Source organism: Desulfurivibrio modestus, assembly GCF_044068625.1.
GTDB lineage: Bacteria > Desulfobacterota > Desulfobulbia > Desulfobulbales > Desulfurivibrionaceae > Desulfurivibrio.
Genome location: NZ_JBIPKH010000009.1, coordinates 1 through 106,922, shown reverse-complemented (window position 1 = coordinate 106,922; position 106,922 = coordinate 1). Strand labels below are relative to the sequence as shown.

At 62.8% G+C, this 106,922-nt stretch carries 94 protein-coding genes, 2 tRNA genes, 1 pseudogene and 1 CRISPR repeat array; of the genes and pseudogenes, 59 read left to right on the top strand and 38 right to left on the bottom strand.

Annotation, left to right across the window (positions count from 1 at the left end):
• The 5 genes from ACHHRT_RS07645 to ACHHRT_RS07625 all read left to right on the top strand — a co-directional run.
• Window positions 1-777 (top strand): CheR family methyltransferase (locus ACHHRT_RS07645; protein ID WP_395499161.1); only part of this gene is annotated, 777 nt, incomplete at its 5' end.
• Window positions 778-781: 4 nt separating this feature from the next.
• Complete coding sequence (locus ACHHRT_RS07640) at window positions 782-1,474, top strand: chemotaxis protein CheW (protein ID WP_395499160.1); 693 nt, start codon at window positions 782-784, stop codon at window positions 1,472-1,474.
• Window positions 1,471-3,846 carry a hybrid sensor histidine kinase/response regulator gene (locus ACHHRT_RS07635; protein ID WP_395499159.1) on the top strand — a complete coding sequence of 792 codons (2,376 nt, stop codon included), beginning with the start codon at window positions 1,471-1,473 and terminating at the stop codon, window positions 3,844-3,846. Before ACHHRT_RS07640 ends, ACHHRT_RS07635 begins: the two co-directional genes overlap by 4 nt.
• Window positions 3,847-3,855: 9 nt before the next feature.
• Window positions 3,856-4,893: a chemotaxis response regulator protein-glutamate methylesterase gene (gene cheB, locus ACHHRT_RS07630; RefSeq protein WP_395499158.1), complete on the top strand. Its 1,038-nt coding sequence runs from the start codon at window positions 3,856-3,858 to the stop codon at window positions 4,891-4,893.
• On the top strand, window positions 4,893-5,915 hold the full coding sequence (locus tag ACHHRT_RS07625; protein WP_395499157.1) for a diguanylate cyclase domain-containing protein: 1,023 nt from the start codon (window positions 4,893-4,895) through the stop codon (window positions 5,913-5,915). Before cheB ends, ACHHRT_RS07625 begins: the two co-directional genes overlap by 1 nt.
• A 131-nt stretch (window positions 5,916-6,046) precedes the next feature.
• On the opposite strand, the gene ACHHRT_RS07620 is transcribed toward ACHHRT_RS07625, so the two are convergent.
• The 8 genes from ACHHRT_RS07620 to ACHHRT_RS07585 form a co-directional block, all read right to left on the bottom strand.
• Window positions 6,047-6,136: transfer RNA gene (locus tag ACHHRT_RS07620), tRNA-Ser, on the bottom strand.
• Between the two features lie 83 nt (window positions 6,137-6,219).
• Window positions 6,220-6,696 (bottom strand): tRNA adenosine(34) deaminase TadA, encoded by a 477-nt coding sequence (tadA, locus tag ACHHRT_RS07615; protein ID WP_395499156.1) that lies wholly within the window; start codon window positions 6,694-6,696, stop codon window positions 6,220-6,222.
• Between the two features lie 5 nt (window positions 6,697-6,701).
• Complete coding sequence (locus ACHHRT_RS07610) at window positions 6,702-7,628, bottom strand: NAD(P)/FAD-dependent oxidoreductase (RefSeq protein ID WP_395499155.1); 927 nt, start codon at window positions 7,626-7,628, stop codon at window positions 6,702-6,704.
• A 105-nt stretch (window positions 7,629-7,733) separates the two neighbouring features.
• On the bottom strand, window positions 7,734-8,687 hold the full coding sequence (locus tag ACHHRT_RS07605) for a hypothetical protein (RefSeq protein ID WP_395499154.1): 954 nt from the start codon (window positions 8,685-8,687) through the stop codon (window positions 7,734-7,736).
• Window positions 8,688-8,699: 12 nt separating this feature from the next.
• Window positions 8,700-9,284, bottom strand: coding sequence for a ribosome biogenesis GTP-binding protein YihA/YsxC (gene yihA, locus ACHHRT_RS07600; RefSeq protein WP_395499153.1), 585 nt, complete (start codon window positions 9,282-9,284; stop codon window positions 8,700-8,702).
• A 46-nt stretch (window positions 9,285-9,330) separates the two neighbouring features.
• On the bottom strand, window positions 9,331-10,215 hold the full coding sequence (gene hisG / locus ACHHRT_RS07595) for an ATP phosphoribosyltransferase (protein ID WP_395499152.1): 885 nt from the start codon (window positions 10,213-10,215) through the stop codon (window positions 9,331-9,333).
• Window positions 10,212-10,601, bottom strand: a complete 390-nt coding sequence (hisI, locus tag ACHHRT_RS07590; RefSeq protein ID WP_395499151.1) for a phosphoribosyl-AMP cyclohydrolase — start codon at window positions 10,599-10,601, stop codon at window positions 10,212-10,214. Before hisI ends, hisG begins: the two co-directional genes overlap by 4 nt.
• Window positions 10,594-10,779, bottom strand: coding sequence for an RNA polymerase II-associated protein (locus ACHHRT_RS07585; RefSeq protein ID WP_395499150.1), 186 nt, complete (start codon window positions 10,777-10,779; stop codon window positions 10,594-10,596). The genes hisI and ACHHRT_RS07585 overlap by 8 nt, the downstream gene beginning before the upstream one ends.
• Window positions 10,780-11,007: 228 nt before the next feature.
• Between ACHHRT_RS07585 and ACHHRT_RS07580 the strand changes: the two genes are divergently transcribed.
• From ACHHRT_RS07580 to trpA, 9 genes are all read left to right on the top strand, one after another.
• On the top strand, window positions 11,008-12,423 hold the full coding sequence (locus ACHHRT_RS07580; RefSeq protein WP_395499149.1) for a hypothetical protein: 1,416 nt from the start codon (window positions 11,008-11,010) through the stop codon (window positions 12,421-12,423).
• Window positions 12,424-12,566: 143 nt separating this feature from the next.
• Window positions 12,567-13,034: an FKBP-type peptidyl-prolyl cis-trans isomerase gene (locus ACHHRT_RS07575; protein ID WP_395499148.1), complete on the top strand. Its 468-nt coding sequence runs from the start codon at window positions 12,567-12,569 to the stop codon at window positions 13,032-13,034.
• On the top strand, window positions 13,024-13,881 hold the full coding sequence (gene thiD / locus ACHHRT_RS07570) for a bifunctional hydroxymethylpyrimidine kinase/phosphomethylpyrimidine kinase (protein WP_395499147.1): 858 nt from the start codon (window positions 13,024-13,026) through the stop codon (window positions 13,879-13,881). Before ACHHRT_RS07575 ends, thiD begins: the two co-directional genes overlap by 11 nt.
• Before the next feature lies 1 nt (window position 13,882).
• Entirely contained in the window at window positions 13,883-15,472 is a 1,590-nt protein-coding gene (locus ACHHRT_RS07565) for a hypothetical protein (RefSeq protein WP_395499146.1), read from the top strand.
• 37 nt (window positions 15,473-15,509) lie between these two features.
• Entirely contained in the window at window positions 15,510-16,757 is a 1,248-nt protein-coding gene (locus ACHHRT_RS07560) for a sensor histidine kinase (RefSeq protein WP_395499144.1), read from the top strand.
• 16 nt (window positions 16,758-16,773) lie between these two features.
• Complete coding sequence (locus tag ACHHRT_RS07555; RefSeq protein ID WP_395499143.1) at window positions 16,774-17,223, top strand: response regulator; 450 nt, start codon at window positions 16,774-16,776, stop codon at window positions 17,221-17,223.
• 23 nt (window positions 17,224-17,246) lie between these two features.
• Window positions 17,247-18,809: a response regulator gene (locus ACHHRT_RS07550; RefSeq protein WP_395499142.1), complete on the top strand. Its 1,563-nt coding sequence runs from the start codon at window positions 17,247-17,249 to the stop codon at window positions 18,807-18,809.
• Between the two features lie 163 nt (window positions 18,810-18,972).
• Window positions 18,973-20,199 (top strand): tryptophan synthase subunit beta, encoded by a 1,227-nt coding sequence (gene trpB, locus ACHHRT_RS07545; RefSeq protein WP_395499141.1) that lies wholly within the window; start codon window positions 18,973-18,975, stop codon window positions 20,197-20,199.
• Window positions 20,189-20,956, top strand: coding sequence for a tryptophan synthase subunit alpha (gene trpA / locus ACHHRT_RS07540; RefSeq protein ID WP_395499140.1), 768 nt, complete (start codon window positions 20,189-20,191; stop codon window positions 20,954-20,956). The genes trpB and trpA overlap by 11 nt, the downstream gene beginning before the upstream one ends.
• On the opposite strand, the gene ACHHRT_RS07535 is transcribed toward trpA, so the two are convergent.
• From ACHHRT_RS07535 to ACHHRT_RS07525, 3 genes are read right to left on the bottom strand one after another with little or no spacing between them, the layout of a single operon-like run.
• Complete coding sequence (locus tag ACHHRT_RS07535; RefSeq protein WP_395499139.1) at window positions 20,953-22,221, bottom strand: glucose-1-phosphate adenylyltransferase family protein; 1,269 nt, start codon at window positions 22,219-22,221, stop codon at window positions 20,953-20,955. The two genes, trpA and ACHHRT_RS07535, sit on opposite strands and share 4 nt — an antisense overlap.
• Entirely contained in the window at window positions 22,218-23,480 is a 1,263-nt protein-coding gene (locus tag ACHHRT_RS07530; protein WP_395499138.1) for a glucose-1-phosphate adenylyltransferase family protein, read from the bottom strand. The genes ACHHRT_RS07535 and ACHHRT_RS07530 overlap by 4 nt, the downstream gene beginning before the upstream one ends.
• Window positions 23,481-23,491: 11 nt before the next feature.
• On the bottom strand, window positions 23,492-24,547 hold the full coding sequence (locus tag ACHHRT_RS07525; RefSeq protein ID WP_395499137.1) for a DHH family phosphoesterase: 1,056 nt from the start codon (window positions 24,545-24,547) through the stop codon (window positions 23,492-23,494).
• A gap of 113 nt (window positions 24,548-24,660) precedes the next feature.
• Here ACHHRT_RS07525 and ACHHRT_RS07520 point away from each other — a divergent pair, with 113 nt between their 5' ends.
• From ACHHRT_RS07520 to ACHHRT_RS07505, 4 genes are all read left to right on the top strand, one after another.
• The gene (locus ACHHRT_RS07520; RefSeq protein ID WP_395499136.1) at window positions 24,661-25,608 is read left to right on the top strand and encodes a mitochondrial fission ELM1 family protein; all 948 of its coding nucleotides are present in this window, start codon (window positions 24,661-24,663) and stop codon (window positions 25,606-25,608) included.
• Window positions 25,584-26,714: a glycosyltransferase family 4 protein gene (locus ACHHRT_RS07515; RefSeq protein ID WP_395499135.1), complete on the top strand. Its 1,131-nt coding sequence runs from the start codon at window positions 25,584-25,586 to the stop codon at window positions 26,712-26,714. The genes ACHHRT_RS07520 and ACHHRT_RS07515 overlap by 25 nt, the downstream gene beginning before the upstream one ends.
• Window positions 26,715-26,796: 82 nt before the next feature.
• Window positions 26,797-28,083 (top strand): O-antigen ligase family protein, encoded by a 1,287-nt coding sequence (locus ACHHRT_RS07510; protein ID WP_395499134.1) that lies wholly within the window; start codon window positions 26,797-26,799, stop codon window positions 28,081-28,083.
• A 149-nt stretch (window positions 28,084-28,232) separates the two neighbouring features.
• Window positions 28,233-28,835: a YrbL family protein gene (locus ACHHRT_RS07505; RefSeq protein WP_395499133.1), complete on the top strand. Its 603-nt coding sequence runs from the start codon at window positions 28,233-28,235 to the stop codon at window positions 28,833-28,835.
• A 33-nt stretch (window positions 28,836-28,868) separates the two neighbouring features.
• Here ACHHRT_RS07505 and ACHHRT_RS07500 read toward each other — a convergent pair whose 3' ends face one another.
• From ACHHRT_RS07500 to ACHHRT_RS07490, 3 genes are read right to left on the bottom strand one after another with little or no spacing between them, the layout of a single operon-like run.
• A complete protein-coding gene (locus tag ACHHRT_RS07500; RefSeq protein WP_395499132.1) occupies window positions 28,869-29,624 on the bottom strand; it encodes a glycosyltransferase family protein in 756 nt (251 codons plus the stop codon).
• A gap of 58 nt (window positions 29,625-29,682) precedes the next feature.
• A complete protein-coding gene (gene msbA, locus ACHHRT_RS07495) occupies window positions 29,683-31,404 on the bottom strand; it encodes a lipid A export permease/ATP-binding protein MsbA (protein WP_395499131.1) in 1,722 nt (573 codons plus the stop codon).
• Window positions 31,401-32,996 (bottom strand): ASKHA domain-containing protein, encoded by a 1,596-nt coding sequence (locus ACHHRT_RS07490; protein ID WP_395499130.1) that lies wholly within the window; start codon window positions 32,994-32,996, stop codon window positions 31,401-31,403. Before ACHHRT_RS07490 ends, msbA begins: the two co-directional genes overlap by 4 nt.
• A gap of 190 nt (window positions 32,997-33,186) precedes the next feature.
• On the opposite strand from ACHHRT_RS07490, the gene crcB reads away from it, so the two are divergent.
• The 10 genes from crcB to ACHHRT_RS07440 are packed head-to-tail and all read left to right on the top strand — an operon-like array spanning window position 33,187 to window position 41,727.
• Entirely contained in the window at window positions 33,187-33,558 is a 372-nt protein-coding gene (gene crcB, locus ACHHRT_RS07485) for a fluoride efflux transporter CrcB (RefSeq protein WP_395499129.1), read from the top strand.
• A gap of 15 nt (window positions 33,559-33,573) precedes the next feature.
• The gene (lptF, locus tag ACHHRT_RS07480; protein WP_395499128.1) at window positions 33,574-34,773 is read left to right on the top strand and encodes an LPS export ABC transporter permease LptF; all 1,200 of its coding nucleotides are present in this window, start codon (window positions 33,574-33,576) and stop codon (window positions 34,771-34,773) included.
• Window positions 34,770-35,852, top strand: a complete 1,083-nt coding sequence (locus ACHHRT_RS07475) for an LptF/LptG family permease (protein WP_395499127.1) — start codon at window positions 34,770-34,772, stop codon at window positions 35,850-35,852. Before lptF ends, ACHHRT_RS07475 begins: the two co-directional genes overlap by 4 nt.
• A gap of 1 nt (window position 35,853) precedes the next feature.
• Entirely contained in the window at window positions 35,854-36,654 is an 801-nt protein-coding gene (locus ACHHRT_RS07470) for a hypothetical protein (RefSeq protein ID WP_395499126.1), read from the top strand.
• A complete protein-coding gene (locus ACHHRT_RS07465; RefSeq protein ID WP_395499125.1) occupies window positions 36,651-37,292 on the top strand; it encodes an ATPase in 642 nt (213 codons plus the stop codon). The genes ACHHRT_RS07470 and ACHHRT_RS07465 overlap by 4 nt, the downstream gene beginning before the upstream one ends.
• Complete coding sequence (locus ACHHRT_RS07460; RefSeq protein ID WP_395499124.1) at window positions 37,282-37,470, top strand: uracil-DNA glycosylase; 189 nt, start codon at window positions 37,282-37,284, stop codon at window positions 37,468-37,470. Before ACHHRT_RS07465 ends, ACHHRT_RS07460 begins: the two co-directional genes overlap by 11 nt.
• Entirely contained in the window at window positions 37,467-38,180 is a 714-nt protein-coding gene (locus ACHHRT_RS07455) for a TVP38/TMEM64 family protein (RefSeq protein WP_395499123.1), read from the top strand. Before ACHHRT_RS07460 ends, ACHHRT_RS07455 begins: the two co-directional genes overlap by 4 nt.
• Window positions 38,177-39,244, top strand: coding sequence for a KamA family radical SAM protein (locus tag ACHHRT_RS07450; protein ID WP_395499122.1), 1,068 nt, complete (start codon window positions 38,177-38,179; stop codon window positions 39,242-39,244). The genes ACHHRT_RS07455 and ACHHRT_RS07450 overlap by 4 nt, the downstream gene beginning before the upstream one ends.
• Before the next feature lie 54 nt (window positions 39,245-39,298).
• Window positions 39,299-40,249, top strand: a complete 951-nt coding sequence (locus ACHHRT_RS07445) for a universal stress protein (RefSeq protein WP_395499121.1) — start codon at window positions 39,299-39,301, stop codon at window positions 40,247-40,249.
• Entirely contained in the window at window positions 40,246-41,727 is a 1,482-nt protein-coding gene (locus ACHHRT_RS07440; protein WP_395499120.1) for a transglutaminase-like domain-containing protein, read from the top strand. Before ACHHRT_RS07445 ends, ACHHRT_RS07440 begins: the two co-directional genes overlap by 4 nt.
• Here ACHHRT_RS07440 and ACHHRT_RS07435 read toward each other — a convergent pair.
• The 3 genes from ACHHRT_RS07435 to ACHHRT_RS07425 are packed head-to-tail and all read right to left on the bottom strand — an operon-like array spanning window position 41,714 to window position 46,683.
• Window positions 41,714-44,083 (bottom strand): two-component system sensor histidine kinase NtrB, encoded by a 2,370-nt coding sequence (locus ACHHRT_RS07435; RefSeq protein WP_395499119.1) that lies wholly within the window; start codon window positions 44,081-44,083, stop codon window positions 41,714-41,716. The genes ACHHRT_RS07440 and ACHHRT_RS07435 overlap by 14 nt on opposite strands.
• On the bottom strand, window positions 44,070-45,305 hold the full coding sequence (locus ACHHRT_RS07430) for an ABC transporter substrate-binding protein (protein WP_395499118.1): 1,236 nt from the start codon (window positions 45,303-45,305) through the stop codon (window positions 44,070-44,072). Before ACHHRT_RS07430 ends, ACHHRT_RS07435 begins: the two co-directional genes overlap by 14 nt.
• A gap of 13 nt (window positions 45,306-45,318) precedes the next feature.
• Window positions 45,319-46,683, bottom strand: coding sequence for a sigma-54-dependent transcriptional regulator (locus ACHHRT_RS07425; RefSeq protein WP_395499117.1), 1,365 nt, complete (start codon window positions 46,681-46,683; stop codon window positions 45,319-45,321).
• Window positions 46,684-47,001: 318 nt separating this feature from the next.
• Here ACHHRT_RS07425 and fdnG point away from each other — a divergent pair, with 318 nt between their 5' ends.
• The 18 genes from fdnG to dnaE all read left to right on the top strand — a co-directional run bounded on the left by fdnG (window position 47,002) and on the right by dnaE (window position 69,345).
• Window positions 47,002-50,001, top strand: a complete 3,000-nt coding sequence (gene fdnG / locus ACHHRT_RS07420; protein ID WP_395499116.1) for a formate dehydrogenase-N subunit alpha — start codon at window positions 47,002-47,004, stop codon at window positions 49,999-50,001.
• Window positions 49,998-50,807 carry a 4Fe-4S dicluster domain-containing protein gene (locus ACHHRT_RS07415; RefSeq protein ID WP_395499115.1) on the top strand — a complete coding sequence of 270 codons (810 nt, stop codon included), beginning with the start codon at window positions 49,998-50,000 and terminating at the stop codon, window positions 50,805-50,807. The genes fdnG and ACHHRT_RS07415 overlap by 4 nt, the downstream gene beginning before the upstream one ends.
• A complete protein-coding gene (locus tag ACHHRT_RS07410) occupies window positions 50,800-51,459 on the top strand; it encodes a formate dehydrogenase subunit gamma (protein ID WP_395499114.1) in 660 nt (219 codons plus the stop codon). Before ACHHRT_RS07415 ends, ACHHRT_RS07410 begins: the two co-directional genes overlap by 8 nt.
• A 2-nt stretch (window positions 51,460-51,461) precedes the next feature.
• A complete protein-coding gene (locus tag ACHHRT_RS07405; RefSeq protein ID WP_395499113.1) occupies window positions 51,462-52,295 on the top strand; it encodes a formate dehydrogenase accessory protein FdhE in 834 nt (277 codons plus the stop codon).
• Between the two features lie 13 nt (window positions 52,296-52,308).
• The gene (locus ACHHRT_RS07400; protein WP_395499112.1) at window positions 52,309-52,542 is read left to right on the top strand and encodes a hypothetical protein; all 234 of its coding nucleotides are present in this window, start codon (window positions 52,309-52,311) and stop codon (window positions 52,540-52,542) included.
• A 69-nt stretch (window positions 52,543-52,611) separates the two neighbouring features.
• Entirely contained in the window at window positions 52,612-53,433 is an 822-nt protein-coding gene (gene fdhD / locus ACHHRT_RS07395; protein ID WP_395499111.1) for a formate dehydrogenase accessory sulfurtransferase FdhD, read from the top strand.
• Window positions 53,426-54,772, top strand: a complete 1,347-nt coding sequence (locus tag ACHHRT_RS07390; protein ID WP_395499110.1) for a molybdopterin molybdotransferase MoeA — start codon at window positions 53,426-53,428, stop codon at window positions 54,770-54,772. The genes fdhD and ACHHRT_RS07390 overlap by 8 nt, the downstream gene beginning before the upstream one ends.
• 19 nt (window positions 54,773-54,791) lie before the next feature.
• Entirely contained in the window at window positions 54,792-56,720 is a 1,929-nt protein-coding gene (locus ACHHRT_RS07385; RefSeq protein WP_395499109.1) for a molybdopterin biosynthesis protein, read from the top strand.
• A 10-nt stretch (window positions 56,721-56,730) separates the two neighbouring features.
• On the top strand, window positions 56,731-57,537 hold the full coding sequence (locus ACHHRT_RS07380; RefSeq protein ID WP_395499108.1) for an ABC transporter ATP-binding protein: 807 nt from the start codon (window positions 56,731-56,733) through the stop codon (window positions 57,535-57,537).
• 54 nt (window positions 57,538-57,591) lie between these two features.
• On the top strand, window positions 57,592-58,716 hold the full coding sequence (locus tag ACHHRT_RS07375; RefSeq protein ID WP_395499107.1) for a response regulator: 1,125 nt from the start codon (window positions 57,592-57,594) through the stop codon (window positions 58,714-58,716).
• A gap of 50 nt (window positions 58,717-58,766) precedes the next feature.
• Entirely contained in the window at window positions 58,767-60,425 is a 1,659-nt protein-coding gene (locus ACHHRT_RS07370; protein ID WP_395499106.1) for a putative ABC transporter permease subunit, read from the top strand.
• A 188-nt stretch (window positions 60,426-60,613) separates the two neighbouring features.
• Window positions 60,614-62,152 carry a YifB family Mg chelatase-like AAA ATPase gene (locus tag ACHHRT_RS07365; protein WP_395499105.1) on the top strand — a complete coding sequence of 513 codons (1,539 nt, stop codon included), beginning with the start codon at window positions 60,614-60,616 and terminating at the stop codon, window positions 62,150-62,152.
• 189 nt (window positions 62,153-62,341) lie between these two features.
• On the top strand, window positions 62,342-62,719 hold the full coding sequence (locus tag ACHHRT_RS07360) for a helix-turn-helix domain-containing protein (protein ID WP_395499104.1): 378 nt from the start codon (window positions 62,342-62,344) through the stop codon (window positions 62,717-62,719).
• A gap of 26 nt (window positions 62,720-62,745) precedes the next feature.
• The gene (gene metX, locus ACHHRT_RS07355; protein ID WP_395499103.1) at window positions 62,746-63,921 is read left to right on the top strand and encodes a homoserine O-acetyltransferase MetX; all 1,176 of its coding nucleotides are present in this window, start codon (window positions 62,746-62,748) and stop codon (window positions 63,919-63,921) included.
• A 22-nt stretch (window positions 63,922-63,943) separates the two neighbouring features.
• Window positions 63,944-64,555, top strand: coding sequence for a methionine biosynthesis protein MetW (gene metW, locus ACHHRT_RS07350; protein ID WP_395499162.1), 612 nt, complete (start codon window positions 63,944-63,946; stop codon window positions 64,553-64,555).
• Window positions 64,555-65,496, top strand: a complete 942-nt coding sequence (gene cysK, locus ACHHRT_RS07345) for a cysteine synthase A (RefSeq protein WP_395499102.1) — start codon at window positions 64,555-64,557, stop codon at window positions 65,494-65,496. Before metW ends, cysK begins: the two co-directional genes overlap by 1 nt.
• Window positions 65,493-65,660: a Trm112 family protein gene (locus tag ACHHRT_RS07340; protein WP_395499101.1), complete on the top strand. Its 168-nt coding sequence runs from the start codon at window positions 65,493-65,495 to the stop codon at window positions 65,658-65,660. Before cysK ends, ACHHRT_RS07340 begins: the two co-directional genes overlap by 4 nt.
• 130 nt (window positions 65,661-65,790) lie before the next feature.
• Window positions 65,791-69,345: a DNA polymerase III subunit alpha gene (dnaE, locus tag ACHHRT_RS07335; RefSeq protein WP_395499100.1), complete on the top strand. Its 3,555-nt coding sequence runs from the start codon at window positions 65,791-65,793 to the stop codon at window positions 69,343-69,345.
• Between the two features lie 119 nt (window positions 69,346-69,464).
• Here dnaE and ACHHRT_RS07330 read toward each other — a convergent pair whose 3' ends face one another.
• The 3 genes from ACHHRT_RS07330 to ACHHRT_RS07320 form a co-directional block, all read right to left on the bottom strand.
• Window positions 69,465-70,475: an Rpn family recombination-promoting nuclease/putative transposase gene (locus ACHHRT_RS07330; protein ID WP_395499099.1), complete on the bottom strand. Its 1,011-nt coding sequence runs from the start codon at window positions 70,473-70,475 to the stop codon at window positions 69,465-69,467.
• A gap of 267 nt (window positions 70,476-70,742) precedes the next feature.
• Window positions 70,743-71,936 (bottom strand): ATP-binding protein, encoded by a 1,194-nt coding sequence (locus ACHHRT_RS07325; protein WP_395499098.1) that lies wholly within the window; start codon window positions 71,934-71,936, stop codon window positions 70,743-70,745.
• A 292-nt stretch (window positions 71,937-72,228) separates the two neighbouring features.
• Window positions 72,229-74,655, bottom strand: a complete 2,427-nt coding sequence (locus tag ACHHRT_RS07320) for a flagellin N-terminal helical domain-containing protein (protein ID WP_395499097.1) — start codon at window positions 74,653-74,655, stop codon at window positions 72,229-72,231.
• Between the two features lie 297 nt (window positions 74,656-74,952).
• On the opposite strand from ACHHRT_RS07320, the gene ACHHRT_RS07315 reads away from it, so the two are divergent.
• Together ACHHRT_RS07315 and ACHHRT_RS07310 are read left to right on the top strand one after the other, a co-directional pair.
• Window positions 74,953-75,900: a DMT family transporter gene (locus ACHHRT_RS07315; protein WP_395499096.1), complete on the top strand. Its 948-nt coding sequence runs from the start codon at window positions 74,953-74,955 to the stop codon at window positions 75,898-75,900.
• Between the two features lie 110 nt (window positions 75,901-76,010).
• Window positions 76,011-76,586 carry a hypothetical protein gene (locus tag ACHHRT_RS07310; RefSeq protein WP_395499095.1) on the top strand — a complete coding sequence of 192 codons (576 nt, stop codon included), beginning with the start codon at window positions 76,011-76,013 and terminating at the stop codon, window positions 76,584-76,586.
• 13 nt (window positions 76,587-76,599) lie between these two features.
• On the opposite strand, the gene ACHHRT_RS07305 is transcribed toward ACHHRT_RS07310, so the two are convergent.
• Window positions 76,600-77,415 (bottom strand): putative metalloprotease CJM1_0395 family protein, encoded by an 816-nt coding sequence (locus tag ACHHRT_RS07305; RefSeq protein ID WP_395499094.1) that lies wholly within the window; start codon window positions 77,413-77,415, stop codon window positions 76,600-76,602.
• Between the two features lie 217 nt (window positions 77,416-77,632).
• Between ACHHRT_RS07305 and ACHHRT_RS07300 the strand changes: the two genes are divergently transcribed.
• Complete coding sequence (locus ACHHRT_RS07300; RefSeq protein WP_395499093.1) at window positions 77,633-80,602, top strand: AsmA family protein; 2,970 nt, start codon at window positions 77,633-77,635, stop codon at window positions 80,600-80,602.
• Here ACHHRT_RS07300 and ACHHRT_RS07295 read toward each other — a convergent pair.
• From ACHHRT_RS07295 to ACHHRT_RS07250, 10 genes are all read right to left on the bottom strand, one after another.
• Complete coding sequence (locus ACHHRT_RS07295) at window positions 80,599-81,231, bottom strand: hypothetical protein (RefSeq protein WP_395499092.1); 633 nt, start codon at window positions 81,229-81,231, stop codon at window positions 80,599-80,601. The two genes, ACHHRT_RS07300 and ACHHRT_RS07295, sit on opposite strands and share 4 nt — an antisense overlap.
• Before the next feature lie 7 nt (window positions 81,232-81,238).
• On the bottom strand, window positions 81,239-82,273 hold the full coding sequence (gene ccsA, locus ACHHRT_RS07290) for a cytochrome c biogenesis protein CcsA (RefSeq protein WP_395499091.1): 1,035 nt from the start codon (window positions 82,271-82,273) through the stop codon (window positions 81,239-81,241).
• 104 nt (window positions 82,274-82,377) lie between these two features.
• A tRNA-Leu gene (locus ACHHRT_RS07285) sits at window positions 82,378-82,462 on the bottom strand.
• A 39-nt stretch (window positions 82,463-82,501) separates the two neighbouring features.
• The gene (gene secG / locus ACHHRT_RS07280) at window positions 82,502-82,873 is read right to left on the bottom strand and encodes a preprotein translocase subunit SecG (protein WP_395499090.1); all 372 of its coding nucleotides are present in this window, start codon (window positions 82,871-82,873) and stop codon (window positions 82,502-82,504) included.
• A 42-nt stretch (window positions 82,874-82,915) separates the two neighbouring features.
• Window positions 82,916-83,665, bottom strand: a complete 750-nt coding sequence (gene tpiA, locus ACHHRT_RS07275) for a triose-phosphate isomerase (RefSeq protein WP_395499089.1) — start codon at window positions 83,663-83,665, stop codon at window positions 82,916-82,918.
• Window positions 83,666-83,667: 2 nt separating this feature from the next.
• The gene (locus ACHHRT_RS07270; RefSeq protein WP_395499088.1) at window positions 83,668-84,849 is read right to left on the bottom strand and encodes a phosphoglycerate kinase; all 1,182 of its coding nucleotides are present in this window, start codon (window positions 84,847-84,849) and stop codon (window positions 83,668-83,670) included.
• Between the two features lie 7 nt (window positions 84,850-84,856).
• Window positions 84,857-85,318, bottom strand: coding sequence for a ribosomal protein S18-alanine N-acetyltransferase (gene rimI / locus ACHHRT_RS07265; protein WP_395499087.1), 462 nt, complete (start codon window positions 85,316-85,318; stop codon window positions 84,857-84,859).
• Window positions 85,309-86,751: an amidophosphoribosyltransferase gene (gene purF / locus ACHHRT_RS07260; protein WP_395499086.1), complete on the bottom strand. Its 1,443-nt coding sequence runs from the start codon at window positions 86,749-86,751 to the stop codon at window positions 85,309-85,311. Before purF ends, rimI begins: the two co-directional genes overlap by 10 nt.
• A gap of 132 nt (window positions 86,752-86,883) precedes the next feature.
• Window positions 86,884-88,419 carry a methylenetetrahydrofolate reductase C-terminal domain-containing protein gene (locus tag ACHHRT_RS07255; protein ID WP_395499085.1) on the bottom strand — a complete coding sequence of 512 codons (1,536 nt, stop codon included), beginning with the start codon at window positions 88,417-88,419 and terminating at the stop codon, window positions 86,884-86,886.
• Window positions 88,420-88,473: 54 nt separating this feature from the next.
• Complete coding sequence (locus ACHHRT_RS07250; RefSeq protein ID WP_395499084.1) at window positions 88,474-88,686, bottom strand: hypothetical protein; 213 nt, start codon at window positions 88,684-88,686, stop codon at window positions 88,474-88,476.
• A 204-nt stretch (window positions 88,687-88,890) separates the two neighbouring features.
• Here ACHHRT_RS07250 and trxA point away from each other — a divergent pair, with 204 nt between their 5' ends.
• Both trxA and bamD read left to right on the top strand, forming a co-directional pair.
• Window positions 88,891-89,220, top strand: coding sequence for a thioredoxin (gene trxA, locus ACHHRT_RS07245; RefSeq protein ID WP_395499083.1), 330 nt, complete (start codon window positions 88,891-88,893; stop codon window positions 89,218-89,220).
• Window positions 89,221-89,227: 7 nt separating this feature from the next.
• Window positions 89,228-90,037, top strand: coding sequence for an outer membrane protein assembly factor BamD (gene bamD, locus ACHHRT_RS07240; protein WP_395499082.1), 810 nt, complete (start codon window positions 89,228-89,230; stop codon window positions 90,035-90,037).
• A gap of 9 nt (window positions 90,038-90,046) precedes the next feature.
• On the opposite strand, the gene ACHHRT_RS07235 is transcribed toward bamD, so the two are convergent.
• Window positions 90,047-90,574 carry an epoxyqueuosine reductase QueH gene (locus tag ACHHRT_RS07235; RefSeq protein WP_395499081.1) on the bottom strand — a complete coding sequence of 176 codons (528 nt, stop codon included), beginning with the start codon at window positions 90,572-90,574 and terminating at the stop codon, window positions 90,047-90,049.
• Window positions 90,575-90,577: 3 nt separating this feature from the next.
• Window positions 90,578-92,149: a sigma 54-interacting transcriptional regulator gene (locus ACHHRT_RS07230; RefSeq protein WP_395499080.1), complete on the bottom strand. Its 1,572-nt coding sequence runs from the start codon at window positions 92,147-92,149 to the stop codon at window positions 90,578-90,580.
• Window positions 92,150-92,338: 189 nt separating this feature from the next.
• On the opposite strand from ACHHRT_RS07230, the gene ACHHRT_RS07225 reads away from it, so the two are divergent.
• Window positions 92,339-92,947, top strand: a complete 609-nt coding sequence (locus ACHHRT_RS07225; RefSeq protein WP_395499079.1) for a DUF116 domain-containing protein — start codon at window positions 92,339-92,341, stop codon at window positions 92,945-92,947.
• Between the two features lie 4 nt (window positions 92,948-92,951).
• Here ACHHRT_RS07225 and glgX read toward each other — a convergent pair whose 3' ends face one another.
• Window positions 92,952-95,048 (bottom strand): glycogen debranching protein GlgX, encoded by a 2,097-nt coding sequence (gene glgX, locus ACHHRT_RS07220; RefSeq protein WP_395499078.1) that lies wholly within the window; start codon window positions 95,046-95,048, stop codon window positions 92,952-92,954.
• 127 nt (window positions 95,049-95,175) lie between these two features.
• Here glgX and ACHHRT_RS07215 point away from each other — a divergent pair, with 127 nt between their 5' ends.
• Complete coding sequence (locus ACHHRT_RS07215; RefSeq protein WP_395499077.1) at window positions 95,176-96,111, top strand: Lcl C-terminal domain-containing protein; 936 nt, start codon at window positions 95,176-95,178, stop codon at window positions 96,109-96,111.
• Window positions 96,112-96,262: 151 nt separating this feature from the next.
• Here ACHHRT_RS07215 and ACHHRT_RS07210 read toward each other — a convergent pair whose 3' ends face one another.
• The gene (locus ACHHRT_RS07210; RefSeq protein WP_395499076.1) at window positions 96,263-97,159 is read right to left on the bottom strand and encodes an HAD-IIB family hydrolase; all 897 of its coding nucleotides are present in this window, start codon (window positions 97,157-97,159) and stop codon (window positions 96,263-96,265) included.
• Between the two features lie 131 nt (window positions 97,160-97,290).
• Here ACHHRT_RS07210 and ACHHRT_RS07205 point away from each other — a divergent pair, with 131 nt between their 5' ends.
• The 3 genes and pseudogenes from ACHHRT_RS07205 (at window position 97,291) to ACHHRT_RS07195 (ending at window position 100,843) form a co-directional block, all read left to right on the top strand.
• Entirely contained in the window at window positions 97,291-98,277 is a 987-nt protein-coding gene (locus ACHHRT_RS07205; RefSeq protein WP_395499075.1) for a lytic murein transglycosylase, read from the top strand.
• Window positions 98,278-98,358: 81 nt separating this feature from the next.
• Window positions 98,359-98,886: pseudogene (locus ACHHRT_RS07200) on the top strand (GDSL-type esterase/lipase family protein); the annotation flags it as partial.
• Window positions 98,887-98,905: 19 nt separating this feature from the next.
• Window positions 98,906-100,843, top strand: coding sequence for a cellulase family glycosylhydrolase (locus ACHHRT_RS07195; protein ID WP_395499074.1), 1,938 nt, complete (start codon window positions 98,906-98,908; stop codon window positions 100,841-100,843).
• A 9-nt stretch (window positions 100,844-100,852) separates the two neighbouring features.
• Here the strand turns inward: ACHHRT_RS07195 and ACHHRT_RS07190 are convergent, their stop codons facing one another.
• Both ACHHRT_RS07190 and ACHHRT_RS07185 read right to left on the bottom strand, forming a co-directional pair.
• Window positions 100,853-103,513 (bottom strand): S8/S53 family peptidase, encoded by a 2,661-nt coding sequence (locus ACHHRT_RS07190; protein ID WP_395499073.1) that lies wholly within the window; start codon window positions 103,511-103,513, stop codon window positions 100,853-100,855.
• Window positions 103,514-103,560: 47 nt separating this feature from the next.
• Window positions 103,561-104,001, bottom strand: a complete 441-nt coding sequence (locus ACHHRT_RS07185) for an exonuclease domain-containing protein (RefSeq protein WP_395499072.1) — start codon at window positions 103,999-104,001, stop codon at window positions 103,561-103,563.
• Window positions 104,002-104,055: 54 nt separating this feature from the next.
• Here ACHHRT_RS07185 and ACHHRT_RS07180 point away from each other — a divergent pair, with 54 nt between their 5' ends.
• Window positions 104,056-104,649 (top strand): superoxide dismutase, encoded by a 594-nt coding sequence (locus ACHHRT_RS07180; RefSeq protein WP_395499071.1) that lies wholly within the window; start codon window positions 104,056-104,058, stop codon window positions 104,647-104,649.
• A 94-nt stretch (window positions 104,650-104,743) separates the two neighbouring features.
• Here the strand turns inward: ACHHRT_RS07180 and ACHHRT_RS07175 are convergent, their stop codons facing one another.
• Entirely contained in the window at window positions 104,744-105,202 is a 459-nt protein-coding gene (locus tag ACHHRT_RS07175) for an SHOCT domain-containing protein (RefSeq protein ID WP_395499070.1), read from the bottom strand.
• A 463-nt stretch (window positions 105,203-105,665) separates the two neighbouring features.
• Here ACHHRT_RS07175 and ACHHRT_RS07170 point away from each other — a divergent pair, with 463 nt between their 5' ends.
• Together ACHHRT_RS07170 and ACHHRT_RS07165 are read left to right on the top strand one after the other, a co-directional pair.
• Window positions 105,666-105,920, top strand: a complete 255-nt coding sequence (locus tag ACHHRT_RS07170; protein ID WP_395499069.1) for a type II toxin-antitoxin system Phd/YefM family antitoxin — start codon at window positions 105,666-105,668, stop codon at window positions 105,918-105,920.
• A complete protein-coding gene (locus tag ACHHRT_RS07165) occupies window positions 105,917-106,303 on the top strand; it encodes a type II toxin-antitoxin system VapC family toxin (protein ID WP_395499068.1) in 387 nt (128 codons plus the stop codon). Before ACHHRT_RS07170 ends, ACHHRT_RS07165 begins: the two co-directional genes overlap by 4 nt.
• Before the next feature lie 64 nt (window positions 106,304-106,367).
• A CRISPR array of direct repeats spans window positions 106,368-106,872; the repeat unit is 33 nt; unit sequence GTTTCAATCCACGCCCCCCGCGCGGGGGGCGAC.
• Window positions 106,873-106,922 lie beyond the last annotated feature (50 nt).

Below are 106,922 nucleotides of genomic sequence, written 5' to 3'. Positions count from 1 at the left end.
CATGATCTCAAGTTCCGGGGACGCTATTTCCTCCGGAGCGGCAACACCTACCAGTTAAATGACCAGATCCGGCAGCAGGTCCACTTTCATAACGGCAATATCTTAAACCGGATTTTCATGGAAGCCCTGGGGCTGTATGACATAGTTTTCTGCCGTAATGTGCTGATTTACCTGGATGCCGAGGCCCAGGACCGGGCCATTGCCAACCTGGAGCGGTCATTGCGGCCGGAGGGGCTGCTATTTGTCGGACACTCGGAAGCGGGATTGTTTACCGCCGGGCCCTTTGTCCACTCGTCACACCATCCCCTGATTTTTGTTAAACGACCGGCGAACGGCGAGCAGCAAGCCCCGCCGGCCAGACAGCCGGTGGTCCATGACCGGAAAACCCCGTTTGAAGACAGCCTCTCTCCGCCGGCCTCATCCACCATTGCCATCGAGCTGCCGGCGGCGGATAATCTGGGGCGGGCCAGGAAACTGGCCGACCAGGGCCGCCTGGAGGAGTCGGCCCGGCTCTGCGAGGAGCATCTGGAGCAACACGGCCCTTCGGCCCCGGCCTGTTTGCTGCTGGGCCTGATCGCCGATATTCGAGGCCATCAGCATGAGGCGGTGAAGCTGCTCCGCCAGGCCGTTTATCTTGATCCCGACCTGCAGGAGGCCCTGATCCTGCTGGCTCTCATCGCCGAACGCCAGGGAGATAAGGTCGGAGCCGACCGCTACCGCAAAAGGGCGCAGCGGCTGCTTAAAGCCGGCGGGGGGCCGGAAAAGTGCGGAGCTTAGGGTTATGAACAGCCAGGAACAAAACCACTTGGTCGAGTTGGATCAATGCTGGAAACGGATCGGGGTATGGGGGGCGGGAGGGGAGCGCTGCCCGGAACTGGAGCGGGTGATTCATTGCCGCAACTGCGGGGTCTATGCGGCCACCGGCCGCCGCCTGCTGGATCGGCCGCCGCCGGAAGAGTATTTCGATGAATGGACCGCCCTGCTGGCCGGCAAAAAACCTTTGCGGGAGGCCGGCCACAGCGTCGCCTTCGTTTTCCTGGCCGGCGGCGAGTGGCTGGCCCTGCCGGCTGAACTGATTCAGGAGGTGGTCGATATGGGCACCATCCACAGCCTGCCCCACCGCAACGACCAATTTCTGCGGGGGGTGGTCAATATCCGGGGCAAACTGGAGATCTGCCTCTCCATCGGCGGCGTTCTCGGCTTAAAGCGCGGCGAGCGACCGGAGTCCAAGGATGGATATCTGAGCCCGGTAAGGCTGGTGGTGGCCAGCCGTGAAGGGCAAAAAATCGTCTTTCCAGTCAGCGAAATTTTCGGCAATGTCCGCTACTCCCCGGAGATGCTGCGCGGTTTGCCGGTTACGGTTTCCGGCTCCAAGGCCGTCTATACCAAGGGTATTCTCTGTCTGGAAAATCGGGATATCGGTTTTCTCGACGACCAACTGCTGTTTGAAGCCCTGACCAGGAACCTGACATGAGCAAAGGCGATCATGGTGATTTCGGCAGCATGAGCATGCTGGATCTTTTCCGCCTGGAAGCGGAAAGCCACTGTGCCACCCTCAACGACCATCTGCTGACCCTGGAGCAGCATCCGGGGGCCGCCGAGATCCTGGAGGCCCTGATGCGGGCCTCTCATTCCATCAAGGGCGCGGCCCGTATCGTCAACCTGGAGCCGGCGGTCCGGGTGGCTCATGCCATGGAGGATCTCTTCGTGGCCGCCCAGCAGCAGAAAGTGGTGCTGGGCCAGCCGAGCATCGACCTGCTGCTGCAAGGGGTCGATTTCCTGGCCGGCATCGCCGGGGTCGAAGAGTCCGAACTGCCGGCCTGGCTGGCCGCCAAGGAGGAGGAGACCGCCGCGCTGGTCTTGCGGCTGACCAGCCTGGCCAGTCAACAGGAACCCGTCCCCGCCCCCGTGATGCCCAGCCGGGAGCCCGCCGGCGCCGAGGTTGAGCCGGAAAAGGGCGCCGCCTGCGACACCGTTTCCGCAGCTGAACCGGAAGTTCCGGCCGAACCACCGGCGCCGGCCCCCGAGCCGGCGGAGTCCGCAGAAGGGAAAACCGAACCGGAGGGACCGCCGGCCGCCGCTGCTCCTTGCCGGAACAGCGAGCGAGCGCTGCGGGTTTCGGCTGAAGGAATGAACCGATTGATGGGGCTGGCCGGCGAGATCCAGGTCGAGTCCCGCTGGCTGCCCTCTTTTGCCGAAAAGATGCTGCTGCATAAACAGCGGCTGGATGAACTGCTGCGGCTGTTCGACAACACCAGGGAAGGCGCCGGCCATTCGCCGGCGGCGGACGCCGGTGACGGTTCCTGGACCCAGTTTCGAGCCAGGCTCGAGGGGGAGATCGCTGCGGTTGCCGGCTATCTGGCCGAAGTGGACAACCGTTCCCGGCGCACCACCGATATCTCTCATCGTCTCTACCGCGAAGTTATCGCCAACCGCATGCGCCCCTTTGCCGACGGCATCGGGTGCTTTCCGCGGATGGTGCGCGATGTGGCCCGGGAGCTGGGCAAAGAGGTGCAGTTTGAGATCGTCGGCCAGGAGACCATGGTGGACCGGGAGATTCTCGACAAGATCGAAGCCCCCCTGAATCATCTGCTGAGAAACGCGCTGGATCATGGCGTGGAGCGCCCGGAAGAGCGGGAAGCGGCCGGTAAGAGCAGAAAGGCCAAAATCCGCCTGGAGGCCAGACACAAAGCCGGCATGCTCAATATCCTGCTGACCGATGACGGCTGCGGAGTCGACTATGACAAGCTGCGAAATGCCATCGTTGCCCAAAAGATGGTTCCCCCGGAAATGGCCCGCAGCCTCAACGAAACCGAGTTGCTCGATTTTCTTTTTCTGCCCAATTTCACCACCAAAAAATCGGTCAGCAAGCTGTCGGGCCGCGGGGTGGGACTCGACGTGGTCCACAGCGTCATGCAGGAGGTGCGGGGGGTGGTGCGGGCCTCCTCCCAGACCGGACAGGGCACCAGTTTCGAGCTGCAGCTGCCACTGACCCTGTCGGTGCTCCGGGTGCTGCTGGTGGAGATCTGCAACGAACTGTACGCCCTGCCGCTGGTCGCCATTGACCATGTCGTCCAGATCCCCGAAGAGCAGATCAGGGTGGTGGAAGGGCGCCAGTATTTCACCTTTGCCGAAAAGCGGATCGGCCTGGTCTCGGCTCGCCAGTTGCTGGAAAAGGAGGGAGAACCGGAAACCGGCGGCGAACCGGTGGTGATCATGCTGAGCGACCGCTTCAACCAGTACGGACTGATCGTCGACCGCTTTATCGGCATCCGCGATCTGGTGGTGCAGGCCCTGGACAAGCGGCTTAAGAAGATCCAGAACATCAGCGCCGCCGCCATCCTGGAGGATGGTTCCCCGGTACTGATCGCCGATGTGGAGGATATGGTCCGCTCCATGGACAACCTGATTTCGGACAACCGGATCAAGGGGATCGGCCGCTGGGCGGATCAGATGAACGCCAGAACCGCCAAGCAGGTTCTGGTGGTCGATGACTCCATTACCGTCCGGGAGGTGGAACGCAAAATGCTGAGCGCCCAAGGCTACCTGGTTGATGTGGCGGTGGACGGCATTGATGCCTGGAACGCCTTGCAGGCGGAAGAGTACGACCTGGTGGTCACCGATATCGACATGCCGCGCATGAACGGCCTTGAACTGGTGCGGCAACTCAAGGCCGATCCGCGACTGCGAAGGCTGCCGGTTATTATTGTCTCGTACAAGGACCGGGAGGAGGATCGCCTGCTGGGGCTGGAGGCCGGAGCGGACTACTATCTGACCAAGGGCAGTTTCCACGATCAGGGCCTGATCCGGGCGGTCGAAGAACTGATCGGCGGCCCCGATGTTTGAGGTACGGATGTGAGAATAGGCATTGTCAACGATATGACCATGGCGGTGGAGAGCCTGCGCCGCATTCTGGCCACCACCCCCGAGCACCAGGTGGTCTGGATAGCCTACGACGGGGCGGAAGCGGTTCGGAAATGCGCTGAAAACCTGCCGGACCTGGTGCTGATGGATCTGCTGATGCCGGTGATGGACGGGGTTGAGGCCACCCGGCGGATCATGAAGGAGACCCCCTGTCCCATCCTGGTGGTTACCGCTTCAGTGGGCGGCAACTCATCGCAGGTGTTTGAGGCCATGGGGGCCGGCGCCCTGGATGTGGCCACCACTCCGGTTTTCGATCTGCACGGCACCAGAGAAAAGTGCAATGAGTTCCTGCAGAAGTTGGCGCTGATCGAAAAACTGATCGGTCACAGCCGCCGAAAACTACCCTCTAAGGCCCGCCCCCCAGCCGTCTCGGCCGTCTCGGCCGTCTCGGCCACCCGCAAGGAGTGGCTGCTGGCCATCGGCAGTTCCACCGGCGGTCCCCAGGCCCTGAGCAAAATCCTCTCCGGCCTGCCGGCCGATTTTCCCGCTGCGGTGGTGATCATTCAGCACATGGACGAAAAGTTCACCCCCGGCATGACCGACTGGCTGGGCCGCCAGAGCAAACTGCCGGTCCGCCTGCTCACCGCCGGCCGGCCGCCGGAGCCGGGCGTGGTCCTGGTCCCCTGCACCAAAGATCACGCCGTACTCGACGAAAAGGGCAACCTGGCCTATATCCGGGGCGGCGCCGAAGATTTCTATCACCCGTCGGTGGATATCTTTTTTAACAGCGTGGCCCGAAACTGGCCGGGCCACTGCGTTGGCGTGCTGTTGACCGGTATGGGCCGGGACGGGGCGGCGGGACTGCTGGCCATGCGCCAGCGCGGCTGGCTGACCATCGCCCAGGACCAGGCCAGTTCGGTGGTCTACGGCATGCCCAAGGCCGCCGTCGATCTGGGGGCGGCCAAACAGGTGCTGCCGGTTGACCAAATAGCGGCGGCGATCAGCAGCCGCCTGAGAGGGGAGAAATGATGACTACCAATCAGCTTAACGACCAGGAAACCGATCCGATCACCGGAGTCCGTTCCTATGGAATCAAAGTACTGCTGGTCGATGATCAGCGGATCATCGCCGAGGCGGTCCGCCGGGATCTTGCCGAAGCCGATGACATCGAGTTTCACTACTGCTCCGACCCGACCAAGGCGATCAAGCAGGCGGCGGAACTCAAACCCACCCTGATTCTTCAGGACCTGGTCATGCCCGAGATCGACGGCCTGATGATGCTCCGTTTTTACCGGGTAGCGCCGGAAACCGCCAAGATCCCGATTATCGTTCTCTCCACCAAAGAGGAACCGGAGACCAAAAGTGAGGCCTTTGCCCTCGGAGCCAACGACTATCTCGTCAAACTACCGGACAAGATCGAACTGATCGCCCGGATCCGCTACCATTCACAGTCCTATATTAATCAGTTGCAGCGCGACGAGGCATTCAGGGCGTTGCAGGAGAGCCAGAAACAGCTGGCGGAGGCCAATCAGGCCCTGCAGAAGCTCTCCTCCCTGGACGGCCTGACCGGCATTGCCAACCGCCGCCGTTTCGATGAGTTCCTGGAGGCGGAGTGGCGGCGGGGGCTGCGCCAGGCGCAGCCGCTGTCGGTGATCATCCTCGATATCGATTTCTTCAAGCTCTATAACGACCATTACGGCCATCAGCAGGGCGACGATTGCCTGAAGCAGGTGGCGGCAACCCTGGCCGGCACCGCCACCCGGGAGGGCGACCTGGTGGCCCGCTACGGCGGCGAGGAGTTCACGGTGGTATTGCCGGAGACCGAGGCCGAGGGTGCTTGGGCCGTGGCCGAGGAGCTCCGGACCGGTGTTCAGGAGCAGAAGATCCCGCACGCTCAATCCAAGGTCAGTGAGTATGTCAGCATCAGCGTGGGAACCGCCACCCTGGTGCCAACCCAGGACTCCAAACCGGCTGAGATCGTCGCCCTGGCCGACAAGGCGCTCTACCTGGCCAAGCAGGAGGGGCGCAACCGGGTCATGGGCCACGGGTAAGGCCCTATGGAATGAAGACTCCTATTGTTATATCTCCGCCGCAGCAGGCAATACGGGTCAAAAGTAACGTACCCCACAAACGCCGGTCACCAAAAAAAGGGCTAGCCGGTTTCGGCTAGCCCATTGTTTCCTGGCGGAGAGGGTGGGATTCGAACCCACGGACCACTTGCGTGGTCAACGGATTTCGAATCCGTCCCGTTCGACCACTCCGGCACCTCTCCCCATATTCTTATGGCCCCGCCGGCAGCCTGCCGGCCGGGACGGGGCATTCTACCGCAAAAGCGGGCCGCTGCCTTGTTATTTTTTAGGGCCCTGCCCTCTTGGCCCGAAAAAAATCACGGAGCAGTCCACCACACCCCTGGGCCAGCACCCCACCCCGCACGGCAAAGCGGTGGTTGAGCCGCGGATCCTGGGCCAGTTGAAACAGGGAGCCAACCGCCCCCGCTTTGGGGTCGGGGGCCCCGTAAACCAGCCGGTCGATCCGGGCCTGAATCATCGCCCCCACACACATCACGCAGGGCTCCAGGGTGACATAGAGGGTGGTTCCCGGCAGGCGGTGGTTACCGATCTCCGCCGCCGCCCGGCGCAAAACCACGATTTCGGCATGGGCGGTGGGGTCGCAAAGCTCCAGGGTTCGATTGCCGTCGGCGGCGATGGGCCGGCCCCCTGCATCCACCAGCAGGGCCCCCACCGGCACCTCACCCCGCCCTGCCGCCCGCCCGGCCTCGGCCAGGGCCGCTTCCATCCAGATCGCGTCCCGCTCCCCCTCCGCTGTTACCACGGAATTTATGCCGCTTCCCTGGCCGCTCTTTTTTGGGCCAGGGCGTAGTTGGCCGCCTCCCAGCCGGCCACACAGCCCTCACCCACCGCCTTGGCCATCTGCCAGGGCGGACCGGCGATATCACCGGCGGCATAAATTCCGGCAATACTGGTCTCCTGCTTCTTGTTGGTGGCGATATGGGAGAAGGTTTCGCTGTCCAGCATCACCCCTAAAGTAGTGGCCAGCTCCATCATTCCCTTGGCCCCCAGCTCAACAAAGACCCCGTCCACCGCCAAGGTACCGCCGCTCTCCAACAGCAGCGACTCCACCGCCTTGTCGCCACCGATCTCCTTGACCCACTCCCCTTCGTGGACCTGAACCGGGCTATTCTCCAGTTCGGCCCGCAATTCCGGCGACACCTCCAGCTTTTGGGCCACCAGATGAACCTCGGCCGCGTACTTGGTCAGGGTAACCGCCCCATCCACCGCCGCCGACTCGTTGCCCACCACCGCCACCCGGGCGTTGCGATAAAAATTGGCATCACAATCCACGCAGTAGCTGACCCCCTTACCGAGCAACTCCTTCTCCCCCTTGACTTTCAGCTTTTTGCGGGCGGTACCGGTGGCGAAGATCAGGGTCCGGGCCTTCAGCTCCCGGCCGCTTTCGATTCGCACCGTAAACAGATCTCCGACCTGTTCCACCCCGAGCAGGTCCTCGGTGAGCAGCTCCACCCCGAAGCGCCGGGCCTGGTTCAGGGCCACCGCCAGCAGGTCGCTGCCCTCGGTGACTCCGTCAACGCAGAGATAGTTCTCCACATGGGCCCGATAAATGCTGCTCCGCTCGGGCTTGCCCAGCACCACCACTCCCGCCTTCTTACGCACCGCGTGCACCGCCGCCTGCAAGCCGGCCGGCCCACTGCCGACAATCAATACATCCACGATATCTTCAGCCATCTTCCCTCTCCTTTTCCGTGGCATCCGCCTTTGGCCTTTGAATTGATCAACAGCAGGGAGTGTAACGGTTGCCGGTGGCTTTGGCAAGGGGGCAACCCCCTCCGCCTAAGCGCTGAAAAGAAAGTAAAAGGTCCCCACCAGAATCACGCTGGCCGCCCGAAAGAGCTGGCTGTAAACGATCAGCTCCCCCGCCAGACGGGGCGGGAAAATTCCGGCGTAATAGGGCAACTGGTGGCGCAGGGCCTGGATGGGCGCGGCGATCACGGTCCCGATCAGCAGGGCCAGTACCACGTCACGATTACTCAAGGTATGACCATCGAGCAGGGCTCCGGCGGCGGCCAGGCCGGCGGTGAGCTCGGTGGCCGCCACCAGGACAATCACCCCGATACTCTCCGGCTGCAGCCAGGAGAAAAAACCGATATGCTCCTCCACCCAGCCGCTGAGCCGGGCGAAATAACCCAGCCGGTTGGCCCAGAAGAAAAGTCCATAAATCGGAGTGGTGATCAACATGATCCGCAGCAGTCGCCGCTGGAGGCGGCGCCGGATCTTTCGCGCCAGCTCTCCAAACGACAAGCGCTCCTTGGCCTTGGTCTGGCCGCAATGGGAGGTGACGGGAACGGGCAGCAACAACCGGCCGGCCAGGGTGATCAGCAGGGTGCGCAGCAGGGCCGAGGTGAAGGTCAACCCCACATAGAGCAGGGCCGCCCCCTTGATAAAGGGAGCCATCATGAAAAAGACCGTCGGCAGATGGAGAAAAAAACGGGGCAGGCCGTGGAGCAGATGGGTGAGCAGCAGCTCCCGGCGCTGGATCTTGCCCTCCCGATAAGCCTCGGCCAACAGGGTGTTGGCGGAAACCCCCGAGACAAAGGCCAGGGCAAAGCTGCTGCCGGCAATCTCCGAAAAACGGCCATAACGGATGAAGGGGGCCGCCACCCGGGAAAGGGCCCGGCTCCAGCCCAACTCCTCGATCAGGCCGGCCACTACCAATCCCAAGGAGATAAAGAGAAAAATCTTGCTTAAGGGCAGTAGGAGCCCCCGGTACAGTTCGCTCAGTTCCACCGCCAACCCACCTTAAGGGAGCAAATAGGTGTCCAGCCGGGCCAGAAGCTCCTCCCGGCCCTCCCCGGTCTTGGCGGAGAAGAGGAGGCGATCGGCGGCGGTGATCCCCAGACCGGCGTCCAGGGCCCGAGCCTGGCGCTGCTGCTCGTTGCGGGAGAGCTTGTCCATTTTGGTGTACACCGGCAGATAAGGGACTGCAACGCTCTGCAACCAGCCGATCAGCATCCGGTCCAGATCCTTGAGGGCGTGGCGCAGGTCGATGATCACCACCACACAGCGCAGGTTGGGGCGGGTCTCCAGATAGGAGCTGATCAGCAGCCGCCACTTCTCCTGCAGCCCTTTATCAACCTTGGCGTAACCGTAACCGGGCAGATCCACCAGGTGCAGGGTTTCATCAACCAGATAGAAGTTGAGACTCTGGGTCTTGCCGGGGCGGGCGCTGACCTTGACCAGGTTTTTGCGCCGCACCAGGCAGTTGATCAGGCTGGATTTGCCCACATTGGAACGACCGGCGAAGGCGATCTCCGGCAGCTCCCCTTCCGGCAGGCGGGAGAGGCTGAAAACACTGTCCACGAAATGGATGTTATCGATTTTCATCCTCAATCCCGCCCCGCTCCGGGGGCATCAGCAGGTAAGTTGCCAATCAGATCACCTTGTTCAACGAATATTCGATGATCCCCTCGGCGCCGTGCTTGAGCAAGCGGGGAATCAGGTCACGCACCTCATGTTCGGAGATCACCGTTTCCACCGAAAACCACTCCTGCCTCCCCTCTTTCTGGTAAAGAGGGGAGACGGTGGGGGCGTTGAGACTGGGCAGCATCCCAATCACCTCATCCAGACGGCCCTTGGGCACGTTCATCTTAAGGCCGACGATCCGGTCGGCCTTAAGCGCCCCTTGGAGCAGCAGCGAGATATTTTCGATCTTCTCCCGCTTCCAGGGGTCAGCCCAAGCCTCCTTGCTGGCGATCAGTTGGGTGTTGGAACTCATCAACTCCTCGATAACCCGCAGGCCATGGGCCCGGATGGTGCTTTCGGTTTCGGTGACCTCGACAATGGCGTCGGCCAGCCCCGAAACCACCTTGGCCTCGGTGGCCCCCCAGGAGAAGGCGATATCGACGTTGATCTTGCGGGCGGCAAAGTAGTTGCGGGTAAAGTTGACCAGTTCGGTGGCGATCTTCTTGCCCTCCAGATCCTCCACCCGCTTGATCGGAGAATCCCCCGGCACCGCCAGCACCCAGCGGGTGGGCTTGCGACTCACTTTGGAGTAGACCAGATCGGCCACCACCACCACCTCGGAGCTGTTCTCCAGGGTCCAGTCCTTGCCGGTGATTCCGGCATCCAGCACCTGTTTTTCGATATAGACCGACATCTCCTGGGGGCGGCAGATGGAGCAGCTCAGTTCCGGATCGTCGATCTCGGGAAAATAGTTGCGGGAAGAGAGCTTGATCTGCCAGCCCGATTTGGCGAACAGCTCGATGGTGGCCTTCTCCAGGCTGCCTTTGGGAATACCCAGCTTCAACTGTCTCATCTCTTATATACCTCCGCGGGATCGAAAACCGGGGTTTCAGTAATTTCCAAGTGGGGTTCGGGGCCGGGAAAACCGGTCAGCCGCCGATAAAAACAGGTCCGATGGCCGGTGTGACAGGCCGCCCCGCCCACCTGTTCAACCCGGAAAACCACGGTGTCGGCATCGCAGTCAACCCGGATCTCCCGGACCTGCTGAATATGGCCGGAACTCTCACCCTTGAGCCAGATCTTGGCCCGCGAGCGACTCCAGTAGTGGGCCTGGCCGGTTTCCAAGGTGCGTTGCCAGGCGATCTCGTTGATATAGGCCAGCATCAGCACCTCGCCACTTTGATGGTCCTGGACGATGGCGGGCAGCAGCCCCTTCTCCCCCTTGCTGAAATCAAGCATCCTTCTCTTTTCCTCGCGTTTTCTCCGGCGCTTGGGCCTGGGCGGCCTCCCGCTCCCGCTCCCGCCCCAGCATGTTGATGATACAGGCGGAGCGGAACTTGCAGTACTCCTGGGGCCGATGGCAACGGGCCTCTTCCTCCCGCACCTTCTCCCGGTATTTTTCACAGAGCAGTTCCATTGCTTCACGCTTTCCCGTGGCCCGCTAAAGACAAAAGCAACAGAATAGGGCTATCATCCCGTATTGTCAAGCCGCAAAAAACGTCGCCTGCCCCCCGCCACAAAGCCCACCACCTTTTTTGCACGCCACCAATGATCATTTCGGTTATGTTATCACGTTGCCCGGCCGGAATCAGCGGGTCGGCTGCATCCGAATCACCTGCACTCCTTAACGTTGAATAACAGGGCCATGGAATACTTCAAGGTCGAGCTGGAACAGCTTGAGCAACTGCTGCAACAGATCCGCGTCGCCGTGGAACCCCTGGCCGGGGACGAGCGTTTACGGCAATGGTGGAAGGTCAATTTCGACAAGCACGGCGACCTCCTGGTGGAATATGGCCTGAAATCCAACCTGAAAAAGTCCCGGGACCTGGTTCGCGCAACCATCGAGACCATTCTCCAGGAGCTGGCCAAGCTGGAAAACGAGTACGGCGATCTGGCCATCGATATCCGCCGGGGAGCCATCCAGGTAGCCGCCGCCCAGGTTCGACTGCAAACGATAAAAAATCAGGCCGACCTCCTGGCCCCGGAGCTGCTCCGGCTGCAGGAGCATTGCCGCCCGCTGCTGGAGGCCGACACCCTGGTACGCCGGCTGCCGACCCTGGCCGGCTTGCTGCCCGGAGCCAAACGCGGCACCCCCAAAAACGCGCCGAGCCTCGAGCAGGGCCTGCGCTTCTTTCTCTTTGCCACCAAAGAGGCTACCGACCAGCAAGCCACCTCCCTGGCCGGCATTTTCGCCCGGGCCGCCGAGCTGGAGCGGCAACTGCGGGCCATCGAGTTTACTGAGCTGCCGCCCATGGCCGTCACCCTCCTGGAGGGGCTCAGGCAGGTCGGGGTCCGGGCCGCCGACCGCCTCAAGAACTACATCGAAGATTTCCAGCATCATCCCCCCAGTGAAATCAGGGCATTGCAGGATTTTCGCCAGCAGCTCGCCCAATCGCGCCGACGGGAGATCGGCGCGATCATCGACCAGTTGCCGCAACTGAGCGTCCGCTACGGCAACCTTCTCCTGGACCTCTCCCTGCGGGCCCGGGCCCTGCGCCACAACGAACTGATGCCGGCTCTGCTGGACAAACTGCAACTGCTCCACAAGAGCCTCGGTCAGGCCCTACCCGCCGAGCTGCAACGGCAAATCACCACCGGTGGCTCCCCCCTCAACCCGGAATGGCTGGCCGCCGAGCAAGCCACCGTTTTTTTCACCGGCCTGAGGGGAGTGATGCTCACCTTCAAGCTGCTGTTCCAAACCTTGACCGGCAACAAGAGCGTCAACGCCAATGAGTTGCAACGGCTGACGGTGGGGGCCCTCACCACCCTGCCCTACCATGGCGGCGGCAATGAGTTGGAGCGGACCAAGATCATGCTGGTGCTCAACGAAATGCTGGAAGAGTACGACCGCCCTTTCCCCTATGAACTGCTGCTGACCCACCTGCAAAAAGTGGTGAAGATCCACGGCGGCCGCCTGGAGCGAGCCATCCTGGGCCATTCGATCCGCGACCAGGGCAGCGGCTCCCACGAGCCGGATCAGAAGGCAGCCCGGCCAGACACCACCCTGGCCCGGCTGATCGACAAGCTGGAAACTTGGAGTGAGCGTTTCGAGGTTGTCTAGTCAACTGCTGCCCCCATCGCCCCCGGCCCAGTTTTTTTCCAGCCCAACCCTTGTGCCGGCGACCTTTTTTCGGCATAATACCTTGGTTGACCATTGCCCCCCCCAACCGGAAACCGAATCACACATTATCGAGGATATGAACTATGGCGCGTGGAGCGGCAGCAAAAGAGAACGACCAGGTAACCGTCCATTACGAGGGCAAACTGGAAAACGGCGAGGTGTTTGAATCTTCCGTCGATTCCGCCCCCATGACCTTTAAAATAGGCGACCAGATGGTGCTGCCCTCCCTGGAGCGGGCGATCATCGGCATGGAACCGGGCCAGAGCCGGACCGTCAGCATCCCACCCGAAGAGGGTTACGGCCCCCACCACGAGGAGCTGGTACTTACCGTCCGGCGCGACACCTTGGGCGAGGGTGAGATCAAACCCGGCATGGTGGTGGCCATGAACATGGAGCGGGAGGGCAAAACCCACCGGCTGCCCGCCCTGGTGCTGGAAACCGACGCCGCTCAGGTCAAGGTGGATTTCAACCATCCCCTGGCGGGCCAGGAACTCTTTTATACCATCACCCTGACCAAGATCGAATCGGACGCCGATTCCCATGCCGGCTGAACCAGAACCACGGACAGCCCTGCTCAGTATTGCCGGCTCGGACCCCTCGGGCGGAGCCGGCATCCAGGCCGACCTCAAAACCTGCACCGCCCTGGGAGTTTACGGGGCGGCGGCCATCACCTGCCTGACCGTACAAAACACCTTGGGGGTGCGCTACTTCCAGCCGCTTGCCCCCCAACTGGTTTACGATCAGATCCGGGCGGTGCTGGAAGATCTGCCGGTCAGCCATGTCAAGATCGGAATGGTGGGCTCCGCCGCCTTGGCCGCCGCCGTGGCCGCCGCCCTGGAAGATTTCACCGGGGAAGTGATCTATGATCCGGTGCTGCGGGCCGGAGATGGTCAGCGGCTCATGGCCGCCGGCGAGCTGGCCGGACTGGCCGGCGCCCTGTTGCCTAAGGTGACCGTCCTGACCCCCAATCTGCCGGAGCTGGCCTGCCTGAGCGTGGCCCCCCCCACGGCCCCCGATCCCGATGAGGAGCAACTGCTCCGCCGGGCCGACATCCTGCTGGCCCGGTTTCCCAACCTGCGGGCGGTGGTAATCACCGGCGGTCATCGCGACCAGGAGGAATCCATTGTCCGGGATCTGCTGGTACTGCGACCCAACCAACCGGAGCGGGTGGTGGAAAGCCGCCATCCCCGCCTGCCCAGCGCCAATCTCCACGGTACCGGCTGCACCTTTGCCACCGCCCTGGCCGCCTGGCATCTGCGTGGCGCCTCCTACCCCGAGGCGTTCCGGCGGGCCGCCGTCTTCACCCTGGCCGCGATCCGGGCCGGGGCCGGGCTGACCATGGGGGGCGGTAACGGCCCCCTGGGGCATCATCTGCTGGTGCGGCCGCAAGAGGTTTAAAATGCCCTCCTTTATCGAACCCAGTGGTCATTTTCGGGTTATTGTCCACCGCCCCGGCTATCGGGTGCGCAACCTGCGTTGCCACGACTTCCCGGCCACCCTTGGCCTGACCACCACCGACCAGCCGGTGACCAACAGCGCCAACTTCCCCCCCGACGACCTGGAGGTGACCGCGGCCGACCTGGTTTATGAGATCCCCAACCCCCTGACCTTTCGGGGAACCACCTTTATCAGCCGGGCCTGGGCCGAAACCAGAGCCCTAAACCCGGCCGGGATCGCCCTCCCTCCGCCGCCGAAAGCGGTTTCTCTGCGGGAAACCCTGCCCGCCGGCCTAAGCCTGGAGGAGTTTCTGCGAATACTGCCCCGGCCCCTGCGGCTGACCCTGGCCGGCAGTTCCAGGGATCCCGTCGAACTGGTGGCCCTGGCCGCCGGCTGCTGCGAATTTGTTTACGGGGCCGGAGACCCGCCCCCGCTGACCGGTTTACGCTACCGGCAGAGCGAAAATGGGCCCAGGCCGGTGATCCACGACCACGACCTGTATGAGACGGTGGCCAACAACCCCCAGCTGCCCGCCCCCTACAAGGAGGTCATGGTGCTGCGGCCCGGCGCCCAGGGCGGCAGCGAGATCGTCGGGGAATACGGCGAGCCCGGCGGGGCCACCCATACCTTTGAATACCTGCGGCGCAACAGCTATATTCCCTGGGGGCATTACGCCGCCAATCTGGCTGACGACGCCGTCCGTTATCGGATCGACGATCTCACCCCGGCCGACATGACCGGCCTGCGCCATCTCTACTACCAGCGAACCTACCTGCGCCTGGCCGAGATGCTGGGCCTGCCGCTACCCTGGCGCCGGCGGACCTTGAATCCGGAGGAGCTGGAGGAGTTGCGCCGCCGGCTCCTGCCCCGAATCCAAAGCGCCCCCCCCGGTCTGCCCTTCACCGCCACCCTCTGGGGCTGGAATTTCGGCTACGATTTTTCCGGCAGCGGCTTTCGCCTCCATGCCTCCCACCAGCAGATCCACCAGCAATACGCCCTGATCCCACCACCGCCGGCCTTTGCCTGCGGCGATCAGGTAAGCCGCTGCTGCGCCGAGTACCGCCAAGAGAGCGGCCGGGGACTGTTCGCCGATTACCTGCGGGCCCTGAAAAACAACACCAGGGTTGATGGCCGGCCGCAGGCCCCGTCCGACCTGATCATCCATGAGGACCGCCAGGTGATGCTCTTCGTTCCCAAGGCCCAGGTATCCCAGTGGGAGCTGCAGATCGTCTGCCGGGAACCGGTGGGCAACATCCTGGAGGCCGACACCGCCTGCCGGGCCGCCCTGGATTCGGCCCTGCTGCTGGCCCAGCGGATCCTGGCGGCCCTGGGCGCCACCCTGGTCACCAGCCTGGAGTACGCCAAACGGCTGGACAACCCCGACCCCGACCAGCACCTGCTTTACTCCCTGCTGCCCAAGTTACCCTGGTCCATGGGGGCCTTCAGCGAGGCCCAGCAACGCTTTATCTGCGGCCACTATCCCGAGGATTTCGCCGCGATCTGCCGGGAAAAGGCAAAAAGCCTTCCTTCCACCCCGCCACCACCAGGTTGACCTTGACTTTTCTGCCGGATTTCACCATGCTGGCCCAATGAACGACCATCCGGGGCATAAACGGGAGATCTTCTCCTACCGGCGGGTGATCGCCGCCATGCTGGCGGTGCTGCTGCTGATCCTCGCCCTGGTCAACTTTACCCTGCTCAAACAGCAGCGCCGAGCCCACCTGGCCCAGACCGAAACCCAGATCTCCTACCAGCTGGCGGCCGCCGCCGCCTTCCTCACCGAACCGCTCCTCAAGTATCGCTTCGCCGACGTGGAGGAGTTCTTGCGGCTGCTCTTCACCACCCACGAAGATGTTCTGCTGCTGGAGGCCCACTCCCCCTCGGGCCATCTGCTCAGCCGCTTCAGCCGAGAGGGGGGATCCCCCTTTGTCATCAGCCGCCGGCAGGAGGTGCTCTACCAGGGGCGCCACCTTTTGACCCTGAGCATGCAAAAGGATTATGCCCAGACCGAGGCGATCCTGATCGAGATGCGCAACCGCCTGCTGGCCGTCTCGATCATGATCACCGCCGTGCTGGGCCTGATGCTCTGGGTGGTGTTCCGCCGTCTGGCCATCGAACCCCTGGAGCAGGAGATCTCCCGCCGCCGCCGGGCGGAACAGGAGATGGCCGCCACCAACCGGGAACTGGACGCCTTCGCCTATTCCATCTCCCACGACCTGCGGGCCCCGCTGCGGGGCATCGACGGCTTCAGCCTGGCCCTGCAGGAGGATTACGAGGAGAAACTGGACGCGGAGGGCAAGGACTACATCCGCCGGATCAGATCCGGCTGTGTGCGGATGGGGCTGCTGATCGACGATATGCTCCAGCTCTCCCGCCTCTCCCGCAGCGAGATCAAGCGAGGCCGGGTCGATCTCAGCGCCCTGGCCGGCGAGATTACCGCCGAACTGCGGAAAAGCGCGCCGGAGCGCCAAGTGCTGTTCAATATCGAACCGGGAGTCACGGTGGAGGCCGACCCCGTGCTGTTACGGGCGGTACTGGAAAATTTACTGAGCAACGCCTGGAAATTCACGGCCAAAATTACCACGCCGGAGATAAGTTTCGGACGGATCATGGAGGATGGCGAGCAGATCTGTTTTGTGCGCGACAACGGGGCCGGCTTCGACATGACTTATGCCGACAAACTGTTCACCCCTTTCCAACGCCTGCACACCGTGCGGGAGTTTGAGGGTACCGGCATCGGACTGGCCACGGTCCAGCGGATCATTCACCGCCACGGCGGCAGAATCTGGGCTGAAAGCCAGGTCAACAAGGGCGCGGTTTTTTATTTTACCGTTTAATCACAAGGAGCAGGGGATGAAAAACAAGATAATCCTACTGGTGGAGGACAATCAGGACGATGAGATTCTAACCATCAGGGCGCTTAGCAAAAATAATATCCTCAACCGGGTGGTGGTGGCCCGGGACGGGGCGGAGGCCCTGGATTACCTTTTCGGCCGGGGTGACTACGCCGATCGTGACCCCACGGACTTGCCCGAGCTGGTGCTGCTGGACATCAACCTGCCCAAACTCAGCGGCCTGGAGGTTTTAAAACAGATCCGCAACGACCCCCGCACCCGACTGCTGCCGGTGGTGATGCTGACCACCTCCAACGAGGAGCGGGACCGTCTGGGCAGTTACCAGTTGGGGGCCAACAGTTTCATTCGTAAACCGGTGGACTTTTCCCAGTTCAGCGAGGCGATCCGCCAGCTGGGGGTTTACTGGCTGGTCCTGAACCAGGGCCCACCCCATGAGCAGAAAAACTGATTTCCCAGGACCAGGGATTTGTCATGGCTGAGCAACTGCGGGTTTTACTGGTGGAGGATGCCGACGATGACGCGGCCTTGATCCTCCGCGCCCTCAAAAAAGGGGGCTACGAACTAGAACACCTCCGGGTGGAAACGGCCGCGGAGCTGCGGGCCGCCCTTGAGCGACAGCCCTGGGATCTGATTCTGTCCGACTACGCCATGCCCCACTTCAACGGCATGGAGGCCCTGGAGCTGGTCAAGGAGCATAATCTGGAGGCCCCCTTTATCCTGGTTTCCGGAGCGGTGGGCGAGGAGACCGCCACCGAGATCATGCGCAGGGGGGCCCGGGATTACGTGATGAAGGACAAGCTGGCCCGCCTGGTGCCGGCGGTTCGGCGGGAGCTGGCGGAAACCCGTGAAAAGGAGCGACAACGGCAAAACCAACGGAAACTCCAGGCCCAGCTTAACCAGGCCCAGAAGATGGAGGCGATCGGAACCCTGGCCGGGGGAGTGGCCCACGATTTCAACAATCTGCTCACCGTGATCAAAGGTTACGCCGAAATCGCCCTGCAGCGAATCAAGGCGGGTGAGCCGGGCCATGAGGAGTTACGGGGCATTCTGGAGGCGGCCCACCGTTCCACCCAGCTTACCCGGCAACTGCTGGCCTTTGCCCGCAAGCAGACCGCCCATCCCCAACGGCTGGATCTCAATCAGACCGTGGGCGGCACGCTCACCATGCTGCGGCGTCTGATCGGTGAAGGTATCGAGCTGCGCTGGCGGCCCGCCGCCGAGCTTTGGCCGGTGGAGATCGATGCCGGCCAGATGGACCAAATCCTGGCCAACCTCTGCGTCAACGCCCGGGACGCGGTGGGCGGCGATGGCCTGATCAGCATCGAAACCAACAATGTCGTGCTGGACCGGGATTATTGCGCCGCCCATGCCGAGGCCAGCCCCGGCGACTATGTCCTGCTCACGGTTAGTGACGACGGTACCGGCATGAGCCCGGCGGTGCAGCAACACATCTTCGAACCGTTCTTCACCACCAAGGGGGCCGACAAGGGTACCGGCCTGGGCCTGGCCACGATTTACGGAATTATCAAACAGAACGGCGGCTTCATCAATTTCTATAGCGAGCCCGGCCGGGGCACCACCTTCCGCATCTATCTTCCCCGCCGGGATGAACCCCAAGGGGAGCCGGTGGCGGCAGCCCCCGAGCCGCTGCCGGAGCAGCTGGTGGGGGGCAAGGAAACCATCCTGCTGGTGGAGGATGATGAAGCGATTCTCATGGTGACCGCCAGAATTCTGGAGGGGCTGGGCTACCGGGTACTGACCGCCGCCACCCCCGGGGCGGCCCTGGAGGTGGCCGCCCGGCATCCCGAAAAGATCGACCTTTTGCTCAGCGATGTGGTGATGCCCGAACTCAACGGCCAGGAGCTCGCCCGGCAGATCCGGGCCTCCCAGCCCGGGATCCGCTGCCTCTTCATGTCAGGCTACACCGCCGATGTGATCAGTAGCAACGGCCTGCTGGATCAAGGGGCCAATTTTCTGGCCAAACCCTTCTCGCTGCCGGAGCTGGCCGCCAAAGTCCGCGCCACCCTGGTCTGATCCCGGCCGCCACCCCGTCCCGCGAACCGACTGGTGATTACACCCGCTCTGACAAGTTGCGTTTCGCCGATTTACAAAAAAGGGCGGTTGCGGTAGAGTGCCACCCTTGCGGGGGAAGCCCCGGCCGGTAATCAATCGTTTTGCAACTGGGAAAAATAAGATAATGAAACAGGGCTATTACGGCGACTGGGGCGGAGCTTTCGTGCCGGAAATTCTGCATGAAACCTTCCGGCAGCTCAACGAGGTCTTTGCGGCGGCCAAACGGGATCCGGCCTTCTGGCGCGAGTATGTCGAACTGATGGGCAGCTACTCCTGCCGCCCCACCCCCCTGACCTGCGCCGAGAACCTGAGTCGCCGGTTTGGCGGGGCCCGAATCTATATCAAACGGGAAGACCTCAACCACACCGGGGCCCATAAGGCCAATAACGTCATGGGCCAGGGATTGCTGGTCCGGCGAATGGGGAAAAAACGGGTGATCGCCGAGACCGGGGCCGGCCAGCACGGGGTGGCCACCGCCACCATGGCCGCCAAGTTCGGCTTTGAGTGCACGATCTACATGGGAGCCGAGGATGTCCAGCGCCAGCGGCCCAATGTTTTCTGGATGGAGAAGCTGGGAGCCCGGGTGGTGCCGGTCACCTCCGGCTCGCAAACCCTGAAGGACGCCATCAACGAAGCCTTTCGCGACTGGGTGGCTAACATGGACTCCACCCACTACGTGATGGGCACGGTCTGCGGCCCCCACCCCTTCCCCGAAATAGTGGCCTGGTTCCAGAAGATCATCGGCGAGGAGGTCAGGGGGCAGATTCTGGCCAGCCACGGCAAACTGCCGGCCAGAGTTTACGCCTGCGTCGGCGGCGGTTCCAACGCCATGGGGATCTTCCAGGGTTTTCTGGCCGATACCCAGGTGGAACTGGTGGGGGTGGAGGCCGGCGGCAAGGGGCTGACCAGCGGCCAGCACGCCAGCCGTCTGGCCGGCCACGACGCTTCGCCGGGGGTGGCCCAGGGCTACAAGACCATGTTTCTCCAGGATGATGACGGCCAGATGCGGGATACCCACTCGGTGGCCGCCGGCCTGGATTACATCGGGGTTTCACCGATTATCACCGACCTCTGGCAACAGGGCCGGGTCCGCATGACCGCCGCCACCGACGCCGAGGTGATGGAGGCCCTGGACCTGACCATCCGCCAGGAGGGGATCATTCCGGCCCTGGAATCGGCCCACGCCTTTGTCCAGGCCTTCAAGGAGGCGGGAGAGCTGCCGGAGAGCGAGGCGATCATCATCAACCAATCGGGCCGAGGCGACAAGGATATCTTCACCATCGCCCACGCCTTCAACGATCCATCCTGGAAGGAATTTATCCGGGCCAAGGGGCGGGAATATGCAGCTTGAACAAGAGCTTCGAGCCAAAGCGGCTCAAAAGGATGATATCCTGCTGATGACCCATCTGGTCCTGGGTTACCCCTCCCTGGCCGTCAACCGGGAGGTGATCGCCCAGATGGTGGCCGCCGGAGTTGATATCATCGAACTCCAGATCCCCTTCTCCGAGCCGGTGGCCGACGGACCGGTGATCCTCAAGGCCAACCAGGAGGCGATCGACGCCGGCATCCGGGTGCGGGAATGTCTGGAGTTCGCCGCCGAAATGGCCGCCACCCACCCCATCCCCTTCCTCTTTATGACCTACTACAATATTCTGTTCAAATACGGGGTGGAGGGCTTTCTGGAGCAAACCAGGGCGGCGGGCCTGCGGGGCCTGATCATTCCCGATCTGCCCCCCGAGGAGGGTGAGGAGTATCTGGCCGGTTGCCGGCGGTTGGAGCTGGCGCCGATCCAGATCTTTGCCCCCACCAGCAGCGACGACCGCATGCGCTACCTGGCCGGCCAGGGCGCCGGCTTTATCTATTGCGTGGCCCGCCGGGGGGTCACCGGGACCCAAACCAGTTTTGACCAGGAGTTCGACCACTACATCAAACGCTGCCGGGCAGCCACCGACCTGCCCCTGGCGGTGGGTTTCGGGATCAGCAACAGCCGGGATGTGGAAATGCTGCGGGGCAAGGCGGAGATCGCGGTGATCGGTTCGGCCACCATTCGCCTGGTCGAAGAGCAGGGGCCGACGGCGGTCGGCCCCTTTATCAAGGGTCTGCGTTAAATGCTTTCGCCGGATGGCAGGGTGAGGGCGGGAAACTCATCGGCCCGGCGGTGGGGGGCGACGATGCAGTTGCGGCCAATCACCGCCTTGGCGGGAATTTGGGCCATCTTGCCGATCAGACTGATCCCGGTATAGAGATGTTTGGGGTGGATCCGGTTGGCCACCTCCCGGTCCTCACCATGCCCCACCCGGGCGCCCTGGCCCACCTGCACCCGCTTGTCGAGAATGGCCAGATCCACCACCGCTCCCCCCTCCACCCGGCAGTCATGAAAAATGATCGAATCGCGCACCACCGCTCCGGGGCCAATCCGCACCCCCGGCGAAAGCACCGAATTGATCACCGTACCCTCGATCCGGCAACCAGCTGAGATCAAAGAGTTTTTAGCCTGCCCGCTCCCAATAAAACGGGCCGGACAGCGGTCAAAGGGCAACCCCTCCGCCTCGGGGTTGGAGCGGATTCCCCAGGCCGCCGGATTGATGGGGGAATCGGGCAGCAGCAGATCCATATTGGCCTCCCAGTAAGCCTGGATCGTCCCGACATCCCGCCAGTAACCCCGGAAGGAGTGGGCGTAAACCCGGTCCACCGGAATCGCCCGGGGAATGATATCCATGCCGAAATCCACGTCACTGCGGTACTTCTCCAAGCTGGCCAGCAGATAATCGGTGTTGACGACGTAGATCCCCATGGAGGCCAGATCGGTGCGGGGCACCGCCGGCTTCTCCTCCCAATCCACCACCCGGCCATCCTCGCCGGTGATCGCCGCCCCGAACTGGTGAATTTGCTCCCGGGGCACCACCATGGTGGCCACGGTCAGGTCCGCCCGTTTGCGGCGGTGATCCCGCAGCATCTCGTCCAGATCCATGCTGTAGATGTGATCCCCGGAGAGGATTACCACCTCCCGGGAGGGGTGGGCCCGGATAAAATCGATGTTCTGGCGCACCGCGTCGGCGGTGCCCTTGTACCAGTCCGACTCCTTGAAGCCGGTACGGGGCGGCAGGATCTTGACCCCCCGGGTGCGGCCGGTGAAATCCCAGGCCGCGCCATCACCAATGTGCCGCATCAGCGACAGCGGTTTATACTGGGTCAACAGCCCCACCTGGGTGAAACCGGAGTTCATCACGTTGCTGAGGCTGAAATCGATGATCCGGTAGATCCCGGCAAAGGGCACCGCCGGCTTGGCCCGGCTCTGGACCAGATTGTTGAGCCGGCTGCCCACCCCGCCGGCCAGCAGCAGCACCAGGGCGTCATTCTTCCCCCAACTCATCGCACCACCTCCCCGTCGGCAATGACCCCACGCACCATCTTCTCGGGCCCCAGGTCGGGATAGAGGGTGCAGCCGGCCCCGATCTTCATCCCCACCGGAATTTCGTTGTTCCAGCCCAGCACCGTGACCCCGCCCCCCGAGCCCGATGCGGCCCCGACCGTAACCCCTTCGCCCAGGGTGACGTTGACATCGGCGATCACCTTATGCAACCGGCAGTCGCGGCCCACCACGTTATCGAAAAAGAGGACCGAATCGCGCACCACCGCCCCGGCCTTTACCTGCACCCCGGGAAAGAGGATCGAATTTTCCACCCGCCCCTCCACCCGGCAGCCGTTATAGACCAGGCTGTTGACGATTTCCGCGTCCTTGCCAGCCCTGAGCGGCGGATAGTCCCGAATGCCACGATGGTCGAGGTTGGTACGCAGCCCCCACTGATCCAGGGGCAGTTTGGGATTTTCCCCCAGCAGATCCATACTGGTTTGCCAGTACTCATTAATGGTCCGGGTGTAGCCCCAGTAGCCGCGGAAGCGGTAGCCATAAACCTTGCGCCGGGCCGCCATGGCCCGGGGGATGATATCGCGGCCGAACTCGAAGGACTGATCCTCGCGGGCATTGGCCTCCAACAGGGCGTACAGGGTTTTGGGCTTGAAGCAGTAAACGGTCATCGAGGCCTGATTAAAAGCGGGCTTGGTCGGCTTTTCCTGGTACTGAAGGATCCGGCCGCCCCGGTCCCCATCCTCGTCGTCGATCTCGGCCACCCCGAAACGGTGGGCCTCGGTGAGGGGAACCTCCACACAGGCCATGGTGCAGTCGGCATCCTTCTGCCGGTGGTAATCGATGATCCCACGGTAATCCATGTGATAGAGATGATCCCCGGAAATTATCAGAATGGTTTCCGGGTCATGGAACTGGATGAAGTCCAGGTTCTGGCGCACCGCATCGGCCGATCCCCGGTACCAACTGCTCTGGCCAAACCCCTGGTAGGGGGGCAGAACAAAAACCCCGCGGTAACGGCCGAGCATGTCCCAGGAGGCGCCGATGCCGATATGGTTGATCAGGGAGAAGCTGCGATACTGACTGAGAACGGCCACCAACTCCAACCCGGACTGGAGCAGGTTGCTCAGGGCGAAATCGATCACCCGGGCAAAGCCGCCAAAAGGGACGGCGGATTTGGGGCGATGGGCGGTCAGCACGCTCAACTCATCGACCCGCCCCCCGGCCAGGACCACGGCCAAAACCTTGGGCTTCAACTTCGGCATGCTAACCCCTCCTACATATGTTTGGTGGTGAGGCGAATCAGGGTATTGGTGTTGATGCTGCTGGCATCCTTGTCCATGTTTTTCAGCGGCACCTCGGCCCGGGCCGACTCCCGGTGCCCGCCGGCGCTCCCGGCCTGGCCGAAGGTTTTTTCCGCCAGGCGACCAGCATTCTTCTTATACCCGTCGCAGCGAAAAATAACCACCAGCTTGTCATTGTGAATGCCGGAAACGAAAACCCAGGCGGCCTCATGGACCTGCTTGAGGAAGTCGGCGATCAGCACCAGGATATCGGGGCTGGGCACCTTGCCGACATGGGCGTAAAGCCGCTGCTTGCTCAGCTTCATCTCGTTTAAGGCGGTGCGAAAGTAGTTCAGTTCCGAACGGCGCAGGGAGGAGTGTTCAATCTTGCGCACCAGATTGAGGTTGGCCAGATTGAACAGGTAGCGGAAAGAGATGGCATCGGCCAGGGTGACCTTTTTCTCGAAATTCTGGGTATCGACCTTGATCGCGTAAAAAAGGGCGGTGGCCAGGGCCACCGAGGGCCGGATGCCGGCGGCCCGCAGGTACTCCACCATCATCGAGGCGGTGGCTCCGTACTCTTTGCGGATATCCACGAAGGTGGCGGCCCACCCCTTGGTGGCGGGGTGGTGATCGAGCACCACATCAAAAGGGATACTCTCGAAGGAGGGCAGGTGGGGAGGCTGGGAGTCCAGGATCACCCTTTTGCTGAACTCGGTGGGCTTGACCGTGTGCAGCCTTTCGGCGGGAATCTTGAGCAGATCCAGCATCACCAGGTTGTTGAGCCGGCGGATTGCGTTGGGGTAGGCGATGGTGACCGCCTTGACCCGATAGCGCAGCAGCCGCTTGATCGCCATGGCGCCGGCCAGGGCGTCGGGATCGGCGTTGATCACCACCAGCACGGTGTCCTCTTTGTCGAAGACGCTCCAGAACTCCTGCAGGCGCTCCTTGGCCGTCTTTTTGGAGTTGCGTTTGCGATTGGGATTGGGCCCGGGAACCCCGGCCTGGGCGGTTCCGTTGCCCTTGGTTGCGGCGCCGTTGTTTTTCATCAGCGCTCTATACCATATACCACCCGCCAACCGCAACCGGCCACCGGCCCCCCCCTCACCGGGCCGCAAATCACATGACTTCAGGGACAAATTATGCTACTTATCTCCACACCATGCCGCCCAGCAAAAACCTGACCATAACCGCGTATTTTGATGGCCGCCCCGGCCATGAGAAACAGACCAAGGCCCTGATCCGGGCCCTGGGCCGCCTGACCCCGGTCAACACCACAGAGGTGCGCCTGACCGGTGCCCCGCCCGCCGACCATCACCGGCCACCCCGGGGGGCGGGTGATGGCAAGGGAGCCGCCGCCGACCTGCTGATCGGCAGCGGCCGCCGGACCCATCTGCCCCTGCTCCTGGCCAAGCTGAGATCAAGGGGCCGCTCCCGGGCGATCTGCTGCATGAACCCCAATATCCTGCTGCGGGGCCTCTTTGATCTCTGCCTGGTCCCCGCCCACGACGGAGTCCGGGCCGGGGCCAATATTTTCCCCACCGATGGCCCCCCCTGCCTGACCACGGATCAGGGGCGGCATGAAACGAACCACAGCCTGTTGCTGATTGGCGGCCTGGACCCCAAGAGCCACTTCTGGGACCAGACCCAGGTTCTCCACCAGGCCCAAACCCTGCTGGATCAGCGCCCGGATCAGCACTGGACCATCTCTTCCTCCCCCCGGACGCCCCCGGCAACGGTGGCCGAACTGGCCGAACTGGCCGCGACCCGCGAACGCGTCCAGTTCTGGCCGGCCCCGGCCACCCCCCCCGGCTGGATCGAGGAGCAGTATGACCGCCACCGGGAGGTTTGGGTCACCGCCGACAGTATTTCCATGGTTTACGAGGCGCTGAGCGCCGGCTGCCGGGTGGGAATTATGCCGGTTAAGTGGCGGCGGCAGCAGAACAAATTCCAGCGGGGCCTGGACCTGCTCCGGCAGCGGGGCCAAATCATCTATCTGGCGGAGCGGTTGGCCGGCAAAAAATTTCCGCCGGCGGTGGCGCCGCTGGTGGAGGCGGAACGTTGCGCCAAGGAGATCCTGGGAAGATGGTGGCCGGAAAGATTGTCGTAGCCCAGGTATTGCCCGAACTGCAGAGCGGCGGGGTGGAGCGCGACACCCTGGAGTTGGCCGGCTACCTGGCCCAACGGGGCCACCAGTCGCTGGTGATCTCCGGAGGCGGCCGCCTGGTCTCCCGGCTGGAGGCCGAGGGCAGTGAACATATCACCATGAATCTGGGCAGAAAAAGCCCATCCTCCCTGACCTTTATCCCTCCCCTGCGCCGCCTGCTGCGCCAGCGCCGGGTGGATATCCTCCATCTCCGTTCCCGGATGCCGGCCTGGATCGCCTACCTGGCCTGGAAAAGTCTGCCGGCCGGCCGGCGTCCCCACCTGGTCACCACCTTCCACGGCTTTTATTCAATCAATAGCTACAGCGCGATCATGACCAGGGGGGAGAAGGTGATCGCCGTCTCCCGGGCCATTGCCGACCATATCCAGCAGCACTATCAGGTGCCCAAGCAGCGGATCGAACTGATCCACGACGGGGTGAACACCGATACCTTCCACCCCGGGGCGGTGCCCCCCCAACGGGTGGCCGCCCTCCGGCGGCAATGGCAACTCCCGGCGGCGGGGCCGATCATCATGCTGCCGGGCCGGATCACCCGCCTGAAAGGGCACGATATCTTTCTGCGAAGTCTGGCCCAGATCAAGGAGTTGCCATGGCTGGCGATCTGCGTGGGTGACCTCGAGGATAATCCGGAGTACGCCGGGCAACTGCGGCAGCTTTCCGCCAGCCTGGGCCTCGCTCAGCGGGTCAAATTCGTGGGCCACTGCTCGGAGATGCCCGCCGCGCTGCTGCTGGCCGACCTGGTGGTTTCCGCCACCTCCACCGCCGCCGAGGCCTTCGGCCTGACCACGGTGGAGGCCGGGGCCATGGGCCGGGCGGTGGTGGCCACCGCCCACGGTGGCAGCTTGGAGACCGTACTGCCCGGCCAAACCGGTTGGCTGGTGGAACCCAACAATCCCACCGCCCTGGCCTTCGCCCTCAAGGAGGCGCTCGGCGATCCCGACCGCCGGCAAAGGCTGGGCGCCGCCGCCCAGGAGTGGATCAATAGCAACTTTACAACGGCAAGGATGTGTGCTAAAAGCCTGAATCTTTACCAACAGTTAATAAGATAATTCGCCAACGCCCCCCCGCGGAACCGGTGTTACCAGGCCGGTTCCACTGGCCGCTTCGGCTTGACACAATCCGGAACCGACCATGAACTTTATCGATAAAGCAATGAGTTCAGCCCTGGGACGCCAAGCCTCCCTGCTGCTGGTCTTCGCCTTCCTCCTGCTGCTCCCCTTCCGGCGCCTGTTCGAACTCCCCTTGAGCCTGATGGCCCTGCTGGGGCTGATCATCCTGCTCAGCCAGCGGACCACCCTCTGGCAACGGCCGGGAATCCGCCTCTTCTCTATGATTTTTGCCGCCTTCTGGCTGCCGATGCTCCTCTCTCTGATCGGCGCGATCAACCCCGAACGGAGCGTGAACACCATCGCCGCCTTTTTCCGCCTCTATTTAGCGGGAATCTTTATCATCATTACCATCAACAGCGCCGAAAAATCGGAAAATCTGCTCCGCCTCAGCGCCTGGGTGCTGCTGATCTGGGTCGCCGACGCCCTGCTGCAGATTGCCGTGGGTTACAACAGCCTGGGCTACACCGCCCCCGGCGGCCGGATCAACGGTTTTTTTGGTGAACTGCGCCCGGAACTGGGGGTACACCTGCCGGTCCTGGCGCCGCTGCTGCTGTTTTACGCCCATCGCTTCTGGCCCAAACTTGGCCAGCTTCTCCTGCTGGCGGCCGTCGCCCTGGTGGTGTTCATGTCCGGCAGCCGCAACGGCTGGATCATGTTCACCATGGTCTTCGCCGGTCTGGCGGCCTGGATGATCTGGCAGGACCGGCAAAGGGCCCTCCGCTGGATCGCCCTGGCCGCCATCTTGATGACCGCCACCCTGACGGGGACCTATTTCCTCTCTTCCACTTTCGCCGGCAAGGTCAACCATTCCCTGCGGGCCTTCAGCGGCGATCTGGAGTCGTTTGACGCCGCCACCAGCCGCCGGGTCCCGATCTGGCAGACGGCGAGCCGGATGTTTATCGACAACCCGATCAACGGAGTCGGGGCCCGGGGCTTCCGCTATGCCTACCGGAGCTACGCCGCCGACCCGGAGAACGACCCCTTTCTCAGCGAGCCCGACTCCCTGGGGGCCTACCAGCCCCATCTCACCCTCCTGGAGATCGGGGCCGAAACCGGAATCATCGGTCTTGCCGGTTTCGCCGGGGCCTGGGGGATGCTGATCATGGTCTGGTGGCGGGCCGGGCCAAGCCAGCGCCAGGAGTTCTTCCCCTACATCCTGGCGGTGGCGGTGGTATTTTTCCCCCTCAACTCCCACCACGCCCTCTACGCTTCCGATTGGTCGGCCGTCTGTTTCTGGCTGACCGCCCTGTTCTGCGCCGCAGCGGGTTACACCGCCCGCCCAGACCACCGATCATCATGGATCTGCTGAGCCGTGAGCACTTACCCAGCAAGGGCGGGCGGCCTCTGGAAAAATTCAAGCAGAACTTGTGCTCCCTCGGTGATCATCCCCCGCTATGTCGAATGTTTCAAGCGCCTCCAAACAGGCTCGACCTTCACCAACCTCGAGAATAAAGAAAAATGAGCCAGAAGTTGATTTTACAAGATGATCATATTCTGGGCCGGGGAGGGTTGAGGGTCTGTTATCTTCATCCCCAGGATCCCAATTTAGTGATCAAGTTGCCAGTCGGCGGCAAAACAGAAGAAATAAAGGCTAATATTAGCGAGCTTAAAAGCTTTCAGGCCTTAGTCGCCAAACACGGTCAACTCCCCTTCATCAGCCGTTGCCACGGCTTGGTCAATACCAACCGCGGGGAAGGCCTGGTTTGCGACTGCATTCGTGACGCCAGCGGGGCGGTTTCAAAAACGATCTGGGATCTTTTCACTTCGGGAAAGAAGTACGACATAGACAACATAATCTTGTTAGCTACCGATTTTTGCAATTTTTTACAGAAAAATGACGTCTGGCTTTTTGATCTGAATCTGCAAAATTTGGCATTACAGGTTCAGCACGGCTCTTCATGCCGGATTATTGCCATAGATTTAAAGGGGCGCTTCAGCAACAACGAGTTTATCAAGATATCGAGCTATTTTGATTTCTTCGCGCGCCGCAAAGTTAAGCGCAGGTGCCACCAACTGCTTGCCACTCTCCACTCTTATAAAAAGGAGGGTGAAAAGGGCTGACCGCTAGCACGAAGGCCGTACCGGCCAGCTCTGTTAGCGCCAGTACTCGGCAAGCCAGGGGGTGGGCCTGACGGTCTTGTAGAACTTTTTATACCAGGGCACCGGCGCGCCCCAGGCCCCGGCGATCGCCTCGGGAGGGTTGGGATTGCCGTGAAAGACAATGACCCGGGCCTCCTTGCCGGCCTGTTTGGGGGTGAGAAAACTGTTCAGAATCCCCCCGGGCATACAGTGGAACTTGAAGCTCCGACACCACTCAGCGGGGAAAAACTCGAAATTCCCCCGCCCCAATCGGCGGGTGATGTAGACCTGCTCGGTACGATACTGCCGGGCGGTCTCATCGGGGTGGGCCAGATATTCACTGAGCAGCTCACGATACTTGCCCACCTCGAAGCAAAAGGCCGAGGCCTGGCCGATGAGCCGGTTGGGCTGGGACCAGTTCTCGACGATGGCCAGCTTGTCGGCGTAGTCGAAAAAGCAGTCAATATTGCCCACGATCACCACATCCAGGTCGAAAAAGAGGATTTTGCCGGTCAGGTCGTAGAGCGGGTCCTCGAAAAGCAGCAACTTGCGCCAGGCCTGGCATTGGCGGTAATATTCGGGAGCGGGCTCGGTGAACGGGGGAATCGGCCTGACCTCAACCTCCTCCTCGATCCCGGCCGGGTCATCGGTCAGACAGATAAAGCGGTAGGGCGGGGTGATGTTGCGGCGCACCATCCGGGCCAGGATATTGACGTACTCCGGACTGTACTTTTTGCCCCATTTCATGCAAACCACGTTGCGGGTGATCATCTCAGCTCTCCTTCAAACCTTATCGGCTCCTTTGTCCACGGCCCATCCCGGCCACCTTCTACTGCATCGTGTGTAACGTCCGGTAAAGCCCCTGGCCTTGCAGCAGGGATTCGTGGTCGCCATCCTCGACAATCCGGCCCTCCTGCATGACGATGATCCGATCGGCATTCTTGATCGTCGAGAGGCGGTGGGCGATCACCAGGGTGGTGCGGTTGGCCATGAGGTTTTCCAGGGCCTTCTGCACCTCCCGTTCCGACTCGGTATCCAGGGCCGAAGTCGCCTCGTCCAGGATCAGGATCGGGGCGTTCTTCAGCAAGGCCCGGGCGATGGAGAGCCGCTGGCGCTGGCCGCCGGAGAGTCGGGCCCCGCCCTCACCGATCACCGTCTCAAACCCCTCGGGCAGTTCCCGAATAAAATCGTAGGCATGGGCGGCCTTGGCGGCGGCGATGATCTCCTCCTCGCTCCGCTCCAGATCGCCGTAAGCGATGTTGTTGCGGACGGTGTCGTTGAACAGTACCGTATGCTGCTCGACGATGGCGATCTGGGCCCGCAGGGAAGTCAGGGTGACCTCCCGCAGATCATGGCCGTCCAGCAGGATTCGGCCCTCGCTCACCTCGAAAAAACGGGGGATCAGGTTGACCAGGGTGGTTTTGCCGCCGCCGCTGGGGCCGACAATGGCCAGAACCTGGCCGGCGGCAACCGTGAGATTGAGATCCCGCAGCACCGGATTTGTCCCGTCATAACTGAAGGTTACTCCTTGAAACTCGATGGCCCGGTGGAAAACGGGCAGCTCGACGGCCCCCGGGCGGTCAACGATATCGGGTTGCACGTCAAGCAGGTTAAAAACCCGGGTCGAGGCCGCCAGTCCCTGCATCACCTCGCTGTTGAGGCTGCTGATCCCCTTGACCGGCTCATAAACCATGACCAGGGCGGTGAGGAAGGCGATAAAGGTACCCGGGGTGGAATCCCCCGCCAGGACCTGGTGGCCGCCGTACCAGATGATCCCGGCCAGGGCGATCCCGCCGATCAGCTCCATCACCGGATGCTGCAGGCTGCGGATCTGGATCTCCTTGACGATGATCTTGTAGAGCCGGTCGATCAGGGCAAAGAACCGGCGATGTTCGTAGGCCTCCATCCCGAAGGCCTTGACGATCCGGTGGCCGCCGATGGTCTCGTGCAGGGCTCCGGAGATCAAGGCCACGGTCTGCTGATTGCTGACGCTGTTGCGGCGGAAACGCTTGCCGAAATGGACGATGGGCACGGCGGCCATGGGCAGCAGGACAAAGGTGACCAGGGCCATCTGCCAGTCGAGATAAAAAACCACCCCCAGCAGCACCACCACCTGGACCAGATCCCGCAGCAGACTGACCAGGGCCTTGGAAACCGCGCTCTGGATCAGGGTGACGTCGGAGATTACCCGGGAAATCAGCTCACCGGTGGAGGCTTTATGGAAAAAGGCAACCGGCAAGGCGTGGATATGGCGGAAAATCTCCTTGCGCAAATCCCGGACCACATTCTGACCGACGGTATCCAGCAAGTAACGGTAAACATAATAGGAAATACCCTTGAACAGAAAAATCAAAATCAGAATCAGGGGCAGCAGATTAAGCAGGGTCCGATCCTGTTCGAAGAAGATTTTATCCAGCAGCGGCTTGATCATGTAAGCCTGGGCACCGCTGAAGCCCGCCACCATGATCATGCCGATCATGGCCAAGGACAGGCGCCGGCGGTAGGGTTTGATCCACTGGTAGATACGAAGCAGCAGTTCCTTGTCGTTCATCTGTTTTCCGTCAGTTGATAAGGCACCGACGGGAAGAGGGCCCGATCGGTATGGGGTATGAACCGCGACCCGGAGAAGCGGATCATGAATTCGTGATTGACGTTCAACTCGATATAGGTGATCTTCCGGGCCACTTCGCCGATACGCCGGCGCGCCTCCCCCTCCAGCAGATAGCGGCGGGCCCCGGCCAGAGAGCTGTTGCCCAACGGCCGGTAGGTCGAGAGCGGCAGGTCGGGGATCATTCCCATGATCACCGCCCGGCGGGGATCGATATGGCGGCCGAAGGCCCCGGCCACGTGGATCCGCTCCAGGGCGGCAAAGGGCAGCCCCACCTGCTCCATCAGGGTGCCGAGGATGGCGTACATCGCCGCCTTGGAGCGCATCAGGGCATCAAGGTCGATCTGGCTGACCGTCACCGGTTGCCCATCGACCGCCTCCTCGGCCCGGGCCACGATGAAGGCCGGGCCGTCGGAACCGGCCAGCAGCCGGTCACCAAGCTTTTCCGGCCTCAACTTGCCCCGAATATCGATCATTTCAGCCTGGAACAGGGCCGCCAGCAGATCGATCATCCCCGAGCCGCAGATTCCCCGGGCCTTGGGAGCGGCGACCGCTCCCAAGGCCGGCGCCCCGATAACCCGGAAAGTCAGGCGGCCGGAAGCGGGATCGATATCCACCCGTTCGATCACCCCCGGCCCGGCCCGCATCCCCATCTTGGCCACTCCGCCCTCCAGGGCGGGCCCGGCGGCCCCGGCGCAGGCCACCAGCCAGTCACGGCAACCCACCACCACCTCGGCGTTGGTCCCGACATCGATCAGCATCTCCGGCTTTTCGGCCAGATCCAGGTCGCTGGCCACGATCCCGGCCAGGAGATCACCGCCGAAATAGGCCCCCACCCCGGGCAAAACATGGACCGGGGCGGCGGCGTGCAGCTTCAAGCCCAGCTCGGCGGCGGCCACCGGGCCGGGGGAGTTGACCAAGGGGATATAAGGTTCCCGGCAGAGGTGGTAAGGGTTGAGCCCCAGAAACAGATGGGCCATGGCACTGTTGCCCGCCAGGCTGAGCGCCCGGATATCCGTGGCGGCGCAGCCGGCGACCGCGGCCAGCTCCCGAGCCAGGGCATTGGTGTCACCCAGGACCGCCTGCTGCAGAACTTCCAGACACCCCTCCCGGCCCCGGCCGCCGGTGGCATAGTGGATGCGGGTGAGGATATCATCACCATGGCTGATCTGGCTGTTTACCCGGGTGGCCCGGGCCAGCTCCTGGCCGCTGAGCAGATCCAGCAGCACCGCCTCCAGGTGGGTGGTGCCCAGATCGAGGGCCATGGCCGGCAGCCGGGGGGGAATGGCCGGCAACAGATCCACCGGTTCCAGCCGCCCCTGGTCCTCATTGAGTACCGCCACTCCGCCGAAGCCACAGGCCCGGAAACGCTCGGCCACCCGGGTCATGCGACGATGGGGCACGCTCAGCAGCCGGTCGCCCTCCGCCGCCAGATCATGGCGCAGGGCCCGCAACAACCGGTCCAGGTCGGCGGTATTGTCGCTCAAGCTGGGCGGGGGGGCCGCGACCGGCTGCAAACGCACCAGACTGCTCATTATCCTCTCCTTACCGCGCCAAGATCCCGGCCGACCCAACGAGGTTACAGCTTGCACCCGGGTCCCGGGAATGATAAAAGTTCATTTTTTTGCCAAGCGGAACAGTTTACAACAACTGAATCGGGTCTGCATGGTAAAAGGAGGGGATGTTCAACAGTCCCCCGGCGGCAAAGGGAGTGATGGAGTTTCCATGCTGAATATCATCGCCATCATGGCCGGCGGCGCCATCGGCTCGCTGCTGCGCCACCTGATCTTCCTGCTGGTCCAGCGACCGGCCGGGGCCGGCTTCCCTTACGGTACTTTAGCCGCCAACCTGCTGGGCTGCCTCTCCATCGGCTTTCTCTGGTACCTGCTGGTTGACAGCCGGCTCACCCAGGAGTGGCGGCTTTTCCTTTTTACCGGTATATTGGGTGGTTTCACCACCTTCTCCACCTTCGCTCGGGAAACCACCGATCTGATCCGGATAGGCGAGTGGAAAACCGCCCTGGTTTACGTCGGGGTCAGCAACATCCTGGGCATCGGCCTGGTGTTTGTCGGCATGCTGCTGGCCCGCCGCTGGTGAAAGATCTTAGTGACCATGAAAAAAATTCCACTGCTGCTATACACCTACCTGCTCACCGAGATGCTGGCCCCTTTTTTCGCCGCCCTCCTGGTGCTAAACGCCATCCTCTTCCTCGGCCGCCTGGTCCCCCTGCTGGACAGCATCTTCGGCCTGGGGATCGGCCTGGCCGATTTTGTCCGGATCATTATCTACATCACCCCGGCCCTGCTCCGCTTCTCCATTCCCATGGCGGCGATGATGGCGGTGGTCATCGCCTTTACCCGGATGCGGGGCGACCTGGAGATCATGGCCCTGAAGGCTGCCGGCATCGGCCTGGTCCGCATGCTGCCGCCGGTGCTGCTCTTCGGCCTCATCACCGCCCTCTTGACCTTGGCCACCTCCACGATCCTGATCCCCAAGGGGACCACGGCCATGAACCAGTTACTGCTGCACCTGGCCAAGGAGAAGATCGAGCGGGGGGTGCGGGAGAAGAGCTTCAGCGAAGGCCTGGGCGAGGTGGTCCTCTACGTGGAGGAGGTCTCCCCCGAAGATCGCTCCTGGCGGGGGGTTTATCTTTCCGATCTGCGGGACGCCGCCAACCCCCTGACCGTGATCGCCGTCGGTGGCCGCCTCCAGGCCGACAAGGCCAGCGGCCTGGCCACCCTGGAACTGACCGACGGCAGTCTCCACCTGGCGCGGGAAGGCAAAACCCAAACCATCACCTTTGAACGCTACAGCCTGGAGATCCCCCTCCAGTACCCGACCATGGGACATCCCAGCCGGGGCAACATGACCCAGCAGGAGCTGCTGGCCAGGGCGGAGCAACTGGGACCGGAGCATCGCTATTACCCCACCTTAATTCTCGAGTATCACCAGCGCCTGGCCCTGCCGGTGGGCTGTTTTCTCTTCAGCGTGCTGGGCCTCAGCCTCAGCCAGATCGGCCAGGGCAGCCGGGTCGCCCTGGGGGTCCCCCTGGGCCTGGCCACCTTTGTCGGCTATTACGTGCTGCTGACCGCCGCCAAATCCTTTGCCGAAAACGGCCAGTTGCCGGTGGCGGCGGCCGTCTGGCTGCCCAACCTGATCTTTCTGATCCTGGCCCTCTATCTCCTGCGGCGCAGCGCCCTGGAGCTGGGTCATCCCTGGCTGGAACGCTTGATTCAACTGGTCCAGGAGGGCGGCCAGCGCCTGGGCCACTGGCGGCGGGCGGACACGGCACGGGAAGGAGACGACCGATGAAACTGGTCGACCGCTATCTCATCGGCCAGTTTTTCCGCAATCTGGCCCTGGTAATGGGCTCACTCCTGGCCATCTACCTGCTGATCGATTTTTTTGAACGGGTGGACAATTTCCTGGCCGCCGAGCTGGGGATGGGGATGGCGGTCAACTATCTCCTGCTCAAAATTCCGCTTATCATCGAACAGATCATGCCGATCTGTCTGCTGCTGGCCGGGATCATCACCCTGGGCCTGCTCAATCGTCATCATGAAATGATGGCCCTGCAGGCCGCCGGTCTGAGCACCCCCCGGATCATCCGCCCCCTGCTGCTGGCCGCCACGACCACCACCCTGCTGACCCTGGCCCTGAGCCAGTGGCTGTTGCCCCCGACCATGGCCGAAACCAACCGGATCTGGTACGAGCAGGTTCGCCAGCAGAGCGCCAAGGGGATCGAACGCCATGGCCGAATTTACCATCGGGGCGCCGAAGGGCTCTACTCCTTTATCCCCTCGGAGGAGGACCAGACCGAGCTGCACGATTTCACCTACCTGCTTCGGGATGGCGATTTCCGGCTCACCGCCCTGATCACCGCCGCAAAAGCCAGCTGGGACGGAAACCGGTGGACCCTGCACAACGGCCAGATCAAGAGCGGCGACCGGGAGGGCCGGGAGTTCGGCAGCGAGATCTTCCAGCAACGGCAGATGGAGTTACCGGAAAAACCGGCCGACTTCTTCCTGCCCCCCTACGCCCTGGCGGAACGATCACTGAGTACCTTGTGGCGCCAGGCCAGCTCGCCGGCGGCCAGCCCCCGCCGCCAGGAAGCCAGACTGGAGTTGCACAAGAAAACCTCCTACATCCTCCTGGGCCTGCCCCTGCTGCTAACCGGCATCCCGTTGCTGCTTTGGATGCACCGGGGCCGGGGCCGGGATCTGGCTTTGGCCATTCCCGCCGCCGCCATGCTGGCCTTCATCACTTGGGGGCTGTGGAGCGTGGGCCAGGCCATGGCCGGGGCCGCCTACCTGCCTCCCGCCCTGACCGCCTGGCTGATCCACCTCGTGGCCGGGGGGCTGGGCTGGTACTTCATCAGCAGGAATGGATAGGATGCCCTTTACGATCCCCAGCCAGCCCGGAACCCCACCGGAGATCGAGGTGACCGGCCTGAAGCATGTCGGCATTGTCGGCGTGCCTCCCCGGGCCCTGATCGCCCGGCTCAACGAAGCCGGGGTGCGGATCAGCGACCTGGACGCCCTGCTGGTGGAGGCCGATTTCGGCCGGACCGCCGCCCTGCTGCCCCAGGTTTACTGCGGCATCCTCCGCACCGTGGTCCTCAACGCCCTCCACCTGGCCGCCACCCTGGACGCGATCATCATCGACATCGGTCCCGGCAAATGCGACGGGGCCCGCTACACCGCCGAAATTCTCCGGCAGGCCGTGGCGGTTCCGGTCTTCACCTGCCAAAATCTGGACCAAAGCAGGCTGGGCAACCCGATCTGCCGCAGCAATCTGCCCCTGCTGGAAAAACTGCAAAGAATCACCGCCGGGGTCCTGGCGGCGGAACCCGGCCGGGACACTCCCCCATCCTGCCCGCCCAGCGCCGGCTTCTGGGGGGTGCCGCCCCGGGACTTCAGCCTGCTGGAGTTGTTCCCCGCCGACACCCATGTTTATGGCTGGAGCCGCTGCATGGAAAACAAAACCCCCGCCGATCACCTCCTGGAGATCCACTGCCGGCCGGAGATCCCCACCGTCTTTTTCGCCCAGTCCTTCTGCCCCAAAACCGCCCTGGCCCGCTATCTGGCCGATCGCCACCCCCAGGCCCTCTACCTGGACGCGGATCTGCACTGCGGCGGCAGCGCCAAGGCCAAGATCCAGGCCTTCCTGGAACTGTCGGGGGTAAGCGAATGATCATCGGCGATTTCGGCACCTCCTACAGCAAGATCCTGGACCTGGGCCTTGGCGCCGCCGGACCGGCCATAATCGCCACCCGCGAGTTGCCGCCGGAGACCAGGGTCGATGTGGCCACCGGCCACAACGCCCGCCGCTTCGGCCACACCTCGGTCAATGAACTGGTGGCCCTGGCCCGGGGCGGCCAAGCCCTGATCGACCGCCCCGACTTTCTCCTGCTGGATTGCGGCAGCCGGGATATCAAATTTATCCGCTATAAAAACGGCAAACTGGCCGATATGGGCTGGAACGCCGAATGCGGCGCCTCCATGGGCTTTACCATCGAACTGCTGGAACGTTATTATCAGTTGGATTGTCAGAAGATGGAGGTGCCCAAGCGCAGCTTTTCGGTGACCTGCGGGGTGCTGGGCTTAAGCGACATCTTCGACGCGGTGGTCAACGGTGTCACCGAAGAGGAGGCGGTGGCCCGGCTGATCAAGGGGATCGCCCTCAACGCCTACCGCTTCGCCGGGGAGCCGGAACAGCTCTACCTTTCCGGCGGGCTTTGCGATAACCCGGTTTTCGTCGGCAGCCTGCCCTGCCGGGTCAACCCCCTGGGCCGCTTCGTCCTGCTGGAGGGACTGAGCCATGGTCTCTGAACCCCGGGAAAAGCGGCCCAACTGCTTTGCCTGCCGCTACTTCTATATCACCCATGAGCCGGCCAACCCTTACGGCTGCCGGGCCATGGGTTTCAAGTCGGCCCATAACCCGGCCCTGGTAGTGTTCAGCAATTCCGGCCTCCAGTGCCAGCTCTTCAAACCCAAGGAGAAACCATGACCGGGCCCCCGGGAAAGATGAACTCCCGCCCCTCCGCCACCGCCAAGCCGCTGTTCCTGCTCTTCCTGCTGGTTCTGACGGTTTACGGGGTCCTCAACTTCACCACCCTGGGTGAAAACTGGCGTGACCTGCTGGCTCTGCGCGAGACCCTGACGACCGGCGGCCCCCGAAGCCTGGCCCTTTTCCTGGGACTGGCCACCCTTCTGCTCACCTTCGGCACCCCCCGGTTGCTGCTCTTTACCCTGGGGGGCTTTCTCTTCGGCTTTACCGGCGGCCTGCTCAGCACCCTGAGTGCCGCCATGCTGGCCTCCTTCATCTGTTTCAGCCTCTTCCGCTGGGGCGGCCGGCAGTGGGTCAGGGAGCGCCTGGGCCGCCAACGCCTGGCCGGCTGGATCACCCGACTGGAACCCTCGGTTGTTTCGGTCTTCCTGGTGCGGCTGCTGCCGATCAGCAACCTGATGATCAATATCAGCCTGAGCTTCAGCGCCGTGAATATTCGCACCTTCCTCCTGGGCACCTTCTTGGGCTTCTTGCCCCTGGGCACCGCCGCCAGCCTCATCGGCAGCGGCCTGGCCGAGGAGGGCCGCTGGCTGAGCCTGATGCAACTGGCCACGGCGGCCCTGGTACTGCTGATTTTCAGCATCTGGTTCATGCGCAACCGCCAGGCGCAACAAACACTGGCCGCCCAATCCCAAGGGTGTGAACGATGACCACCCCCGCTCCCCCCTCCCAATGGCCGCCCTGGCAACGCCTGCTGGCGGCCTCCCTGACCAGCCCCGAAGAGCTGGCCGCCCGTTTCGGTCTCGACCCCGAGCCCCTGCGGGCGGTGGCCGCCCGCTATCCCCTGCGGATCAACCCCTACTATCTGGCCCTGATCGAGAAACCCGGTGATCCCATCTGGCGCCAGGCCATTCCCGATCCCCGGGAGCTCACCGACTCGGTCTGCCCCGAAGACCCCCTGGCCGAGGAGCGGCTGAGCCCGGTGGCCAACCTGGTCCACAAATACCCCGACCGGGCCCTGTTGCTGGTCGCCGCCCAGTGCGCCATGTACTGCCGCTTCTGCACCCGCAAACGGAAGGTGGGCACCGCCGCCCTCACCGTCGGCCGCAAAGGGCTGGAACCCGCCCTGGCCTACCTGGCCCGGACCCCGGCCATCCACGACGTCCTGCTCTCCGGCGGCGACCCGCTGTTGCTGCCCGACGGGGAACTGGCCTGGCTGCTGACCGAGCTGCGCCGGATTCCCCATCTGGAGATTGTTCGCCTCGGCAGCCGGGTGCCCTGTACCCTGCCCCAAAGAATCACCGCAAAGTTGGCCGGGTTGCTGAAAAAATTTCACCCCCTCTATATCAACACCCACTTCAACCATCCCCGCGAAATCACCCCGGAAGCGGCCCGGGCCTGCGCCCGCCTGGCCGATGCCGGCATCCCCCTGGGCAACCAGACCGTGCTGCTCAAAGGGGTCAACGACGATGCCGCCACCATCAAGGAGTTGATGCGGGGCTTGCTCAGAATCCGGGTCAAGCCCTACTACCTCTTCCAGGGCGACCTCAGCCGGGGCACCAACCATTTTCGGACTCCGGTGGCCCAGGGCTTGGCCATCATGCGGGAGTTGATCGGTCACACCTCGGGGCTGGCCACCCCCACCTTCGCCCTGGACGCCCCCGAGGGAGCCGGCAAGATTCCCCTGACTCCCGACTATCGGCAGAATTTGGGCCCGGATGGGTTGCGTTTTATCAGCTACAACGGCCGCCCCTGTCAGTACCCCGATCCCTGAGCGGCCATTTCTTGTTTGGCCGCCTTCTCCAATCGTGGTATCCTCAATTCCATTATGGAAGGTACGCCCCAGCCCAACCGTAAAATCCTGGTGGCCCTGGACGGTTCCCGCCACAGCCGCAACACCCTCCACTACCTGGCCGGACTCTTTGCCGACCAGGACGACGTGGATCTACACCTGCTCACTCTGGTCACCGGGGCCAGCCTGCCACCGGGCAGCGAATGGCTGAGCGAAGCGGAGCGAGCCAACATGATGAGCCCCCAGACCCGCAAAAAACTGGTGGCCCACAAGGGATTCCTCCATGAGGCCGCCGATTTTCTCAGCCAGCGGGGAATTGCCCCGGAGCGGGTCGGCCAGGAGGTGGGGGTCAGCTCCGGCAGCGTGCCCCAGGATATCGCCAACCGGGCCCGCCAGGGGCGATATGACGCGGTGGCGGTGGGCCGCCGAGGGATGACCAAGCTGGAAGAGATGCTGCTGGGCAGTGTCTCCAACGATATCTTTGAACGCTCCCGTGAGCTCCCCCTCTGGGTGATCGATGGCCGGATCGAAAACCAGCGCTTCCTGGTCCCGGTGGACAACACCCCTTACGCCCTGCTGGCGGTGGACCACCTCGCCTTTATGCTGCGCGGCCACCCCCGGGCTGAGATCACCCTTTTCCACTCCACTGCCATCCTGGCCGCCCGACCCCGCCCCACCCCGGAGGAGTTTCACCAGCACTGGGAGCCGGCCTGGTGCGAACAGCACCTCAATCGCCCCGACGGCCTCTTCCGCGCCCCCCGGCAAATCCTGGTGGAAGCGGGCTTCCCCGCCGAGCGGATCTCCGAGCTTGAAACCGCGGCGGGATTTGAGCCCAGCCGCCAGATCATCCGCCAGGCTCTGATGGATGATTACGGCACCATCGTCATGGGCCGGCGCGGCCCCGAGGCCCGCAAGGGAATTTTCCGCGGGGTCTCCGACCGGGTGCTGCTGATGGCCGAACAGGTGGCGGTCTGGGTCGTGGGATGAAGGGCGGCAGCCTGATCTGGCGAGGCCTGCTGCTGCTACTCTGGGTGGGACTGCTGGCGGGCCTGCTGGGCCGGGATTACCTGGTGGAGGAGTTGCGCAGCCTGGAGATCGCCGCTTTGGAACGGGGGCGGGAAACCAGTTTTTCCGGGGTCTATTTCCAGGGGGAGCGGATCGGCTTTGTCCGCAGCCGCCTGGGGGCGGCGGCCGACAACCGGCTGCTCCTGGAACAGGACGCCTACCTGCTGCTCAACATCCTGGGGGAGAACCATCCCGTCCGGATGCAACTCAACGCCCATCTCTCAATGACCCAAGAACTGCTTGATTTCCAGTTTACCCTGCTCTCCCCCTTTGCCTCCACCAGGGCCATCGGCCGGGTGGCGGAACGGGAGATCCTGCTGGAACTGGAGACTCCCAGGGGTCCCCGGCGGGAGCGGATCCGCCTGCGAGAGGCCCCCCGGATCGCCACTCCCCACCGGGCTTATCTCCTGGGCCATCAACCCGAGGTGGGCAGCCGGGTCAGGGTCAACTACTTCGATCCGGTCTCCCTGGCCGGTAACGAGCGGATTTTGGAGTACCGGGGCCGCGACCGGGTGCTGATCGCCAACCGGATTCACAACCTCCACCATTTCCATGAAACGGTATCCGGAATGCGGATCAACATCTGGCTGGACGAAACCGGCCGGGTGATCAAGGAGGAGTCCCCGGCCGGTTTCGTTTTTCTGGCGGAACCGGAGTTTCGGGCCACCGACATCCCCGGGGCCGGACCGGAAATTCTGACCACGGTGGCCGTGCCCTTGAGCGGTCGCCTGCCCGACGACCTGACCCGGAGGCCGGCCCTTACCTACCATCTGCTCCTGGATGAAGAAGCGCCACCGGACCTGTTGACCACCCTGGATCTGACCGGCGGCCCCCAGCACCTGGAGGAGAACCGACTCACCATCCAGCGTCAGCAATTGCCGCCACCGCCGGCCATCGCCTGTCTCCCCGCCCAAAACGGGACGATAACCGAGGCCCTGGCCGCCACCCCCCACGTCCAGAGTGACGACCCCCACCTGGCGGCCCTGGCCCGGGAGATCGCAGGAGGGGCCACCGATGACCTGGAACGCCTGCGGCGGCTGGCCGACTGGGTTTATGAGAATATCGACAAACGGCCGGTGCTGGGGATCCCCGACGCCCTGAGCGTCATGGCCGACCGGGTGGGGGACTGCAATGAACACGCGGTACTCCTGGCGGCCCTGGCCCGGTCCCAGGGGCTGCCCACCCGGATCGCCGCCGGGCTCCTCTTCCAGGAGGGGATCTTTCTCTACCATGCCTGGAACGAGGTCTGCCTTGACGGCCGCTGGCTGGGGATTGACGCCACCATCAACCAGTTTCCCACCGGGCTCACCCACATCCGCCTGATCACCGGTGAGACCAAGGAGATGGCCCGCCTGGGAGCCATCCTGGGCCGGCTGAGCCTGGCGGTCATGGAGGAGTAAGGGGCAGGCGCACCGTAATCCGCGCCCCCTGCCCGGCCTCCCCCCCCACCTCGATCCGTCCCCCCATACTCTGGACAATCCCGTAGGAGATTGCCAACCCCAGGCCGGCTCCGGTTTTCTTGGTGGTGAAGAAAGGGTTGAAGATGATATCGCGCTGGCCCTGGGGAATTCCCGGGCCGCTATCCCCCACCTTTACCTCGATGAAGCCCCCGACCCAAGCGGTGCTGAGCCGCAGCCGGCCCCGGCCCTCCATGGCCTGAACCGCGTTGATCACCAGGTTGGTAAAGACCTGGCGCAGCTTCTCCTGATCGGCCTTGATCTCCGGCAGATCAGGGGCAAAATCCTGCTCCACCCGTACCCCGGCCAGGGGAACCTGATGGGCGGCCCGCTGGATAATCTCGGCCAGCAATTCGTTGAGGCGCACCGCTTCCGCCACCGCGGGGGGTTGACTCTGCTCCCGGGCAAAGAGCAGCAGACCTTGGGTAATCCGGGAGATCCGCTCGATATTGCGGAGAATTTCCAGCACCTCCTCCTGGCCCGCCTCCCCCCCGCCCCGGCAGTCGCCCAGCCGCCGCCGCAGGATCTCGACATTGCCGCGGATAATGGCGGCGGGATTGTTGATCTCATGGGCCACCCCGGCGGCCAGGGAGCCGACGGCGGCCAGCTTCTCCTTGTTGACCAGCTCCTTCTGGGCCCGCAGCAGTTCCTGGTTTTTCTCCACCAGATCGCGGGTGCGCTCGGCCACCTTGGCCTCCAGGCTGCGATTGAGGGCGTCCAGCTCGGCGCAGGTCTGCTGCAGGGCCGCCGCCGCCTCTTTGCGTTCGGTAACATCCAGGAAGGTGATCACCGCCCCTTCGATCTCCCCCCCCTCGTTGCGGATGGGGTTGGCGGTATATTCGCCGGGAAAACTGCTGCCGTCCAGGCGCTGAAAGCGGTGGTTGTCCACATGGACACTGAGCCCTTGGTCAAATACCCGGCCCAGGGGTTCCGACTTTGAGCCGCACCCCTCCGGCTCGCTTTCCGGCCGAATCAGGATATTGCCGAAACAGCGGCCGATCAGGGCGGCGGGGGCACCGCCCAACAGCCGGGCTCCGGCCGGGTTGATAAAAGTCACCTTGCCGCCGACCTCCAACCCGAGAATTCCCTCCCCGGCCGAATTGAGGATCAACTCGTTGTGGCGCCGCAGCCGGGCCATGCTTTGGATCTGATTCTCCACCCGACTGCTGATCAGCCAGCCCAAGGCCAGAAAGCCGGCCAGAACCAGCATGCTGAGCAGCATCAGGTTAAACAGACCCCGGCTCAACAGATTTTCCGCCTGGCGGGTGATGGCGGCGCTGCGCTCCCCGGCCAGATCGGCCAGCACCGGATAGAAGCCTTCGATCCGGGCAAACAGTTCCTGGGTCTCCCGTTGCAGGAGTTCACGTTCGCGGCGCAGGAGCAGCAGCTCGCTGCTCAGCCGGTAAAGCCCCCCCTCACCCAGCCGGATCGTCTGATATTCCGCCAGGACTTGGTGCCCCCGGCCGAAAAGCAGCTCCCGCAACTGCACCACCTGCCCCGGTTCAAGGCCTACGGTGGGTTCTCCCTCCTCCGCCAGCCAGAGCAGTTGCCGTTCCAGCCGCTCCAGTACCTGTTTGAGCTGGTTGTCCCGCAGATCCGCCAGGTGATCAAACTGATCCTCGCCGACCAGAATCTCCACCAGCCGGGAAATCTCGCCCAACTCCCCCCGGACCTCCTTGAGGACCCGGGGCCAGTGACGCAGATGCTGCTCCAGAAAAACCTGGGCCAGGGCGGGGGAGTCGCTGGTCGCGGCCTGTCGCCAGCGGCGCAGGGCCACCGCTTCCGCCAGCCGCTGCCGCCCCTCCAGGGTTTCGGCCGCCGCCCGCATCTCCTCCAGCAGCAAGCGGACCTTACCCAGGGTGATCTTTTCCCGCTGATCGTCGGCGGCCAGCCGATAGCGCTCCAGCCAGTCGGCGGTCCTTTGGCGGAGTCGGGTCAGTCGACCGACGGAATCGTCCAGATCCTCCAGGGCGTTGATTCCGGGATAGTCGGAGATTGCCGCCCGCAGATCGCCGGCGGCAGCAGCCAAGGCCACAACCGGGCCCTCCACCACAGGCCCGCCCTCCCCACCGAGCAGCATCAGATTAAGCTCCCCCCGGGACTCCTGCCCCAGGCGCTGGAGCCGGGCGGCCAGCTGGCCCAGGTGACGGTCCTGCTCCAGCAGTTGCACCCTTTCGCGGTTCAGGGTCAGCAGGGTCCAGCCCACCAGGCCGTTGGTCAACACCCCGGCCAGCAGGCCGATGGAAACCAGGACCCAGACCAGGGCGATGATGGTTCGGCGGCGGCTACGGTCCGGCATGGCCCCTCCCCGCCGTGGCCCGCGGACCTCCAGCCGGCAACGGCGGCACCAGGGGGGAGATTTCCGCCCAGTTGAAGGGGATCAGCTCTCCGCCCCTGAGCAGGGTCGGCCAGACCTCGTTGCTGGCCTGGTGCCGGTCGGGCCCCAGACGCAACGGCCGCCCCAACCCCATGTCGAACTCCCCCAAACCCTCCAGGGCTTGAATCAGTTTTTCCCGACTCATCTCCCCACTGATCCTGGTCAAGGCCAATGAGAGCAGACGGGCGGCGACATAACCCTCCAGAGCCACGAAGCTGGGGGCTGTTTCCGGACTCCAGTTGGCGATGTCGCGGCGAAAATCGGCCACCAGCGGCAACCGGGTATCCTCGGGATGGGGCACCACCTGGGTGACGATCACCCCCCCCACCTCCTCTCCCAGGGCCTGGGCCAGGAAATTGCCGCCGACGAAGGAGACACTGAGAAACAGACTCTCCAACCCGGCCTCCCGGGCCAAAACGATAAATTTGGCGCAGGGGGCGTAGGCCCCCACCATGATGATGGCCCGGGGCAGTTGTTCGGCCAGCAGCAGATCGGCCAGAGCGTTTTCCACCGCCAGGGTATTACGGGGATAGCGCACATGCAACACCTGCCGCTCATCCTCCAGGCCATGCCGCCGCAGGGCATTGAGGCCGCCGATATAACCGGCATCGCCATAACCGTCACGCTGGGTAAAAAAAGCGATCTCGGTCGGCGCCAACCCGGCCTCCTCCACCAGGGCGGCCACCATCGCCTCGATCTCGTCGGCGTAACTGGCTCGATAATTGATGACATAACGCTCGGGCGGCTGCTGGCGGAGTACCCCGGCCCCGGTAAAGGGGGCGAAAAACAGAACCCGCCGCTCCCTGATCAAGGGCAATGAAGCGATGGCCGTGGGGGTGCCCACATTACCGATCACCGCCAGCACCCTCTCCTCCTCGATCAACCGGCGCATATTGGGGGCGGTGCGGGCCGGCTCATAGCCATCGTCCAGCACCAGCAGCCTTACCTCCCGCCCGTTGACCCCCCCTCCCCGGTTAAGCCGTTCCAAGCCCAGGCGCACCCCGTCCCGCATGGCAATTCCCAGTTCGGCGGTGGGACCGCTCAAGGCGGTGGACATTCCCAGGGCCAACTCACCGGCCGCCGCCACCGGGAGCAGGATTCCCCCGGAGAGCAGCAGGCAGAGAAGCCAACGGACAAAGGGCATGGGCGCTTCCTCGCTATGGTTGGTCGGGGGTTAAACCGTAATCGGAAATTTTCCGATCCAGGGTACTGCGGGTGATATCGAGCAACCGGGCGGCCCGACTCTTGTTCCAGCCGGTACGTTTGAGGATGCGGGCGACCTGAAGCCGCTCGGCGTCGGCCAGGGTCAGGGGGGCGGCCCCGCCGTTATCTTCGCCATTGCCCGGCCGGGTAAGATGCAGAGGGAGATCGGCGGCGGTGAGTTTGTCTCCCCGGGCAATGACCAGGCCGCGTTCAATGACGTTCCGCAGTTCGCGAACATTGCCCGGCCACTCATATTTACCCAGGGCCGCCAGAGCATCGGGGGTCAGCTCCCGAACCGGGTGGCCGGAACGCACCGCGGCCCGGCGCAGAAAGTGGCCGGCCAGGGCCTGAATATCCTCGGGGCGCTCCCGCAGGGGGGGCAGCTGCAGGGAGAAGACGTTGAGCCGGTAGTAGAGATCTTCCCGAAAGGTTCCGGCCGCCACCATCTCGGCGAGATTTTTGTTGGTGGCGGCAATAAAGCGAACATCGACCCTCTGGGGCTTGGTGGAGCCCACCGGAATAAATTCGCCCTCCTGCAGCACCCTCAAGAGCTTGGCCTGCAGGGCCGGGCTCAACTCCCCCACCTCGTCAAGGAGCAGGGTGCCGCCATCGGCCTCAACCAGCAACCCCTTGCGGTTCTCATCCGCCCCGGTGAAGGCTCCCCGCAGGTGACCAAAAAGCTGGCTTTCCAGCAGGGTCTCGGTCAGGGCGGCGCAGTTGAGGGCCAGAAAACGCCGTTCCGCCCGGGGGCCGGCGTAGTGGATGGCGGCGGCCACCAGCTCCTTGCCGGTGCCGGACTCCCCCAGCAGCAGCACGTTGAGGTCGCTGGCCCCCACCCGTTGGGCCAACTCATAAACTTCGCCGAAACGGCGGCTTTTAAAAACGATCTGATCGGGGGCCAACTGCTGGCGGAGATCGTTTTTCAAGGCCCGGTTTTCAGCCAGCAACCCCTGGCGCTCCAGACAGCGTTGGATCACCGCCGCCAGCCGTTCCTCGGGAAAGGGTTTGGTCAGGTAGTCAAAAGCGCCCCGTTTGATCGCCTCCACCGCCGAATCGATGGTGCCGTAGCCGGTCATCACGATCACCCCCAGATCGGGCCGGTTGGCATTCACCCTTCCCAGCAGCTCCAGACCGTCCATCTCCGGCATCCGGATATCCAGCAGCAACACCCCACCCTCTTCCCCCTCTTCGGACAGCTCCTTCAGCAAAGCCAAGGGGGAGGTGCGGGCCTTAACGTCATAACCCAGCTCGGCCAGGGTTTTGCGCAGATAGCGGATAATACCCTCTTCGTCGTCACAGATATAAACCTTCGGTTTCATCGCGCCTCCATGACTGTGGCCTTTCCGGCTCAATGGCTAAACTGTCTCAAAACCATACAGCTTGCGCCATATTTATACAATATTTTCGGTCAACGACGAGCAATCGCCAGCCAAAGCCCGGGGTTAACTTTATGTAAACACGACTCAATGCTCCGGTAGCCGCCTCTGTGGCGCAATTATTGCACCCCATACGCGATCATTGCACGCCGTAACCTTAAGGTTTCGGGCCAGTGCGCCTGATGAGTTTGGGGAGAGAGAACCACGATTCATAATTCCACCGATGAGTGATCATCACATCTTACAAGGAGGCCGGAACCTATGAGATTGTCACGGAGAAACCTGCTGAAACTGGCGGGGGTCGGGAGTACGGCGGCGGTGGCCGGCGGCCTGGGCCTTGATGTCAGTCAAGCCCAAGCGGCAACCACCCAGATCAGGATCGCCCGCGCTCGGGAATACCCTTCGGTCTGCTGCTTCTGCTCCGGCGGCTGCGGGGTGATCGCCCAGGTGGTGGACGGCAAACTGGTCCACACCGAAGGTGATCCCGACAACCCCAGCAACCGCGGTTCCAACTGCTCCAAGGGGGCCGCCGTTCAGCAAACCCATGACAATCCTCAGCGGGTGACCAACGTTCTCTACCGGCCCCCCGGCGCCGCCCAATGGGAGGTCAAGTCCTGGGACTGGGCGATCAACCGGATGGCTCACCTGGTCAAGAAAACCCGGGACGAGAGCTTCCAGACCACCGCCGGGGATGTCACCGTCAATCGCACCGAGGCCATCGCCAGCCTGGGCAGTTCCATTCTCAACAACGAAGATCTTTACCTGATCACCAAGTTTATGCGGGGCCTGGGGGTGACCTACATCGAACACCAGGCCCGGATATGACACAGCTCCACGGTCGCCGGTCTGGGGGCCACGTTTGGCAGGGGCGCAATGACCAACCACTGGGTCGACTTCAAGAACACCGATGTCGCCCTGATCTGCGGCAGCAATGCCGCTGAAAACCATCCCGTTTCATTTTCCTGGCTGCAGCAGGCCCGCGATAAGCGGGGGGCCAAAATTATCCATGTCGATCCTCGTTTCACCCGGACTTCGGCCCGGTCCGATCTCTACTGCCCGATCCGCAGCGGCACCAACATCGCCTTCTACGGCGGAATGATCAACTATATCCTGGAAAAAGAGCGTTACCACCAGGAGTTTATCGCCCACTACAGCAACGCCGCCTCCCTGATCAAGGAGGGTTTCACCTTCGATCCCGAAACCGGCCTCTACGACGGCTTCGACGAGGACAAACGGGCCTATACCGACCGCAGCAACTGGCAGTATGAGCGGGACGCCGAGGGCAATGTCCGCAAGGATCTCTCCCTTAAGCATCCCCGCTGCGTCCTGCAACTGATGAAGCGTCACTACTCCCGTTACAACCTGGAGGCGGTGGCCCAAACCTGTGGGGCCCCCATGGACAAACTGGAGGAGGTTTACGAACTGTTCACCTCCACCGGCCAGCCCGGCAAGGCGGGTTCGATTCTCTACGCCATGGGCCAGACCCAGTTCACCTCCGGCTCCCAGAATGTACGCTGCATGGCCATCATCCAAACCCTGCTGGGCAACATGGGGCTGCCCGGCGGCGGGGTCAACGCCCTGCGGGGGCATTCCAACGTCCAGGGCTCCACCGACATGGCCTGCCTCTTCCACCTGCTGCCCGGCTACATGCCCTGCCCCACCACCGGCCAGCCCAACCTGACCGCCTACAACGCCACCACCCCGGCCGCTCCCGCCTACTGGAGCAACCGGCCCAAGTGGATCGCCAGCCTGCTCAAGGCCTGGTACGGCGATGAGGCCCAGAAGGATAACGACTTCCGCTACGACTTCCTGCCCAAGGCCCAGGCCGGCAAAAACTACTCCCACATGCAGCTCTTTGAGCAGCTCCACGCCGGCCAGGACCTGAAGGGGCTCTTTGTCTGGGGGCAGAATCCGGTGGTGGCAGGCCCCAACTCCCGGCTGGAGAGCAAGGCCATGGAGAACCTGGAATGGCTGGTCTGCCTCGACCCCTTCGAAAACGAGACCAGTACTTTCTGGAAGCGGCCGGGGGCCGATCCCGGCAAGATCGACACCGAGGTCTTCCTGCTGCCGGTGACCACCTTCCTGGAAAAGGAGGGGACCGTCACCCACAGCGGCCGGCTGCTCCAATATCGCTGGAAGGCGGTGGACGGCCCCGGCGATGTCCGCCAGGAATCGTTCATCATCGACCGGCTGGTCAAGCGGGTCAAGGCTCTCTATGCCTCCAGCAACCAGGAGAAGGATCTGCCGATCAAGGCCCTGACCTGGAATTATCCCGATCCCGCCGCCAGCCAGACCGCCTTCATCGACGCGGTGATGCGGGAGATCAACGGCCGCAACCTGACCACCGACAAGCTGGTCCCGGGTTTCGGGGCCCTCCAGGATGACGGCACCACCGACTGCGGCAACTGGATCTACTCGGGGATGTACACCGAGGAGCAGGGCAACCGGACCCAAAGCCGGGTCCTGGACGATCCCGGCGACTGGGGGGCCCACCCCGGTTGGGGTTTTGCCTGGCCGGCCAACCGCCGGATCATCTACAACCGCTGCTCCGCCGACCCCGACGGCAAGCCCTGGTCCGAGGAGCGCAGATACCTCTGGTGGGACGGCAACCGCTGGACCGGCTACGATGTGCCCGACTTCGTCCCCACCATGGCCCCGGACGCTCCCCTGGGCAAGAAACCTTTCATCATGCTCACCGAGCGGGAGTCCCGATTGTTCGCCATCGGCGGGCTCAATGACGGGCCGCTGCCCGAGCACTACGAGCCGGTGGAAAGCCCCACCCACAACGTGTTCAACAAGCGGCAGAATAACCCCGCCCACTATGCCGGTCCCGCCGGCAGCAAGGTGGTGGGCGACGTGGGCCAGTACCCGATCATCTGCTCCACCTGGCGGGTCTGCGAGCACTGGCACTCCGGGGCTCTAAGCCGCAACATGCCCTGGCTGGCGGAACTGATGCCGGAGGCCTTTGTCGAGATGGGCGAGGAGCTGGCCAAGGAACGAGGAATCAAAAACGGTGAGATTATCGAGGTCTTTTCCGCCCGGGGCCAGGTACGGGCCATGGCCATGGTCACTCCCCGGGCCCGGCTTTTCCAGATCAACGGCAAGCCGGTCCACCAGATCGGAATGACCTGGCACTTCGGCTACCAGGGGCTGGTGACCGGCGATATCGCCAACAACCTCACCCCCCACGTGGGCGACGCCAACACCTCAATTCCTGAATACAAGGCATTCCTCGTGGATGTAAGGAAGGTGACATCATGACCAGAATGGCTCGACTGATCGACATAACCCGCTGTACCGCCTGCCGGGGCTGCCAGGTCTCCTGCAAGCGCTGGAATCAGCTGCCGGGCGAGATCGGCCCCGCCACCGGCAGCTACCAGTCCCACGCCGATCTCTCCCCCGGCCGCTGGACCATGATCGAGTTCTACGAGGAGAAGAAGGCCAGCGGTTTCGAGTGGCATTTCCGCAAAAAAACCTGCATGCACTGCGGCGATGCCGGCTGCCTGAAGGCCTGTCCCAACGGGGCTCTGGTCCGGGAGGAGAACGGCACCATCCGCCATATCGAGGAAAAGTGCATCGGCTGCGGCTACTGCACGGTCCACTGCCCCTTCGGCATCCCCAAAATCGACGAAGCCGCCAAGAAGATGCGCAAGTGTACCTTCTGTTACGACCGGATCACCAACGGACGGGAGCCGGCCTGCGCCAAAACCTGTGTCCCCCGGGCCATCGTTTACGGCACCTGGGACGACATGGCCCACCTGGCCGACGAGCGGCTGGCCCAGGCCAAGAAGCTCTATCCCAACGCCCGGATCTACGGGCGCGACGAACTGGGCGGCCTGGGGGTCATTTATGTGCTCCCGGACAAACCGTCCAACTATGGCCTGCCGGAGGACCCGCGCCTGCCCGCCTCCCTGGGCATCTGGAAACAGGCGGTTCACCCCTTCGGCAACGCCATCCTCGGAGCCAGCTTGGCCGCCACCGGCCTGGCTTTCATCATTTCCCGGCGTAACGCGATGAAGCTGGAAGAGAGCGCCAAACTGGAAGAAGGAGGGTATAAAGATGAGTAAGCCCAGAATGGTTAGACGATTCAGCGCGGTGGTGCGGGTCAGCCACTGGCTCTACGCCCTCAGCTTTATTACCCTGGCCATCACCGGTTACATGATCTACGGCAGCGCCTTGGACTGGATGATCCCCCTCTTCGGCAGTCTGGAAGGGGCGATGGTGGTCCACCGGGTGGCGGCGGTATTCCTGATCACGGCGGTGATTATCCCGATCCTGATGCGCCCCCGGGAGGTAACCGCCTGGCTGGGCGAGGTTTTCACCTTTACCGAGGCCGATACCGCCTTTTTGAAAACCTTCCCCGCCAAGTTTGTGGGGGTCAAGAAGAAGATTCCGCCCCAGGGCTTCTATAACGGGGGGGAGAAGATCAACTCCCTGATCCAGATCATCTCCGGGCTGGTGATGATCACCACCGGCCTCTTCATGTGGCTGAGTTCCTCGCCGCCGCCGATCATGTATCCCCTGCACGCCCTGTTCATGGCCATCGGCAGTGCCTCGGCCATCGGCCACATCTACCTGGCCCTGCTCAACCCCGTCTCCAACGAGGCGATCCGGGCCATGATCAACGGTGACGTGTCGGAGAAGTATATGCAGGAGAACCACGGCCAGTGGTACCAGGAGGTTTACAAGGCCGCCCCTAAAGAAAAAAGGAGTACCTGAACTTGCCGGCAAACAACGTAATACCGGAAACACCGCCGGCCCTGCTCTCCTACTACCAACAACTGGATGAACTGGTGAGCCGGCGGCTGCAAGACCTGCAGGCCCTGCCCTTTCCCGGCAACCCCGCGGCCGGAGAAGCGATTCTCCGGTTGCGGCCGGCGAGTCCCTCCCTGGAGGAACAGGGCTTTGTTCCCCACGAGCCCGAGGATCTGGCCGCCAACTTCCTGATAATCTCCCAGGTGCTGGCCGCCAACGCCCCCACCGACCCCCTGGCCCTGGCTTTGAAGGCGGCCCTGGCCCGGGGGGAGTTTGCCCCGGAGTTCTGGCGGGAGTCGATGGCTGATCTGGAGGAGAGGCTGCTGCAATGGGCCGAGACCCACCAGCTGGATGGTGATGCTCTGGTGCAACTGGCCCATTGGGCGGCAACCCCCCGGCGGCGTTGGGCAGTCCAGCATTACCGGGGGGCGCTCCAGGGGCTGGTGACCAACGAACGGAGCCGCTGCCCCATCTGCGGCCGGGAAGCGGACTTTGCCCTGCTCAATGATCGCGAGCATGGCCGGCGCTACCTGCTCTGCATCCACTGCGACCTGAGCTGGCCTTTCAAGCGGATGGGGTGCAGTTTCTGCGACAACAGGGACTTCGATCTCTTAAGCTACCTGATTCCGGAACACTCCCCGGGATACAAAATCTACTGCTGCGACAAGTGCCGGGGGTATCTCAAAACCTTTGACCAGCGCGAGGATGTGCCCCGCCTGGCCGACCGGCATCTGCTGGAATATGCCAATACCCTCTTTCTGGATCTGCTGGCCGTAAACCAGGGTTATCTGCCCCGTTAAAAGGACTATTGCCATGAAACGTGCCGCCTGTAGCAAAAAATGCGCCCATAACAGCATGATTACCCTGCCCGCCGACGCTGATCGGCGGCTGGAGGAAAAAATCAGGGTGAAATCCCAGGAAAACCGGATATCATGCTCTGCCGCCAGGGCGATTGCCAGTGAACTGGGGCTCTCCCCCCGGGAGATCGGGGCCCTGGTGGACAAGCTGAATATCCGGATCACCCAGTGTCAGCTGGGCTGCTTCTAGGCAGCGGCGGAGCCGTCGCCGCCTTAACGCCTTTCCAGGCTCATCCGACGGTGGATCTTCTATAGCTTTATGGAGACATCATATCAGACCCCGATCCTCAGGATCAGCGATGGCCTGGAACGGGAGGTGCTGGACACCATCGCCACCGAAATCGCCTTTACCCTGCTGGTTAACGATCAGGTCCTGGTCTCGCTGCTCTGCAGCCCCGCGGAGCTGGACGCCATGGCCGTGGGCTTCCTGCTCTCCGAGGGGATGCTCAGCGAGCGGGACGCCTTACTGGGGGTGGAGGTTGATGAGGCCCGGGCCGCCGTCAAGGTGGCCCTCAAGGACCTTCCCGCCGACTGGAACACCCTTTTCCACCGCAAGACCATCACCTCCGGCTGCGGCCAGGGAGTCACCTTCAGCAACTCCGCCACCCTGACCTCCCTGGCCGTTCGTCGCCCCCCCCTGCGGTTGAGCAGCGCCCGGATCCACGATCTGCTCCGCGAGTTCAGCCGCAGCTCGGTGCTCTACATGAAAACCGGCGGGGTCCACAGCGCCGCCCTGGCCGACGGCGACTCGATTCTGCTCTTTGCCGAGGATATCGGCCGCCACAACGCGGTGGACAAACTGATCGGCAAGGCCTTTCTGGCCGGCATTCCCCTGGAAGACAAGCTGCTGCTCTCCAGCGGCCGGATCTCCGGCGAGATCATGACCAAGGTGATCCGCAACCGGATTCCGGTTTTGATCACCCGCACCGCCCCGACCTGCATGTCCATCGCCCACGCCGAGGAGCATGGGGTGACCATGATCGGTTTTGCCCGGGGCCGGCGGCTCAACATCTACACCCACCCCCTGGGCCTGATCCTGGAGGACGTGGAGCCGGCCCCGCCGGAGGCTAGCGATGGCTGAGACCCGCCGCCCCCGCGACCCCGACCCCATGATCTCCCCCAAGATCCGCGATATGCTGGGGCGGCGGGACGCCACTTCCCTGGCCGACACCATTGCCATTCTCCAAAACTCCTTGAGCGGGCAGCCGCCGCCGGCCGGGGAAGAGGTCCAACTCGACCAGGCCCTGGGTCGCTACCTGGCCGCCGATCTGGCCGCCCCCGAGCAGTTGCCCAACCATCCCCGATCGGTGATGGACGGCTACGCGGTCCGGGCCGCCGACACCTTCGGGGCCTCGGCCCAATTGCCCACCTATCTCCAGATCAGCGGCGAGGTCCGGATGGGACAGCTGCCGGTGGGCGCCCCCGGGGTTGGCGAGTGTTTCCGCATCTCCACCGGCGGCCTGCTCCCCCAGGGTTGCGACGCGGTGGTGATGCTGGAACATACCATCAGCGGCGGCGACGGCCTGCTGGAGGTGGTCAAGCCGGTGGCACCGGGGGGCAACATCATCGCCCCGGGCGACGATGTTCAGCGAGACGAAATCCTCTTCAAAGCCGGCAGCCGCCTGCGTCCCTGTGATCTCGGCCTGCTGGCCGGCCTGGGATTTGCCCGGATTCCCGTGTACCAGCGGCCGGTGGTGGGGATCATCTCCACCGGCGACGAGATCGTGACTCCGGAGCAAACCCCACCACCGGGCAAGATCCGGGATATCAACACGGCCACCATCGCCGGCCTGGTTGCGGCCCAGGGAGCCATCCCTCGCCCCCTGGGCATTGTCGGTGACCGGGAGGAGGAGTTCCGGCAACTGCTGGAAGAGGCCCTGGCCTCCTGCCGGCTGGTGATCTTCTCCGGTGGCTCCTCGGTGGGGGTGGGCGACCTGGGGGAACGGGTACTCAACAAAATTACCGCTCCCGGGATCATGGTCCATGGGGTGACGATCAAGCCGGGCAAACCGGTGATCATCGCCCGGCATGGAACCATTCCGGTTTTCGGCCTGCCGGGCCATCCCGTCTCGGCGGCGGCGGCCTACGCCCTCTTTGTCCGCCCCACCCTGGAACTGCTGGCCGGAGCCGGCCGGCCCGCCTGGCAGCCCCGCCCGGTGGGCCGGGCCATTCTCCAGCGCAACCTCAACTCCGCCGCCGGCCGCACCGACCTGGTCCCGGTGGCCCTGAGCCGTTCTTCCGACCCCCGAGAAGGGGAAGCCGACCCCGGCGAGGCCAATGGAGAGCTGCTGGCCAGGCCGGTCCTGGGCAAATCCAGCGCCCTCTCCACCCTGGTGCGGGCCGAGGCCTGGATCATGATCGCCGCCCATCTCCAGGGCCTTGGCGCCGGCAGTTCCGTGGATATCTACCGATTTGACTGAACCGTAAGGAATACTCGCCATGCGACGTAACATCTATGTGGACAATCTGCCCCTGGAAGAGGCCATGGCCCGCTGGCACCAGGCCCTGGACCAGAACGGCTGTCTCGCCCCCCAAAGTGAGTCGATCAAGGTGGATGAGGCCCTGGGCCGGATCACCGCCCGGGCGGTTTACGCCCCCCGCTCGGCCCCCTTCTACAACAGCGCGGCCATGGACGGAATCGCCGTCGATTTCCGGGCCACCATCGGGGCCAGCGAGGCCCGGCCCAAACACTTGTCCCCCGAGCAATTCGTGGCGGTCAACACCGGCAACGCCCTGCCTGCCGGCACCAACGCGGTGATCATGATCGAGGATCTCCACTACCTGCCCGACGGCATGGTGGAAATTATCGCCTCGGTCCCGCCCTGGCAGCATGTCCGGACCATCGGGGAGGATATTGTGATCAGCGAGCTGCTGCTCCCGGAAAACCATGTGATCCGGCCCATCGACCTGGGCGCGCTGCTGGCCACCGGGGTCGTCCAGGTGGAGGTCCTGGTGCCGCCGGCGGTGACGATCATCCCCACCGGCAGCGAGATTGTCCAGCCCGGCCAGGCGTTGAAGCCAGGCAATATCATCGAATTCAACAGCCGGATCCTGGCCGGCTATCTCACCGAATGGGGGGCCTATGCCCGCCGGCATGCCATCGTGGCCGACGAGCCCGAACTGCTGCGCCGAGCCATCGCCGCCGCCACCCAACAGGATGGCTGCGATATCGTGGTGATCAACGCCGGGGCCTCGGCCGGCAGCCGCGATTATACCGCCCAGGTCCTGGCCGAACTGGGTCAGGTCATTGTGCATGGGGTCAACATCAAACCCGGCAAGCCGGTGATTCTGGCCATCGTCAATGGCAAGCCGGTGATCGGCCTGCCCGGTTACCCGGTGTCGGCGGTGCTGACCCTGCGACTTTTCGGCAAGGAGCTGGTGGAGCGAAGGCTGGGGCGGGATCGGGAGCCGGAGCCGGTGGTCCGGGCCACCATCTCCCGCCCCCTGTCCTCCAAACTGGGTACCATCGATTTTGTCCGGGTCAAGCTGGGGCAGGTGGGCGACAAACTGATCGCCACTCCCACCGGCCATGGCGCCGGGGCGGTGATGACCCTGGTCCAGGCCGACGGCATTCTGACGGTGCCGGCCGGCAGCGAAGGGATCGGGGCGGGAGAACTGGTGCGGATTGAACTGTTGCGCTCGCTGGCCGAGATCGACAACACCCTGGTGTTCATCGGCAGCCACGACAACATTCTCGATGTGCTGGCCAACCTGCTTCACCGCCACCGCCCCCTGGTCCGGCTCTCCTCCTCCCACGTGGGCAGCATGGGGGGGATCATGGCGATCAAGCGGGGCGAGGCCCACCTGGCCGGCACCCACCTGATCGACGAGGCCAGCGGGGAATACAACGTGCCATTCATCCGCAAGATACTGCCCGATCTTCCCCTGACCCTGATCAATCTGGCCTGGCGCCAACAGGGCCTGCTGGTGGCCAAGGGCAACCCCAAGGGGATCGCCGGTTTTGCCGATCTGCGGCGCGACGATATCACCTTTATCAACCGCCAGCGGGGGGCCGGCACCCGGATTCTCACCGATCTCAACCTGAAAAAGCTGGGCATCGGTCCCGAAGAGGTAAAAGGTTACCAGCGGGAGGAGTACACCCATATGACCGTGGCCTCGGCAGTGGCCGGCGGCAACGCCGATACCGGCCTGGGGATTCTGGCGGCGGCCCGGGCCCTGGATCTCGATTTTGTGCCGGTGGCCAGGGAGCGCTACGATCTGATCGTCCCCACCGCTTTTGCCGCCGACCGCAAGGTGGCCGCCCTGCTGGCCATGCTCCGGGAAAACCAGGAGTTCAGGACCACGGTGGAGCAACTGGGGGGCTACGATCTCAGCGATTGCGGCCGTTCCATGTACCACCAGGGCTAGGCCGACCGCCATGAACGACCAGCACTCGCGACCGCAACCCGCCCCCATTCTCCAGGTTGCCGGCCTCAACAAACGGTTCGGCGACCACCAGGCGGTGGCCGATCTCTCCCTCACCGTGGGCCGGGGGGAGATTTTCGGCTTTTTAGGTCCCAACGGAGCCGGCAAGACCACCACCATCCGGATGCTGGCCGGCCTGCTCAAGCCCGACAGCGGTTCGATCATCATCAACGGCCACGATCTGGCCGTTTTCCCCACCCTTTGCAAGCAGGATACCGGCTATATCCCCGATCGCCCCTTTCTCTACGAGAAACTGACCGGCCAGGAGTTCCTGCAGTTCATGGCCGGTCTCTACCACCTGCCCGCCGCCGACTTTCTGGGCACCGTACCCCGCCTGCTGGGTCTTTTCGATCTGAACGACTGGCAGGACCACCTGATCGAAAGCTACTCCCACGGCATGCGGCAAAAGCTGATCATCACCGCCGCCTTCATGCTGACCCCGCCCCTGATCGTGGTCGATGAACCCATGGTGGGCCTGGACCCCAAAAGCGCCCGGCTGGTCAAGGAGCTGTTCAAACAGCACGCGGCGGCGGGCCGGACCATCTTTCTCTCCACCCACTCCCTGGAGGTGGCGGAAGAGCTCTGCCACCGGATCGGGATCATCGTCGGCGGCCGGCTCCACGCCCTGGGGGACATGGCCGAACTGCGGGCCCGGGCCGGCGGCCGGGACGGTGATCTGGAGGATATTTTCCTGGAGTTGACCGGCTCCCATGAACTCCAGGCGGTGATCGAGGCCCTGCGCTCCGCCCCCGCCGATTGACAAGCCCGCCCCGGTGGTCCATAATGCGACAATCGACAACGGGGGCGCGTGGCCATGAAAATTCTGCTGGTGGACAACAATCCGATGAACTTGCTGGCCCTGACCTCCTTTCTGGATGAGTTGGGGTATGAAACCAGCACCGCCGCCGACGGCCTCTCGGCCCTGCACCTGCTGGATCAGTTCACCCCGGACGTGGTGATCACCGACCTGCTGACCCCCAATATCGGCGGCGACAAACTCTGTCGAATCATCCGCGACCTCCCCCGCCTCCGGCAATGCTTCACCATCATCATCGCCGCCGAGGAGGCCGGGGAGGATTCCGGCGTCTGCGAGGCCGATGCCTGCATCGCCAAGGGTAAAACATCCGCCATCAAGGAGCGCCTGCGGGAGATTCTGGAGCGGGCCGGCCAGCGCAAGAGCGACAGCCTCTACGAGGTGGACCTCACCCTGGGGCTTAACCAGGATCACAGCGGGGAAATCACCAGCGAGCTGCTCAACTCGCGCAACTATTACGCCGACATTGTCGAGGATCTGGACGAGGGGGTGCTGGGCCTGGATCGGGAACACCGGATAATCTACGCCAACCGAGCCGCCATCCTGCTGGCCGGGGTGGCGGAGGAGCTGCTGCTGACCCGGGATTTCACCGCCCTCTTTGCCGAAAGCGACCGGGCCGCCGTCCGCCATGGCCTGCAGCTGCTCGACCGGAGCGCGGATAAAGAGCCCCACCGGATCGACAACGATCCACCCTTGAACCTCAACGGCTATTTCGTCACCCTGAAATGCCTGCCCCTGGAAGTGGGCAAGCAAAGGGTGATCGTGGTGATGATCCAGGACCAGAGCGCCAAAATTATCGCCGCCCGTACCATCGCCGCCGGCAATCAACGCTGGCAGGCCCTGTTTAACGAAATGCCCGGCGGGGCCCTGTTGCTGGAGAAGAGCGGCCCCGACAATTTCACGGTGATCGCCGCCAACCGGGCCGCCGCCGATCAGTTTAACCTGGCTCCGGACCAGCTGATCGGCCGCACCCCCCGGCAACTGTGGCCCCACGCTGACCAGGCGCTCACCAACCTGCTCCAGCAGGTCCAGCAGGGAGGGCAAGCCGAGGATCTCGCCATCGGCGGCGACCGCTGCCGCTGCGCTCTTATGCCCTCGGGCGAGCTGATCCTGCTGCTCCACTAAAAGGGGCCTGGCTGCCGCCCGATACCTAAACCAGGACTCTGCCGATCATCATGCGCCACCTGCTCACCCCCTTGCTCCTGGCCACCCGCAACCGCTTCCTGCCCGGCGGCCGCGTAAGCCCGCGCGGCCTGGGGATCATCCTTTTCAGCCTGGGGGTGGCGGTGGTCATCCACCTGATCTCGCTAAGGGTGGTGGGCTATTTTCAGGAGCAGAGCGAGCTGGGGATCATCCTCAGCCTCAAGATTTTTGAGATGACCTGGATCATCCTCTTCGCCATGGTGATCTTCTCCTGCATGGTGGCGGCGGTCTCCACCATTTTTCTCTCCAAGGACAACGAGATCCTCTTTGCCGCCCCCCAGCATCCCGCCCGCCTCTTCGCCCTGCGCTACCTCTCCACCTCCCTTTACACCGGCTGGATGCTCTTTCTCTTCATGCTGCCGGTGCTGCTGGCCTACGGCCGGGTCTTCGGGGCCGGCCCCTGGTACTGGCCGCTGCTGCCGGTGAGCCTGCTGGGGGTGATCCTGGCCGCCACCGGCACCGGCCTGCTGGCCACCATTATTCTGGTCAACCTCTTCCCGGCCCGCCGGACCAAGGATATCATCCTCTACCTTTCGATCTGCTTCGGGGTCCTGATCTACCTGATGTTCCGGCTGCTGCGCCCCGAGGAGCTGGTCAACCCGGACAACTACGGCCACTTCGTCGAGTACCTCTCCGCCGTTGCCACCCCGGCGGCCCCCTACATCCCGGCGGCCTGGGCCGCCAACCTGCTTTCGCTCTACCTGCTGGACCGGGAGCTGGACCTGCTGCTGCTGGCCCTGCTGGTCGTCACCCCCATCGCCCTGTTTATTCTCGGGGAGGGGGCCATGAGCCGCTGGTTTTTCCGGGGCTACAGCAAGGCCTATGAGTCCTTCGGCGGCGGCAGCCGTTTCGGAGCGACCGCCGCCGACTATCGCCCCCGCCCCTGGTACTCCCTGTTCCACAAGGAGGCCAAAACCTTTCTACGCGACTCCACCGAATGGGCCCAGCTCTTCATGGTGGGGGCCCTGATCATCGTCTATCTCTACAACTTCAAGATTCTGCCCCTGGATCGGGCCTTTATTCGAGAGGAGTACCTGGCCAACCTGATCGCCTTTCTCAATATCGGCCTCACCGGGTTTGTCTGCGCCTCCCTGGCGGCCCGCTTCGTCTACCCTTCGATCAGCGCCGAGGGCGGGGCGATCGTCCTGCTGCAAAGCTCCCCTTTAAGCATGCGGAACTACCTGCTGCGCAAATTTCTCTTCTACCTGGCCCCCTTCACCCTGCTGGCCCTGCTCTTGATTCTGCTCTCCAACCATCTGCTGGGGGTGGCCGGACCGATCTGGTGGATCTCGGTGGCCCTGATCCTGCCCCTGACCTGGGCGGTGCTGGCCATGGCGGTGGGTTTCGGGGCGATCTATGCCGATTTCAAGGCGGAAAACCGGGCCGCCACCCTGGGGGGCTGGGGAGCGGTGCTTTTCCTGCTCACCGCCCTAACCTTTGAGGTGACACTGATCTTCGGGGCGGCCTGGCCGGCCTGGCGAGTGGTCCGGCGCTGGCTGCACCACGGAGTGCTGAACGGCGGCGATCTGCTGCTGCCCGTGGCCGGTTTGGTGGTCGCCGCCTTACTGGCTTTTGCCGTCGCCCTCTTTTTTTTCTTGAAAGGGGTCAAGGCACTGGATACCCTCTCCTGACCATTGGTCAGCGATCACCGGGCTGTCGCCGTCGGGGTTGCAGCGGGTTTCGCCTGCGGCCGGGGGCATGGACGCCCAGGAGGCCGCAGGCGCCTCGCAGGCGGGCAGGATGCCCGCCGAGAATGAGCGAAACCCCGACGGCGACAGCCCGGTGATCGCTGACGATATTCAATCGAAGAGAGGAACAGATGCTGGCCAGGGTGAAAAGCGGGGCGGTGGTGGGGGTGGAAGGGCTGCTGGTGGATGTGGAGGTGGATATCGCCCGGGGGTTGCCGGTTTTCACCACCGTCGGCCTGGCCGAAGGAGCGGTCCGGGAGAGCAAGGAGCGGGTCCGGGCGGCGATCCGCAACAGCGGCTACGAGTTTCCCAACCGGCGAATCACCATTAACCTGGCTCCAGCCGACCTGAAAAAGGCGGGAACCGGCTATGATCTTCCCATCGCGGTGGGAATTCTCGCCGCCGCCGAACTGATCTCCCCAAGCCAAATCGCCCCCTGGTGCCTGATCGGCGAACTCTCCCTGGATGGCACCCTGCGCCCCACCCCGGGGGTGCTGCCCATGGTGCTGGCCGCCCGCCAGGCCGGGGTGGCAACGGTGATGGTCCCCCGGGCCAACGCCGCGGAAGCGATGATGGTTGCCGGGGTCAAACTGGCGGCGGTCTCCTCCCTGGGGGAGGCGGTGGATATTCTGCGGGGCCTGCGCGAGCCTGAACTGCCCACCCCGCCTGAACCGGACGCCCCGGGGACGGAGCAGCCTGATTATGAGGTGGATTTCGCCGAGGTCCGGGGCCAGGAATATGTTAAACGGGCCCTGGAGATCGCCGCCGCCGGCCAGCACAATATCCTGCTGCAGGGCCCTCCCGGAACCGGCAAGACCATGCTGGCCCGCCGACTGCCCACCATCATGCCCGAACTCTCCTTCGAGGAGGCCCTGGAAACCACCCGGATCTACAGCGTGGCCGGGGAACTGCCCCCGGGCTTCGGACTCCTGCGCCGGCGCCCCTTTCAAGCTCCCCATCATACCATCTCCGACGCCGGCCTGATCGGCGGCGGCGGCCAATGGCCCCGGCCAGGCCAGGTCTCCCTGGCCCACAAGGGGGTGCTGTTTCTGGATGAGTTGCCGGAGTTCCGCAAGAATGTGCTGGAGAGCCTGCGCCAGCCCCTGGAGGATGGCCGGGTCACCATCGCCCGCTCCCGGCAGAGCCTGATTTTCCCGGCTGACTTCATGCTGGTGGCGGCCCTCAACCCTTGCCCCTGCGGCCACTACCCCGGCAACGAGCAGCATGAGTGCCACTGTACCCCGGCCCAGATCCAGCGCTACCGCCACCGCCTTTCCGGGCCGCTGCTGGATCGCATCGATCTCTATCTGGAGGTTACCCCGGTCAAGTTCCAGGAGATGACCGACCACACCCCCGGGGAGTCATCGGCCACCATCCGCCGGCGGGTGGCGGCGGCCCACGCCATTCAGCGCCGCCGTTTTCCCCGCCGCAAAACCACCTTCCACAACAGCCGGATGAACCCCCGCGACCTGGAGCGCCACTGCCGGGTGGATTCGGCCGCCCACCGGCTGCTGGAGGAGGCGGTGCGCCGCTTCGGCCTTTCCGCCCGGGCCTATCACCGAATCCTGAAGATCGCCCGCACCATCGCCGATCTGGCCGCCAGCGCCGACCTGACCACCGCCCACGTGGCGGAAGCGGTCCAGTACCGCCGCCTGGAGATCAAAAAATAGCTTCCCCCATGGTCGGCTGACCGAATATTGCTTCTTTCTTGTCCCATAAGTGGTATAGTAGGGCCGCCGCTGGTCGAAATTCGAGCTACCACCATGTCACGGCGGTCCGACGGCAGCCCACAATGAATAAAAACGGACGGCAAGCGATAAATCCGACCACAACCCCAGCCATTGATCATGAGGTGAATCATGGAGAGCAGCGATTTTTTCAAAATCAGGAAAAAACTGCAAAAAACCCAGAAGGAGATCGCCGAACTGCTGGGAACCTCCATCAAGGCGATCCACAGCTACGAGCAGGGTTGGCGCTCCATCCCGCCCCACGTGGAGCGCCAGATGTATTTTCTGGTTTCCCGCCAGCGGGAACTGCACGAGAAGCCGCCCAAGGCCTGCTGGACCATCAAGAAATGCCCCCCTTCCCGCAAGCGTAACTGCCCGGCCTGGGAGTTTCGGGCCGGCAAGATGTGCTGGTTTATCAACGGCACCATCTGCGAGTGCAACGCCCGCAAGAACTGGAAGGAGAAGATGGTGGTCTGCAAGCAATGTGAAGTGATGGCGCCGCTGCTCTAAGCAAGACTTTCCGGAAACGACCCGCGATGAGTGAATACAGCGCCCGTGATGCCGATGATGTTTCCGTGGGCATCGTGGAGAAGAAATTTTATACCTTCGGCGGCGGGACCAACCAGGCCCTGGTGCTGGAGAGCGGCGCCGAAATCGGCCCGGTTACGGTGGCCTATGAAACCTATGGCCAACTCTCCCCCGCCAAGGACAACGCGGTACTGGTGCTCCACGCCCTCTCCGGCGACTGCCATGTGGCCGGCTACTACAGCAAGGCCGACGCCAAGCCCGGCTGGTGGGAGAATATGGTGGGGCCGGGCAAGGGGATCGATACCGACCGCTATTTTGTAATCTGCGCCAGCATCCTGGGCAGTTGCGGCGGCACCACCGGCCCCTGCGCCACCAACCCCGCCAGCGGCAAGCCCTACGGCCTGGATTTTCCGGTGGTCACGGTGGGGGATATGGTCACGGTTCAGCGCAAACTGCTGGATCACCTGGGGGTGGAGAAGCTGCTGGCGGTGGTGGGCGGCTCTTTAGGGGGGATGCAGGCCCTGGAGTGGAGCCTGCGCTATCCCGACCGGGTGGCCGGGGTGATCGCCCTGGCCACCACCATGCGCCATTCGGCCCTGGCCATCGCCTTCAACGAGATCGCCCGCCAGGCGATCATGACCGACCCCAACTGGAACAAAGGCCACTACTACGGCGGCCCCAAGCCCGATACCGGTCTGGCGGTGGCCCGGATGATCGGCCATGTCACCTATCTTTCCGACGAGGCGATGCGGCGCAAGTTCGGTCGCCGCCTCCAGGAGAAGGATGCCTTCTCCTTCCAGTTCGATATCGATTTCGAGGTGGAGAGCTACCTGCGCCATCAGGGCAGCAAGTTTGTGGCCCGCTTCGACGCCAACTCCTTTCTTTACGTAACCAAGGCGGCCGATTACTTTGATCTGGAACGGCGGGGCGGAGCCGGCTCGGCGGTGGAAGCCTTCGCCGCGGCCCGTTCCCGTTTCCTGGTGGTCTCCTTCACCTCGGACTGGCTCTACCCCACCTACCAGTCCAAGGAGTTGGTGCGGGCCCTGAAGAAAAACGGCCTCAACGTCAGTTTTTGTGAAATCAAAGCCGATTGCGGCCATGACGCCTTCTTGATTCCCAACAAACGGTTAAGCAGCCTGATCGGTAATTTCCTGGAACGAACCCGCGATGAAAGCAGATTTTAAATCCGCCGACACCCCCCCGGCCATGCGTTTTGACCTTTCGGTGATCGCCTCCTGGATCGAGCCCGGCAGCAAGGTCCTGGACCTGGGCTGTGGCGAAGGGGATCTGCTCCACTACTTGAAACAGCAAAAAGGGGTGCAGGGAACCGGCATCGAGATGGTGGAGGCCAAGGCCCTGCGCTGCATCGAGAAGGGGCTCAGCGTCCTCCAGGGAGATATCACCGAGGAGGTGCAGGATTACGCCGAGAACACCTTCGATTACGTGATCCTCAGCCAGACCCTGCAGCAGGTTTACGCCCCGGCCCAACTGCTCAACTCCCTGCTGACCATCGGCCGGCGGGTGGTGGTCAGCTTTCCCAACTTCACCCACTGGAAAAATCGCTGGCAACTGATCTGGCAGGGTCGAGCCCCGCTCTCCAAACAGTTGCCCTTTGAATGGTACAACACCCCCAATATCCGGGTGATCGCCATCATCGACTTTCGCCGCTTCGTTAAAAAAATGGGCTGGCGAATCGTGCGGGAAACGGCGATCAACACCGATCACCACGACCGCCACGGGAATGTGGTCCGGCTGTTGCCCAATCTGCGCGCCACCTACGGGATATTTATGCTGGCTAAAAAGAAGGAGAAGAAGTGATGAGTGAACGCGATAAGGTCGTGGCCGGAGTGGCCGGCCTGGTGGGCGAGACCCCCCTGCTGCGACTTAATAATCTCAGCGCCCGCTGCGGGGCGGAAATTCTGGTGAAGATGGAGTCGCGCAACCCCGCCTTCAGCGTCAAGGACCGGATCGGCAAGGCGATGCTGGCGGCGGCGGAAGCCACCGGCAAGATCAAGGCCGACACCGTGGTGATTGAACCCACCAGCGGCAATACCGGCATCGCCCTGGCCATGCTCTGTGCCGCCACGGGCCGGCGGCTGATCCTGACCATGCCGGAAACCATGAGCCTGGAACGGCGGGCCCTGCTCAAACATTTCGGGGCCGAACTGGTCCTGACCCCCGGCCCGGAGGGGATGAAGGGGGCCATCGCCAAGGCCCAAGAGCTAACCGCGGCCACCCCCGACAGCTTTATGCCCAACCAGTTCAGCAACCCGGCCAACCCGGAGATCCACCGCCAAACCACCGCCGAAGAGATCTGGCGGGACACCGCCGGCGGAATCGACCTGTTCGTGGCCGGGGTGGGAACCGGCGGCACCATCACCGGGGTGGGCGAGGTGATCAAGGCCCGCAAGCCCGGCTTCCAGGCCTTCGCGGTGGAGCCCGCCGACTCGCCGGTCCTCTCCGGCGGCCAGCCCGGACCCCACAAGATCCAGGGGATCGGAGCCGGTTTTGTCCCCTCGATCCTCAACACCGCCGTCATCGACCGAATCATCCAGGTCAGCAACGAGCAGGCCCTGGCCACCGCCCGGCTGGTGGCGGCCCGGGAGGGGATTCTCTGCGGGATCTCTTCGGGGGCCAACGTTTTCGCCGCCATGCAGGCGGCCGAATCCCCCGAGTTCAAGGGCAAACAGATCGTCACCGTGGTCTGCGACACCGGCGAACGCTACCTGAGCACCCCCATGTTCGAGGCCCAATCATGATCAACCAGGAACTGCTGGCCATCCTGGCCTGCCCCAAATGTAAAGGTCCGGTCCGGCTCAACGCGCAGGAGGACGGGCTGATCTGCGAGACCTGCGCCCTGCTCTTCAAGATCCGGGACGGAATCCCCATCATGCTCATTGACGAAGCGGAAAAAATTAACTAGATCTCCCTCCTGAAAGATGCGGGGACAGATTTAGAACTGTCCCCGGCTTCACCCGGCTTTACTCCTATTACCAACGTTGGGGGGCGGATTGCGACTCTGTCCCCGGCTTTCCTCTTCCGGAGTTCTTGTAATGGCGGATCCTGTTATCACCACGCCCCAACCGGCTGACGCCGGCTTTGTCCATCTCCATGTCCATACCCAGTACAGCCTGCTGGATGGCGCCATCCGGCTCGATCGGCTGCTGGCCAAATGCAAGGAGTACGGGATGGGGGCGGTGGCCATGACCGACCACGGCGCCATGTTCGGGGCCCTGGAGTTCTACGTCAAGGCCAAAAAGGCCGGGATCAAGCCGCTGATCGGCTGCGAGTTCTATATCGCCCCCGAGAGCCGCACCGACAAAAGCGCCAAAAGCGCCGGCAAGGCCGCCTACCATCTGCTGCTGCTGGCCATGGATATAACCGGCTACCGCAACCTGATGAAGCTGGCCAGCATCGCCCAGATGGAAGGGTTTCACTACAAACCCCGCATCGACATGGAGGTTTTGGCCACCCACAGCGATGGGCTGCTGGCCTTGACCGCCTGTCTCCACGGCCTGATCCCCACCCTGATCACCCAGGGGGATATGGCCGGGGCGGCCCGGGAGGCCCGGCGGCTGCATGAGCTGTTTCCCGACCGCCTCTACCTGGAGATGCAGGAGAACGGCCTGGCCGAACAGCAGGTCGTCAACGAGGGGCTGAAAAAGCTGGCCGCCGAGTTGGGACTGCCGCTGGTGGCCACCAACGACTGCCACTATCTCAACCGGGAAGAGGCCCAGGCCCACGAGGTGCTGCTCTGCATCCAGACCGGCAAGACCATGGCCGATGCCGGCCGCTTCCGCTTCTCCACCGATGAACTCTTTTTCAAATCGCCCACCGAGATGAAGGCCGCCTTCGCCCATTGCCCCGAGGCGGTGGCGGAAACGGTGAAGGTGGCCCAGCGCTGCAACCTGGAGCTGGATCTGAGCTCCCACCATTTCCCCGATTTTCCGGTGCCGGCGGGGGAAACTTTAGCCACCCTCTTTGAAAGCGCCGCCCGTCAGGGCCTGGAGAAACGGCTGGCCGAGCTCCAGGCCCTCAGCGGTCTTGCCCCCGAACAGGAGGAGAGCTACCGCCTCCGCCTGGAGCATGAGATCGAGGTGATCAACAAGATGGGCTTTCCCGGCTACTTCCTGATCGTGGCCGACTTCATCAACTGGGCCAAGGACCGGGAGATTCCGGTGGGGCCGGGCCGGGGCAGCGGCGCCGGCAGCCTGGTGGCCTGGGCCATGCGGATCACCGATATCGACCCGCTCCCCTACGGTCTGATCTTCGAGCGCTTCCTCAATATCGAACGCAAGTCGATGCCCGACTTCGATGTCGATTTCTGCATGGAACGCCGGGGCGAGGTGATCGAATATGTCCAGCAGAAGTACGGCGGGGCCGAGCATGTGGCCCAGATCGTCACCTACGGCTCGATGAAGGCCAAGGCGGTGGTCCGGGACGTGGGCCGGGCCCTGGGGATGAGCTACGGCGAGGTGGACCGGATCGCCAAGCTGATCCCCGAAGAGCTGGGGATCACCCTGGAGAAGGCCATCGCCCGGGAACCCCGTATCCAGGATCTGATCAAGCGGGAACCGGCGGTGGCGGAACTGCTGGCGGCGGCCCGGACCCTGGAGGGGCTGAACCGCCATACCTCCACCCACGCCGCCGGGGTGGTGATCTCGCCGCAGCCCATGGTGGAGTATCTGCCGGTCTGCCGGGGTCCCAAGGGCGAGGTGCTGACCCAGTACGACATGAAGCACACCGAGATGACCGGGCTGATCAAGTTCGACTTCCTCGGCCTGAAAACCCTCACCGTCATCGACCGGGCCCTCAAACTGATCAAGGGCGATCTGGGCCACGCGGTGGATATCGCCGCCATCCCCTTGGACGACCACAAAACCTACGACCTGCTCTGCAAGGGCGACGCCCTGGGAGTCTTCCAGTTGGAAAGCTCCGGGATGCGCAGCCTGCTGATGAAGATGAAGCCCGAGGTCTTCTCCGACCTGATCGCTTTAGTGGCCCTCTACCGCCCCGGCCCCCTGGAGTCGGGGATGGTGGATGATTTCGTCAACACCAAGCACGGCCGAATGGTGGCCAAATATCCCCTGCCCCAGCTGGAGCCGATCCTCAAGGAGACCTACGGGGTGATCGTCTACCAGGAGCAGGTGATGAAGATCGCCAACGTCCTGGCCGGCTACTCTTTGGGTGATGCCGACAACCTGCGGCGGGCCATGGGCAAGAAGATCGCCGCGGTGATGGATGCCGAAAAGGGCAAATTCCTGGCCGGTTGCGAAAAAAACGCCATCGACCCCAAAAAGGCGGAGTATATCTTCGACCTGATGGCCAAGTTCGCCGGCTACGGCTTCAACAAGAGCCACAGCGCCGCCTACGCCCTGATCGCCTACCAGACCGCCTGGCTCAAGGCCCACTACCCGGCCCAGTTCATGGCCGCCTTGCTGTCGTGTGACATGGGCAACACCGACAAGGTGGTGCGCTATATCAACGAGTGCAAGGAGCACGAGATCGAGGTGCTGCCGCCGGATATCAACGAATCGTTCGCCGATTTCACGGTTATCAGCGACCGGATCCGTTTCGGCCTGGCGGCGGTGAAGAATGTGGGCGGCTCGGCTCTGGAATCGATCCTGGAGGTGCGGGGGCAGGATGGCCCCTACAAGTCGCTGGAGGATTTCTGCCTGCGGGTGGACGGCCGCAAGGTCAACCGCCGGGTGGTGGAGAGCCTGATCAAAGCCGGAGCCTTCGACTCTTTGGGGGCCAAGCGCTCCCAACTGTTCGCCATCCTCGACCAGGCCCTGGACCAGGCCCAGGCGGCCCAGCGCGATCGTTTAAGCGGCCAGATCTCGCTCTTTGCCGCCATGCCAAAGGCCCAAGCCGACCAGGCCACCGCCATCGAGCTGCCCGATCTGCCCGAGTGGGATGAAAAACAGCGGCTGGCCATGGAGAAGGAGACGGTGGGCTTCTACCTGACCGGCCACCCCCTGGACAAACACCGGCGGGAGTTGGCGGCGGTGGTGGATACCGATCTGCACGGCCTGCGGGAGTGGGGCGACAACCAGATGGTCCGGGTGGGGGGGCTGATCCGTCAATGGAAGCCCCATCGCAGCAAAAAGGGAGCGGCCATGGCCTTTGTCACCCTGGAGGACACGGTGGATTCCGTCGAGGTGGTGATCTTTCCCGAAGCCTACGCGGCCTGCGCCCACCTCTTGGGGGGTGATGAGCCCATCGTGATCCAGGGCAAGGCCCAGAAGGAGGAGAGCGGGGTCAAACTGATCGCCGACACCGTGGACTCCCTGGCCGAGGCCCAGGTCAAGTACACCGACAAGGTGGTGATCCGACTCAAGGCCGACCAGGTGGGCCGCCCCCAGTTGGAGGCGGTGAAAAAGACGGTGCAGCGCTTCCACGGCCCCTGCCGGGTGGCCATCAGCCTCCAGTTCCCCGAGCGGGGCGAGGTGGAGGTGGCGGCCTCGGCCGACCTGACGGTGCGCCCCGGCCGGGAGTTCAGCCGGGAGGTGGAGAAAACCCTGGGTTATGCCGCCCTGCGCTACCTGAAAAAACCCCTGGAGCCCGCCGCCACCGAACCGCGCCGCCACGGCAACGGCCGCAAGTAGCAACGGGAGGCCCCCCTGTATGCTCAAAGGTGGTGCACACCGCCGCCAACGGGCTGCCTTTGGGGGCCGAAGCCAATGAAAAATTTTTTAAAGCCCTGCTGATCGACGTCGGCCTGGTTCTATTCAAACACTTCGTCGATCTTGTCGGCGGCCATGGTTTTTTCAATCCAATTCAACAGGGTATCCGACTCGGCTGCCATCACTTGTTTTTGTCTTTCTTCGTCAAATTCGGCGCCAAACTTGCGCTCCAACACCTTGGCCAACATTTCAGCCCGGCCCTGCTGCAATCCCTGCTGCAATCCCTGCTGCAATCCCTGCTGCAATCCCTGCTGCAATCCCTGCTGCAGTCCCTGCTGTTTCCATTGTTCGGTCCATTCCGCTACTCGTTCGGCCAGCATGCTTTGCACCTCCTGCAAGTCTTGGGTTTCCACTATCTTGATTCCCGGCAGCCGATGGGGCAACAGCACCCGGTTGATCCACACCGTGAAGGCCCGGCGCAGGCTGGTTTGCTCCGGGGCCTTCAGCCATTGGACCAAGGCGCTCACCAACTGCCGCATATCTTCCGGGCTGCCGCTCTTTTCCAGCCGGAACAGAGCGGCGGCCAGGTTGCGCAGGGCCAACTGCTCGGATTCGTCCAAAGCGCCTTCATCCAGCAACAGGTAACTCATCTGTGGCCGATAGCGACTCAGGCCGCCGGGCACCTGCTCCACCAGTTCGGCAATGTCGGTGGCCGCCCGCCAGCGGGAAATGCCGTTGTAGAGCACCACCGGCAGCACCGGCGGCAGCTTGCCCGCCGGGGTCAGTTCCCGCCGCCGGGCCAGTTCCTGGTAGAGCAGGCCCACGTAAGTCATCACCCGGAGCGCCATCAGGGGGTCCACGGTGGACTGAAACTCCAGCAGCAGATACACGTAGAGCCAGTTGCCCTTAAGGCGCACCCGCCAGATGATGTCGCTTTCCCGGTCGGCCAGGTCATCGCCGACGAAGCTGGCGCTTACCTGCTCCAGGGTGGTGAAATCCACCTCGCCGATCCACTCTTCCCGGACAAAACCGCGCAGCAGGTCCTCCACCATTTGCGGGTGGGAGAAAAGCAGCTTATAAGAGTTGTCGTGCCGAGGCTTCTCTTCACTCATACAGGCAATTTAACGGAAAAAGACCGAGTCGGCAAGCTGGATGTCGTCAACCGGTAAACTTGTCCGCTCATCGGAATGGAGAGCCTGCGGGATATCAAAGCCCGCCCGCGCTCACGGAGCGGCGGGAACCACGCGGGAAACATTGAGAATGGTGTGCCCCGCCCCGGAAATGGCGAAGGCAGAAATGGTGTCTGGCAGAAATGGTGACCCCAATTTGCCCGGGCATGGGGCCGGGGACGCATCAACTCCGCGGCGGCACCCAACTCCTCAGTACAGAAAACCGAGCAGCCACAAGGGTATTTTGTTGCCGACCCCGTATTCTTCGTGGTCCCGGAGGACGAAGCTGTCGGCAATGCCGGCAATCTGGGCGAAACCCTTGCCTTTACCGCCGACCTCGAAGAGATAGTGTTCGTTAACCAGGAAATCTCCGCGAACCGGGTAGTGCAGGCGGTGGCCGGCATTGCCCAGCATGGCGGCGGCAAAGGTTTCCCGGATTGTGCCTTCTTGGGGATAATCGCAGAGAATGCCAAACAGGTTGGGGTTGTCGAAATAGAGTTTAGCGGGCTTGGCCAGGGATTTATGGGAGGCTACCGCCCGTACCAAACCGCCTTTCTCCAGATAGCCCAGATAGGCGTAGAGGGTGCGGATATTGATCCCGGCCGCGCCGGCCAGCTTGGTCACCTTCAACTCCAGGGGGGGTGAGCGGCAGATCAGCTCCATAATCCGGTTCAGTTTGTTGAGATGATCCTTGTCGATATTGTAAATCACCGCCAGGTCGGAATCGATCATTTGCCGCACCACCTCGATCAGTTTCACCGGATAGTCCGCCACCCCTTCCCGGTAGAAGGGATAGGCGCCGTAAGCCAGGTAGTCGCGGTAGAGCCGGAGAATCCTGCGGTCCGCCAGGCGCTTGACGATCTCGCCAGAAATCGCGGCATGGTCCCGGACCAGGGTGGCCAGATCCAGGGCGGCAAACTCCAGGCCGGTTTCCAGTTCGACAAACTCGCGCAGGGAGAGGCAGGGCAGGTTGTGGATCACCGCCCGGCGGGAGAGGTCCACTTTGGCATGGTCCAGATGCAGGGCCGAGGAGCCGGTGAATATCACCCGCAGGGAAAGGGAGTCGTGGATCGCTTTGAGGTCGGCGGCAAAGCCGCTCTGTTTGTGGATTTCGTCGATCACCAACAACCGGCCGCCGAGCTTGGCAAAAGCTTCGGCAATATCGTAGAGGCGCGTGGCGTTAACCCGGGGATGGTCGGCAGTGACATAAAGCGCCTCTTCCGGCGCCAGCCCGGACTCCTGCAGCAGTTGCCCGACCAGGGTGGTTTTGCCCGCCCCCCTCGGCCCCTTGATCCCGATCAGCCGCCCTTGCGGATTAAGCTTAGGGTGGAGAAAACGCCGGTATTTTTCCTGGCGACCCTCCAAGGTGGTGCGAGACAGGGTGATTAAATGGTCGATATCCATGCTGAGAGCCCCCCGGGAGATGACTGTATTGGCATGCACTAAAAATGTATCATAGATTGTAGTGCAGTGCAATGGCGGTTGCAGCCGGAACAACACGGGGACCGCTTGTACCGCTGACGTTTTCTGCACGAAAGGAGAAAAGGGCTTAAGCTAATAAACTAACTCCGTCCCCCTTTGTGGTCCCCCTTTATACGCTCCAACAACCGGGCGGCGGCAAAACGAAAGCGGGGGGCGGAGCCGCGATCGGCTCCGCCCCCCGGTTGAGGTTTGGCTTGGTTGTTGCTGTTCCGGATTAACCCTGGAGCAGGCTCAGTACGGTCTGGCTGCTGGCGTTGGCCTGAGCCATGGCAAAAGAGCCGGCCTGGTTGAGGATCTGGAACTTGCTGAAGTTGGCCGCTTCCTCGGCGAAGTCAACGTCGCGGATGGCGGATTCCGCCGCGCTGATGTTGACCCGGGTCACCGTGATGTTGGCGATGGTGGAGGTCAACTGGTTCTGAACGGAACCAAGATCCGCCCGCACCTTGCCCAGATCCTTCAGGGCGGAGTCGGCCACCGCGATGGCCTGCTGGGCGCCTTCCTGGGTCAGCACACTGATCTCGCTCAGGGTCTGGAGCTTGGTATCAACCAGGTTGACATCGGACCCGCCCGGTTTTACGGCGGCCAGGACACTGTCTGCCGCAATCACCGATCCTTCCTCAAGGTACATGGCCCCTTGCAGGGTAACGGCCTGGGCCAGATCCAGATCCTGTTCCAGCTTGGTGCCGGCCGCAACCAGGAAGTTCTTGGTGCCATCGGTCATGACCATATCGGTGCTGAGCACCGTACCCCGAGTCAGGGTGCTGCCCGCCTCAAGGACGCTGCCGGCGGCCAGGTTAACCCGGGCGCCATCGTTAACCGTTACATCAGCAGCAACCTTGATACTGGCGCCCAAGGTGGACTCATTGGCAAAGCTGGTCCCCGCAACCAAGGTGGAACCGGCGGCCAGGGTCATATCCTGGACAACGTTCAAGTCGGCGGCGGCGGTGAGTTCAAAGCCGATGGTGGAACCGGCCTTGAACTCGGCAACCGTACCGATTTCAAGCGTGGAACCGGTTTTAACAACCATATCACCGGTCAGAACCATGTCATCTGTGCCAGCAAGAGTAACCGCATCGCTGAACACCGAACCATAGGCAACGATGCTGTTTGCTGCAACCGTCGAGCCCTTGGTCAGGGTCATATCGCTGGTCAGTACCAGGTCGGCGGCCAAAGTGTAGTCGGCCGACAGTTTGGTCCCGGCGGAAACCGCCAGTTCACCGCCGCCATCAAAGATATCCTGCAGGACAATGGTACCGGCCGCCAGGACCGAACCCGTCAACAAGGTAGAGCCCGCGGTCAAGGTGCTATTGCCGCTGGTATCTGCCAGCGCATCAATTTCGGCCTGGCCGCCAAACACGGTGCCGGCGGCAAGCTCGGAACCGACTTCGACAATCGAACCGGCCTTAAGGATGGAGTCCTGGGTGGTGGTAACTGAATCTACGGCAACATCAGTTGTGCCCACCAGATCCATCCCCAGAACGGTGCCGGCCGCCAGTACCGAAGTATCAGCAATTGTCGAATCCTCCTTCAGGGTGGAGGCGAAGGCGGTGGTAACATCGGCGGCACTCGCCAGATCGGTGGCAAAATCGAGTTCAGTGGCCACACCCAGACCGCTGATCACCACGTCGCTGGCGCCGGCTTTGTTGATCACCAGGTGCCCGACGGTGGACATCTCGGAAGTGCCCAAGGTGGCGATGGTGTCACCGTCCACCTTGATCGCCCGACCGTCGCTGGCGGTCAGGGTCAGGTAGCCCTGGGAATCAACACTGGCCACCACGCCGTGGTCGGCGGTTTTCTGATTGATGGCATTAACCAGGGCGCCGTTGCCGTCATTGGCCTGGACCTGGATATCGCCGATCACCACATCATTGATCTTCAGGCCGGTAACCTGGCCGGCGGCAACCGCCTGGTTGCTGGTGGAGGAAACCTGAGCGGTGGCGGAAATTCCCAGCACGTCACTCAGCTTGTTGATGGCATCGGCCAGGCCGCCCATACCCTCCAGCCGGTTATTGGTGTAGCCGACATTAACCGTTTGCAGGGTGAAGTTTTGATCCTGGATGGAGCTGTAGATGTTCAACTGGACCGCGCCGCCATCGGCATTGGCCAATTCCAGCTTTCCGGTGGTCACATGGCCGATCTTGGTGGATTCGGCGGACGCGATGGAGATATTCACCGTTTCGCCGGAGTAGGCGCCAACCTGGAAGGCCTTGTTGGTGAAGTTGCCGCTCAGCAGTTTTTGGTTGTTGAAGGCGGTGGTTTTGGCGATGGCATCCAAGTTTTCCAGCAGCTTGCCGATATCGGCCTGGATGGCGGCCCGACTCTCCTGGGTCTGACCGTCCTGGGCGGCCTGGATCGCCTTGGTCTTGATGGTGTTGACGATGTTGATCGACTCTTCCAGGGCGCCGTCGGCGGTCTGCACCATGGAGATACCGTCGTTGGCGTTCCGGATCGCCTGGCCCAAGCCCAGGGACTGGGAGCGCAGGGAGTCGGCAATCGCCATACCAGAAGCGTCGTCGGCGGCCTTGTTGATCCGGAGACCGGATGACAGTTTTTGCAATGATGAAGAAAGGGCGTTGCCGTTCTTGATCATGTTGTTGTGGGCGTTCATTGCCGCGATGTTGGTGTTGATTCTCAGGGTCATGGTTGGTTCCTCCGTCCATGTTTGGTCGATTTGAGGGGAATCCTTTCCCCCCGCGGTTGCACTGGGTTATCGAAGCATCCTCATAAACGCGTTGCCGGGCCTCACCTCCTTTATTCGCCTGGACAATTTTGGTTGTTCAGTGATAAAAACCGGCGCCCGTTAAAGGCGACACGCCACGATTCCATGAAACGTATCGGCCCGGTCCCGCCAGACTTGAATCTTTTTTCAATAATCGGCAACTTCCCACTGCCCCCCCGATATGGTATGGTGGCTCCCCATCAACACAGGCGGAAAAGCATGGTCCAACCAACAAGCCGTAACGGCATCAGCCCCAACCCCGCCCTGCGGGAGCAGCGCAAGGGGGAAACCTTTCTGCTGGCCGAGGAGTTTCTCTGGGGCTGGTTTCCCATCGTCACCCTGCTGAGCTACCAGTTCGTCGATCCCCTCTGGGCGATGGCGATCACCATTTTTGTCGCCACCCTCTTCTTTGCCGGCATCATGCAGGTCCGCGGCCTCTGGCCGGAGTTGCGGCGGCGGGAGGCCTGGACCGACCTGTTCTGGGCTTCCTTCTATATACTGCTGCTCTTTGTGCTGCTCTTTGTCGGGCTCTCCTACACCACCGCCGGCAACGCGGCCCTGATCCTCTTTCTCCAGGTCCTTTTTGCCTATCTCTATTTCAACCTGTTCAAGGGCGAGGCCATGACCCCGACCCACAAGGCCGGGGTGGCCCTGGTCAGCATCGGGGCCTTTCTGGTCCTGTTCCCCGACGAGATGGGGTTCAACCGGGGGGATCTACTGGTGCTGCTGGCGGCGATGGTGGCCCCGGTGGGCAACCGCTATCAGCAGCGGGCCCGGCGCCATGTCAATGCAACCACCCTGCTCTTTGTCCGCAACCTCTTCAGTCTGCCGCTGCTTTTCCCCCTGGCCTGGCTGCTGGCGGCCGCCCATCCCGATCTTGAGGCCATCGCCGCCACCTGGTGGCTGCTGCTGCTCAACGGCCTGTTTTTGATGGGGCTGTCGAAAATTTTCTGGATCGAGGGTTTGCACCGGCTGGCCATCACCAAAGTCAGCGCCATGACCGCCCTCTCCCCGCTCTTCACCATGATCTTCGCCTACCCGGTGCTGGGCGAGATCCCCGGCCGCTGGCAACTGGGGGGCATCCTGCCGATCCTGCTGGGGGGCATCCTGATCACCCGACCGGCCGCCGGCGGCCCACCACCCAAGGGATGCCGCCCCGGCCGCTGATCAACTGGTTAAAAAAAGGTTAATTACCGCCCCTCCTCCTTCCCTCCGCCACCCAAGAGGGTTATCATGCTTGGAAAGATATGCTAACCCCAGATACCCGGAGGAAAACCGTGCCAGCCCTCATCGCCCTCGCCCTACTGACCCTCTTGACCCTGGCGGCCCCATTACCGGCCGCCGCCGCCAATCCCACCATCTCCTGCCACTGTTTTCAGGATCGCAGCTACAACCCCAACCAGCCGGACGCCATCGATCCCTATCTGCTGGCCACCACCCAGAACTCCCTGATCGCGGCGGTTTACCAGGTGCCCAAGCGGGATCTGGTGCGCCGCAAGATGACCGGCACCCCCAACGACGAGATCTGGGTGACCCACCACCGGAACAAAACCGGACAGCGGGTTGCCGGCGCCAATCAGCAGGAAGCGGCCCGGCTCATCGTCGACCAGGTGGTCAGTGAAAGCCTGGGGCTGACCGCCGCCGAGGTGGCGGAACTGCGCGGCCGGGGGGCCGACAACGCCGAATTGATTCTGGCCGCCTATCTAAGCCATCAAGGCGAGCCGGCTCCTCTGGAGATCTATACCCAAGTGGTGGAAAAACGGACAAGCTGGGGCCAGACCTTCACCCAACTGGGGGCGGTGATCGGGCAAATCGAAGATGAGATTCGGGAACTGGTGGGGAAAAACCAATAGACGTCGATGATAATCAGGCGGTAAAATCCAGCCTGGCCCCGGCGGAGCGATTCAACCCCGCCAGGGTCGCGGCGGCCTGGCGGGCGGCGATGGGTGAAATCCTGCCCGGGGGCGGAGCGTAAGCGCCGCCGACTTCCTCGGTGGACTCCTGACCTTCTTCTTCCCTCTTGGCGGCGTTGAGGTTGAGCATATCCAACTCCCGCCGGGAGGTCTCCCGCTGCTGCTCCAGGCGGATCAGCTCCAGCTCCCGCCGGGCCTCGACCATGGCGGCGGCGGCCTGGGCCGCCACCTTGCGGTCCTGGGGCGAAGGATCGGCCGGGGCCATGGCCGCCGCCCGGATAATCCGCATCTTGCGGATGGTGGCCTCGGGGCTGGGCTCCTTGGAGGAATCGATACTGACCTCCCCGCCGGTGGCATACTTCTTCCCGTCCGGCCCCATGGTGTAGCTGAAGCTGGCGCCGCCCCTGGCGTAGGGTCCGGCCACCGCCAGATGGGCCATCTCGTGGGCCTTGACCCGGGTATCCAATTGCTGCAACCGGGCCACCTCCAGCTGCTCTTCCCGGTTCAATTCCCGAACCAGGGCCTCGGCCCGTCCCGCCGTCAGATACCGCTTCTCCCGGCCGGCCTCAGGAGCTCCCTCCGGCTGCCCTTGGGGCCGGGGGCGGGCCCGGTTTTTCCACCATTGCCCCCGCTCGAAGCTATCCCGTGGCGCCGGCGCCTCGCCGGCGGTGGCCCGGTCAAGGGACGGCGCGGCGGCACCGGGGCCGCTGGGCCGCTCCGGCCAAACCGGCCGCGCTGATATGCTTGAGATGATGGCGTTTAGTTCCATAAAGATACCCGTTATCAGCCTTAACGGCACTCAACCGGCAAAACTTAATTTTTTTTTGCAATCGCCCAAATCGCCACGGCCATTGGCCCCGACATCCGCCGCGCTCACCCCGCTACCCGTGGGCAAAAAATCCTTCAGTGCTCCCGGGAAAATGATATAGTGCTAACAATCTGCTCAAGTTCCCCCGCCAAACCCTAATTTTTTGGACCAAATTGCCATGAAAATTATTAAAACCGTTCTGCTGGCCACCCTTGCCCTGCTCCTGCTGCTGGTCGTCGCCCTGGTGGCGGCGGTCAACCTCATCGACCTCAATAAGCAGAAGGATCGGATCGCCCGCCTGGTTTATGAGGAGACCGGCCGCGAACTGCAAATTATCGGCGATCTGGAATGGGGCCTGTGGCCCCGGCTGCGCCTGGCCGGCGGCCCCATCACCCTGGGCAACGCTCCGGGTTTCGGCCCCGAACCCATGCTCAGTCTGGAATCGTTCCAGTTTGCCGTCGCCACCTGGCCCCTGACCCGCTCGGAACTATTGCTGGATATGGTCCGGGTTTCCGGCCTCCACCTGAACCTGGCCCGCAACGCCGCCGGGATCGGCAACTGGGAGGATCTGGTCGCCGCCGAACCCCAACCGGGTCCGCCGCCCCCCAAGGCCGCCAAAAGCGACACCCTGCCCTTCGCCGCCCTGGCCCTGGGCGGCGTCCACATCGATGATCTGCGGATCTCCTGGCACGATGAACTCAGCGGCCAGCAGGCGGAGATCTATAATTTGCGACTGCTGATCGGGGCCTTGAGTTTCGGCGAGCCCATCGGCCTGGACCTGACCTTTCAGGCCCGCGCCAACCAGCCGGAGTTATCTGCCGCCAGCGTCATCAAAGGCACCCTGACCTATGATCTCCGGAACGGAATCTACTCCCTGAGCCCCCTGACCGCCGCAGTCGAGCTGGCCGGCCCCACCGTGCCCGGGGGCAAGGCTGCCATCGACTTCCACACCTTGCTGGAACTGGACAGCCAAAGGGGTCAGGCCCGGATCGAGGAGTTTCGCCTGGCCGGGCTGGGGATGGAGATCAGGACCCGGATGGAGATGGATAACCTCAACGCCCCGCTGCCCGATTGCCGGGGAGAGTTCCAGGCCGAGATCGCCGACCTGGTCCGCCTGCTGGAAACTTTCCAATCGCCCCTGGGCCGGCAACTGGCGGGGGTGGAGGAACGAACGGTGACCCTGCACAGCGAATTCAGTGCCGAACCGGCCTGGGGCCGGGTCCAGATCCCCCGGCTGGAGGCCCGCATCCTGGGCACGGAAATCTCCGCCCATCTGGCCGCGGAGGAGCTCGATTCGCCCCAACCCCGGGTGGCGGGAGCCTTCAAGGCCGTGGGACCTGATCTCCCCGCCTTGCTGGCGGTGGCCGCCCGCCTGGCTGGGGCGGACCCGACCGAGATTCCGGGAGCGGTCAGCGGCCTGCGGGAGCGCGGCCTGCTGCTGGAAGCGGAGTTCGGCAGCGAGGAGGGGGAGATCACCATCCCCCGTTTGCGGGCCAGGGGGCTGGCCACCAGCCTGGAGAGCGACTGGCGGCTGCGGGATCCCGTGGGCGACCGGCCGGGCCTGCAGGGGATGTGGCAGATCAGCGGCGACAACCTGCCCATGCTGCTGCGGGTGGCGGCGGTATTCGCCGGCGGCGGAGAAAAGGGACGGCCCGACGCCGAGGCCAGCCCCGATCCGGCCCGGGAGTTGCGGGCCCTGGCCACCCGGGTTACCAGGGCGGGGCACCAGAAATTCAATCTCGGCTCCGAACTGGTCCTGGACCAGGCCTCCGGCCGGGCCCAAATCAAGGATCTGCGGCTGGCGGCTCTCGGCCTGGGGATACAGGCCAACCTCCAGACCGAACAGCTGGAGCCGCTGCCCATCTTCCAGTTGCATCTGGAGCTGGACCCCATGAATCCACGGGCCTTAATGGAGCTGTTGGATCTGCCCGTCCCGGAAACCACTGATCGCCAGGCTTTGACCCGGCTGGCCCTGACCACCACCATCAGCGGCAGCCCGGAAAAATTTCAGATTCGCCCCCTGGATTTGCGCCTGGATGGCAGCCGTTTAAGCGGCGAGGTCCGGGTCAACGACCTGGAGAAGGCCGATGTCGGCTTCAACCTGGCCATCGATCAGCTGGATCTGGATCGTTATCTGCCGCCGGAAACCGAGGCGGCGCCGGCCACGCCGGAAACGGCGGCGGTGGCCGCCACCCAATTGCCGGTGGAGATGCTGCGCGAACTGCTGGTGGAGGGGGAGCTCAAAATTGCCGACTTAAAGGCATCGGGGCTCAAGGTGCAGAATTTTCTCCTGGGCATCAACGCCGCCGGCGGCCTGATCCAGGTGCAACCGCTGCAAGCCGAACTTTACGGCGGCAAAATGGCGGGTGGCGTGGAGCTTGACGCCCGCGGCTCCGAACCGCTCATCAAGACCACCAACCGGATCAGCGGAGTCCAGGCCGGCCCCCTGCTGCGGGACCTGACCGGGGAAAAAGAGCTGATCCGCGGCCGAGCCGAAATCGATTATCAGCTCGAAACCCGGGGGGCCGAGGTGGAAGCGATGAAGGGCCATCTCAACGGCACCGCCGCCTTCGGTTTTCATGACGGCGCGGTGGTCGGGGTCAATATCGGCCTGCTGCTGCGCCAGGCCGGGGCCCTGGCCCAGGGGCGGCCGCCGGCGACCGCCCCCCAGGAACTGACCACCGACTTCAGCGAACTCACCGGCACCGCCCAGATCCAAAACGGCCTGGTCAGCAATCGGGATCTGAGCCTGAAATCACCCCTGCTGCGGCTCAACGGCCAGGGCAGCGCCCATCTGGTCAGTGAACAGGTCGATTATCTACTGACCGCCACCGTGGCGGCCACCGCCGAAGGCCAGCAAGGACGAGGATTGGAGGAGCTGCGCGGGCTCACGGTACCGATCCGGGTCTCCGGCTCCTTCAGCGAACTGAGCTTCCGGCCGGAACTCACCGCCGCCAACCTGGAACAGCTGGGCCGCAACCTGCGGGAGCTGGGCCGGGCCATCGACCGTGACGGCCTCCGGGTACTGGAGGGAATTCTGGCGCCGCCTGCCAGCCCGGCAGAAACTGAAAAGGGCGCCCCGGCCAAACCGGAAGAGCAACTGGAAGAACAGCTTAAGGATGAGTTGCGGCGCCTGTTCCGGTTCTAACCCAGCTCCCCGCTGGCCGGATTCCGTCGCCGAAAGTAGCGCTGGCCGACGGCGGCGACCTGTTCGGCGTAGAAGCAGAAGAGCATGCCCAGCACCACCGTCGCGGTGGTGATCCAGAACAGCACCAGGTGCAAGGCCGGGTGGCGATGAAAGTAGAGGTCGAGAACGAAGAGGATCAAGCCCAGGTGGATCAGGGACGACCCCAGGCGAACCCAGTAGTTTTTCTTCTCGAAATTCAGATACTGACTGCCGGCCAGGGCCAGCAGCAGCACCACCACCTGCAGGGCCAGGGAGGCAAAAAGCACCAGCAACAGGGCGGCATGTCCTCCCGCCAGCAGGGTGGTAACCCCGGCCGCCGCCAGCAGCACCACGGTAAAGCGATGCAACCAGTTGGTGGGGAGCAGCCGCTTGGGCACGCAGATCCCCAGCAGTAAAATCAGCACCACCACAAAGGGGGCGAGCACCCGGTTCATGGTGTTCATGTAGGCCCACTTGGCGGCGGCCTCCAGCTCATGGATGGCGGCCATCTTGAAGTAGAACATGGCGTAAACACAGATCACCGAAATGATGAACAGCACCACGGTGGTGGCCAGAATCAACTGATAATCGTAAGATCCCTTCAGTTTCATAAACCCCTCACATCAACGAATGTTCGCCGGGAAAGATATAGGAGGCGACAAAGGTGAAGATCATCGCCACGAAACAGAGCAGGCCAAGGGCGGCGGAAAAATACCACATCCCCTTCTTGTTGGCGTAAAGGCGGGTGTGGAGATAGGTGCTGAAGATCGCCCAGAGCATCACCGAACTGCTGACCTTGGGGTCCCACCACCAGTTGGGCCCCCAGGCCTTCAAGGCCCAGGGGTAGCCCAGCAGCATCCCCAGGGTCAGGAGGAAATAGCCCAGCTTGGCGTAGCTGTAGCCGGTGAGCTCGATCTCCGGCTCCCGCCGGATCAGCATCAGCAGCGAAGTGGCGGCAAAGATGGTAATGCAGGCGTAAGCGATGAAGAGCAGGGGCGGATGGAACCACATGTAGGAGGAGTTGTAATAAAATTCCAGCCGGGGATAGAGCCGCATGTACAAGCCCAATTGCTCCCAGGGAGAGCCGCCGGCGGTCAGCCAAGGAGTGATCTCGGCCATAAAGCGGGGCAAGGGATTGCGGAAGGGATCGGCCAGAAAATAGAGGACGGCGAGCTGGCCGGCCATCAACAGGTAGAGCACCGCCTGAAAACGGCGATTGTCCAGGCGGCGATGGACCAGAACCGCCATCACCGCGAAGCAGAGAAACCAGAAATAGTAACGCTGGTACTCAATCCAAGGGGGAATGGTATAACGGGGCGGATTGGCGGGATCGTATAAGGCCAGGCCGTAGGCGGCCCCCCGGTTCATCTCCGCCAGTTGCCGGTTGAGCCAGGGGACGATCTCCGGGGCCAGCTCCAGGGCCACGTGGAGATGGATCTGCCAGTGGAACCAGCCGATCAGGCAGAAGCCCAGCAGCAGCAGCCCGGCGCAGAAGGTCAGCAACTGGCGGGAGAGCCCCGGCAACCACGGTCGGGGAGTGACAAGATTAACCAGGCCGGTGGTGGCCAGCAGCCCGGCACAGAGCAGGAGCAGCGGCATCAGCACTCCGCCGAGCCGGCTGAAGGTGGTCGCGGCCAGGGCGAGATTTTCCATGGTCGTTTCCTCCGGAATGGTTGGGGGACCCCATAAAAGAAAACCCGCCATCCGTTACCGGGCGCGGGTTTTAGAAGAACAACCTGATGCGGAAAACCAACTACTGGTGCCGAAGGCGAGACTCGAACTCGCACGGGTTGCCCCACCACCCCCTCAAGATGGCGTGTCTACCAATTCCACCACTTCGGCAGCATTTTTTTCAACCCTTGCGGGCCGACAAGCAACAATCTACTCCTGGCCGGGAAAGGTCCGCGGGGCCTCGCCACCGGCGGCCGGCGGCAGGGGAATAGCCACCGGCTCGTCACTCTCCGGCACCACCTCTTCATAACCGGCAGCCGGGGTGCGCACCCGCTCCATCACCGAACCGTCACCCACCCGACTGGAATACCAGGCCAGGGACACCGAGGTGACCATGAAGAGCACGGCGACGGCGGTGGTGATCTTGTTCATCATCGGCAGCGGCCCCTCGGTGCCGAAGACCGTCTGGCTGGAGCCGCCGAAGGTGGCACCGATACTGGCCCCCTTGCCGTGCTGCAACAGCACGATAACCACCATGAACAAGCAGACCAGCACATGCAGGACAATTAATATGGTTTGCATAAACCTCTCGCAATCAACAAAAAAACGCCCATCCGCTTTGAATCAATTAAAGCGAATGATGCGCTCGAAGGACTCGGCCGACAAGGACGCGCCGCCGACCAGGGCACCGTCAACATCCGCCTGGGCCATGATCTCATCAACGTTGGCGGCATTAACGCTGCCACCATACAGGATTCTCACCCCGGCGGCAATATTTTTCTCATAGAGCCCGGCCAGCAGCCGGCGCACAAAGTGGTGGGCCTCCTGGGCCTGGGCGGGGCCGGCGGTTTTGCCGGTGCCGATGGCCCAAACCGGCTCATAGGCCACCACCAGCTTGGCCGGATCGACCAACTCGACCTCATCCAGACCTTCCCGCACCTGTTTCTCCAGGGTCTCCAGGGTGCGGCCACTATCCCGTTCGGCCAGGGTTTCGCCGATACAGAGGATGGGAATCAGCCCATGGGCCATGGCTCCTCGCAGGCGGCGGTTGACCATCCGGTTGTCTTCGTGAAAGAGGTGACGGCGCTCGGAATGGCCCACCAGGGCCATCCGGCAGCCGGCTTCCCGCAGCATCAGGGGCGAGATCTCGCCGGTGAAGGCCCCCTTCTCCTCCCAGCAAACGTTCTGGCCGGCCAGGAGCAGCCGCGAACCGGCCACCGCCTTGACCGCCGCCAGGGCGGTAAAGGGGGGCGCGATCAAAACCTCCCGGTCGGGAGAGGCCTCGGCGACCCGGGCAACCGCCGCCGCCAGCTCGGCCGCCTCGGTTAAGGTAAGATGCATCTTCCAGTTGCCGGCAATCAGTGGAACCCGCATGCTCAATCCTCCAGTGCCGTCACCCCCGGCAGTTGCTTCCCTTCCATCAGCATCAGGAAGGCGCCGCCGCCGGTGGAGATATATGAGATATTGCTCGATTCCCCGGCCCGATGCACCGCCACATCGGTGTCCCCGCCGCCGACGATGGTCAGGGCATGGGAACGGGCCACGGCCTGGACCATGGCCATGGTCCCCCGGGAGAAGGCGTCGATCTCAAAGACCCCCATGGGGCCGTTCCAGATGATGGTTTTGGCATCCTCCAAGGCTTCGGTGAAAAGCATGGTGGAGGCCGGCCCGATATCCAGGGCCATCCATTCCGCCGGAATCTCCTGGCAGGTGACCCGTTTGGTCTCGGCCCTGGCGTCAAGCTCCGGGGCCACGATACAATCCACCGGCAGGTAAAACCTGACCCCCTTCTCCCGGGCCTTGACCACCAGTTGGGCGGCGGTCTCCAGCAGATCCTCCTCCACCTTGGAGCGGCCCACGTCCAGGCCCTGGCTCTTGAGAAAGGTGTTGGCCATGGCCCCGCCGATGATCATCTTGTCCACCCGGTCCATCAGGTTGGTCAGGGCGCCCAGCTTGCTGGAAACCTTGGCCCCGCCCACGATGGCCACCAGGGGCCGCAGGGGATCACTCACCGAGCGGTGAAAATAGTCCATCTCCTTTTGCAGCAGAAAACCGGCCGCGCTCTGGGGCGCGAACCGGGGAATCCCCACCACCGAGGCGTGGGCCCGATGGGCCACGGCAAAGGCGTCGTTGATGTAGATATCAGCCAGGGCCGCCAGCTTGCGGGAAAACTCCTCGTCGTTGGCCTGCTCCTCGGGGTGGAAGCGCAGGTTTTCCAACAGCAGCACCTCGCCGGGCTTCAGCGCCGCCGCCATGGCCTCCACCTCCGGCCCCACGCAATCGGGGGCCAGCTTGACCTCCTTGCCGATCAGCCGGGAAAGCCGTTTGGCCGCCGGGGCCAGGCTGAACTCGGGTTTGGGTTGCCCCTTGGGCCGCCCCAGGTGGGAGCAGATGATGATGGCGGCGTTTTCATCCAGGGCGTGGTTGATGGTGGGCAAGACCCCGCGAATCCGGGTGTCCTCGGTGATGTTGCCCTGCCCGTCCAGCGGCACATTGAAATCAACCCGGATCAGCAGCTTTTTTCCCCGGATATCGATCTCTTTGATATTTCTCACCATACCCCCCTTATTCACTCAATGTTTTTTGCATGATAACCGCGTCATCAACGGGATCTCGATAGTAGCTCCGGCGCAGGCCCCGGCGGGCAAAACCCGCCTTTGCATAAAGGGTCAGGGCCGCCTGGTTGCCGGCCCGCACCTCCAAAAAGCAACGGCCCACCCCCCGGCGGCGCAGCAGCTGCTCCAGCCCGAGCAACAAGGCGGCGGCGATTCCCCGGCGCCGGTGGTCTCGCGCCACCCGCAACCGGAAAATCTCCGCCTCATCCAGCACCTGCCCACCAATGATGTAAGATACCACCTGACCACTGCTGGAATCAAGGGCCACCAGCCGCCAGCCGCCGGGCCGGGCGAATTCCGCCGCCAACTGGGCCAGGGTCCACCCCCCGGCCCCCTCCTCCCCTTCCAGATCTGCCACCGTGGGTAGATCGGACTCCACCATTTCGCGAATCGTAACTTCGCTCAGCAGCATCCCAGGGAATCTTTGCGAAAACACATATCGGGCGGCACCGGATAGTTGCCGTCGAAGCAGGCCTTACAGAAATTTTCAGCCGGGGCGCCGGTGGCCTCGACCAGGCCCTCCAGGCTCAAATAGTAGAGGGTATCCAGGTCAAGATAGTCACGGATCTCCTCGACGGTTTTCTGGTTGGCGATCAACTCGCCGCCGGAGGGAAAATCGATCCCGTAGAAACAGGGGTTGCGGGTGGGCGGGCAACTGATCACCATATGGATCTCCTTGACCCCCACTCCCCGCAGGGAGCGGACCCGACTCCGGGCGGTGGTGCCCCGGATGATGGAGTCCTCCATGATGATCACCCGCTTGCCCTCCAGGAAGCTGCGGATGGGGTTGAGCTTGACCCGCACCGAAAAATCGCGCATGGACTGGGTGGGCTGAATAAAGGTCCGGCCCACGTAGTGGTTGCGGATCACCCCCATCTCCAGGGGAATTCCCGAAGCCTGGGCGTAGCCGATGGCGGCATAGTTACCCGAATCGGGAAAGGGCATCACCAGGTCGGCATCGATGGGGCACTCCCGGGCCAGGATCTCCCCCATCCGCTTACGGCTCTGATAAACGTTGATCCCGAAAATATCGCTGTCGGGGCGGGCGAAATAGACCTGCTCGAAGATGCAGAAGCTGCGGGGCTGGTCCTGCCCCAAAGAGAGGGAGCGCAGGCCGTTTTCATCGATGATCAGCACCTCGCCGGGCTCGATATCCCGAATGTACTGGGCCTCAACCAGGTCCAGGGCGCAGGTTTCCGAGGCGACGATGTAGGCCCCGTTATTGAGCTTGCCCAGGCAGAGCGGCCGGAAGCCGCCGGGGTCGCGCACCGCCACCAGCTTATCCCTGGTCATCATCAAGAGGGAGTAGGCCCCCTTGATCTGGCGAAAGGTTTCAACAATGGCCTGGTCCAGATCCAGATCCAGGCAGCGGGCCATCAAATGAACCACCACCTCACTGTCCATGGTGGATTGAAAAATCGAACCCTGATTCTCCAGCTCTTCACGCAGGGCCCGAATGTTAACCAGATTGCCGTTGTGGGCCACCGCCAGGGTCTCACCCCGATGGTTGGCGACAAAGGGCTGGGCGTTGACGATGTTGGAGGCCCCGGTGGTGGAGTAACGCACGTGGCCCACGGCCAGCCGCCCCTCCAGGCGACTGAGATCGGACTCGCTGAAAACCTCGGGCACCAGCCCCATCCCCTTGTGCTGACGAACCCGCTCCCCGTCGGAAACCACGATCCCGGCGCTCTCCTGACCGCGGTGCTGCAGGGAGTAGAGACCGAAATAGGTGATCTTGGCGGCATAGGGGTGGCCGAAGATCCCGCAAACCCCACATTCGTCCTTGGGCCGGTAATCGGTGGGAGTGCGGGCGGTGGAGATCGATGAAAGCTGATTATGGGGCATTGGCTTATTCCTGGGTAAAGTGCGCAACCGGTTCCGGCACCCAAGCCGCAACCCTTTTAATTATTGAAGAAGGGAGAATATACACATTCCCCCCCGGGGGGCAAAGATTTTTTTACCCCGGCCGCCCCCCGCCTATTCCGGGTCGCTCCGGTTGTGGTCCAGGCCGCGAAAATAGTTGGCCCAGGAGGAGCTGTTGTTCAAGGACCAGTCCCGGGGCGGCACCAGCCCCTCCTTCAGTGCCGCGGTTTTGCCCGCCCCCATCAAGCGGCGGTAGGCCCGAACATAAATGCAGCGGCGGCGACCGGGATAGACCTCGCACCAACCATCCCGGCTGCCGCCGCAAGGACCGTTGAGCAGATATTTGGCGCAGGCCGACTGGGGGCAGAGATAGGCCAGTTCAGCCAGGGTGCAATCTCCACAGTTCTGGCAGCCAAAGGCGATGAATTTCAGTAGATACTCGATCTGCACCAGCCCCCAACCCAGGCGGCTGTCATCCAGGGCCAGACAGGCCCGTTTAAAGGGCCGGTAGAACAGGCCGCCGGGGATGAAACCCTCCTGGTGGGCCAGGTGGGCCAGGCGATAGCGCAGCATCTCGCCGGCCGGCTCGCGGGGCGGCACCATCTCCTCCAGGTTGAGACCGGTCCGCGGGTCCCGGCGAAAAAGGTGGCAGGAGTCCTCGGGCCAGAAGTTGAGTCGCGGCACCAGGGCCTGCCAGTCGGGGGCCATGGCCTCGGCCTGGTCCAGCACTGAAGCAATATCGTCATAGCTCAGCCCCGGCCCGCCGATATGGGCCCCGGCATAACCGAGGCCCTTCAGCACCGCCAGCAGGGTGGCGGCCCGGGTCAACCGGGCCTGCTTGCCCTTGTCCGGCGAGGCGGCCTCTCGCCGGATCTGGGAGTAGAGCTCGTCGGTGATCACGCAGCCGGGAATCACTCCCCGATACATCAGTTCCGCCACCCGCAGGCTGGGAATGAAAACATTGCCCAACACCGGCACCTGCCCGAATCCGTGGTGCCGGAGGTAGAACAGCACCTCCTGGAATTTGCGGGCGTCATAACCCACCTGGGTGATGATGAAGTCGGCGCCGGCCGCCAGCTTGCGATGCAGCTTGTAATACTGCATCAACAGCTCGGGCTCGCTATGCTTGAAGGGAGAGAGAGCCACCCCCCGGACAAAGGCGGTGGCCTGTTCCGGCCGAACCCCACCGGCGGCAAAACCCTCCCCCCGGTTCAGACGGCCGATCAGCTCCAGGGCCTGAACACTGTCCAGATCAAAAACCGGCTTGGCCAGCCCCCGATAGCCGGGCTGGGGATAGTCACCGGTGATCACCAGCAGGTCCCTGATACCCAGGCGGTCCCAGGCAAAGAGCTGGCTTTCCATCTGGTTGCGGTTTTTATCCTTGCAGGAGAGGTGGACGATCACCTCCAATCCCAGCTCACGGATCTCCACCCCCAGCACCTCCGGCGAGAGGGCCACGTGGCCGCCGGCGTTTTCGGTGATACTGACCGCCGCCAACCGACCATCGGCCACGGCTCGACGCACCACTTCCAGGGCCCGGAGATGGCTGTCTCCCCGACCCCCGCGACCGGGCACCAGCTCCATGGTCAGGGTAAAGGCGGCGGGATCACGCAGGGCGCGAAAAAAACTTGAGGACGGCTTGGGGTCCATCGGCGGAATCATCCTCTGGGGTGAGAACAGGACGGGGTGGGCTCGGGCGCTGCTCTATTCCAACCAATTGCGCCGTTCACGAAAAAATTCGGCAGCCAGCAAAGCGCCACCGGCGAGGGTGGCGGCGGCCAGGAAAAAAGCCGGCAGCCAGGAGCGGGAGCGGCCGCGGGAGGGGGAGAGGGGCGGCAGGTCCCGGCCGCAGAAACGGCAGACCACCGCCAGGGGGTGGATCTTTTCCCGGCAATATGTGCAGATTCGAGCAGCCATGCGCGCAATGTAAATCGGGGGGGGAGCCCTTGTCAAGCCGCATCACCAACCCAACCTCCCCCCGAGCCGTTATTTCCCCTTGTCATTATCCTGGCCACTCGTTACAATCCGTGCAGAATCAAGGTGACAATCGTTTGTGCTCGCAGCATAAACCTATTCATCATAATATACAGACCCACTCATTATAAAGAAGGAGAACAGATCATGGCCAGCGACAAGGTGATGCAGGTTTCCGATGCCGATTTTGATTCCCAGGTACTACAAAGTGGCGAACCGGTACTGGTCGATTTCTGGGCCCCCTGGTGCGGCCCCTGCAAAGCGATCGGTCCGGTTATCGAGGAGTTGGCCGGGGAGTTCCAGGGCAAGGCCAAGATCGGCAAAATGAACGTGGACGACAACCCCGCCACCCCCGGCAAGTACGGGATCCGGGCCATCCCCACCCTGATTCTCTTCAAGAACGGCGAAGTGGTGGACCAGATCACCGGTGCCGTGGGTAAACCCCAACTCACCGCCCTGATCAACAAGGCTCTGTAATCCCACCATGCTCAAATTCCAGTTGCGCGCCTCCCGGCCAGTTTATCTGGCCGGGATTTTTTTGTTAGTCCTGCTGAGCACCACCCTCCTGGGCTGCGGCAAGCTGGGCTCCGCCGGCAAAGAGGAACGCTATGCCCATCCCCAGGCGGCGGAAATTCTGGCGGCAGAGGGGATGGAGGCGTTTGACCGGGGCCGCTACCGCAGGGCCCTGAATATCTTCCAGGAGGTCAAGGATCGCTTCCCTTTCAGCAGCGTGGGTCCCCTGGCCGAGCTCAAGGCGGCGGACGCCAACTTTCAATTGCGTCGCTACCAGGAGGCCCATACCCTCTATCAGGAATTTGAGAACAACCATCCCACCAACGAAGCGATCCCCTACGTGCTGTTTCAGATGGGGATGAGCCACTATCGGCGAATCGACTCCATCGACCGCGATCCGGCCCACGCGATCAATGCCATTGCCGTCTTTTCCCGCCTCAACCGGGCTTTCCCCGACTCGCCCTACGCCGCCGAGGCTGCGGCCCGAATCCTGGCGGCCCGCGACTTTCTGGCCCGCCATGAGATGTATGTCGCCGTCTATTTTGTCAGAACCAAGGAATACGACCAGGCCACCGGCAGGTTGCAATATCTGCTGGACACCTATCCGGAGAGCGACACCGCCCCGGCGGCGGAAGAACTGCTGGCCGCCATCGAGGCCGGCACCCCCCCGGGCCGCCGCTGGCACGAATGGCTGCCCGATCTCTCCATCGGCAACTGGCGGGGATTTTTCGACGCCCTCTCGCCGGTTCCCGGCGCCGGCAGCGAACCCTCCGATTTCTAAAAAACCCCTTTACCGCCGGTAACGCTCCTCTTCGCTGTAGATACAGCCGCAGTAGGGCTGGCGGTAAAGCTGCCACTCCTTGGAAAGCTCGATCCCCCGCTGCCAGCCCCCGCGAAAATCCCGGTAGTGAAAGGTAATCCCCTCCCGGGCTGCCGCCGCCTCCCCCAGCTCCCGGATCAGCTCATGCTGCTGATAACGGCTGTAGAGGAGGGTCGAGCTGAAGGCCGCGGCCCCCAGCTCCCTGGCCCGCCGGGCCACGGCATCCAGGCGCATCTGGTAACAGAGGCGGCAGCGGTCATCTTCATGGAAAACCACCTGACGCAGATAGGGGCGCAGGCCATAGTCCCGATCATAGTCAACCGCCAGTTCCAGCCGGGCCGCCAACTGCTCGACCCCCTCCAGCCGCCGCTGAAACTCCCGGTAGGGATGGATATTGGGATTGTGGAAAAAGCCCCGCACCGCTACCCCCTCCTCCCGCAAAACGGTAAGCGGATAACAGGCACAGGGCCCGCAGCAGATGTGGAGGAGCAGATCCATGACCTACGCCCCCTCCACCCGGTAGAGCCGGGGGTCGATCTGATATTTTTTGATCTTGTAGTTGATGATCCGCAGACTGGTTTCCAACAGGGAGGCCGCCTTGGTCTGGTTGCCCCCCGTCTTCTTGAGGGCATCGACAATCAGTTCCCGTTCAAAACCCTCCACCGCCGCGGTAAACGAGCTGGGGCTGATCCGGCGCTGGGAGTCGGAGCTCTGGAGGGTGGGAGGCAAATGATAACTCTTGACGGTCTCCTCATCGCAGATCAAAACCGCCCGTTCCATGCAGTTCTGCAGCTCGCGGACGTTGCCCGGCCAGTGATACTGGGTCAGGAGATCGATGGCCGGGGTGGAGATCCGGCGAATATCCTTGCCGTTTTCCTCGGCGAATTTCTCCAGAAAAAACTCGGCCAGCAGCAGGATATCGGTGCGCCGCTCCCGCAATGGCGGCAGGTAGATGGGAAAAACGTTGAGCCGGTAGTAAAGGTCCTCCCGGAAGCTCCCCTCGGCCACCGCCTTCTCCAGATCCTTGTTGGTGGCAGTGATCAGGCGGACATCGCACTTCATGGGTCGGGTGCCGCCCACCCGCTGGAACTCCCGGTCCTGCACCACGCTGAGCAGCTTGATCTGGACGGCGGTACTCAGCTCGCCGATCTCGTCCAGAAAAAGGGTGCCCCCTTCGGCCAGCTCGAAACGCCCCTTCCGGGTCTCATGGGCCCCGGTGAAGGCCCCCCGCTCGTGGCCGAACAATTCACTCTCCAACAAGCTCTCCGGCAGGGCCGAGCAGTTGACGGTGATAAATGGGCCGGCGGCCCGCTTACTATTGTGATGCACCGCCTTGGCCACCATGGTCTTGCCGGTGCCGGACTCACCCCGCAGCAGCACAGTGGCATTGCTGGCCGCCACCCGGTGGATCATCTCCAGCACCTCCAGCATCCGACTAGATTTGCTGATGATGCTGCTCACCCGGTATTTACCCGACAACTCCCGCCGCAGCTTGCTGTTCTCCTGCTCCAGCCGCAACTGCTCCTGGTTGACCAGCTGAATCCGCTTGACGGTCTGGGCGATCAGCCCGCTGATGATGGTGAGGAAGCGCAGATCCTGATCGAAATCCATCCCCTCCCGGTATTCACGATCGACACTGAGCGCCCCGATGGTGTCCGGCCCCCGGCGGATCGGCACGCAGATGAAGGAGAGATCGGCGCTCTCCTTGCCCCGGGCGCTGGTCCGGTTGAGGAAAAGGGGCTCCTTGTTGATCTGGGGCACCACGATGGGCGCCCCAGACGCCACCACCCGGCCGGTGATCCCCTCGCCGATCCGGTAAGTCCCCCGGCGACGGGCCTCCACCGTGATCCCGTGGGCCACCTCGGTCTCGATCTGGCCGGTGATGGGATTGATGATGGTAACCGCTCCGTTGCCTAAATTTTTATCCCGGGCCAGGATCGCCAGCACCTTCTCCAGGCAGCTGTGCAGGTCGGCCGAAGAGGCCAGCTCCCTGGTGATTTCGTAAAGACAGGCCAGATCGGCATACGCCTTGGGCAGGGTCTCGGCCGTAACGGCGGGGGGAGCTTGGTTCATGGGAGAAATCGTCCTGGTAGAAGAATTGGTTACTGGGCCAGGTCGACATTATAACAAATTTGTATTACAGTGCTGTAAAAAACATCCCCGCAAGACCGAAAAACCTACGATTCAGGCAAAATTAGGGTAGTATAGTGAGAATTGACTCCCAATTATTCCCGTCAGCGGCGAGTACCCACACTTACAACCATGCCCAATCTGATCCCATCCTGGCTCTCCCTGCCCCTGCTGGTTTTGCTCTACCGGCCCCTCTCCCGGCTGCTGCCCGGGATGGACAAGGATGCCTACGTCCGGCGCACGGTGGCGGCCGGCAACCGTTTTTACGCCCGCCGATTCCGTAAAGTCCCCTACTCCCGCCGCCTGCTTTTCCTGCCCTACTGCCTGCGGGCCCAAGGCTGTCCCACCGAAATCGACCCGCGGGAGGGGCTGACCTGCCCCTCCCACTGCCTGCTCCCCTGCCCCTTGCGCCGACTCCAGGCCCTGGCCCTGGAGCTGGGCTATCAACGGGCCTTCATCGTGGTCAGCGGCAGACTGCACCGGGAAGAAGGGGTGCTGCGCAGCCGCAACTTCCTGGTTGGTCAGATCGAAAGATATCAACCCCAGGGGGTTGTCGGCTGCCTCTGCACCCGCGATTTGCGGGAGAAATATCTGAAACCGGAAACCATCGCCTACAGCGGCACCCTGGGACGGGAAGGGGTCACGGTGATCCCCCAGGTCTGCCTGCTGGAGAACAGCAACTGCCGCCAGAGCGCGGTCAACCTCCGGAAACTCGAGGAGATGATCCGCAGCCAGGATTGAACGATCAGCCCTGGCGGCAGATCAGGACCACCGCGCCGTAATCGGCCACCTCCAGCCGGGAGCCGGAGACGACCTTGGCCTTGGCCACCGGCACGATATCGGCGGGCGCGGCGGCGGCGGTGTTGAGCAACAGCCGCCAGCGACGGCCCGGCAAGGGATCCGGCAGCAGGAAACGGCGAGGGGAAGAGGCGGCATTGAGCAGCACCAGGAAATCGGGGCCCTCCCCGCCATGGAGCCGAAAAGCCAGGCAGCGAGCCTCCGGCGACCAGTCCTGGCGCCCCGGCACCAACGACTGCCAGGAGATCTCCGGGCGGCCATCCCCGGCATCGGGGTTGAAGAAACCGGCCCGGCGAAAGATGGGGTAATCCTTGCGCAGGGCGATCAGCAGCCGAAAAAAACGGATTAGGTCGGCGTTACGCTTCTCCAGCCCCCAGTCAACCCAGGAAATTTCATTGTCCTGGCAGTAGGCGTTGTTGTTGCCCTGCTGGCTGCGGCCGAACTCATCGCCGGCGCAGATCATCGGCACCCCCTGGGAGAGCAGCAGGATCACCGCCGCCGTGCGGATCCGGCGCCGACGCAGGGCGATAATCTCCGGGTCATCGGTCTCCCCTTCCACCCCGCTGTTCCAGGAGATGTTGTGATTGTCGCCGTCGCGGTTCTCCTCGCCGTTGGCCTCGTTGTGCTTGCGGGAGTAACTGACCAGATCATAAAGGGTGAAACCATCGTGGCTGGTGATGAAGTTGATGGAGTTGAAGGGCATCCGGCCATTATGGCCGTAGAGATCGGAACTGCCGGCGATCCGGGTGGCCAGGGGCCCCACGCAATCGGGATGGCCGCAGAGAAAACGGCGCAGATCATCCCGGAAACGGCCGTTCCATTCGGCCCAGCGGGGATGCGGGGAAAAGCTGCCCACCTGATAAAGCCCGGCCGCGTCCCAGGCCTCGGCGATGATCTTGGTGTGGGCCAGCACCGGGTCCTCGGCGATCTTTTCTACCATGGGCGGATCGGCCAGCACCTCCCCCCGGGGGCCCCGGCCCAGGATCGAGGCCAGGTCGAAGCGGAAGCCATCCACATGCATCTCGGTCACCCAGTAGCGCAGGCAATCCATGATCAGATCCCGCACCCAGGGGTGGTTGCAGTTGACGGTGTTGCCGCAGCCGGAGAAGTTGAGATATTGGCGGGTGACCGGGTCCAGCAGGTAGTAGATGGCGTTGTCGATCCCCCGCAGGCTGATGGTGGGCCCATCGGCGCCCCCCTCGGCGGTGTGGTTGAAGACCACATCCAGAATCACCTCGATCCCGGCGGTATGCAGGGCCTTGACCAGTTCCTTGAATTCCCGCACCTGATTGCCGTCGCGGCCGTTGACCGCGTAAGCCGCCTTGGGTGCGAAAAAAGCCAGCGGCGAGTAGCCCCAGAAGTTTTTCAGGGGCTCTCCGGTTGCCGGATTGACCCGGGTATTCTCCAACTCGTTGAATTCGGCCACCGGCAGCAATTCAACGGCGGTGACCCCCAGTTTCTTCAAATAAGGAATTTTGGCGATCAAGCCCCGGTAGGTGCCGGGATGCTTGACCCCGGAGGAGGAATGAGCGGTGTAGCCCCGGGGGTGCAGTTCGTAGATAATCGTGTCTTTAAGGGGGATATTGAGGGGCCGGTCCCCTTCCCAGTCGAAATCACTTTCCACATGGACGCAACGCCGCTGAAAGCTGGCCAAAGGATCGGGCCTACCGGATCGGCGGTAGGCCACCCCCCAGTCGGAACCGCCGGTCAGGGCCTTGGCGTAAGGATCCAACATGATCAGTTGCGGCCGGTAACAGTGGCCGGAGCCCTGGAGGTCGCAGGGCCCCCGCAGGCGAAAGCCGTAGCGCAGGGCGGGATCGAAATCGCGCACCAGCAGATGCCAGACATCGCCGGTGCGATTGAGCCGGGGATCAAACTCCACCTCGGCCACCGGCTCATCCTGGCCGGAACGGAAGAGGACCAGGGAAACCGCGGTGGCATGACGAGCGGCGATGGCGAAATTATGACCGCTGGGAGTCCGGCTGACCCCCATGGGCAGGGGAGATCCGGCGGCGGTACGGACAGAGATGCGACCCTTGCTCATGGAACCTCCGTAAACTTTTTGATAATTAATACTAAATACCTTGCCCTCTCTTCCCAGCCTCCCTATAATACCCTTAAAGATCAGGATAGAAAGTCAGATTATGCTTGACTCAAACCAAGGAGGCAATATGGGACTGCGCGAAAAACTGGGGCCGAATGCCCCGGCCGTGATGGCCATCGATTGGGAGATGACCCCGGCCGACACTTTCGGCATCTTTGAAAGCTGGGGGGGGAAGATCAGGGTGCGCAATAAAAAGGAGCGCTACTACTACTTTTATATCGACGGCTGGGTGGCTCCCCCCCAGCTGCTCTTCATGGAACGGGGGATCAAGCATGCCCAGGTCCTGGCCCGGATCATGGCGCCCCAAACAATGATCGACGCCTGCGTGGCCGCCCAGGGCAAAGGCTTGCTGGACAAGAGCTACGCCATCGACGAATCCCTGAAAAACTGGCTGATTGCCAACGTGCTGGAGGGGGGAGCGGACTCCCTGGTGGTGCCCTACGCCGATGACGAGGCGGAGGAGTCGCTGGCCACCGATCTGCCCCGCCGGGACGCCGGCCACCCCGCCCTCGAGCAGGTGGCCCTCCGCCACCAGCCGGCCTTCATCGCCGAGGATGAGGTGGAGGGGATCATCAAAAAGTTTGACTTTTACGACAGCCAGCGCCACCCGGCCGGCACCTTTCAAGCTTACCTGGTGGACAACGGCGACAGCCTGACGGTCAGCGAACTCAAAAGCGGAGTAATGTGGCAGCGGGGCGGCTGCGACATCACCAATCACCGCAATGTGGCCACCTACATCAAGGGACTTAATGAGCAGAAATTCGCCGGCTTCAACGACTGGCGGCTTCCCACCATGGAGGAGGGCCTGGCCCTGCTGGGTCCGGTTTGCAACGACAAGGGGCTGATGATCTCCCCCTGCTTTTCCAAGGAGCAGCCCTTCATCTTTCTGGCCGATGAACGCAAGCCCGGCGGCTTCTGGTTCATCGACTTCAAGCAGGGCACGGTATTCTGGGCCTCGGGCACCATCCCGGGGGCCTTCGGCCGGGCCTGCCGTTCACTTTAACAGCCCGTTGAAAAACGGGCTGTTAGCGGCCCATGGACGGGCCGCCGAATTCGTTGGCACTGAAAGTGGCAATGAATTCGTGAGGTTGGCCAAAGCCATCTTTGGCCAACCGTTAGTTGAAAAAGCCAGGGATGGCTTTTTCAACGGACTGTTAAGCGGAATCGAGCCAGGTGATGATCCGGGGCTGGTAGTGAACCAGCCCCTCGATCACCCCGGCGCTGTAGTTGCCGTTGAGGCCGGGGAGGTTGCCGGTGGCGCAATAGAGCGTCTCTTCCCGGCCGGCGGCGCGAACCAGCTCCCGGGCCTGCTGACGCACCTCCTCCGGGGCGTTGGCCACCAGGACGGCGTTGAGCTCGCTGCCCAGCACATCCAGATCGTTGCCCGAATCGCCGGCAAAAACGGTATCGGCCGGCGTAAAACCCAGATGGCGCATCAGAAAACGGATGGCCGGCAGTTTACCGGCCCGCTCCGGCAACAGGTCCAGGAGACCGCAATCCTTTTCCTCGTCGATGCTCCAGATCAGGCAGGCACGGATCTCCGCCGGGGCCAGACGCTCCCGCACCCGGGCCAGCAACTGCTCCCGCCCCGCGGCTCCCGCCGGAAAACGGGCCGGCGTATAGAAGCTCAATTTACAGATGTTCTGTTTTTCCGGCTCCTGCAGCCGTAACCCCTCCAGGCCGGCCAGCAGCGGCGCCAGGTCGGCGCTGGTTTTCCCCCGCCAGTCGCCGGCGATCTCCTCCTGCCAGGCGGGCAGCACCTGCCAGTCGCCTTCGCTCACCCGATAGATGGTGGTCCCTACATCACCGATGGCGTAATCGGGCAGGGGAATTTCATACTCGGCGATGGCGGCCCGGAGCAGAACCAGATCGCGGCCACTGACATAAGCCAGCTTGAACCGGGGCTCTCGGGCCAGCCGCCGCAACAGGGGCCGGGCCCGGGGAGACTCGGGCCAGGGCCCGTTGGGGAGAATGGTCCGATCCAGGTCCGAGCAGAGCAGGAGCCGCTCCGGCCCGGAATCGGCCAAAATATTGTTGTCAGGATTCTTCATAACCATTGTTGCAATCTCCTTGCTCCCGACCGCGAGATGGAACATAATGGCGTTCCACGCGGTCTAACTCCGAGAACTTTATGACCTTTGCGGCAACCGGATCCACCCAGTCAACCAACAATGAGGATAAGATGAAATCAGGCAGACTCGCGGCGATTTTGGCCCTTTTTTTTATGATCTTTGCCTGGGGCGGCCAAGCGGTCACCGCCAGTCAGATCCCCTTCGAGGAGTGGCTGCGGGAACTGCGGACCGAAGCCCTGGAGCGGGGTATCGGGGCGGCAACCCTGGACGCGGCCCTGACCGGGGTGGCCCCCATTCCCCGGGTGATCGAACTGGACCAGCAGCAACCGGAGTTCACCCTCACCTTCCAGCAGTATCGTGACCGGGTGGTGCCCCGGACCAGGATCGAGATGGGCCGCCAGCGCCTGGCGGAACACCATGAACTGCTGACCGAGATCGGCAAGAAATTCGGGGTGCAGCCCCGCTTCATCGTGGCCCTTTGGGGAATCGAAACCGATTTCGGCCGGATCACCGGCGGCTTCCCGGTGGTCGCCTCCCTGGCCACCCTGGCCCACGACGGCCGCCGCAGCGCCTATTTCCGCCGGGAGCTGCTCAACGCCCTGCAGATCATCGATGAAGGCCATATCGCTCCCGACAGAATGATGGGCTCCTGGGCCGGGGCCATGGGCCAGAGCCAGTTCATGCCCTCGAGCTTCCTCAACTTCGCGGTGGATTACGATGGCGATGGCCGCCGCGACATCTGGCACACCCAGGCCGACGTTTTCGCCTCGGCCGCCAACTACCTGGCCCGGTCGGGCTGGCTTAACGACCAGACCTGGGGCCGAGCGGTGCGTTTGCCCGCCGGTTTCAACCGGGATCTGACCGGACCGGAAACCCGCAAATTGATCGGCCAGTGGCAAGCCCTGGGAGTACGCCAGCCCGACGGCTCCGCCCTGCCCACCCGCCAGTTGAGCGCCTCGATCATCATCCCCGATCCGGAAAACAGCCCGGAGCTGGCTTTCATGGTCTATGAGAATTTCCGCACCATCCTCAAGTGGAACCGCTCCAACTACTTTGCCCTGGCCGTCGGTTTGCTCTCCGACGCCATCGCCGAGTAGTGGCCGGTGCCCGACACTATACACGGCGAAAGCCGCTGGAGGCAAATCCAACCATAACCTTTCCCGGCATCCTTAACGCCAACCAGGGAGCAGCCCCCCATGGCCGAACTCGTTTTCCTCGGTGATTCGCTGATCGAATATTTCGACTGGGCGGCTCGGTTCCCCCCCCACCGGGTTTACAATCTGGGCCGGTCCGGCGAAACGGTGGAGGAGCTGGGCCACCGGCTAAAACAGGTGATCGCCACCGCCTCCCAACCCGACTTCATCCTGATCATGAGCGGGACCAACAACGTCGCCATGGAAGATACCGGCTTCAGCGAACCCTACCGGGAGATCATCCAACGGCTGCAAGGCGCCCTCCCCGCCGCTCGCCTCGTGATCCACAGCCTGCCGCCGATCATCCTCCCCTGGTTCAACCCCGCACTGGTGGACCGGGCCAATGCCAAGCTCCGGGACCTGGCCGCCGCCACCGGCGCCGCCTTCATTGACATCAACGCCATCTTCACCCAAGCCGGCCAAGGCGACTGCCTGACGGCGGATGGAGTCCACCTCAGCGACAAAGGTTACCAGCTCTGGTCCGCCGCCGTCGCCGAGCTGATCGGTGCCTGATGGCTCGAAGGGTCAGGGAATGCCGCCAACTCCGACGAGAATAATCGGCTGGACCCTGCTCTCCCTGGGAGGCGGCACCACCCTGCTGCTGGGCTGGTTGTGGTTCAACCTGTTCAGCCCCTGGGGCTATACCCCGCCCCCCGACCTGCCCCCCATCGATGAACAAGTGGCGCACCGGGTCTTCGCCCATGGCACCCTGGGCCATCCAGCGATACGCCGGTTGGTTATCGGTCGCCAGGTTCCCGCCCAGCCGGCGATCCTGCCCGACTACCGCCAGGAACGATTGAACGTGGTTCCGGAGCCTGGAGCCAACACTCCAGGCAAGGTGTTCGTGGTCGAAGCCGCCGAACTGGCCCGATTAGATCGCTTTGAGCGCTTGGGAGTGCGCTACCAACGGATCAAACTCGTCCTGGAAGATGGGGAACCGGCCTGGGTCTACCAGCGCCGGAGTGAGAGCGGGCCGGAGCAAAGCGGCCTGCCCGGGGAGGGCTTTCTTCGGGTGGCGGGCGGCAAGGTGGTTGATGCCGCCGGCAAGGAGGTGATGCTGCGGGGGCTGAACGTTGAGTTTCGCAGTTTTTTCCATACCTTGGGCCCCCAGGACATTGCCCGCATCGCCGAACTGGGGGCCAATGTGATCCGCCTGGCCCTGGATTACCGCGATTTTGAACCCGAACCCTTCCATTACCGCCAGGAGAGCTTTGCCCTGCTGGATCAGCTCCTCGACTGGTGCCGGGAGCGAGGGGTCTATGTGATCCTGGACATGCATCTGGCGCCGGGCAAGCAGAACCCCCACGATTTCGTGGTCCATCGCCAGAACCAGGCCCGGTTCTGGGTCCAGCCGGAGAGCCAGGAAAGGTTTTACGCCCTCTGGGTCGAACTGGCCCGCCGCTACAGCGAACACCGGATCATTGCCGGCTATGACCTGCTCAACGAAGGCACCCCCGGCACCATCGAGCGCTACCGGGAGGTGATAACCACCGTGGCCGCCCGGATCAGGGAGGTTGACCAAAATCATATCCTGATTGTGGAGGAGGCGATCCTGCCCGACTGGGAGAAACGGCTGATTCTGCTGGATGATCCCAACGTCCTTTACAGCATTCACTTTTTCCATCCGCCCCAATTCGCCTTTTACTCAACCACCAGCTCACGACCGGTGACCACCTATCCCGGCGAAATGTTCAAGGCCGGCGAGCTGATCGCCAGCGCCAAAAAGGAGATCGAACCCGGGGAAGCGGAGGAGTGGCGAGAGATCGAGGTTCGGGGCCTTGCTCCCGCGGGGGCGGATCTGCTTTTGGCCACCATCTATTCGGAGAATCCGGGCCGGGTCTGGTTTGACGATCTGAAGCTGGAAGCAGCCGGCCGCGAGATTGAGCTGCCCGCCCCGCTGGTGGCCAACAACTCTTTCGCCATCGACTATCCGGGCTTCAATTGGCACACCGCCGGTGATTGCGTGCGATTCGATGAGGATCGGGCCCGCAACGGCGGGCGCTCCCTGCTCTTTGCCGAATGCCGGCAGCCGGCCTATGCCCGCAGCAGCCCCATTCCCGTCGCCCCGGGGGAGTATCGGCTGAGCGGCTGGTACCGAAGCGCCGCGGCCGAGGGCGGGAACGGGGGGTTGGCCCTGATCTGGCACCGGCAAGTGGCCATCGGCCAAATCAACCGGGAGCAGCTTGCCGCCAACATCGCTTACGCCCTGGAGTTCAAGCGGCAACACGAGGTGCCCCTCTATATCGGCGAGTTCACCATGCACACCAACCCCTGGCCGGACAGTGCCCGCAGGTATCTGAACGACCTGCTCGCGATCATGGAAGAGGCCGGCCTGCACTGGACTTTCTGGGTCTATTATTCACCCTATCCGGGGGTTGGCCTTTTCCGCGACAACCCGCCGGTGCCGGGCAACCCGGTGGCCCTGGAGGTGCTGACTGATCACTTCCGGCCCGGCCAGCTGGCTTTTTAATTTTCCCCTCTAACGAATCTCCAGGGTGCCGGAGACCAAACCTTGGGCCGTTATGGTCTGTTTTACCACAATGGCATACCACTCTCCTTCGACAGCCTGTTCCAGCGAAAGCGTCTGGATGGAATCCGCCACATCGATCAGATCTCCAGCCATGACCCCCTCACCCAGCACCTCTCCCTCCATGTCAATCAACTGCAACATCAGGTTATCACCAATGCCCACCACTTCCGACACCATGAACTTCTCAAACACATAGACCAGTTCATTTTTACCGACCAAAATGGATATGGGATCATGAGGGTTTAACCACCAGACATCCCCATATTTCTCGAAGGGTTTGCCCAAAATCCCCGGATCGACCTGATAACCCGCCTGCACGACATACCGGCCCAATTCAGCCGCCGGTGATCGGATATCAATATAAAGAACCCCCGTGATCGGCTCCGTTATGGTTTCAGGATTAATCACCGCGCCCACGTCATCGGTCATGTGTACCTGCAGGACCATTTCCTGCTGCAGTACATCAAAGCGGAAGGTTTTGAACTCCAACGGGCTGGTTGCCGGGATATCGTAACGGAAAAAATCAACATCCCGGTAGCCGGGAACATGATGGAGGGTCAAGGCATGCATGCCCAACCGGTTGGGGGTTGCGGCCGGAGGGTTGTTGTTGGGTTCCAGATAATCCGGTTGCAAGGAGACCGGCACCGCTCTGACGGCAAGATGGTAGGCAGTGGGAGCCAGGGGGTTGGACACCACGACGGAGTAGATCCCCGGAGAAAGGGCCGCAGCCCGCAATTCCAGTTGGGTGGCAGTCCGGTTAAGCGCCACCCCGACCGGTTGGACCACCCCGGCTGGGGGAATCAACTCCACTTTGATCTCTCCCAGATTCGAAAGAAAATCCAGCGTGACCTCCAGCACGGAATAATCGGTCAGTTCGATCCGAAAATAGTCGAGATCTTGGCGCGAATCGATGGTCAAATCTTCAACGCGCTGCATCTCATCGTTGGGCAGGGGGATGGCAGTGGCGGCGGCCGGAGTGTTGTTGGGTTCACGCGCGTCGGCCGGCAAACGGTAGTTCCCGGCCTGAAGCACCGCCTCTTTGGCATTCAGACAGACCCCGATCTTGCTATCCGGCGGGTCCGACACCGCCGGCCGGAATCCCGAGTCAATGAGCAGTTGGCGAACCTGCAGGGAATCGAGATCGGGATCAATTGCTTTAATCATGGCAGCCACCCCCGCCACATAAGGGGCGGAGGCGCTGGTTCCGGTCCCCACATTCATACCAGGCCAGGTGTCGGGATCGGGTGTGGTCGGAATATCTGAAGGGGCCCAGATATGCACCCCCTCACCATAGTTGGAGTAGCCCTTGGCGACGGGCCGGTGGTTGTCGGTCGCGCCAACACAAATCACCCCCCCGATCGTGCAGGGCATGACACTGTTGTGGTGAACATGAATGTTGTCATTGCCCGCCGACGCCACCAGAATCACCCCGCTGTCGTAAGCATCGTAAAAAGTCCAGAAGTAGTTATTTTTTCGCAGAAACTCCTGACAGGACTTGTCGCAGCTTCCGCTGAAACTCATGGAGATAACGGAAGCCCCCCAGGCCGTGGCGGTGCGCACGGCCCGTTCAATCTGATCCGAGGTGAGTTGCAGACGGAAAAAAAGCGGATAACTGACCAACCCGCCGGAACCCGCGCCGCCAAAGCCATTGTCGAGGATGGCCGTCGCGACCCCGGCGGACATATGCCCATGCCAGTCGCAAGCAGACCCCCCCGTGCATTTACTGGGATTGACCCCCGAGGCCACATACCGATCATTGGTAAAATCGTACTGAATCAGATGCGGACCATTTTCATCCCACACCGTGAGCGGAAAATCGCTCAGCCCAGAAAGATTGAAAGATTCCTGAACGCCGTTTTCATCCACCCAGAAGCCACCATCCAAAATCGCCACGCCCAGAAACCCCTGGATGTCTGCTCTGGCAGAGATGTACTGCCAGGCCCCAACCAGATTGGAGCCGGAGCCCGGCGACTGAAAGGGATGGTTGATAAAGGGGTTGTAGCCGTTGTTTTCCGAGGTGGCATTGAGTAGCGGAGCGGTACCGGTAAAGGTGTAATTGAGTGAGACATTGAATCCGTCGGCCAGCTGCTTGGCGGTATAGCCGGCAAAGCGGGCGGCCGTCTCGGAAGAGAGAACGAACTCCCCCCCTACCCCAATGCCCTCGAACCATCGTCCCACCGCCTCCTGGGTGGGATAATCCGGGGTCGTGTCCGGATCGATGCGGATCAGGTAGAAGGTGGCTGCCGCCGCTTCCGGGTCGTAACGATGTTGGGTCAATTGCGGCGGTGGCGGCGGAATTTCATCCGAGGAGAGTACCACCCCGCCGGTAGCCGCCAGAAAGCGCTCAAGATCACCGGGGTTTTGCGGATAGAACAGGATTTCGTTTTCCACAAAGGTGGCACGGGTCCCCTCGTCATCCTGAATCGCCATCACCCGGCGATCGCCGTCGATGACCTGCTCTGCTGTCGTCAGCAGACCGGGATCGATGGTAAAAACAAACGCCTCCACCGGATCGGCGGCATGGTTTCCTGACCCGTTCCCGCAGGAAAGCAGGAGGAACAGCACCAACACCGAGCCCCATCGTTGCGCGTGCGCCTTGAGCATCACCATGGTTAACAACCCTCCCTTTGGAAATCATGACCGCCTTTCATCTTGTATCATGGGATGGGCCGATGACGCCAGCCCTGGGAGAAGGCGGCGAGCACGATGCGGGCGCAGGCCTCGGCATCGGAATCGGCCTGATGGTGGCGCAGGGCGATCTCCAGGCGGCGGCAGACATCGGAAAGCTTGGTCGGGCGGATATCCCACTGGGCCCGGGCCAGTTGCACGGTGCAGACAAAGGGTTGGGCCGGAGGTGATAGCCGGTGGGCCGAACAGCAGGCGTGGAGTACCCCCCGGTCAAAGGGGGCGTTGTGGGCGGCCAGAAAATCCACTCCGTTCAATTCCCGGGCAATGGCCGGCCAGACCTGACCGAAATCGGGAGCCTGGCGCACATCATCCCAGGTCAGGCCATGGGTATGGGTGAAGGCGAACCAGGAAGAGGGCGGGCGGATCGGTGGCCGAATCGCACCACCAACTTGACAAACACTCCCCCCCACCTGCTATGCTCATTTGATAACCCAGGAAAAAAAACATTTTAAGGAGGAAACGACATGAGCTTGATCCTGCCCCAACTGCCCTATGCCCTCAACGCCCTGGAACCGCACATCAGCGCCCGCACCCTGGAGTTTCACCACGGCAAGCATCATCAAGCCTACGTGGACAACGGCAACAAGCTGCTGGCCGGCAGCGACCTGGCAGGTCAGTCCATGGAGGAGATCATGGGCAAAACCGCCGGGGATGCCGGCAAGGCCGGAATCTTCAACAACGTGGCCCAGGTCTGGAACCACTCCTTTTACTGGCAGGGGATGAAACCCGGCGGGGGCGGACCGCCCACGGGCAAGATCGCCGAGCGGATCAAAACCGATCTCGGGGGATTTGACAAGTTTGTTGAAGAGTTCAAGAACGCCGGGGCCACCCAGTTCGGCAGCGGCTGGGCCTGGCTGGTGCTGGCCGACGGCAAGCTCAAAATCAGCAAAACCCCCAACGCCGAAAACCCTCTGACCCAAGGGATGAAGCCGCTGCTGACCATGGATGTTTGGGAACACGCCTACTACCTGGACTACCAGAACCGGCGCCCCGACTACATGGCCACCTTCCTGGAAAAGCTGGTCAACTGGGAGTTCGTCAACGCCAATCTCGGGTAAAAGGCCGGGCTTAACCACAAGAGATCCCGCCGAAGAGGAGTGTTCCCTCCCCTTTCGGCGGGATCGGCGGCCAGAGCCGCCTCCGCTGAATCTTTCAGCGATCCAACGCCCGTTTACGAGCGTTGAATTCGGCCTCGTCAATCTCGCCTCGGGCAAAGCTCTCCCGGAGCAGGGCCATGGCGCGGTCATCATCCCTGCCGGAACCATCTTTTCCGCTCCCCGGCCCGGTAAAACGCCACGCGCCGCGCATCAGGGCAATAATCGCCCAGACTACCACGGCCCAGAACAGCACCATCACTATCATTCCGAACCAGCCCATGGGCCCGCCCCCCATTCCCAGACCGCACCAGCCGGAACCACCGCCAAAACCACCGAAGGCCAGCGCCTTTTCGGGGACAAAAATAAGACCCGCCAGCAAGGCCAGCGGGAAAATCCTGGTTAAGCTTTTCATCTGTTTTTCTCCTGACATATTGGCTGCATTTTCCGTCCGCCACCCAATCGGCGCCGGACCCTGTTGCCACTGACTGCACAGCAAAAGACTATCAAAAGTCATGCCAACTGAAACCGGAAGATAAAAAGCGCGCCCAACCTCCCAAAACAGGGCACAAATTAAACCAGACAGAATCATAACCCCCGCAGAAAGTGAGGGACTGAGAGTTGTGCAGGCTGGATAGTTTTTATCCAGCCCCACTTAAAGCGGATACTTATTGCCCAAATTTTGCTTAAACATGACCGGAAGCGGTACTGCCAGAGTCAGAAACCAGCGAGTTGAAACCATGAATTTCGGCAAAGTATGTGCGTAATTTGCACATACTGCCTTCTTGAGGTCGGTCGTCAAAAGCGGACACGAAAACCTTACGCAGCTTTTTGCAGTTGATAAAACGGCGCTCATAGGCGGCCGGAGAAAGTGAATTGTTCATATTTTTATAGCCATCCTAAAGTTCCCTGGTTGATAACATGGCATGTTTGACAACATAGCCCTTGAACAGGACAAGTTCTTGACCTATAATGTGACCATGAGCAGCGTAAACATCAACGAAATAAAGAGTCATTTTGCAGGCTATCTCGGCAAAGTGGCCAATGGCGAGACGGTGATCATCTGCAAGCGGAACCGGCCGGTGGCGGAGTTGCGGCCGATCCGGTCTTCACGCCGCCGCAAGCGCCCCATCGGCCTGGCTAGTCGGGATTATCCCGGCTTCACCGTTCCCAAAGAATTTTTCGAACCTTTGCCGCCGGAGATCATCGCGGCATTTAACGGTGACGAGGAGTGAATCTGCTGCTTGACACCTGCACCTTCCTCTGGCTGGTCACCGGTAGCGATCAGCTCTCTCCAACCGCCCGCACCCTTTTCAGCGATCCCGACAACGATGTGTATCTCAGCGCCGCCTCGGCCTGGGAAATCAGTATAAAGTGGTCACTCGGCAAACTCCCCCTGCCTGAAACACCGGAAAAATTCGTTACGGAGCAACGGGAAAATCATTTTATCAGCCCCCTGCCGATCAGCGAGAATGCCACCTTTCTGCTGCCCAAACTGCCAAACCACCACAAGGACCCTTTTGATCGAATCCTGGTTTGCCAGGCCATCGAACATAACTTAACAATCCTCACCATAGACCCGCTCATTCAGAAATATCCGGTCAAAACCATCTGGTAAAAATTTAGAGCTGCCCCACCCGCACGGGATTCAGATTCTCGTCAAACTCAAACTCCGGGCCATACCAGGCATCCACGCCCCCCGCGCGGGGGGCGACCGCCGCCTCCGAGCTGCTCACCGGCCAGCAACTGCGTTTCAATCCACGCCCCCCGCGCGGGGGGCGACGCCTCCGGGCCAATGTCGATCACTTCGCCCTGGTTGTTTCAATCCACGCCCCCCGCGCGGGGGGCGACCCAACGCTCGGGGGCATTGGGCCAAGCGGGCCAAGTTTCAATCCACGCCCCCCGCGCGGGGGGCGACGCCAATGATGAAGGAGCGTTACCAAAATTCTCTGTTTCAATCCACGCCCCCCGCGCGGGGGGCGACATTAAAGCGTCTTTGATATCCGGTTGGTCGTAAAGGTTTCAATCCACGCCCCCCGCGCGGGGGGCGACCCCTGGTAGGCCGAGGTCAGATCGGCGCTGTACTCGTTTCAATCCACGCCCCCCGCGCGGGGGGCGACTTCACATACCGGCAAAGAGTCGGCAATCGTCCAAGTTTCAATCCACGCCCCCCGCGCGGGGGGCGACGAGGTTACGTTTGCCCTTGCGGCTACTTCGACTGTTTCAATCCACGCCCC

Excerpts from the sequence above, each read along its gene's own strand:
- ACHHRT_RS07320 (WP_395499097.1), bottom strand. The coding sequence starts at position 74,655 with ATGACCCTGAGAATCAACACCAACATCGCGGCAATGAACGCCCACAAC.
- ACHHRT_RS07625 (WP_395499157.1), top strand. The coding sequence starts at position 4,893 with ATGACTACCAATCAGCTTAACGACCAGGAAACCGATCCGATCACCGGA.
- ACHHRT_RS07580 (WP_395499149.1), top strand. The coding sequence starts at position 11,008 with ATGGAATACTTCAAGGTCGAGCTGGAACAGCTTGAGCAACTGCTGCAA.
- ACHHRT_RS07435 (WP_395499119.1), bottom strand. The coding sequence starts at position 44,083 with ATGCCGGACCGTAGCCGCCGCCGAACCATCATCGCCCTGGTCTGGGTC.
- ACHHRT_RS07340 (WP_395499101.1), top strand. The coding sequence starts at position 65,493 with ATGATCAACCAGGAACTGCTGGCCATCCTGGCCTGCCCCAAATGTAAA.
- hisI (WP_395499151.1), bottom strand. The coding sequence starts at position 10,601 with ATGCTTGATTTCAGCAAGGGGGAGAAGGGGCTGCTGCCCGCCATCGTC.
- ACHHRT_RS07360 (WP_395499104.1), top strand. The coding sequence starts at position 62,342 with ATGGAGAGCAGCGATTTTTTCAAAATCAGGAAAAAACTGCAAAAAACC.
- ACHHRT_RS07305 (WP_395499094.1), bottom strand. The coding sequence starts at position 77,415 with ATGGAACTAAACGCCATCATCTCAAGCATATCAGCGCGGCCGGTTTGG.
- ACHHRT_RS07440 (WP_395499120.1), top strand. The coding sequence starts at position 40,246 with ATGAAGGGCGGCAGCCTGATCTGGCGAGGCCTGCTGCTGCTACTCTGG.
- thiD (WP_395499147.1), top strand. The coding sequence starts at position 13,024 with ATGCCGGCTGAACCAGAACCACGGACAGCCCTGCTCAGTATTGCCGGC.
- glgX (WP_395499078.1), bottom strand. The coding sequence starts at position 95,048 with ATGAGCAAGGGTCGCATCTCTGTCCGTACCGCCGCCGGATCTCCCCTG.
- cysK (WP_395499102.1), top strand. The coding sequence starts at position 64,555 with ATGAGTGAACGCGATAAGGTCGTGGCCGGAGTGGCCGGCCTGGTGGGC.
- ACHHRT_RS07250 (WP_395499084.1), bottom strand. The coding sequence starts at position 88,686 with ATGGCTGCTCGAATCTGCACATATTGCCGGGAAAAGATCCACCCCCTG.
- ACHHRT_RS07390 (WP_395499110.1), top strand. The coding sequence starts at position 53,426 with ATGGCTGAGACCCGCCGCCCCCGCGACCCCGACCCCATGATCTCCCCC.
- msbA (WP_395499131.1), bottom strand. The coding sequence starts at position 31,404 with ATGAACGACAAGGAACTGCTGCTTCGTATCTACCAGTGGATCAAACCC.
- ACHHRT_RS07520 (WP_395499136.1), top strand. The coding sequence starts at position 24,661 with ATGCCGCCCAGCAAAAACCTGACCATAACCGCGTATTTTGATGGCCGC.
- ACHHRT_RS07490 (WP_395499130.1), bottom strand. The coding sequence starts at position 32,996 with ATGAGCAGTCTGGTGCGTTTGCAGCCGGTCGCGGCCCCCCCGCCCAGC.
- metX (WP_395499103.1), top strand. The coding sequence starts at position 62,746 with ATGAGTGAATACAGCGCCCGTGATGCCGATGATGTTTCCGTGGGCATC.
- trpB (WP_395499141.1), top strand. The coding sequence starts at position 18,973 with ATGAAACAGGGCTATTACGGCGACTGGGGCGGAGCTTTCGTGCCGGAA.
- ACHHRT_RS07560 (WP_395499144.1), top strand. The coding sequence starts at position 15,510 with ATGAACGACCATCCGGGGCATAAACGGGAGATCTTCTCCTACCGGCGG.
- fdhD (WP_395499111.1), top strand. The coding sequence starts at position 52,612 with ATGGAGACATCATATCAGACCCCGATCCTCAGGATCAGCGATGGCCTG.
- ACHHRT_RS07300 (WP_395499093.1), top strand. The coding sequence starts at position 77,633 with ATGAAAATTATTAAAACCGTTCTGCTGGCCACCCTTGCCCTGCTCCTG.
- ACHHRT_RS07180 (WP_395499071.1), top strand. The coding sequence starts at position 104,056 with ATGAGCTTGATCCTGCCCCAACTGCCCTATGCCCTCAACGCCCTGGAA.
- ACHHRT_RS07205 (WP_395499075.1), top strand. The coding sequence starts at position 97,291 with ATGAAATCAGGCAGACTCGCGGCGATTTTGGCCCTTTTTTTTATGATC.
- ACHHRT_RS07575 (WP_395499148.1), top strand. The coding sequence starts at position 12,567 with ATGGCGCGTGGAGCGGCAGCAAAAGAGAACGACCAGGTAACCGTCCAT.
- ACHHRT_RS07460 (WP_395499124.1), top strand. The coding sequence starts at position 37,282 with ATGGTCTCTGAACCCCGGGAAAAGCGGCCCAACTGCTTTGCCTGCCGC.
- ACHHRT_RS07255 (WP_395499085.1), bottom strand. The coding sequence starts at position 88,419 with ATGGACCCCAAGCCGTCCTCAAGTTTTTTTCGCGCCCTGCGTGATCCC.
- ACHHRT_RS07445 (WP_395499121.1), top strand. The coding sequence starts at position 39,299 with ATGGAAGGTACGCCCCAGCCCAACCGTAAAATCCTGGTGGCCCTGGAC.
- tpiA (WP_395499089.1), bottom strand. The coding sequence starts at position 83,665 with ATGCGGGTTCCACTGATTGCCGGCAACTGGAAGATGCATCTTACCTTA.
- ACHHRT_RS07610 (WP_395499155.1), bottom strand. The coding sequence starts at position 7,628 with ATGGCTGAAGATATCGTGGATGTATTGATTGTCGGCAGTGGGCCGGCC.
- ccsA (WP_395499091.1), bottom strand. The coding sequence starts at position 82,273 with ATGGAAAATCTCGCCCTGGCCGCGACCACCTTCAGCCGGCTCGGCGGA.
- ACHHRT_RS07500 (WP_395499132.1), bottom strand. The coding sequence starts at position 29,624 with ATGATCACCCGCAACGTGGTTTGCATGAAATGGGGCAAAAAGTACAGT.
- dnaE (WP_395499100.1), top strand. The coding sequence starts at position 65,791 with ATGGCGGATCCTGTTATCACCACGCCCCAACCGGCTGACGCCGGCTTT.
- ACHHRT_RS07375 (WP_395499107.1), top strand. The coding sequence starts at position 57,592 with ATGAAAATTCTGCTGGTGGACAACAATCCGATGAACTTGCTGGCCCTG.
- ACHHRT_RS07585 (WP_395499150.1), bottom strand. The coding sequence starts at position 10,779 with ATGGAACTGCTCTGTGAAAAATACCGGGAGAAGGTGCGGGAGGAAGAG.
- ACHHRT_RS07325 (WP_395499098.1), bottom strand. The coding sequence starts at position 71,936 with ATGGATATCGACCATTTAATCACCCTGTCTCGCACCACCTTGGAGGGT.
- ACHHRT_RS07410 (WP_395499114.1), top strand. The coding sequence starts at position 50,800 with ATGAGTAAGCCCAGAATGGTTAGACGATTCAGCGCGGTGGTGCGGGTC.
- ACHHRT_RS07365 (WP_395499105.1), top strand. The coding sequence starts at position 60,614 with ATGCTGGCCAGGGTGAAAAGCGGGGCGGTGGTGGGGGTGGAAGGGCTG.
- secG (WP_395499090.1), bottom strand. The coding sequence starts at position 82,873 with ATGCAAACCATATTAATTGTCCTGCATGTGCTGGTCTGCTTGTTCATG.
- ACHHRT_RS07380 (WP_395499108.1), top strand. The coding sequence starts at position 56,731 with ATGAACGACCAGCACTCGCGACCGCAACCCGCCCCCATTCTCCAGGTT.
- ACHHRT_RS07505 (WP_395499133.1), top strand. The coding sequence starts at position 28,233 with ATGAGCCAGAAGTTGATTTTACAAGATGATCATATTCTGGGCCGGGGA.
- trxA (WP_395499083.1), top strand. The coding sequence starts at position 88,891 with ATGGCCAGCGACAAGGTGATGCAGGTTTCCGATGCCGATTTTGATTCC.
- ACHHRT_RS07210 (WP_395499076.1), bottom strand. The coding sequence starts at position 97,159 with ATGAAGAATCCTGACAACAATATTTTGGCCGATTCCGGGCCGGAGCGG.
- ACHHRT_RS07175 (WP_395499070.1), bottom strand. The coding sequence starts at position 105,202 with ATGACTTTTGATAGTCTTTTGCTGTGCAGTCAGTGGCAACAGGGTCCG.
- ACHHRT_RS07455 (WP_395499123.1), top strand. The coding sequence starts at position 37,467 with ATGACCGGGCCCCCGGGAAAGATGAACTCCCGCCCCTCCGCCACCGCC.
- ACHHRT_RS07465 (WP_395499125.1), top strand. The coding sequence starts at position 36,651 with ATGATCATCGGCGATTTCGGCACCTCCTACAGCAAGATCCTGGACCTG.
- ACHHRT_RS07225 (WP_395499079.1), top strand. The coding sequence starts at position 92,339 with ATGCCCAATCTGATCCCATCCTGGCTCTCCCTGCCCCTGCTGGTTTTG.
- metW (WP_395499162.1), top strand. The coding sequence starts at position 63,944 with ATGCGTTTTGACCTTTCGGTGATCGCCTCCTGGATCGAGCCCGGCAGC.
- hisG (WP_395499152.1), bottom strand. The coding sequence starts at position 10,215 with ATGAGACAGTTGAAGCTGGGTATTCCCAAAGGCAGCCTGGAGAAGGCC.
- ACHHRT_RS07640 (WP_395499160.1), top strand. The coding sequence starts at position 782 with ATGAACAGCCAGGAACAAAACCACTTGGTCGAGTTGGATCAATGCTGG.
- ACHHRT_RS07510 (WP_395499134.1), top strand. The coding sequence starts at position 26,797 with ATGAACTTTATCGATAAAGCAATGAGTTCAGCCCTGGGACGCCAAGCC.
- ACHHRT_RS07400 (WP_395499112.1), top strand. The coding sequence starts at position 52,309 with ATGAAACGTGCCGCCTGTAGCAAAAAATGCGCCCATAACAGCATGATT.
- crcB (WP_395499129.1), top strand. The coding sequence starts at position 33,187 with ATGCTGAATATCATCGCCATCATGGCCGGCGGCGCCATCGGCTCGCTG.
- ACHHRT_RS07550 (WP_395499142.1), top strand. The coding sequence starts at position 17,247 with ATGGCTGAGCAACTGCGGGTTTTACTGGTGGAGGATGCCGACGATGAC.
- ACHHRT_RS07330 (WP_395499099.1), bottom strand. The coding sequence starts at position 70,475 with ATGAGTGAAGAGAAGCCTCGGCACGACAACTCTTATAAGCTGCTTTTC.
- ACHHRT_RS07170 (WP_395499069.1), top strand. The coding sequence starts at position 105,666 with ATGAGCAGCGTAAACATCAACGAAATAAAGAGTCATTTTGCAGGCTAT.
- yihA (WP_395499153.1), bottom strand. The coding sequence starts at position 9,284 with ATGAAAATCGATAACATCCATTTCGTGGACAGTGTTTTCAGCCTCTCC.
- ACHHRT_RS07195 (WP_395499074.1), top strand. The coding sequence starts at position 98,906 with ATGCCGCCAACTCCGACGAGAATAATCGGCTGGACCCTGCTCTCCCTG.
- bamD (WP_395499082.1), top strand. The coding sequence starts at position 89,228 with ATGCTCAAATTCCAGTTGCGCGCCTCCCGGCCAGTTTATCTGGCCGGG.
- ACHHRT_RS07470 (WP_395499126.1), top strand. The coding sequence starts at position 35,854 with ATGCCCTTTACGATCCCCAGCCAGCCCGGAACCCCACCGGAGATCGAG.
- ACHHRT_RS07385 (WP_395499109.1), top strand. The coding sequence starts at position 54,792 with ATGCGACGTAACATCTATGTGGACAATCTGCCCCTGGAAGAGGCCATG.
- ACHHRT_RS07430 (WP_395499118.1), bottom strand. The coding sequence starts at position 45,305 with ATGCCCTTTGTCCGTTGGCTTCTCTGCCTGCTGCTCTCCGGGGGAATC.
- ACHHRT_RS07450 (WP_395499122.1), top strand. The coding sequence starts at position 38,177 with ATGACCACCCCCGCTCCCCCCTCCCAATGGCCGCCCTGGCAACGCCTG.
- ACHHRT_RS07190 (WP_395499073.1), bottom strand. The coding sequence starts at position 103,513 with ATGGTGATGCTCAAGGCGCACGCGCAACGATGGGGCTCGGTGTTGGTG.
- trpA (WP_395499140.1), top strand. The coding sequence starts at position 20,189 with ATGCAGCTTGAACAAGAGCTTCGAGCCAAAGCGGCTCAAAAGGATGAT.
- ACHHRT_RS07635 (WP_395499159.1), top strand. The coding sequence starts at position 1,471 with ATGAGCAAAGGCGATCATGGTGATTTCGGCAGCATGAGCATGCTGGAT.
- purF (WP_395499086.1), bottom strand. The coding sequence starts at position 86,751 with ATGCCCCATAATCAGCTTTCATCGATCTCCACCGCCCGCACTCCCACC.
- ACHHRT_RS07315 (WP_395499096.1), top strand. The coding sequence starts at position 74,953 with ATGGTCCAACCAACAAGCCGTAACGGCATCAGCCCCAACCCCGCCCTG.
- ACHHRT_RS07295 (WP_395499092.1), bottom strand. The coding sequence starts at position 81,231 with ATGAAACTGAAGGGATCTTACGATTATCAGTTGATTCTGGCCACCACC.
- ACHHRT_RS07415 (WP_395499115.1), top strand. The coding sequence starts at position 49,998 with ATGACCAGAATGGCTCGACTGATCGACATAACCCGCTGTACCGCCTGC.
- ACHHRT_RS07530 (WP_395499138.1), bottom strand. The coding sequence starts at position 23,480 with ATGCCGAAGTTGAAGCCCAAGGTTTTGGCCGTGGTCCTGGCCGGGGGG.
- ACHHRT_RS07425 (WP_395499117.1), bottom strand. The coding sequence starts at position 46,683 with ATGAAACCGAAGGTTTATATCTGTGACGACGAAGAGGGTATTATCCGC.
- ACHHRT_RS07515 (WP_395499135.1), top strand. The coding sequence starts at position 25,584 with ATGGTGGCCGGAAAGATTGTCGTAGCCCAGGTATTGCCCGAACTGCAG.
- ACHHRT_RS07215 (WP_395499077.1), top strand. The coding sequence starts at position 95,176 with ATGGGACTGCGCGAAAAACTGGGGCCGAATGCCCCGGCCGTGATGGCC.
- ACHHRT_RS07535 (WP_395499139.1), bottom strand. The coding sequence starts at position 22,221 with ATGAGTTGGGGGAAGAATGACGCCCTGGTGCTGCTGCTGGCCGGCGGG.
- rimI (WP_395499087.1), bottom strand. The coding sequence starts at position 85,318 with ATGCTGCTGAGCGAAGTTACGATTCGCGAAATGGTGGAGTCCGATCTA.
- ACHHRT_RS07475 (WP_395499127.1), top strand. The coding sequence starts at position 34,770 with ATGAAACTGGTCGACCGCTATCTCATCGGCCAGTTTTTCCGCAATCTG.
- ACHHRT_RS07235 (WP_395499081.1), bottom strand. The coding sequence starts at position 90,574 with ATGGATCTGCTCCTCCACATCTGCTGCGGGCCCTGTGCCTGTTATCCG.
- ACHHRT_RS07370 (WP_395499106.1), top strand. The coding sequence starts at position 58,767 with ATGCGCCACCTGCTCACCCCCTTGCTCCTGGCCACCCGCAACCGCTTC.
- lptF (WP_395499128.1), top strand. The coding sequence starts at position 33,574 with ATGAAAAAAATTCCACTGCTGCTATACACCTACCTGCTCACCGAGATG.
- ACHHRT_RS07565 (WP_395499146.1), top strand. The coding sequence starts at position 13,883 with ATGCCCTCCTTTATCGAACCCAGTGGTCATTTTCGGGTTATTGTCCAC.
- ACHHRT_RS07270 (WP_395499088.1), bottom strand. The coding sequence starts at position 84,849 with ATGGTGAGAAATATCAAAGAGATCGATATCCGGGGAAAAAAGCTGCTG.
- ACHHRT_RS07230 (WP_395499080.1), bottom strand. The coding sequence starts at position 92,149 with ATGAACCAAGCTCCCCCCGCCGTTACGGCCGAGACCCTGCCCAAGGCG.
- ACHHRT_RS07525 (WP_395499137.1), bottom strand. The coding sequence starts at position 24,547 with ATGAAAAACAACGGCGCCGCAACCAAGGGCAACGGAACCGCCCAGGCC.
- ACHHRT_RS07555 (WP_395499143.1), top strand. The coding sequence starts at position 16,774 with ATGAAAAACAAGATAATCCTACTGGTGGAGGACAATCAGGACGATGAG.